Source organism: uncultured Granulicatella sp. (assembly GCF_963516875.1).
In the GTDB taxonomy this organism is placed as follows: Bacteria; Bacillota; Bacilli; order Lactobacillales; family Aerococcaceae; genus Granulicatella.
This window is the reverse complement of record NZ_CAUQCL010000002.1, coordinates 1-115,343: the sequence shown is the minus strand read 5'-3', so window position 1 is coordinate 115,343 and position 115,343 is coordinate 1. Positions and strand designations below refer to the sequence as shown.

At 32.8% G+C, this 115,343-nt stretch carries 104 protein-coding genes, 1 pseudogene and 1 riboswitch (1 of these 106 running past the window's edge); of the genes and pseudogenes, 16 read left to right on the top strand and 89 right to left on the bottom strand.

The features are described 5' to 3' along the window. From mltG to RWM24_RS01215, 33 genes are all read right to left on the bottom strand, one after another. Window positions 1–933, bottom strand: partial view of an endolytic transglycosylase MltG gene (gene mltG / locus RWM24_RS01375; protein WP_314110843.1) — the 5' portion only. 210 nt of this gene lie to the left of the window's left edge; only the first 933 of its 1,143 coding nucleotides appear in the window; the start codon lies at window positions 931–933; its stop codon lies off the left edge, out of view. 582 nt (window positions 934–1,515) lie between these two features. After that, window positions 1,516–1,812, bottom strand: coding sequence for a DUF1292 domain-containing protein (locus tag RWM24_RS01370; protein ID WP_006702829.1), 297 nt, complete (start codon window positions 1,810–1,812; stop codon window positions 1,516–1,518). A 15-nt stretch (window positions 1,813–1,827) separates the two neighbouring features. Continuing rightward, window positions 1,828–2,250 carry a Holliday junction resolvase RuvX gene (gene ruvX, locus RWM24_RS01365; protein WP_227931530.1) on the bottom strand — a complete coding sequence of 141 codons (423 nt, stop codon included), beginning with the start codon at window positions 2,248–2,250 and terminating at the stop codon, window positions 1,828–1,830. Further along, window positions 2,250–2,516: an IreB family regulatory phosphoprotein gene (locus RWM24_RS01360; RefSeq protein WP_314110840.1), complete on the bottom strand. Its 267-nt coding sequence runs from the start codon at window positions 2,514–2,516 to the stop codon at window positions 2,250–2,252. The genes ruvX and RWM24_RS01360 overlap by 1 nt, the downstream gene beginning before the upstream one ends. A gap of 133 nt (window positions 2,517–2,649) precedes the next feature. Next, window positions 2,650–5,295, bottom strand: coding sequence for an alanine--tRNA ligase (gene alaS / locus RWM24_RS01355; RefSeq protein WP_314110839.1), 2,646 nt, complete (start codon window positions 5,293–5,295; stop codon window positions 2,650–2,652). 695 nt (window positions 5,296–5,990) lie between these two features. Further along, window positions 5,991–6,446, bottom strand: coding sequence for a type II toxin-antitoxin system HicB family antitoxin (locus RWM24_RS01350; protein ID WP_314110837.1), 456 nt, complete (start codon window positions 6,444–6,446; stop codon window positions 5,991–5,993). A gap of 36 nt (window positions 6,447–6,482) precedes the next feature. Beyond that, window positions 6,483–6,662 (bottom strand): type II toxin-antitoxin system HicA family toxin, encoded by a 180-nt coding sequence (locus tag RWM24_RS01345; RefSeq protein ID WP_314110835.1) that lies wholly within the window; start codon window positions 6,660–6,662, stop codon window positions 6,483–6,485. Between the two features lie 257 nt (window positions 6,663–6,919). Further along, window positions 6,920–7,375, bottom strand: a complete 456-nt coding sequence (locus tag RWM24_RS01340; protein WP_314110833.1) for an 8-oxo-dGTP diphosphatase — start codon at window positions 7,373–7,375, stop codon at window positions 6,920–6,922. 19 nt (window positions 7,376–7,394) lie between these two features. Further along, window positions 7,395–7,829, bottom strand: a complete 435-nt coding sequence (gene msrB, locus RWM24_RS01335) for a peptide-methionine (R)-S-oxide reductase MsrB (protein ID WP_227931537.1) — start codon at window positions 7,827–7,829, stop codon at window positions 7,395–7,397. Between the two features lie 11 nt (window positions 7,830–7,840). Next, window positions 7,841–9,829 (bottom strand): DNA mismatch repair endonuclease MutL, encoded by a 1,989-nt coding sequence (gene mutL / locus RWM24_RS01330; protein ID WP_314110830.1) that lies wholly within the window; start codon window positions 9,827–9,829, stop codon window positions 7,841–7,843. A gap of 4 nt (window positions 9,830–9,833) precedes the next feature. Next, window positions 9,834–12,446, bottom strand: coding sequence for a DNA mismatch repair protein MutS (gene mutS / locus RWM24_RS01325; RefSeq protein WP_314110829.1), 2,613 nt, complete (start codon window positions 12,444–12,446; stop codon window positions 9,834–9,836). Window positions 12,447–12,466: 20 nt separating this feature from the next. Further along, window positions 12,467–13,264, bottom strand: coding sequence for a TIGR00282 family metallophosphoesterase (locus RWM24_RS01320; protein WP_314110827.1), 798 nt, complete (start codon window positions 13,262–13,264; stop codon window positions 12,467–12,469). Window positions 13,265–13,406: 142 nt separating this feature from the next. Continuing rightward, entirely contained in the window at window positions 13,407–13,736 is a 330-nt protein-coding gene (locus RWM24_RS01315) for an AzlD domain-containing protein (RefSeq protein ID WP_314110825.1), read from the bottom strand. Then, on the bottom strand, window positions 13,733–14,437 hold the full coding sequence (locus tag RWM24_RS01310) for an AzlC family ABC transporter permease (RefSeq protein ID WP_314110824.1): 705 nt from the start codon (window positions 14,435–14,437) through the stop codon (window positions 13,733–13,735). The genes RWM24_RS01315 and RWM24_RS01310 overlap by 4 nt, the downstream gene beginning before the upstream one ends. A gap of 1,201 nt (window positions 14,438–15,638) precedes the next feature. Next, window positions 15,639–15,860 (bottom strand): hypothetical protein, encoded by a 222-nt coding sequence (locus tag RWM24_RS01305; protein ID WP_314110822.1) that lies wholly within the window; start codon window positions 15,858–15,860, stop codon window positions 15,639–15,641. Between the two features lie 12 nt (window positions 15,861–15,872). Next, window positions 15,873–16,772: an Rpn family recombination-promoting nuclease/putative transposase gene (locus RWM24_RS01300; protein WP_314110821.1), complete on the bottom strand. Its 900-nt coding sequence runs from the start codon at window positions 16,770–16,772 to the stop codon at window positions 15,873–15,875. 269 nt (window positions 16,773–17,041) lie between these two features. Next, entirely contained in the window at window positions 17,042–18,151 is a 1,110-nt protein-coding gene (locus tag RWM24_RS01295; RefSeq protein ID WP_314110819.1) for a glycosyltransferase, read from the bottom strand. An 11-nt stretch (window positions 18,152–18,162) separates the two neighbouring features. After that, the gene (locus RWM24_RS01290) at window positions 18,163–19,704 is read right to left on the bottom strand and encodes a transporter (RefSeq protein ID WP_314110817.1); all 1,542 of its coding nucleotides are present in this window, start codon (window positions 19,702–19,704) and stop codon (window positions 18,163–18,165) included. Between the two features lie 9 nt (window positions 19,705–19,713). Next, window positions 19,714–20,679 (bottom strand): capsular polysaccharide synthesis protein, encoded by a 966-nt coding sequence (locus tag RWM24_RS01285; RefSeq protein ID WP_314110815.1) that lies wholly within the window; start codon window positions 20,677–20,679, stop codon window positions 19,714–19,716. Window positions 20,680–20,681: 2 nt separating this feature from the next. Further along, a complete protein-coding gene (locus tag RWM24_RS01280) occupies window positions 20,682–21,677 on the bottom strand; it encodes a galactofuranosyltransferase (protein ID WP_314110813.1) in 996 nt (331 codons plus the stop codon). 1 nt (window position 21,678) lies between these two features. After that, complete coding sequence (locus tag RWM24_RS01275) at window positions 21,679–22,653, bottom strand: glycosyltransferase (RefSeq protein WP_314110811.1); 975 nt, start codon at window positions 22,651–22,653, stop codon at window positions 21,679–21,681. 12 nt (window positions 22,654–22,665) lie between these two features. Further along, window positions 22,666–23,649, bottom strand: coding sequence for a glycosyltransferase (locus RWM24_RS01270; RefSeq protein ID WP_314110810.1), 984 nt, complete (start codon window positions 23,647–23,649; stop codon window positions 22,666–22,668). 2 nt (window positions 23,650–23,651) lie between these two features. Next, a complete protein-coding gene (locus RWM24_RS01265) occupies window positions 23,652–24,638 on the bottom strand; it encodes a glycosyltransferase (protein ID WP_314110808.1) in 987 nt (328 codons plus the stop codon). A 25-nt stretch (window positions 24,639–24,663) separates the two neighbouring features. Further along, window positions 24,664–25,644 carry a glycosyltransferase family A protein gene (locus RWM24_RS01260; RefSeq protein WP_314110806.1) on the bottom strand — a complete coding sequence of 327 codons (981 nt, stop codon included), beginning with the start codon at window positions 25,642–25,644 and terminating at the stop codon, window positions 24,664–24,666. Between the two features lie 21 nt (window positions 25,645–25,665). Beyond that, entirely contained in the window at window positions 25,666–26,748 is a 1,083-nt protein-coding gene (locus RWM24_RS01255; RefSeq protein WP_314110804.1) for a glycosyltransferase, read from the bottom strand. Between the two features lie 9 nt (window positions 26,749–26,757). Beyond that, window positions 26,758–27,573, bottom strand: coding sequence for a glycosyltransferase (locus tag RWM24_RS01250; RefSeq protein WP_314110802.1), 816 nt, complete (start codon window positions 27,571–27,573; stop codon window positions 26,758–26,760). Window positions 27,574–27,587: 14 nt separating this feature from the next. After that, complete coding sequence (locus RWM24_RS01245; RefSeq protein WP_314110800.1) at window positions 27,588–28,688, bottom strand: EpsG family protein; 1,101 nt, start codon at window positions 28,686–28,688, stop codon at window positions 27,588–27,590. 30 nt (window positions 28,689–28,718) lie between these two features. Further along, window positions 28,719–29,381, bottom strand: a complete 663-nt coding sequence (locus tag RWM24_RS01240; protein ID WP_314110798.1) for a CpsD/CapB family tyrosine-protein kinase — start codon at window positions 29,379–29,381, stop codon at window positions 28,719–28,721. 5 nt (window positions 29,382–29,386) lie between these two features. Continuing rightward, window positions 29,387–30,073: a chain-length determining protein gene (locus tag RWM24_RS01235; RefSeq protein ID WP_314110796.1), complete on the bottom strand. Its 687-nt coding sequence runs from the start codon at window positions 30,071–30,073 to the stop codon at window positions 29,387–29,389. 28 nt (window positions 30,074–30,101) lie between these two features. Continuing rightward, the gene (locus RWM24_RS01230; RefSeq protein ID WP_314110795.1) at window positions 30,102–30,683 is read right to left on the bottom strand and encodes a sugar transferase; all 582 of its coding nucleotides are present in this window, start codon (window positions 30,681–30,683) and stop codon (window positions 30,102–30,104) included. A gap of 45 nt (window positions 30,684–30,728) precedes the next feature. Next, a complete protein-coding gene (locus RWM24_RS01225; protein WP_314110793.1) occupies window positions 30,729–31,460 on the bottom strand; it encodes a CpsB/CapC family capsule biosynthesis tyrosine phosphatase in 732 nt (243 codons plus the stop codon). A 1-nt stretch (window position 31,461) separates the two neighbouring features. Continuing rightward, entirely contained in the window at window positions 31,462–32,910 is a 1,449-nt protein-coding gene (locus tag RWM24_RS01220) for an LCP family protein (RefSeq protein ID WP_314110791.1), read from the bottom strand. A 189-nt stretch (window positions 32,911–33,099) separates the two neighbouring features. Next, the gene (locus RWM24_RS01215) at window positions 33,100–41,463 is read right to left on the bottom strand and encodes a CshA/CshB family fibrillar adhesin-related protein (RefSeq protein ID WP_314110790.1); all 8,364 of its coding nucleotides are present in this window, start codon (window positions 41,461–41,463) and stop codon (window positions 33,100–33,102) included. A gap of 327 nt (window positions 41,464–41,790) precedes the next feature. Here RWM24_RS01215 and RWM24_RS01210 point away from each other — a divergent pair, with 327 nt between their 5' ends. After that, entirely contained in the window at window positions 41,791–43,524 is a 1,734-nt protein-coding gene (locus tag RWM24_RS01210; protein WP_314110788.1) for an IS1634 family transposase, read from the top strand. A gap of 314 nt (window positions 43,525–43,838) precedes the next feature. Here the strand turns inward: RWM24_RS01210 and tkt are convergent, their stop codons facing one another. Together tkt and RWM24_RS01200 are read right to left on the bottom strand one after the other, a co-directional pair. Further along, on the bottom strand, window positions 43,839–45,836 hold the full coding sequence (gene tkt / locus RWM24_RS01205; RefSeq protein ID WP_314110786.1) for a transketolase: 1,998 nt from the start codon (window positions 45,834–45,836) through the stop codon (window positions 43,839–43,841). A gap of 57 nt (window positions 45,837–45,893) precedes the next feature. Then, entirely contained in the window at window positions 45,894–46,142 is a 249-nt protein-coding gene (locus tag RWM24_RS01200) for a DUF896 family protein (RefSeq protein ID WP_314110784.1), read from the bottom strand. A 146-nt stretch (window positions 46,143–46,288) separates the two neighbouring features. Here RWM24_RS01200 and lexA point away from each other — a divergent pair, with 146 nt between their 5' ends. Further along, window positions 46,289–46,912 carry a transcriptional repressor LexA gene (gene lexA / locus RWM24_RS01195; protein ID WP_314110782.1) on the top strand — a complete coding sequence of 208 codons (624 nt, stop codon included), beginning with the start codon at window positions 46,289–46,291 and terminating at the stop codon, window positions 46,910–46,912. 455 nt (window positions 46,913–47,367) lie between these two features. Here the strand turns inward: lexA and pyk are convergent. From pyk to dnaE, 3 genes and pseudogenes are all read right to left on the bottom strand, one after another. Next, window positions 47,368–48,777 (bottom strand): annotated as a pseudogene (gene pyk, locus RWM24_RS01190) (pyruvate kinase); the annotation flags it as partial. A gap of 16 nt (window positions 48,778–48,793) precedes the next feature. Continuing rightward, window positions 48,794–49,759, bottom strand: coding sequence for a 6-phosphofructokinase (gene pfkA / locus RWM24_RS01185; RefSeq protein WP_314110780.1), 966 nt, complete (start codon window positions 49,757–49,759; stop codon window positions 48,794–48,796). 103 nt (window positions 49,760–49,862) lie between these two features. Next, window positions 49,863–53,201, bottom strand: a complete 3,339-nt coding sequence (gene dnaE, locus RWM24_RS01180; RefSeq protein ID WP_314110778.1) for a DNA polymerase III subunit alpha — start codon at window positions 53,199–53,201, stop codon at window positions 49,863–49,865. 168 nt (window positions 53,202–53,369) lie between these two features. On the opposite strand from dnaE, the gene RWM24_RS01175 reads away from it, so the two are divergent. Then, the gene (locus RWM24_RS01175) at window positions 53,370–53,564 is read left to right on the top strand and encodes a YjzD family protein (RefSeq protein ID WP_314110776.1); all 195 of its coding nucleotides are present in this window, start codon (window positions 53,370–53,372) and stop codon (window positions 53,562–53,564) included. A gap of 233 nt (window positions 53,565–53,797) precedes the next feature. On the opposite strand, the gene gndA is transcribed toward RWM24_RS01175, so the two are convergent. Further along, on the bottom strand, window positions 53,798–55,231 hold the full coding sequence (gene gndA, locus RWM24_RS01170) for an NADP-dependent phosphogluconate dehydrogenase (RefSeq protein ID WP_314110775.1): 1,434 nt from the start codon (window positions 55,229–55,231) through the stop codon (window positions 53,798–53,800). Window positions 55,232–55,396: 165 nt separating this feature from the next. Between gndA and RWM24_RS01165 the strand changes: the two genes are divergently transcribed. After that, on the top strand, window positions 55,397–55,540 hold the full coding sequence (locus tag RWM24_RS01165) for a DUF4044 domain-containing protein (protein ID WP_020991322.1): 144 nt from the start codon (window positions 55,397–55,399) through the stop codon (window positions 55,538–55,540). A gap of 48 nt (window positions 55,541–55,588) precedes the next feature. Here the strand turns inward: RWM24_RS01165 and metK are convergent, their stop codons facing one another. After that, window positions 55,589–56,758, bottom strand: a complete 1,170-nt coding sequence (gene metK / locus RWM24_RS01160; protein ID WP_314110773.1) for a methionine adenosyltransferase — start codon at window positions 56,756–56,758, stop codon at window positions 55,589–55,591. Then, window positions 56,756–56,832, bottom strand: a riboswitch (SMK box riboswitch). It overlaps the preceding gene by 3 nt. A 164-nt stretch (window positions 56,833–56,996) precedes the next feature. Between metK and RWM24_RS01155 the strand changes: the two genes are divergently transcribed. Continuing rightward, window positions 56,997–57,821, top strand: a complete 825-nt coding sequence (locus RWM24_RS01155; RefSeq protein ID WP_314110771.1) for a hypothetical protein — start codon at window positions 56,997–56,999, stop codon at window positions 57,819–57,821. Window positions 57,822–57,904: 83 nt separating this feature from the next. Here the strand turns inward: RWM24_RS01155 and rplS are convergent, their stop codons facing one another. Beyond that, window positions 57,905–58,252 carry a 50S ribosomal protein L19 gene (gene rplS, locus RWM24_RS01150; RefSeq protein ID WP_006702870.1) on the bottom strand — a complete coding sequence of 116 codons (348 nt, stop codon included), beginning with the start codon at window positions 58,250–58,252 and terminating at the stop codon, window positions 57,905–57,907. Window positions 58,253–58,559: 307 nt separating this feature from the next. Further along, window positions 58,560–59,744 carry an MFS transporter gene (locus RWM24_RS01145; protein ID WP_314110769.1) on the bottom strand — a complete coding sequence of 395 codons (1,185 nt, stop codon included), beginning with the start codon at window positions 59,742–59,744 and terminating at the stop codon, window positions 58,560–58,562. Window positions 59,745–59,846: 102 nt separating this feature from the next. Between RWM24_RS01145 and RWM24_RS01140 the strand changes: the two genes are divergently transcribed. Next, window positions 59,847–60,737, top strand: a complete 891-nt coding sequence (locus RWM24_RS01140; RefSeq protein ID WP_314110768.1) for a helix-turn-helix domain-containing protein — start codon at window positions 59,847–59,849, stop codon at window positions 60,735–60,737. 290 nt (window positions 60,738–61,027) lie between these two features. Here RWM24_RS01140 and trmD read toward each other — a convergent pair whose 3' ends face one another. The 4 genes from trmD to rpsP form a co-directional block, all read right to left on the bottom strand. Beyond that, entirely contained in the window at window positions 61,028–61,792 is a 765-nt protein-coding gene (gene trmD, locus RWM24_RS01135; RefSeq protein WP_314110940.1) for a tRNA (guanosine(37)-N1)-methyltransferase TrmD, read from the bottom strand. 1 nt (window position 61,793) lies between these two features. Continuing rightward, complete coding sequence (rimM, locus tag RWM24_RS01130; protein ID WP_314110766.1) at window positions 61,794–62,309, bottom strand: ribosome maturation factor RimM; 516 nt, start codon at window positions 62,307–62,309, stop codon at window positions 61,794–61,796. Window positions 62,310–62,444: 135 nt separating this feature from the next. Continuing rightward, the gene (locus RWM24_RS01125; protein ID WP_006702873.1) at window positions 62,445–62,690 is read right to left on the bottom strand and encodes a KH domain-containing protein; all 246 of its coding nucleotides are present in this window, start codon (window positions 62,688–62,690) and stop codon (window positions 62,445–62,447) included. 39 nt (window positions 62,691–62,729) lie between these two features. After that, on the bottom strand, window positions 62,730–63,002 hold the full coding sequence (rpsP, locus tag RWM24_RS01120; RefSeq protein ID WP_006702874.1) for a 30S ribosomal protein S16: 273 nt from the start codon (window positions 63,000–63,002) through the stop codon (window positions 62,730–62,732). A gap of 212 nt (window positions 63,003–63,214) precedes the next feature. Here rpsP and RWM24_RS01115 point away from each other — a divergent pair, with 212 nt between their 5' ends. Beyond that, window positions 63,215–65,746 carry a transglycosylase domain-containing protein gene (locus tag RWM24_RS01115; RefSeq protein ID WP_314110764.1) on the top strand — a complete coding sequence of 844 codons (2,532 nt, stop codon included), beginning with the start codon at window positions 63,215–63,217 and terminating at the stop codon, window positions 65,744–65,746. Window positions 65,747–65,786: 40 nt separating this feature from the next. Here RWM24_RS01115 and ccpA read toward each other — a convergent pair whose 3' ends face one another. Continuing rightward, window positions 65,787–66,791 carry a catabolite control protein A gene (ccpA, locus tag RWM24_RS01110; protein WP_314110762.1) on the bottom strand — a complete coding sequence of 335 codons (1,005 nt, stop codon included), beginning with the start codon at window positions 66,789–66,791 and terminating at the stop codon, window positions 65,787–65,789. 185 nt (window positions 66,792–66,976) lie between these two features. Here ccpA and RWM24_RS01105 point away from each other — a divergent pair, with 185 nt between their 5' ends. After that, on the top strand, window positions 66,977–68,089 hold the full coding sequence (locus RWM24_RS01105) for an aminopeptidase P family protein (RefSeq protein WP_314110760.1): 1,113 nt from the start codon (window positions 66,977–66,979) through the stop codon (window positions 68,087–68,089). Window positions 68,090–68,384: 295 nt separating this feature from the next. Here the strand turns inward: RWM24_RS01105 and RWM24_RS01100 are convergent, their stop codons facing one another. Both RWM24_RS01100 and RWM24_RS01095 read right to left on the bottom strand, forming a co-directional pair. Next, window positions 68,385–68,777 (bottom strand): YtxH domain-containing protein, encoded by a 393-nt coding sequence (locus RWM24_RS01100; protein ID WP_314110758.1) that lies wholly within the window; start codon window positions 68,775–68,777, stop codon window positions 68,385–68,387. 18 nt (window positions 68,778–68,795) lie between these two features. Then, window positions 68,796–69,188, bottom strand: coding sequence for a DUF948 domain-containing protein (locus RWM24_RS01095; RefSeq protein WP_314110757.1), 393 nt, complete (start codon window positions 69,186–69,188; stop codon window positions 68,796–68,798). Window positions 69,189–69,329: 141 nt separating this feature from the next. On the opposite strand from RWM24_RS01095, the gene RWM24_RS01090 reads away from it, so the two are divergent. Beyond that, the gene (locus RWM24_RS01090) at window positions 69,330–70,196 is read left to right on the top strand and encodes a mechanosensitive ion channel family protein (protein WP_399539164.1); all 867 of its coding nucleotides are present in this window, start codon (window positions 69,330–69,332) and stop codon (window positions 70,194–70,196) included. A gap of 34 nt (window positions 70,197–70,230) precedes the next feature. On the opposite strand, the gene cbpB is transcribed toward RWM24_RS01090, so the two are convergent. The 20 genes from cbpB to RWM24_RS00990 all read right to left on the bottom strand — a co-directional run bounded on the left by cbpB (window position 70,231) and on the right by RWM24_RS00990 (window position 91,795). Further along, on the bottom strand, window positions 70,231–70,695 hold the full coding sequence (cbpB, locus tag RWM24_RS01085; protein WP_314110755.1) for a cyclic-di-AMP-binding protein CbpB: 465 nt from the start codon (window positions 70,693–70,695) through the stop codon (window positions 70,231–70,233). Then, on the bottom strand, window positions 70,688–71,236 hold the full coding sequence (locus RWM24_RS01080) for a metallophosphoesterase (protein WP_314110753.1): 549 nt from the start codon (window positions 71,234–71,236) through the stop codon (window positions 70,688–70,690). The genes cbpB and RWM24_RS01080 overlap by 8 nt, the downstream gene beginning before the upstream one ends. A 14-nt stretch (window positions 71,237–71,250) precedes the next feature. Beyond that, entirely contained in the window at window positions 71,251–72,684 is a 1,434-nt protein-coding gene (gene racE / locus RWM24_RS01075; RefSeq protein ID WP_314110751.1) for a glutamate racemase, read from the bottom strand. A gap of 134 nt (window positions 72,685–72,818) precedes the next feature. Beyond that, window positions 72,819–73,532, bottom strand: coding sequence for a hypothetical protein (locus tag RWM24_RS01070; protein ID WP_314110749.1), 714 nt, complete (start codon window positions 73,530–73,532; stop codon window positions 72,819–72,821). A gap of 11 nt (window positions 73,533–73,543) precedes the next feature. Then, window positions 73,544–74,227: a hypothetical protein gene (locus tag RWM24_RS01065; RefSeq protein WP_314110748.1), complete on the bottom strand. Its 684-nt coding sequence runs from the start codon at window positions 74,225–74,227 to the stop codon at window positions 73,544–73,546. A 1-nt stretch (window position 74,228) separates the two neighbouring features. Beyond that, window positions 74,229–75,083 (bottom strand): ABC transporter ATP-binding protein, encoded by an 855-nt coding sequence (locus RWM24_RS01060; RefSeq protein WP_314110747.1) that lies wholly within the window; start codon window positions 75,081–75,083, stop codon window positions 74,229–74,231. Window positions 75,084–75,096: 13 nt separating this feature from the next. Then, window positions 75,097–75,465, bottom strand: coding sequence for a GntR family transcriptional regulator (locus RWM24_RS01055; RefSeq protein WP_314110745.1), 369 nt, complete (start codon window positions 75,463–75,465; stop codon window positions 75,097–75,099). Window positions 75,466–76,547: 1,082 nt separating this feature from the next. Beyond that, entirely contained in the window at window positions 76,548–76,859 is a 312-nt protein-coding gene (trxA, locus tag RWM24_RS01050) for a thioredoxin (RefSeq protein WP_314110744.1), read from the bottom strand. Between the two features lie 94 nt (window positions 76,860–76,953). After that, on the bottom strand, window positions 76,954–79,311 hold the full coding sequence (locus tag RWM24_RS01045; RefSeq protein WP_314110742.1) for an endonuclease MutS2: 2,358 nt from the start codon (window positions 79,309–79,311) through the stop codon (window positions 76,954–76,956). Window positions 79,312–79,411: 100 nt separating this feature from the next. Beyond that, window positions 79,412–79,948, bottom strand: coding sequence for a CvpA family protein (locus RWM24_RS01040; protein ID WP_314110740.1), 537 nt, complete (start codon window positions 79,946–79,948; stop codon window positions 79,412–79,414). Between the two features lie 7 nt (window positions 79,949–79,955). Then, on the bottom strand, window positions 79,956–80,315 hold the full coding sequence (gene zapA / locus RWM24_RS01035) for a cell division protein ZapA (protein WP_314110738.1): 360 nt from the start codon (window positions 80,313–80,315) through the stop codon (window positions 79,956–79,958). Window positions 80,316–80,403: 88 nt separating this feature from the next. Then, window positions 80,404–82,125, bottom strand: a complete 1,722-nt coding sequence (locus RWM24_RS01030; RefSeq protein ID WP_314110736.1) for a septation ring formation regulator EzrA — start codon at window positions 82,123–82,125, stop codon at window positions 80,404–80,406. Window positions 82,126–82,285: 160 nt separating this feature from the next. Next, entirely contained in the window at window positions 82,286–83,695 is a 1,410-nt protein-coding gene (gene pepV / locus RWM24_RS01025) for a dipeptidase PepV (protein WP_314110734.1), read from the bottom strand. Between the two features lie 115 nt (window positions 83,696–83,810). Next, on the bottom strand, window positions 83,811–84,542 hold the full coding sequence (locus RWM24_RS01020; protein ID WP_314110732.1) for a pseudouridine synthase: 732 nt from the start codon (window positions 84,540–84,542) through the stop codon (window positions 83,811–83,813). A gap of 5 nt (window positions 84,543–84,547) precedes the next feature. After that, the gene (locus tag RWM24_RS01015) at window positions 84,548–86,224 is read right to left on the bottom strand and encodes a polysaccharide biosynthesis protein (RefSeq protein WP_314110730.1); all 1,677 of its coding nucleotides are present in this window, start codon (window positions 86,222–86,224) and stop codon (window positions 84,548–84,550) included. 313 nt (window positions 86,225–86,537) lie between these two features. Further along, complete coding sequence (locus tag RWM24_RS01010; RefSeq protein WP_314110728.1) at window positions 86,538–87,173, bottom strand: response regulator transcription factor; 636 nt, start codon at window positions 87,171–87,173, stop codon at window positions 86,538–86,540. Window positions 87,174–87,177: 4 nt separating this feature from the next. After that, entirely contained in the window at window positions 87,178–88,233 is a 1,056-nt protein-coding gene (locus RWM24_RS01005; RefSeq protein WP_314110726.1) for a sensor histidine kinase, read from the bottom strand. Next, window positions 88,230–88,964, bottom strand: a complete 735-nt coding sequence (gene liaF / locus RWM24_RS01000; RefSeq protein WP_314110725.1) for a cell wall-active antibiotics response protein LiaF — start codon at window positions 88,962–88,964, stop codon at window positions 88,230–88,232. Before liaF ends, RWM24_RS01005 begins: the two co-directional genes overlap by 4 nt. 166 nt (window positions 88,965–89,130) lie before the next feature. After that, window positions 89,131–91,494, bottom strand: coding sequence for a DNA translocase FtsK (locus RWM24_RS00995; RefSeq protein ID WP_314110723.1), 2,364 nt, complete (start codon window positions 91,492–91,494; stop codon window positions 89,131–89,133). A gap of 1 nt (window position 91,495) precedes the next feature. Beyond that, window positions 91,496–91,795, bottom strand: coding sequence for a DUF1033 family protein (locus RWM24_RS00990; protein WP_314110721.1), 300 nt, complete (start codon window positions 91,793–91,795; stop codon window positions 91,496–91,498). Between the two features lie 106 nt (window positions 91,796–91,901). Between RWM24_RS00990 and RWM24_RS00985 the strand changes: the two genes are divergently transcribed. After that, window positions 91,902–92,180, top strand: a complete 279-nt coding sequence (locus tag RWM24_RS00985) for an acylphosphatase (protein ID WP_314110719.1) — start codon at window positions 91,902–91,904, stop codon at window positions 92,178–92,180. Between the two features lie 98 nt (window positions 92,181–92,278). Further along, a complete protein-coding gene (yidC, locus tag RWM24_RS00980) occupies window positions 92,279–93,223 on the top strand; it encodes a membrane protein insertase YidC (RefSeq protein WP_314110717.1) in 945 nt (314 codons plus the stop codon). Window positions 93,224–93,446: 223 nt separating this feature from the next. Here yidC and RWM24_RS00975 read toward each other — a convergent pair whose 3' ends face one another. Then, on the bottom strand, window positions 93,447–93,920 hold the full coding sequence (locus tag RWM24_RS00975; RefSeq protein ID WP_314110715.1) for an S-ribosylhomocysteine lyase: 474 nt from the start codon (window positions 93,918–93,920) through the stop codon (window positions 93,447–93,449). Window positions 93,921–94,073: 153 nt separating this feature from the next. Here RWM24_RS00975 and RWM24_RS00970 point away from each other — a divergent pair, with 153 nt between their 5' ends. Then, a complete protein-coding gene (locus RWM24_RS00970) occupies window positions 94,074–95,162 on the top strand; it encodes an endonuclease/exonuclease/phosphatase family protein (RefSeq protein WP_314110713.1) in 1,089 nt (362 codons plus the stop codon). 28 nt (window positions 95,163–95,190) lie between these two features. On the opposite strand, the gene RWM24_RS00965 is transcribed toward RWM24_RS00970, so the two are convergent. The 7 genes from RWM24_RS00965 to sufC form a co-directional block, all read right to left on the bottom strand. Beyond that, window positions 95,191–95,712: a PBECR4 domain-containing protein gene (locus RWM24_RS00965; protein WP_314110712.1), complete on the bottom strand. Its 522-nt coding sequence runs from the start codon at window positions 95,710–95,712 to the stop codon at window positions 95,191–95,193. A 287-nt stretch (window positions 95,713–95,999) separates the two neighbouring features. Further along, the gene (locus tag RWM24_RS00960; protein WP_314110710.1) at window positions 96,000–96,524 is read right to left on the bottom strand and encodes an isochorismatase family cysteine hydrolase; all 525 of its coding nucleotides are present in this window, start codon (window positions 96,522–96,524) and stop codon (window positions 96,000–96,002) included. Between the two features lie 555 nt (window positions 96,525–97,079). Further along, a complete protein-coding gene (gene sufB / locus RWM24_RS00955) occupies window positions 97,080–98,474 on the bottom strand; it encodes a Fe-S cluster assembly protein SufB (protein ID WP_006702908.1) in 1,395 nt (464 codons plus the stop codon). Between the two features lie 2 nt (window positions 98,475–98,476). Then, a complete protein-coding gene (gene sufU / locus RWM24_RS00950; protein ID WP_314110708.1) occupies window positions 98,477–98,926 on the bottom strand; it encodes a Fe-S cluster assembly sulfur transfer protein SufU in 450 nt (149 codons plus the stop codon). After that, a complete protein-coding gene (locus tag RWM24_RS00945; RefSeq protein ID WP_314110706.1) occupies window positions 98,913–100,148 on the bottom strand; it encodes a cysteine desulfurase in 1,236 nt (411 codons plus the stop codon). The genes sufU and RWM24_RS00945 overlap by 14 nt, the downstream gene beginning before the upstream one ends. After that, window positions 100,138–101,427: a Fe-S cluster assembly protein SufD gene (sufD, locus tag RWM24_RS00940; RefSeq protein WP_314110704.1), complete on the bottom strand. Its 1,290-nt coding sequence runs from the start codon at window positions 101,425–101,427 to the stop codon at window positions 100,138–100,140. The genes RWM24_RS00945 and sufD overlap by 11 nt, the downstream gene beginning before the upstream one ends. A 10-nt stretch (window positions 101,428–101,437) precedes the next feature. Next, entirely contained in the window at window positions 101,438–102,208 is a 771-nt protein-coding gene (gene sufC, locus RWM24_RS00935) for a Fe-S cluster assembly ATPase SufC (RefSeq protein ID WP_006702912.1), read from the bottom strand. Between the two features lie 222 nt (window positions 102,209–102,430). On the opposite strand from sufC, the gene RWM24_RS00930 reads away from it, so the two are divergent. After that, window positions 102,431–103,171, top strand: a complete 741-nt coding sequence (locus RWM24_RS00930; protein WP_314110702.1) for a gamma-glutamyl-gamma-aminobutyrate hydrolase family protein — start codon at window positions 102,431–102,433, stop codon at window positions 103,169–103,171. A gap of 248 nt (window positions 103,172–103,419) precedes the next feature. On the opposite strand, the gene RWM24_RS00925 is transcribed toward RWM24_RS00930, so the two are convergent. From RWM24_RS00925 to RWM24_RS00895, 7 genes are all read right to left on the bottom strand, one after another. Continuing rightward, window positions 103,420–104,667, bottom strand: coding sequence for a peptidoglycan bridge formation glycyltransferase FemA/FemB family protein (locus RWM24_RS00925; protein ID WP_314110700.1), 1,248 nt, complete (start codon window positions 104,665–104,667; stop codon window positions 103,420–103,422). A gap of 1 nt (window position 104,668) precedes the next feature. Beyond that, complete coding sequence (locus tag RWM24_RS00920) at window positions 104,669–105,046, bottom strand: glycine cleavage system protein H (RefSeq protein WP_314110698.1); 378 nt, start codon at window positions 105,044–105,046, stop codon at window positions 104,669–104,671. Then, window positions 105,039–105,404, bottom strand: a complete 366-nt coding sequence (locus tag RWM24_RS00915; RefSeq protein ID WP_314110696.1) for an arsenate reductase family protein — start codon at window positions 105,402–105,404, stop codon at window positions 105,039–105,041. The genes RWM24_RS00920 and RWM24_RS00915 overlap by 8 nt, the downstream gene beginning before the upstream one ends. A gap of 13 nt (window positions 105,405–105,417) precedes the next feature. Next, on the bottom strand, window positions 105,418–106,650 hold the full coding sequence (locus tag RWM24_RS00910) for an FtsW/RodA/SpoVE family cell cycle protein (protein WP_314110936.1): 1,233 nt from the start codon (window positions 106,648–106,650) through the stop codon (window positions 105,418–105,420). A gap of 668 nt (window positions 106,651–107,318) precedes the next feature. Beyond that, window positions 107,319–108,677, bottom strand: a complete 1,359-nt coding sequence (locus RWM24_RS00905; RefSeq protein WP_314110694.1) for an FAD-dependent oxidoreductase — start codon at window positions 108,675–108,677, stop codon at window positions 107,319–107,321. Window positions 108,678–108,859: 182 nt separating this feature from the next. Further along, on the bottom strand, window positions 108,860–109,213 hold the full coding sequence (locus RWM24_RS00900; RefSeq protein ID WP_314110692.1) for a PH domain-containing protein: 354 nt from the start codon (window positions 109,211–109,213) through the stop codon (window positions 108,860–108,862). Between the two features lie 477 nt (window positions 109,214–109,690). Continuing rightward, window positions 109,691–109,891: a hypothetical protein gene (locus tag RWM24_RS00895; protein ID WP_314110690.1), complete on the bottom strand. Its 201-nt coding sequence runs from the start codon at window positions 109,889–109,891 to the stop codon at window positions 109,691–109,693. 172 nt (window positions 109,892–110,063) lie between these two features. Between RWM24_RS00895 and RWM24_RS00890 the strand changes: the two genes are divergently transcribed. The 3 genes from RWM24_RS00890 (at window position 110,064) to RWM24_RS00880 (ending at window position 111,485) form a co-directional block, all read left to right on the top strand. Next, entirely contained in the window at window positions 110,064–110,516 is a 453-nt protein-coding gene (locus RWM24_RS00890; RefSeq protein WP_314110689.1) for a DUF3290 family protein, read from the top strand. Further along, window positions 110,516–111,145: a DUF421 domain-containing protein gene (locus tag RWM24_RS00885; RefSeq protein WP_399539152.1), complete on the top strand. Its 630-nt coding sequence runs from the start codon at window positions 110,516–110,518 to the stop codon at window positions 111,143–111,145. Before RWM24_RS00890 ends, RWM24_RS00885 begins: the two co-directional genes overlap by 1 nt. A 142-nt stretch (window positions 111,146–111,287) precedes the next feature. Next, window positions 111,288–111,485 carry a CsbD family protein gene (locus RWM24_RS00880; protein WP_314110688.1) on the top strand — a complete coding sequence of 66 codons (198 nt, stop codon included), beginning with the start codon at window positions 111,288–111,290 and terminating at the stop codon, window positions 111,483–111,485. Window positions 111,486–111,655: 170 nt separating this feature from the next. On the opposite strand, the gene yghU is transcribed toward RWM24_RS00880, so the two are convergent. The 5 genes from yghU to RWM24_RS00855 all read right to left on the bottom strand — a co-directional run. After that, window positions 111,656–112,444 carry a glutathione-dependent disulfide-bond oxidoreductase gene (yghU, locus tag RWM24_RS00875; RefSeq protein ID WP_314110686.1) on the bottom strand — a complete coding sequence of 263 codons (789 nt, stop codon included), beginning with the start codon at window positions 112,442–112,444 and terminating at the stop codon, window positions 111,656–111,658. A 17-nt stretch (window positions 112,445–112,461) separates the two neighbouring features. Continuing rightward, window positions 112,462–112,992, bottom strand: a complete 531-nt coding sequence (locus tag RWM24_RS00870) for a DUF4865 family protein (RefSeq protein ID WP_314110684.1) — start codon at window positions 112,990–112,992, stop codon at window positions 112,462–112,464. A 74-nt stretch (window positions 112,993–113,066) separates the two neighbouring features. Beyond that, on the bottom strand, window positions 113,067–113,702 hold the full coding sequence (locus RWM24_RS00865; RefSeq protein WP_314110682.1) for a hypothetical protein: 636 nt from the start codon (window positions 113,700–113,702) through the stop codon (window positions 113,067–113,069). A 229-nt stretch (window positions 113,703–113,931) separates the two neighbouring features. Further along, window positions 113,932–114,747, bottom strand: a complete 816-nt coding sequence (locus tag RWM24_RS00860; protein WP_314110680.1) for an endonuclease/exonuclease/phosphatase family protein — start codon at window positions 114,745–114,747, stop codon at window positions 113,932–113,934. Between the two features lie 51 nt (window positions 114,748–114,798). Further along, a partial coding sequence (locus RWM24_RS00855) for a PTS glucose transporter subunit IIA (RefSeq protein ID WP_314110678.1) occupies window positions 114,799–115,343 on the bottom strand: 545 nt, incomplete at its 5' end.

Sequence of the window (115,343 nt, the reverse complement as noted above, 5' to 3'; positions counted from 1 at the left end):
TTCCAAATCTTTTAATGTGACAACTTCTTTATGTTCCCCTAATGCATAAAGAACTGAAATATCTGTTTGTAACATCATATTTTTTTGTAAACGATTATAGAAAACACTGGCAATTTTTTGGCGATCTTCTAATTTATACCCTTCTTTTTCAAGTAAAGAAGCCATTGTTAAAATTTCATGGACGTTATAATTACCTTGAGAAATTTTCGCATAATATTTAGATAAAATACTATCTGTTTTAGCAACCATTTCTTCAATAATCATTTGTAAAGTTTTCGCTTCATCTGCATCATAAGTAGCAGGATATAAATAACCTTCTAAGAAATAACGAACATTTTTTGCTTTTTGAGCGTCTTTAAATAATCGAGGGAATTTTTGTATTAACTGATCAATAAAAGCTTGCTCTTGCACTTTATTCATAAAATCATCTTTAGAATATTTCGTTGATTTTTCAATTTCTTCAGCAATTCCAGTTAAAGTTTCACCTTCACGTACAACAACTTTTGCAACATTTGAAGATTTATCTTTCCCCCCATCTGCTAATTGCCCTAGAATTTGATCCAATGTCATTGATGGAGATAATTGGTAAAATCCTGCTTTAAAACCTGCTACATTTTTAAATTTAATATAAAAATTAAAAATTTTTGCATTACGAATGAGTTTATTTTCTTCTAATATTTTAGCAATTTGCTTCACAGAAGAGCCTGTTGGAATTTCCACTTCAATGGATTGAGTTTGTTTCGTATCGACAGGTTTTAATGAGCTAGACACATAATAATATCCATAAGCTCCACCACCAAGAACGATGATAGTTAATAAAATTGCAAAAAATCTAACAATATTTCGGGTAATTTTCGATTCTTTTTTCCGAATTGCTCTTAATTCATCATTTTCATGAAGAAATCCCCTACTAAAACGATCTCTTTTTGACATAATCCGCCTCCTTTTAACTTCGTTGTCATTATACATGAATTCCTATAATATTTGAAGACTAGGAGTTATACAATTATGTTACAAATTCTAACAATGAGACACATACAAGCGAAATTTAGGCATGAGACCGAAGGGCTGCTGCCTTCCTCCGCTACTTAAGTCAAGTCCCATCATTCAAACGTCCTCTCATATACACACGTCCACAAGAATAGACTTGACGCCGTAGCAGAAGTAAATGTAGCTAAAGCAGCTACATTTACAGGAAAAATCAAGACCTCGGCTCGATTTTTAGCCATGAGATTCGCTTGCGAAGCTGCTGACGTCCATTGCTACTTCAGTCAAGTCCAATCATTCAAACGCCCCCCATAAATACACGTCCAGAGAAATGGACTTGACGCTGTAGCGTTAGTACTAGAAGCCACACTGGCTTCTAGTACAGGAAATTTCGAGACCTAGGTTCAAAATTTAGGCATGAGACCGAAGGGCTGCTGCCTTCCTTCGCTACCCAAGGAAAGTCCAATTTCGCCCTATATAAGGAAAGAAGACACCAAATAGCATCCTATTCGGCGTCTTCCAACATCATTACTCTTCTTCTTCATCTAAGAAAGTATTTAAAACTTCCTCAATCATATCCCATTCTTCATCAGTTTCAATAGGAAGTAAGTCGCCTTCAGTACCATCTTCAGCTTCAACATATGAAAATGCTTGAAGTTCAACTTCCTCACCCTCAGGAATTCCTGCTGGGTATACTAAAACATATGATTTACCAAAATCTTCTGAATCAAAAGTAAATAAAACCTCGTGTAAGACTTCATTTCCCTCTTCATCAATAATTGTAATATGCTCATGTCCATCATGTTCATGTGTATGTTCTGTCATTACGTTTCCTCTTTTCTATTTAATATTTAAATCTAAATAATTTTGTAAAATGATGACGGCTGCTAACTTATCAATGACTTCTTTTCTCTTTTTACGAGAAACATTCGCCTCCTCAACAAGCATTCTTTCTGCTTGCATCGTTGTTAACCGCTCATCGTGAAAAACGATTGGAATTTCTAATCGCTTTTCTAAACTTCTACCATATTTTTGTGAAGCTTCTGCTCTTGGTCCAGCTGTATTGTTCATGTTTTTTGGCATACCAATAACAATCTTTTCAACTTCGTATTCTTTAACCAATTCCACCACACGGTTAAAACCAAATTCACTTGCAGCTTCATTAATCGCAATCGTTTCAACACCTTGAGCAGTCCAACCTAATGGGTCACTAATCGCAACTCCAACCGTTTTACTGCCGACATCTAATCCCATTACTCTCATTAACAATCTCTACCAGTCGAACGGATATAATGGCGGATTAATTCTTCGATAATTTCATCACGCTCGTGACGTCTTACTAGATTTCTAGCATCACGATGTCGAGGAATATAAGCTGGATCGCCAGATAATAAGTACCCAACAATTTGATTCACTGCACTATAACCTTTTTCGTTTAATGCATCATAAACAATTGTTAATGTCTCTTGTACTGTTTTTTCATTTTTATCATGAAAGTTAAATAGAACTGTTTCATCCATTGAACTCATATTAACACCTCATTTCTTTGTATCTTCATTCTACTAGATTTTTCATAAAACTACAATCAATTCGATAGAGATTAAACTTTCCTTAAAAAATGAAGTAGAATGGATTACATCCTACCCCATTTCGATTTAGTGATTAAGCTTGAGTTAAGAATTCTTCTACTGCTTTTAACGCAGCTGGAATTCCTGCTGGATTTTTACCACCGGCTTGAGCCATATCTGGACGGCCACCACCGCCACCTTGGATATGTGAAGCAATGGCTTTGATAATATCGCCTGCTTTAACTCCTTTTTCATTCGCATCTTTAGAAACTGCAGATAATAAATTCGCTTTTTCACCTTCATTTGTGGCAACTACAAATACATCACTTGCTGCTTTTTGTCTCCAAGTATCCGCTAATTGACGTAATTCATTCATATCTTTATTTGGTAAATGAACTGTAATAAATGAATAGTTTCCTGCTGTAGATACAGATTCAAATAAGTCTGCTACTTCAGATTTCATTAATTTCGCTTTTAGAGCTGAAATTTCATGTTGCGCTTCTTTTAATTCTTGTTGTAAATGAGAAACTCGTTCAGGAGTACTATCTAATTGAACAGCTTTAACATCACTTGCAATTTGTTTTAATAACAATTCATGTTTTGCTAATAACTCAAACGCTTCTTGACTAGTTACAGCTTCAATACGACGAACTCCTGCACCAATACCAGATTCAGAAATAATCTTGAATAGACCGATTTCTTGAGTATTTGAAACGTGAACCCCACCACATAATTCAATCGACCAGTTTGCAATGTTTACCATACGAACTTTATTACCATATTTTTCACCGAATAAAGCCATTGCACCTAATTTTTTAGCTTCTTCTAATGTAGTTTCAATAGTCACTACATCTAAAGCTGCCCAAATTTTTTCATTTACAATACGTTCCATTTCAGCCAATTCTTCAGCTGTTACTTGACCAAAGTGGCTAAAGTCAAAACGTAAGTATCCTGGAGCTACTAATGAACCTGCTTGGTTAGCATGTGTTCCTAATACTTCTTTTAATGCTTGGTGTAATAAGTGAGTTGCAGTGTGGTTTTTAATTAATTTAGCACGTTCTTGTTGATCCACTTCTAATACATAAGTTGAATTTAATTGCATTGGAGCAACAACATCAATTGTATGTAATGGTTGACCATTTGGAGCTTTCTTCACTTGAACAACAGTTGCAACTACTTGACCTGATTCATCTTTAATCACACCATGGTCAGATAATTGTCCACCCATTTCAGCATAGAATGGAGTTTGATTGAAGACTACTTGTACTCTTGTATCTTCTAAAGCAGATTCTACTAATTCATCTTCATATACAATCGCACTTAATAGACCTTTTTCAGTTGTACGGTCATATCCCACAAATGTACTTTCCACTGTAATATCACGTAAAACAGCTGATTGAACATTCATAGAAGTTTCTGTATTACGAGCTGCACGAGCACGTTCTTTTTGTGCTTTCATTTCAGCTTGGAATCCTTCTTCATCCACTTCATAACCATTATCACTAGCATATTCTAATGTTAATTCATAAGGGAATCCATAAGTATCATATAGTTTAAAGGCATTTTCACCTGATAAAACTGTTTGATTTTTCTCTTTCATTTCAGCAAATACTGTTTCTAAAATTGCAAGTCCATCATGAATAGTTTCTTGGAAACGATTTTCTTCATTTGCAATAACTTTTTGAATGAACTCCATATTTTCAGTTACTTCAGGATAGTAGCTGTGCATAATGCTCGCAACCGTTGGAACTAATTTCGTTAAGAATGAACCTTGAATTCCTAAACGTTGACCATGCATTACTGAACGACGAATTAAACGACGGATAATATATCCACGTCCTTCATTTGAAGGTAATGCACCATCACCAATTGCAAAACTTACTGCACGAATATGGTCAGCAATAACTTTAAATGAAACATCTAAATCTTTTGAAGCATTATATTTTTTACCAGCACTTAATTGTTCTAATTGTTGAATAATTGGCATGAATAAATCTGTTTCGAAGTTCGTTGGAGTATCCTGAATAACAGAAACTACACGCTCTAATCCCATCCCTGTATCGACGTTTTTATGTGGTAATGGAGGATATGTTCCGTCTGGCATATGGTTAAATTGAGAGAATACTAAGTTCCAAATTTCTAAGTAACGTTCGTTTTCTCCTCCTGGATAATTTTCAGGATCATCTTCAGCTAATGTTTGATATTTTTCACCACGATCATAGAAAATCTCAGTATCTGGTCCACATGGTCCAGCACCGATATCCCAGAAGTTATCTTCTACAGGAATAATATGGTCTTCTGGTAATCCTACTTTTTCCATCCATAATTGTTTTGTTTCAGGATCTTTTGGATAATAAGTTACATATAAACGATTTGGGTCTAATGACAACCATTTTTCACTAGTTAAAAATTCCCAAGCCCATGGAATTACTTCTTCTTTGAAGTAATCTCCAATTGAGAAGTTCCCCATCATTTCAAATAATGTATGGTGTCTTGCAGTGTGACCTACATTTTCAATATCATTTGTACGAATACTCTTTTGAGCATTTGTAATTCTTGGAACTTCTGGTGTTTCTGTTCCATCAAAATATTTTTTTAACGTAGCTACCCCTGAGTTAATCCATAATAATGTTGGATCATTAACAGGAATTAAACTTGCACTTGGATGTACCTTATGTCCTTTCTCTTGGAAGAAATCAAGATACATTTGACGAATTTCGCTACTAGATAATTTTTTCATCTTTACCATCCTTTTCGTTTATTATAGAAAATAAAAACTGCCCCATTGTTACAAGGGCGTCTACCACGCGGTACCACCTTGCTTACAATGAAACAGCATTTCATCCTCATTCATTCCGATAACGCGGGAAGCGTCTGTATTTCTACAAAAATCCAATCAGGAGCATAAATTTTGTGGTCGTTTTCACCGTCTAGACCTCTCTACTGTTAAAATTTTTTTATCTGACTGGGCAATACTCATTTAGTATAAGAAAATCTCTCACATTTGTCAAATTATTCGGTAGGATATCTGTTACTTTAACAGCTTCGCTAAACCTGCAAAGGAAGGTTGTTTTGCTTATCTTTATTCTTTTTAACAATATCAAGTAAAAACTTTTTTTGCTTAGAGGCTTGAATTTTTTTAAGTCTTCTTTGGTCAGTGTAATATCACGTGTAATACTCATTAAAAGCATAAATATTTCTTCCTCTCTCTAATTTATACGAAACTACCATTTTTATCCAATAACTTATTTTCCCTTTTCATTGACATAACTAGCTGAAAATACTAGGATATAGATAGAAAATAGAATTGCTCTTATGAGCGTTGGAAAATATCAATCTTATATTTTCCTCGAAAAAGATCCCTCGGTATTTCACCGAGGGGTCTTTTGGTTATTTATCAATTTTGTTATGTCTCACTATTTCTATCAAGCAAAACTAAAAGTTCATTTTTCTTTCGACAATTGCTTCTGTTAATGTTTGAGAAAAATTTAAACCTAATTCTCTGCCTAACTTATCAGCCCATCTCGGTATCGTTAAAGTCTTTTTTACTGGTTCTTGATTTCCTAAATAGTGATTTACATTTACTCCTACCATTGAAATAAACGATTTTTTTGAATCAAATTTTAATTCAATATCTTTATCATTCTTAAAAGGATTGTGTTCCACTAAAGATAAAGAATTTATATCTGATGGTTTAGGTAAATCTATATCATTTTCGATACAATCAGCAGCATTCATGCCTAGCCATTCACTTGCCATTTCCAATGCATCACTAATATCTTTCCCTTGAGTACCAGATATATTTGAAAAATCTGGAAAATGTACAAAGTAAGGTGCACTAGTACCATCTGAATCATCATAATAAAACAACGCTGGATAAATTACTAACATTTTCATACCTCCATTTAGAAAAGCAGAGGCTGAGTTTTACAACCCAGCTTGCTTTTTTATCCCTTTTTCAGTGAATTTATTTAACTCACCGTGGGGAATTATGATAGGTCTTTCTCCTTGTTTCTCCATTTTTACATGAGAACCTTTACCACCTTTTGTCTTTGACCAACCATGAGTGATAAGAAGTTTGACCATCTCATTTTGCGTCATCGGCATAGCGCTCTACCTCCTGACACAAAAATTATAGCACGTGTTACACGTGTTAATCAAGAATAATTACCTTCTCTCTCATATTTCGTAAAACGAAGAAAGACTTCCTCATAGTTGCATCCATAATAGTAGCCGAAACTCGGCTACTATTATTAGGAAATTTCGAGACCAAGGCTCGAAATTTAGGCATGAGACCGAAGGTCTACTGCCGTCCTTTGCTACTATAAAGGAAGTCTTTCGTAGTTTCCAATAAAAATTCTGTCCTACTTCAATTCCGGAATATACTCCTCATCCCCATAATTGAAAAACAGTTCAGTAGGTCCCTTTTGTTCAAAGATGTCTAACATTTGATCCAAATGCCATAATGGTTCTCTCTTCTTCAAATCTTCTAAAGAAATCCAAAACATATCTCCCTCAGAAGAAGAACGAAGTTCACCCGTGTAATGACTTGTCTTGTATAAAAAGACAATATACCGTGTTCCATCTGGTCGAATCCAATCCTTGATTCCACAAAACTCTAGATTACTAATCGTTAACCCCGTTTCTTCTTTTATTTCTCGAATGGTCGAATCTACAATCGATTCCATTGGTTCAATATGACCTCCAGGAAAGATTAGTCCTTGTGCATAACTCAAATTTTTCTCTTGCACTAAAACATTACCCTCTTGGTCATAAATCATACACATATTCGTCAATTCAGTATGAACAGTACGACTCATTTTCTAACTCCATTTCTCTTTAAAAATATTGAAGAAATTCTCCATAGCCTTCTTTTTCTAAATCAGCCTTTGGAATAAATCTTAATGCAGCAGAATTAATACAATAACGTAATCCACCTAACTCTTCAGGCCCATCTGGGAATACATGCCCTAGGTGAGAATCTGCTTTTTGACTTCGAACTTCCGTGCGAACACGATTTAGTTTATGGTCTTCTTTTTCTGTTAATGTTGTATTTTGAATCGGTCTTGAAAATGATGGCCATCCACAACCTGCATCAAATTTATCTTTTGAACTAAATAATGGTTCACCGCTCACGACATCTACATAAATTCCTTCTTCAAAAAATTCATCATATTCTCCTGAAAAAGGACGTTCTGTTGCTTCATTTTGAGTCACTTCATATTGAATTTCTGTTAATCGTTGTTTTAATGCTTCTTTTGAAAAATCTGACATTTTTCTTCCTCCTAATCTTCAAACTTCCACTTCGATTGATGTGGATCTTGAATTCGTTTAAATAATTTTTCTAAATCTTTATTGCTTAAATGAACTAATACTGGTCTACCATGAGGACAATTATACGGATTTTTACATTTTGCTAAGTCCACTAATAATTGTTCCGCTTCAAGCGTTGTAAGACGATGATTCGCTTTAATCGAACCTTTACAGCTCATCATAATAGCAGTCGCTTTACGTAACTGAGCCACGGTTACTTTTTGATTCGAGAGAACTAAATCAATAATTTCCTCAATAATTTCTTTTTCTTCTCCCTCCTTCATCCAACTAGGGTGAGACTGAATTTGAAACGTATGCGTACCAAATGGCTCGATTTCAATACCAAATTCTCGAATCATTTCTAAGGACTCCTGTAATTTTAACGCTTCTTTTTTAGAAAATTCCATGACAATCGGAATCATTAATGATTGACTCACCGGTGCTACTTCTCCAATGGACACTTTAAAAATTTCATATTTAATCCGTTCCTGAGCAGCATGTTGATCTATCATGTATAAACCTTTTTCATTTTGCGCAAATAAATATGTTCCATGCATTTGTCCAAAATAATGTAATTCTGGAAAATCAGTTTCAAAATTCTCTTCATCCAAATCTTGAGATAATTTCCAATAATTCGCTTTTTCTTGGTGAAAATCGATACGACAATCTTCGCATTCCTTTTTGTTATGAACCGTTATTTGTACTGGAATTTCTTCTGTTAGTTTTTCAGAATGTTCTCTCTCAAATGGACTCTCTTCGGTTTCTAAAGGTAAAGCTTCAGAACTCACCTCTTCACTTGCATACGAAGGAGTCTCCTCCTCTTGAATCCACTCGCTGGGAGTCTCAACTCGAATGGACCGCTGAACAGGTTTTAAGTCAAAGTTCAATGTTTCTTGTTCTACTACTGGTCGAACAGTTGTCGAATCCAATGTTTTTCGTTTAAATGGTAAATCTTCTAGTGATTCAGGAATACGCTGTACTCCTTGGATTGATTCATGTATCGCTTTTTGAATAAGGGCTGAAAGCTCCAATTCCTTACTGATACGAACTTCTTGCTTTGTTGGATGCACATTGACATCAACTAATTGGAAATCCATTTCAATATCAATCACCGTAATTGGAAAACGTCCCACCATTAAGGTAGAACCATAACCTGCCACAATTGCTTTAGAAATGGCAATATTGCGAATTGAACGACCATTGATAAAAATCGAAATATAATTTCTGTTAGATCTTGTTAATTCGGGTAAAGAAGTATACCCACTAACTGTGAAGTCGTCATCTTCCCCACTAAACGCTAACATTTTACGAGCATTAGTAGGACCTAAATTCCCGGCAATTGCTTGGCGTAAATCGCCATTTCCTGCTGTACGAATTAATTCATTTCCTTCATTTCTTAAAATAATCGAAATTTCTGGATGACTCAGAGAGATTTTACTCACGACATCAGTAATATGAGCAATTTCCGTTTGAAGGGTTCGAACAAATTTCAATCGAGCAGGAGTATTATAAAATAAATCTGAAACTTCAATGGTCGTCCCTTTTAACGGAGGCACTTGCGTTTCTTCTACAATATTTCCTGCCTCAACTTTTAACTGAGTTCCCACATCTTCTCCTGTTGAAGTCGTTAATGTCACTTTTGAAACAGCTGTAATACTCGCTAAAGCTTCTCCTCTGAATCCTAATGTTTTAATGCGGAATAATTGTTCAGGTGAGTAGATTTTACTCGTTGTATGACGACGAATCGATAACACTGCATCTTCACGACTCATCCCTGAACCGTTATCAGTGATTCTAATCAGTTTTAATCCTGCTTCTTCAATTTCAATGACAATTCTTGTACTGCCAGCATCTACTGCATTTTCCAATAATTCTTTGACAACAGATGACGGTCGTTCAATCACTTCCCCTGCTGCTATCTGATTGGTTAATAAAGCACTTAATTCCTTAATTTTCCCCATAGACTCACCCTTTCAGTCTTGTTTGCCATTGGTCGATAAATTGCAACGCTTGAAGTGGCGTTAAATTCATCACTCGAACAGATTTTATCTCCTCTAATACTTCTTGGTCGAGATTACTTGTAAATAAATCCAATTGTTCTGATTCGACACGTGGAACTTCAACTGTAGCACCACTTTCTACAATTTCCACTTCAGCCTTTTTCACTGGAGCTTCTTCTTGAAGATTCGCTTGCGAATTGTTTTCTAAAATCGTTAAAATATTTTCCGCATGACTTAATAATGATGAAGGTAATCCTGCTAATTTAGCAACATGAATTCCGTAACTCTTATCTGCTGGACCTTCCATAATTTTATGAAGGAAGACTACTTCACCATCTTTTTCAATTGCTCCTACATGAACATTTTTCAAATCTTCATACGTATCACTTAAAGCGGTTAATTCATGATAATGAGTTGAGAAAAGGACTTTCGCAGTTAAATGTTCATGAATATAGCCAATAATGGCATGAGCAAGAGCCATCCCATCATAGGTAGCTGTCCCTCTTCCGATTTCATCAAATAATAATAAACTAGTTGGATCAGCTTGACGTAGTGCTGTATTAGTTTCCATCATTTCTACCATGAAGGTACTTTGACCTGAAATTAAATCATCTGCGGCACCAATTCGTGTAAAGATTTTCGTAAAAATTGGAATTTTTGCACTTATCGCAGGAACAAAGCAACCAATTTGAGATAGAATCACACAAAGCGCTAACTGTCTCATATAAGTTGATTTTCCAGACATATTTGGTCCTGTAATTAATAAAATATGATCTTCCGGTGTCATTTGAATCGAATTAGGAACATAACTAGATCGTCCCATCACTTTTTCAACAACGGGATGACGACCATCGATAATTTCTAACGAACGATCCATTAACGAAATCGTAGGTCTTACTAATTGATACGCTTCACTCACGGTACTAAATGATTGCAGTACATCAATCGTAGCAACTGCTTTTGCTAATTCTTGTAATTGTTCCGTATAAGTTTTCACTTCTTCACGAACAGCCACAAATAATTCATATTCTAGTAAACTTGATTTCTCTTCTGCTTCTAAAATCAATGCTTCTTTTTCTTTTAATTCAGGTGTAATAAAACGTTCTGCATTACTTAAAGTTTGTTTTCGTTCATAGCGACTATCGTCTAATTGAGAAAGATTCGCTTTTGTCACTTCGATATAATAACCGAACACTTTATTATAACTGATTTTTAAGGATTTAATCCCTGTAGCTTCTCGCTCTGATTGTTGTAATTGAGCAATCCATTCTTTTCCATGCGCCATTGTTTCACGGTAAAGGTCTAATGTTTCATGATAGCCTTTTTTAATGATATTCCCATCTGATAAAGAGACTGGTGCATCTTCATCAATCGCTCTTTCAATGTGTTCATATAATTCTGGAATCGCATGTAATTGTTGTTTTAACTTTTGCCATTTCGGATGATTCAAACTATCGGCAATCGCTCTAAACACAGGAACTTTCGCCAAAGTTTGTTTTAATTGTAATAAATCTCTTGCATTGGCTGTTCCAAATGAAACTTTCCCAACAATGCGCTCTAAATCATACACACCTTTTAAAGCTTCAATAAAATCAATACGTTCAAAATAATGTTGCTTCAAACTTTCAACTAAATCATGTCGTTCTTCAATCTCAGTTTGAAGCACTAATGGTTTTTCAATCCATTGTTTTAATAAACGAGCTCCCATTGCTGTCTGAGTTTCATCAAGGAACCAATAAAGCGAACCTTGTTTTTGCTGAGTTCGAATCGTACTTGTTAACTCTAAATTTCTTTTCGCTTCATAGTTCATGAATAAGTAAAAGTCTCGTTCATAGTAACTCGCTTTTTGCAGATGAGTGAAGCTTTTCTTTTGAGTTTTCGCTAAGTAAGATAATAAACCTTCCAGAACTTCATAGACATCTTCTTGCTCGATATCTTCTAATAACGCATCGAAACTTCCTTTTTGAATCTCTTCAGTTTGTAAGGTAGATTGTAAAATATCAAAATACAAACACATTTCTTCTAATGCTTCAGAAGAAAAATCTCCTACTTTCACTAATTCTCTCGTTTTCAAACTCGAGCATTCACTACGAACTTCTTCCATTGATTGCACACGAGTCCCTTTTAATTCCCCTGTTGCAACATCAACATATCCTAACGCATAAGAATCTTTCGATAATGGCTTTAATGCTATTAAATAGTTATTCGCATGTTGTTGAGAATATTCCGTATACGTCCCAGGCGTTAAAACTTGAACAACATCTCTTTTGACCATTCCTTTAGTAAATTTAGGATCTTCTAATTGCTCACAAATGGCAACTTTCTTTCCATATTCAATTAATGTTCGAATATATTCTTTAGCAGAATGATGAGGAACTCCACACATCGGAATTGGATCTTCTGCATTTTTATTTCGACACGTCAGTGTAATTTCTAATATACGTGCGGCTTCTAGCGCATCATCATAAAATAATTCATAAAAATCTCCCAAACGATAAAACAATAAACAATCCGGATATTGTTCCTTAATCGAAAAATATTGTTCCATCATAGGTGTTCTCTTCGTTTTTTGAGGCATTCGTAAAATTTTCTCCTTTATTATTCCATAAATGGTTGATCTGGTGAAATTTTAATCGGTAAAATTTTCTTCACTTTTCCCGTTGCATCATCGCATTCAATAAAACAAGCGGATAATTGCACATCATCAGGATCAGATACTTCAAATCGTGTTGGCAATTGGTTTAAAAATTTACCAATAATCGCTTCTCTTTCCATTCCTAAAATTCCATTATAAGGGCCTGTCATCCCCACATCACACATCACAGCCGTTCCCTCTGGTAAAATACGAGCATCATTCGTTTGAACATGCGTATGAGTTCCAATGACTGCAGTCACTTTTCCATCTAAAAACCAACCCATCGCTTGTTTTTCACTTGTTACTTCCGCATGAAAATCCACAAAAATAATAGGCGTTCTCTTACGAGCTGTTTCAATCAGTGACTGAATGACTTGGAATGGATCATCTAATGTATTCATAAAGACACGACCTTGTAAGTTAATGACACAGACTTCCATTTGATTACACTTAACAAATACCATCCCTTGCCCTGGAACTCCTGCTGGATAATTCGCTGGACGAACCATTTTCTTAGCATCATCAATAAATTCAAAAATATCCCGATTATCAAAAGCATGGTTTCCTAATGTCACAACATCTGCACCCGCTTGTAATAATTGCTTATAAATTTTCTCCGTAATGCCCTTTCCATTCGCAGCATTTTCTCCATTAACAATTGTTACTTGAGGTTTATATTTTTTCTTTAATTTTGGTAAATAATCTTCAATTGCTTGACGACCTGGAGCACCAACAACGTCTCCAACAAATAATAACTTCATGTGACTCCTCTTTCTATTTCATCTTCTATTAGTGTAACAACAAATGTTTTGAAATGATAGTGTTTTGCTGAAAGAATTTTAGTTGGAGTGCAAAAAAACTCTTAAAGTCCTCACCCAGACCTTAAGAGTTTTCAATAACTATTTATACAAATACAACTTGAACTAAAATCATATAAATCATCGTTGGAACAAAAATACTTAATAATGTATTTTGCTTCCACCAATGTAATACTACTACACAAGCAATACTAATAAGTTCTGCAGCCCCAAATGGTGCTTGTGTCCATGCTACATCTTTAACACAATAAATGACTAATGTTGTCATAATAGCTTTAGGCAATACTTGCGCAATAAATTGTAAGCGAGGAGGTAATACATCATGATGACGGAACATGACATAAGGGAATAATCTCAATCCGAATGTCACAATCATTGCAACCATCATGCTTAAAAAAATCATCATTGGTGTCATTTTGATACTTCCTCCTTCAATTTGTGTTTCATATTTCTTTCAAAAATTATCATTAATAAAATAACTGTACAAGCTAAGCTTGGTAATAAGAAGTATTTTGGACCTACTGTAATTAACCAGAACAATGCACTACTTCCACCGATTAAGAATGGATAATAACGATCACTTTGCATGATTTGATTGACCACAATTAGAACGAATAATGCCGTCATTGAAAAATCAATTCCTTTTGCTGAAAATGGAATAAAGTTTCCTGCGATAACACCCACCATTGTTCCGAATACCCAGTACACATGATTCAAAAAGGCAAGATAGACATGGACAATATCAGAATAAGTTCCCTCTTCCTCTTGTTTCATACCAACCATAACAGAAAATGTTTCATCTGATAATGCGAAAATTAAATAGAATGCTTTCCATCCTAATCTCTTAAATAATTCAATAAAACTAATACCGTAAAACATCATACGAGCATTGATTAACAAGGTCATAATCGCAATCATCCCAAGACCCAAACCAGCATTCATAAAGCTAACAATGGCAAATTGCATTGAACCTGCATACATAAAAATACTAGAAAAAATTGCCCACCAACCAGAATAACCATCTTGTACCATTAATATGGCAAAAGCAATCCCTAAAAATAAATAACCAAAGAAAATTGGTAATGATAATTTAAATGCTTGTTTCCATTCCTTCATTTCTAAACTCCTTTTCTTTCATATACAAATGACAGTGTACCTAATCTTCTACTAGCTTGCAACTAATAACTATGGAAATAACGGAATAAAATACAAGAAGAAAAACTCCCTTTGTTGTGAGGTCGCCAGTAGCCACCTTTGGTGTCTCTTGGCTAAAATTCGAGCCTTGGTCTCGAATTTTACCTTGTAAAAAAATCTATTAAAAATTAGATTTTTTCACTTTCACTACAAAGAAATTTTTCTTCTTGTATTTTATATTCTTAAACGTATTTCTAGCTGATAGTTTGAACACCAAAAAAAACAGCACAAAATGCTGGTTTTTTATCGAAAGTAATGCCTCCATTACTTAATGCTCTTTAGAGCGTCTCTTTAAGTTGTTTATATTGTATTATTTTTAATAAATTATTTCAATATGTTTCACAAAATATATTTTTCCCCTGTCAAACACAAGTGATAATGTCTCAATAAAACACAAACAAAAAAGTACGCATTTTCCGACTCGAAAATAAAACTCCTAAAACATTATTAAATCATGATTTAAGAGACATTTGATTTCTGTAAATTGTCAAACACCAATTTTTTTATAAAAAAATTAATACGTAATAAAAGTAAGAAGAAAATACTTTTTATTTGCGAGGTTATCAGCAGTCTATACGGTCTCATGACTAAAAAAGATTATTCTGCTACCTTTTATACTATATTCACGTTTTTTCACTGATTAAATTTTTTAACCCATATAAATGCTACAAAAAAATGAACACTTTTAAAATTAAAATTCTTATATTTTTAACTTTCTTTCATTACGGATATTACGGAACATAGTATCTCTCCTCTTTGATTACTTTATACGCTTAATCCCTAATCCTTAAAGTTTAAGTAATCAATTCCTAAAACTTTTATTTTTCATAAGTTTAGAGTATAAATTCCCAAAACTTTTATTCGCTCTATTTTACTTTCTCAAATAAAAAGCTTGCTCACAATATATTGTAAACAAGCTTTTTACCAATACAAATACTTTTTTGTTTCACTTCATTACTCCTTAAATAACTTCTCTAAATTCCGAGTTGGTGATTCAATTTCATATCCCGTTTCGTCCATATTTCTTTTCACTTTTCTTGTATTCATTTCTCAACTATGTCGAACAGAAATAATCTTATCTGCCTAATTTTCTTATTCAAATTTCATACATCGTTTATTCCTCCTACGATAAGTACGCAGTTAATTCTGATTCTGATATGTTTAACTGTTGAGCTCCATTTTCAATAGACAAAAGTCCTTTATTTATCAATCCAACAATGGTTAAGATGGCACCTTTTTCTATTCCTTCTTCGATTCCTTCCATTCTTGCTAGTTGTTTTTCTTCTGCGACATATTCTAAATACGCATAGTAGCCATCCAGTTTTCTTGTTCGATTATCATACATCGTTCGTTCCTCCTACAATAAGTATGCAGTCAATTCCGACTCTGACATATTTAATCTCTTTGCCCCACTTTCGATTGTAAGAATACCATCTTTGATTAAACCGACAATAGTTGTGATTGCTCCTTTTTCTATTCCTTCTTCAATTCCTTCCATTCTTGCCAATTCTTTTTCTTCTGCGACATACTCTAAATGCGCATAGTAGCCATCTAGTTTTCTTGTTCGATCATCATACATCGTTTGTTCCTCCTCCGTCCAGCCAGTTCGATTCATAATCATGTCAGCTGTTTCTAAAATTGTCTCAGGATTTTGTGTATAAGGTTTGTTCCCAAAAAACTCAATCCATCGAACTTTCCTATAGTGTTTTATTTTAGTTGGATCATATTTATCTAATTCTAAAAATGCCATACGCATTAAGTTACGTTTTTCTTTGATTCCTTTAAAATATACTTTTAATTCTTCGTAGGATTCATCATCTCTTAAGCTAAATGAATGATACATACGATCATCTTCAAAATATCGTTCCTGTGTAATCGCAATGGCATATACTGGAATCATTTCTTTTGCGAGATGATAGGTTTGCGTACCATCTTTTTTATGCATATTCATATTTTTAGAAACTTGTTCACATAAATATAAGCATAAACGTTTGATAAAGTCAATCTGTAAGGCTACTTGTATTTCAATAATAATTTGTGTGTGATCATCTAGCTCTGCCAAAACATCAATATGGGTTGAATACGGAAATTCATCCAAATAAAATTCATGAATTTGTGTACTTTCTAAAATTTTTACGCTTTCAACTGGTAAATCAAATATGTCTCTTATAAACTGCGCAGTAACTAATGTATTACTAAAAATCTTCTTTGCCATTAAGTCCATCATTGGTCTTGCCCCTTCAATTCTCTCTTTCATATAATTTCGTCCTCTCTCTATTTATTTTAAGCATCTCCCAGTGACTTTCACCAGAAATTACACTTCACTCTATAAATACGCAAAAAAAGACGAAAAATATTTTTTTATTTGCAAAAACTTTAAAATAAATTACGAAAGATACACAAAAGCTAAAGGAATTACCAAAGAATAAAAAAGTTGTTACTCCTCATCAATTGATTAGGTTGTAACAACTTTTAATATTTATTGCAAGCTTTTTACCAATACAAATACTTTTCTGTTTCACTTCATTACTTCTTAAATAACTTCTCTAAATTCCGAGTTGCAGATTCAATCTCATAATCTGCTTCTACAATTTGATTTTTTACTTTTTCAGTATCCATTTCTCGACTATGGCGAACAGCTAAAATTTTATCTACCCATTTTTCAAGAGAATCCTTTAACGACAAGCTATTATCGTAATTCTCCAAAATCTTCGCATCTGGTAAATGACTTGCTGTGACAACGGGTAATCCATTGGCTTGAGCTTCAATTAATACAATGGGTAATCCTTCAAAATTAGATGGAAAGAAGAAGACATCTAGTAAATTTAACATTTCACCAATATTGCTTTTCAATCCTGTAAAAATGACTTTATCGGCTACTCCATATTGTTCTGCCAAATTTTGTAAAAAAGAAGTATCTCCTTTTCCTATAAAAATTAAACGAGAATTCGGTTCTTTTTTTACTAATTCAGAAAAAACCTTCACACAAAAACTTTGATTTTTTTGTTTTTCATATAAACGAGAAACTTGTCCTACTACTAAATAATCTTCTGGAATATGATATTCCTGTCGAAGTTGAACTTTTTTTTCTTCATCATATAAAAACTTTTCTACTTCAATTGCATTATGAATCACTAAGGCTTTTTCCCGTTCTCGACCGTGATAAAAATGATTCAACGCTTCTGTACCACATGCCCAAAAATCAGTTGCATATTTTCCAACAAAAAGTCGATTAATAGGATGGATAAAACGATAAAATTTATCAGCTGTGGCACAATGTCCATGTACAATTCTTTTTTCAATGCCATATTTTTTAGCTAATTTTAAAAATTCTAAGTGAGTCAAGCCATTTTGATTCGACCATAAAATATCATAACGATGCGCATTTTCTTTAAAGAAAATATCCCATTCTTTTAATGCCTGTTTTATATGAGGTCTTAACTTAGAAATTCTATGAAAAACTATCTTATTTCGGCAAAGTTTCTTAAAATGCTCACTAAAATCAACATCTTCAGGACCTTGTAATAAAAATTCCAGTTCAAATTCTGATGTATCAATATGATTATAAAAATCTACAACAATTTTTTCTAATCCTCCAATATCTGGAATTAAACCACAAACTAATATTCTTTTCATAAATTTTCTCCTTATTTTTTCAACTTTAATACTTTTTGAATCATCAGAATAATTTTTCTTCCACCTTCATGATTTCTGAATATAAGAATGTAGATAGCCAATACTATTAGATAAAGAATAATTTTTATGACCAAACTATAAATGAAATCTAATTGGGTTAACAAATAATAATCCAACAAACTAAAAAATAAAATACTTAATCCCGCTAAAATGAAATGTTGGATCATCGTTCTAAAATATTCTTTTGAGGAAGTTTTTAACCCATACTTAAATACGCTATACGGTTCATACCAAGTACAAGTCAGTAATGTTGATCCGATTGTTCCTAACAATATTCCGGCTACTCCTAACTCTAGAACTATTAAAAAGTATAGAGAAAGAAAAATATTTAGTAAAATTTCTGCAATAACTTTTTTATTTTGCTCATAACTTAATCCATGTACTGAAATCAATACTAAATTCGGTTGTCTATAAGCAGTAAGAAAAAAATTAATCACGATTACTATCTCAGTCCACTGATTAAAAGATAAGTTTTCTCCTAGCCAAATAATAATAAATGGATGTACAAATAATAAGTAGCCAATACTTGCAAAATAAATTAGGCTAAATGCAATAAATTGATATTTTTTTAGAAAACTGATTTTAGCTTCTAATGTTGTATCTTCTGAATGAATGAGATTCCCAATAGAAGATGTAATGGAACCCATCACTGTGTTCACTAGCATGGCTACAAATCCTAAAACATAAGTATAATTCCCATAAATACCAATCGCTGCCAAATTAATAAATTTTGCCATCAAAATACTATCTGTTTGAAAAACAATCTTTGCTCCAATACTCCCCAGAGTATTTCCCTTAATATTTCGAATAAATTTTTCTTTTTCTTCTTGATTAATAGGGGTAATTTCTTCGTTATACAAATAATTGTATAATCGATCCACAATATACGACATGATCACATTCCCAATTATATTTAGAATAGTTTCTATCAATAAATAGAAAATAAAATTTTGGGTAAAGATAAGAATAGCTATTTGCAAAAATACTCGAAGCGTATTTAATCCGAAATTAATTAAATTCATAACATAATTTCTCTGGTCAACATAAAGTAATGTTCGCTTATAGGCAAAAAAATAACTGGAACCCGAATTAAAGATAAATAAAAAAAAGATCCAGTACAATTCACTATTAATTGTATAGTCCTTAATTAAATTAGGAAGAAATAGCGATAAAATACCACCAAAAACGAAAATTGAAACACCAATTATTCTATATAATTTTTTGAATAATATCATAAAGGCATTAATTTTTCCGTGTTCTTCTCTAACTAATGGTGAATAAAGAGCGTAACTCATTGCTTCCCCAATTCCTAGTTCTGCTAAAGACAAAATAGATACGATACTAGTTAAATAACTACTTAATCCTAAATAAGTTACCCCAAGAATACTTACAAAAATTGTTCGGTTAATAAATCCAATAATAACTGAAAATGGTTGAATGGCAAGAGCAATACTTGTATTTAAAGTGGCAAATTCTGTTCTACTTCTTTTCATGCATTCCCTCTATTCATTTAATTCTCCATAAAAAAGTTTATATAAATAAGATTGAGGAATTAATTCCTCTGGATTAATTTTATATGTAGTTTTCATAATCGGTGTTGTTTTTAACACTTCTGTCCATACATTTTCATCAAAAATATCATTAGCATGATCTCTTAAAAACCATACTCTCTCAGAAGGAGCTAAGACTGGTAATTCGTCCACTAGGTTTTTAAATTCATCATTTAATTCATATTCAGATAAAATAAAATAGTCCATCATCAAATAATGAATGAAAACCGGATATTTACGGATGAAGTAAATATATAAATCCCGAATATGTTTAAAATATAATTTTTCTTTTTTCCCTGCTAGTAAGAAACCAGACCATTTATAATCTCCAATAGCACGTTCCAATTTCTCTGCCATTATCGGTGGATGATTCAAACTAAAAAATTCTCCTTTAAACATTTCTAATGTTGCATAAGGAGATACAAATAATGTTGCATCCATCCATATTCCACCATATTGATAAAGTAGACTAAATCGTATAATATCTGAGTAATGCGCAGCAGTTAATTCTTTTCTCTTATACTTTTCTATGATATCGGTTGGAATATCTATAAAATCAACAAGATTTTCATCCGTTAACAAAATAAATTCACAACCATTTCTTTTTGCAAAGTCCTTTATTGTCTTCGTTGAAGCTTTTACTACCTCAGGCATGTTAGCTTCTCCTTGTTGCCACATTGTCCAAATCATTTTTGGAAATTCTGAAGTCACTTCTAACAACTCATCATTTGAATAGTCTATTTTAGATTCTTTTCGTAGTTTAAGTACAAAATCTAAAAGAATCCTTTTACTAAAATCATAGTATTGAGTATTTGATTGTTGTGTAAGATAATACGTGAACGTTAATTTAGGACCATAGTATCTAAAAATCTGATGATATCGAGTGATTTTTTCTTGTAACGATTGTAGTTTCAACATTTCTACAATTTCCTTTCACATTTTTCTAATGCTACTTTTAGATAATGTCCATTACGAATATTATCTCCTATTTTTTTACTATTTCTTATCAATTCTTCATACTCATCATTACTAATAGAGTCTAAACGTTCTGCAATCTCAAATAAAGAATCCACTAATATTCCGCAATTATTTTTTGTCACAAAGTCACTAAGAGCGGACTGTCTCCACGCAATAATTGGAAATCCAGAAGCTAAATAGAGAGAAGCTTTATGTGGATTATTCATTTTTAAATATTCTCCAAACATTCCACTACAAGTATAAGGACTATCCCCATCCCATACTAAACCAAAACCACCTTCTAAATAATATGGAAGTTCTTCAGGAGAAAAAGCTCCCTTATAATGGACGTTTTGAGGAAGTTTCTCTTCTTCAAAGTTAATCCCAAAAATCGAAAATTCTGGATTATCAGGTAATTGTCTTGCATATTTTGCTTTTTTTATATCAAAATTTCCTGCTACTACCACCGTACGCTTCTCATAAGTTTTTTTCTCTTCAAAATGAGGAATTAGATAATCAAATATTTCTAATGAAATAATCTTTTTCTCTGGTATTCCCAATTGAACAAGTACATCTTTCATCTTATCATTATGTGCAATGATTCCATCCACTCTTTCTAGTACCGTCTTATTTTGCAAAAAATGAAGAAATGCATATTTAACATCTTGGAAAGATTTAATAGCTCTGTTTCTCAGTGATTCAATATCATGAATAAGAAGATAAGCTTTGAATTGACGTTTTCTCAATAATTTCGTTAAAATTAACGCTTTTAATGAATGCCATAATAATGGAAACTGTAAAACTAGTACATCATTTTCAGTCAATGTAATAGAATTTGAATCATTATTTTGAAAAAAAGGATGATATCCTGCTTCTATCATTATTTTTTCAGCATCTAATCTAGCTTTAGATCCTGCATGATTCTCCTTCGCATAAAATTCTTTTAAGTAATATTTCATGCTACTTCATTCCTTTCCATAAACCTCTTATAAAATATTTTTCTACTCTCCATTGAATCGCTCCAGCAACTCTAGAAATAAAAACAATATTTTGAGGGAATAACTGATACGCTCGCATGACCAATGAACGACTTGATCCCTTTACATATCGATTTAAATACTCTACATATTTTTCTTTATAAGGATTCCCCTCAAATATATGATAATCAACAACATGCATCAAAACTAAATGGAATAAGCGACGATGAATATACGCAAGTGAATCTGTATCACCTTGATATAATTGCTCCAACTTATCACAAATCGTAAATAAATCTAAATTTTTTATATTAAATTCTCGATTCATAATACTGCCTTGTCTCACACGATAATAATAACCAATATAATTAATTTTTACCATTTTACGAATATGTTTTAAAATTCCAATGCCTCCATAAACATCTTCGTAAAATAAACCTTCTAAAAATGGAAAATTGATTATTACTTGTCTTCGAAAAAGTTTTGCGACTGCATTCAAACGGACAATATTATCCTTACAAAGAGAAACTAAAGCTTCTTTAGAGTCACCTTGAAAAATAGTTTTCACATTTTTAGGTGTTGATAACTCTAATTCTTGTTTTTCGTTCGTATACCAACACTCAACAATATCAATATCTTCAGAAGTCATTTGTTTCATCAATTGCTCCAACATATCCTCTTTAAGAACATCATCACTATCAACAAATGAAATAAATTCACCCTTAGATTCAAGCATTCCACGATTACGTGCTCCGCTTAGTCCTTTATTTTCTTGATTAACCAACTTAAAGCGACTATCCTTCTCGCAATACCTCTCACAAATTTCTTTAGATCTATCTATTGAACCATCATTGACTAATATCACTTCAATATCGGTATAGGTTTGACGTTTAATACTTTCAAGACATTCTTCTAAATATTCTTCAACATTATAAACTGGTACAATAACGCTAATCAAATTTATAACCCCTTATATATTCGCTTTTTTCTTATTCACAATAGATATGTATTTAAAATACAAAATGAAAAGGTATCGTGAAAAAAATTTTGGACATTTTAAATACCATCTTAAAATTCTACAACTTCTGAGAACCTCGGATGATTTCTTTGCAATATTTGCATATTTTTTTATATGGTCGCAATAAGACTTATAATAAATATGATTCTTTCGAATGTTGTAGAAAAGGAGATGTTCAATTATTACCAAAAATGTGAACCTACCGATATATGGAAATAATTCATGATTTTGGAATTCTTCCAATAATGAATCACATATTTTAAAAACATCCAGATTTTTTTCACTATATTTTTTTCTCATAATACTATCTTGACGTACTCTATAAAAATAGCCAATTGTATCAATAACGACCATATTTCGAATATATTTTAAATTGGTAAATCCTGTGTAAGTATCTTCATAAATAAGACCTTTTAAGAATGGAACAGCCTCTGCAATGTTTCTTCTATAAAGTTTAGACCACGCAAAAAAGCGAACTGCTCCATAATTCAGACAGTTTGAAAGAGCCTCAGAAGAATTTCCTTGAAATACGATGTTTGGATTTGTTTGGAGTGTTAAATATTCTTTATTGGAAGAAAAATTACATCCTACAATGTCGACATTATCTATCATAAATGTTAGCAACGTTTCTAAAATATCGACTTTAATTACATCATCGCTATCAACAAAGAATATATATTCACCTACTGATTCTTGTAGTCCTACATTACGCGCTTCACTCAATCCCTGATTTACTTGATTAATCAACTTAAAACGGCTATCGTTTTTACAATACAATTCACATATTTCTTTTGAACCGTCAGTTGAACCATCATTCACTAATATGACTTCAATGTTTTTATGAGTTTGATATTTAATACTATCTAAACATTCCTCTAAATATTCTTCCACATTATAAACAGGTACAATTACACTGATCAATTTATGAACATCCAATTTTATTCTCCTTTAATCACTAATTCTTTTAGATGTTTCAGCCTTCCCCATGTTTTATATACAAATGGAAAAGTGTATCGAAGATATAAACTAGGTGCTAATTTATACATTCTTATCATTTTACTACTCCTTGCTACTTCAGGAGATTCTTCCACAATTGCGACATACTGTCTCAATTTTTCTTCATACATCGATTGGTATGGATTAATCTTTTCAGTGAAATAATTATGATGAGTCGTTACAATTTGAACTAAAAATTTCCCTATATAGGGGGATAATTTTTTATCCGAAGAGAACAATTCAACTAATTTATCACTACTAATAAAAACATCTAAATTTTTCTTAGAAAATTTTCTATGCATCGTGCTGTTTGAACGTTCTCTATAATGGTATCCTACATAATCTATTTTCACCATTTTACGGATAAATTTTAGAATTCCTACTCCATGATATATATCTTCAAAAATAACACCATTTAAAAATGGAAAATTCTCTAATAGATTTCTTCGATATAATTTAACAACTGGACTATATGATAAGCCGTAATTACAAGATTCTATAATTGCCTCTTCCGAATTCCCTTCAAATACTATTTGAATATTCTCTTTTTGGCTAAGTTTATTAAAAACACTTCTAACAGCTCTATATTCACATTCAACTAAATCGATTCCTTCAGTCATATAGCGATTTAAAATTTCTACATATTTTGTAGAAATAACATCATCACTATCCACAAAAGTAATGTATTCACCTGTAGAAACAATTACTCCATTATTTCTAGCAGCACTTTGTCCTTGATTCTCTTGATTAATCAACTTAAACCTACTATCCTTCTGGCAATATCTCTCACAAATTTCTTTTGAACCGTCAGTAGATCCATCATTAACTAATACCACTTCGATATCTGTATAAGTTTGCTTGTAAATACTTTCTAGACATTCTTCTAAATATTCCTCTACGTTATAAACGGGTACGATTATACTAATCATAAAATAATTTCCTTCTCATTCACTATTATTCTTCTACCTCTACTTCTTTAACACCATTTTTTAACTTCCAAAGAAAATGATAGATTGGAAAAATTACCGAATTATAATATTTTGGACATATATCATAAAGCTTAATAAACCGTGTATTTCTGGCTAATTCAGGATTTTTCTTTGTTAAGTTTACATACTCCGCTAATTTTTGATTATAGAATGTTGCGTATGGGTTTCCTTTTTTAATATCTCCCTGATAATGCATTGTTGCTTTATGTACTAAGAAACTCCCAATATAAGGAAGAAGTTCCTCCCTATCAGAATACAGCTCAACTAATTTGTCACAAACAGTAAATACATCTAATTTTTTTGTACTAAAATCTTGATGCATCGTACTAGCTTGATGTTGTCTATAATAATAACCTATATAATCAATTTTTATAATTTTTCGAATATATTTTAACATTCCAATACCACAATAAATATCTTCAAAAATTAAGCCTTCTGGATAAGGTAGCGATTCAACAATTTCTCTTCTATAAAGTTTAGTAACTGGATTAACACTTAAAACATGATTCGGAAAAATTTTTACCGCTTCATTTGAATTCCCTTCAAATAGAATCGTTGTTTCTTTAGAATTTTCAACAAGAAAATCTTTTTTAGATACAGTAAAGTTACTTTCAACAATATCTACTTCTTCAGTCATATATTGCATTAACTTTTCTAAATAATTTTTCTGAATGATATCATCGCTATCTACAAATGCAATAAACTCCCCTTTTGAAGCTGCTACACCAACGTTTCTTGCAACACTTTGACCTTGATTAGTTTGATTCAGAAAATAGAATCGACTATCCTCTTCACAATATCTCTCACAAATCGTTTTAGAATGATCTGTAGATCCATCATTCACTAATATAACTTCGATATCTGTGTAACTTTGCTGTTGAATACTGTTGAGACATTCTTCTAAATATCTTTCTGCATTATAAACGGGTACAATTACACTAATCATAAGTCATTTCCTTTCAAATAATTATTTAGCATCATTCAATCCCTTTTTATACAATTCTTTTAATTGTTGAAAATTTTCAACGATATTAAATCGTTGTAATTCTTCTCCAAGAGGTCTTTCATTCGCTAAAACAGGTGTATGTTCAATATAAGTTTTCCATTTATTTTTTTCTAAAGGCATAGAAGTACATAGTTTATCCACTATTTGAGTAGTTACATCGATGGTTTCATTCATAATAACATTTAGCCCAGCACACTGTGCTTCAACTAAAACCAACGGAAAACCTTCAAATAAAGAAGGAAAAGCAAAGATATCAAAAGCTGAATAAAACTTATATACATCATTTCTGTTTCCTGTAAATATAACATTCTTCAAGCCCGTACATTTTTCTTCCAGTTTCGAACGATTTGGACCTTCTCCAACTAATAGGAAAATAACATCGGGTAACTCTTTAGCAATCTCAATTAAGAAGTTCTGATTTTTTCTTGTATCTAACATTCCTACCATCCCAACTACTTTTTGATGTTCAGGAATTAGAAACTCTTTTCGAATTTCTTCTCGATACATAGTAGAAAACTTAAATGTATCAATCTGAATCGCATTCGGAATAATCTGAAAGGATTTATTTCCAAAAATTTTCTCTCCAGCTAATTGTCCACAAGAAATTCGATGCGTTGCATTTCTTAATGCTAAAAAAACTAATAATCGATTTCGAATACTTTTTACCCAAGTATCTGAAAACTGACTATTATGATTATGATAAATTCGAACCGGAACGCCATTTTTTTTAGCATAGTAATTATGGATAAAAGCCGTAATTGGATTATCCACATGTAAAATATCAATAGTGTTTGTTTTATAAAACTCTCGACATTCTCTAAAATATTCTAAAACTTTAGATATCTTTAATTCAGGAAATACGATTCTCTTAATCCCAATTTTATCTAAATATTGATTGAATGGAAAATGAGCATCTCCATTAGATTCAGCAACCATGTATTCGAATTCTTCATCATCTACTTGAATATGATTTTTGATGAAACTCTGAACTCCTGTTGCACTTCCATCAACTGCACCTAAAACATGCATGACACGATACTTCATCACTCACCTCTATACTTCTTCACGTAATTTTCTTTTATAAATCCATTTTCTAAACTGATTCGGTAACAATCTAATTACATTTCGAATAAAAACATTTCTCAAAAATTCGAATAAATGAATATCTCCTCTACGAAAAAAATCTAATTGTAGAATAAAATCTGTCTTCACATACAATAGTCCGCCTCTTCTTAGATAGCTAGAATCATTTGTTTGCATCACAACTAAAGGTTCTTGAATATTATAAAAATCTTTGGTTGGATTATCATGTAATAATCTCATCGTTAGATCATAATCTTCCAAATATCGAAATTCACGATAATTACCCGATTTTAAAATATACTCTTTTTTCATCATACTAGAAGGATTATTAAAGGGATTTCTCATTTTCGAATACCGACGAATTTCCTCCGTAGTTTCAGGTACTTTCTTTAATGCAGTAAACTCTGTATTCTTCTCTAAAATATTAGAACCAACCATAATAAGATTTGGATTTTCTTCGAATACTTTTAATTGTTTTTCAAATCTTGTAGCTATACAGTAATCGTCGCTATCCATTCTAGCAATCAATTCTGTTTGACATTTTTTTACTCCAAAGCGTGACGTTGGCCCTGATCCTAAATTTTCAGGTAATTGATAAACTAGTAAAACAGGAATTTCTTTTTTTAGTAGATTAATTTCTGCATTTAAAGCTGCTGTCAATTCTCCATCACAAATTAAAATAATTTCCTTAGGTTTTATAGTTTGTTGATAACAACTCAGGATACTTTTTCTCAGATTTTCCGGAATTTCTTTTTTATAAACGGTTATTAAAACTGAAAATTCCATTTATACACCTCTTCTTAATTTCCAATCAACCAATCGGTTATAACCGAACGATACGGAACAATTTGATACCATTCCGGTTTAAAATAAATAAATACTAATAAAATTACGAAATAAATAATAACAGTAACATAGAACAATATCCATCTTAACTTTTTCTCTGTAATCTTATACAAAACCATTGGAATATATAATGTTACGATTGGAGAAATATAAAAAACAAATCTTTCTAATAATGCCGTTTGTAATGTCGTCATTGTCAGTATTAAATTTATAAAAAATAATGTTTTAATCGCTTCTTCTCGTTTCGTTAAAAGTTGGTTTTTCATAACTAACTCACCAAATACAAATATCAACCCATACAGAATGGTTAATAACACTGGAGCCCATTTATTACTTTCTATAAACCAAGAGGATTCTAAATATGAGATATATTGAGGAAAAACACTAATAATAGTTGCAAAAAGTATTTTAGTAAATGGTAATAACGCTAAAGTGATTAAAAGCAGAACACTGTAGTGTTTATAATTCAGTTTTACATTCTTTAAAAGTAAAAATAAAATACAAATCACTCCAGAACTATGAAACATTGGAGCTAATAAAATACAAATAATTCCTCTTATATTTTTCTTTTCAAATAAAAAGTAAAATCCCAAGAAACCAATAGCAACAGCTAAACCTTGACGAATATTTGAGAAAGAATATAGAAACATCCCTAAAGAACTAAAATAAATCATTAAACTAATATATATATTTTTAGAATACTTTGACAGAACATAGAACCAAATCAATAAGGTAATAATGGCAAAAATAAATAAGAATACGGTATATTGATTTGTCAAACTACGGATAATTTGATTACTTAAAATATATCCAGATTCAAAGCGAGACTTAAAAAAATTTGAGAATCCAGGGAGTTTCAAAGCATTTTTCTCAAAAATAGATACATAAACATGCAAGTCACTTCCTACACTAGATTTTCTAAATCCATCAATTACTAAAAACAAAATAAAAGTTGGAAATATAAAAAATTTAAGTTCTGATTTTTTATCCTCAAAAAACAAAGAGAGGAACGCCAAAAAAGTCAGATAAATAAATATAAAAATATAAACTAGCATATGGTTTCCTTTCTTTGTTTGTATTATCAATTAATATTCATAATAGTAATAATAATTATCCCCATCAGTTAATTTTAATTTATTCATAACTGTTCCTAGGAATCTAGCTCCAACATTATCTAATCGTTTTCTTGCTTCAATAATTTGTCTTCTTTTAGTTCTTTTATTATCTACAACTAAAATTGTAGCATCTGCAATTCTAGCTAATATTTGAGCATCAGTAGCTGCAAGTAGAGGTGGAGTATCAATAATCACATAATCATAATAATCCACAAAGGCTTTAAGACATTGTTCCATAGTGGTACTTGCCAACATTTCCGATGGATTAGGTGGAATTGGACCTGAAGTTAGAACATCTAAATTTACATCTAAAATATTTAAACGTTGAATCGCTTCAGCACCAACTTCTCTCAATAAGAATTTACTCAATCCAACAGTATTTTTTGTTCCAATAATTTTATGTTGAGTGGGTTTTCTCATATCTGCATCAATAATCAAAACTTTTTTCTTTTGTTGAGCTAATGAAGCTGCAAGATTAATACTTACTTCACTTTTTCCTTCATTTGGATTAGAACTGGTCACAACAATCGTTTTAATACTCTGTCCATAATTTGAAAATTGAATATTACTTCGTAATGTTTTAAAAGATTCTGATGCTATTGATTTATTATTATGAATAACTTCAATATACATATTTCTTACCTTCTCTCTTTTTTCTCAATTACTGGAATCATTCCAAGTGTCGGTACACCCGTTAATTCTTCTAACTCATCTGAAGAATCAATCGAATCACTCATTACATAGCGAATAAAAATAATATTAAAAGCAATAAATGAAAATACAACAAATGCAATCAACATATTTTTCCATAAAACCGGATAAATTGGTCTTAAGCTACCTTGTGCTTCTGATACAATTGCTAAATCATCACGACCAAACTTTTCCGTCGTAAACTGCTTATATTGCTTCACATATTGTTTAATATATTGATCTGCTAAGTCTCTATCACTCGCCTTAATCGTTAATGTCATTAATTGCGATCCGGAATCGTTGGTTAATTTAATACTTTTAATTTTAGAAGCATCTTCCGACGATAATTCTAAAGCTTTATCTGTTGCTTCTTTCACAGGGGATAATGCTGCAATTTCTAAGTATGTTTTTGCTTGTCTCTGAAATAAATTTAATGCTTCCATCACTTGAGAATCATTTTTCTCACTATTCATAATTTTTAAAATAAGAGTAGAAGACACACTATAAATAGGTGTAATTGCAAACATTGTATACAATGTCACTCCTCCTACTCCCAATAAAATAAATATGATTAAAAATAATAATTTTGACTTAATTACACTATATATTTTTGTCATATTATTAGAAATATCCATTTTTTATACTCCTCTTCCTTTCATTCTATTATCTAGAACCTTCACCCGTAAATACAACCTTTATTGTTTTAAATAAAATTAATATATCTAATTTGAAATTCTCATGTTCAATATAATATTGATCGTATTTTAATTTTTCTTTCGGTGATAATTCATAACCACCATTTACTTGAGCCCATCCAGTAATACCTGGTTTAACAGCTAATCGATCATTGAAATCTGGAATTTCTTTTAAAAATTCCTCAATAAATTCAGGTCTTTCTGGACGAGGACCAATAATGGCCATTTCTCCTTTAATAATATTAATTAATTGTGGTAATTCATCAATTCGAGTTTTACGAATAATAGAACCTACCTTCGTAATTCGAGAATCTTCTTTTTCAGCCCATTTGTGTCCATCTTTTTCAGCATCAGAATACATGGAACGCAATTTATAGATTTTAAACTTATCTCCATTTAATCCTACTCTTTCTTGGACATACAATGGATTTCCATTTGTCTCTAAAATAATGAAAATTGCACTTATTAAACAAATCGGTATAGCAGGTATTAATAAAACTATACTCAAAAAGAAATCTGTTAATCTTTTAAATCCTCTGTATATATTCATACTATCCTCTTCTATATTAATGTAATTTACCCAACTATTTTAACACTAAATCAACTGATTTTGAATAATTCTAAACGGATTATCCACGAATAATTCTTTTGCTTTTTTTTCTCCATATTTTTTTGAGATAATCTCATATGCTTCTTTCATATACGGAGGTCTCTTTGAGAGATTATGCATATCACTAGCTATAAAATGTACCAAATCCCTTTCTAGGAAATACTTTGCTCGTTTTTTTAAAAATCCATTTTTATCATTGAAAAATTTTGGCTTTAATATATTCGAACTATTCACTTGGGTATAACATCCCATAGAAATGATCTCTTTCAAATATTTTTCATTATTTTCAAGTGCTTGATAACGTTCTATATGTGCGATAATTGGTATTAATCCTAACATTAATAGATTTTTCAAAGCATTTCTAATCTCCCAAAAGGATGTACTCCTACTAAACTCAATTAGTACATAAGATGTTTCATTGATACATGGAACTTCTCCATTTTTTAATTTATCAAGCATTTCATTTGAATAATAGAGTTCTGCTCCATATAGAATTGTTAAGTCTGGTGAAATATCTTTTGCAAGTTCTTTTACTTGTCGAAAGTTTATTTGAATTTTTTCTTCAGGAGTTTCAAACATCCCTATTCTACGATGTGATGTAGCAACAATAGTTCGTACACCTTGATGATACGCCTCTATTAAAAGCTGTTCACTTTCTTCTAATGTTTTTGGTCCATCGTCCACACCAAAAATAATATGCGAATGAAGATCAATCATATTATCTTCCCTCCATGATAGCCTTCATGGCATCTTTAATCGATTGTAACTTATTTTCATCAATTTCCATCATATACAACTGACTATTCGGCATCGCATATGAAGGTAAATCCATTCGACCAACGCCCGTTAAATCAATGGATTCCACACTATATAAGCCACCTGTTTCTAATTGACTATTCACAAGATTCATCATCGTTACAAAAGGCATATTCGTTTGAATAGAATCTTGTATTCCTTGCATAATTCCGCTAAAATTCGATAACGCTTCAGTAGATGTTAATTTACGTATAATAGCAGTAATTACTTTTTGCTGATTTCGTCCTCTATCACGGTCTCCATCCGTTAGTGCATAACGTTCACGAACAAATCCTAATGCTTGATCAGCATTTAAATGAATTCTCCCAGCAGCATAATATTGACCATTATGTTCTGCCGTAAAAGCTTTATCATTATCGACATCAATTCCACCCAAATAATCAATTAATTTTAGAAACGAAGTAAAATTCAATCGTACATAATAATTAAGATCAATATTATAAAGATTTTCTAATGTTTTAATAGAAGCATCTACCCCATAAATTCCAGCATGAGTCAATTTATCCTTTTGATTATTACCTCCAATCGCTATTGGAACATAAGAATCCCTTGGAGTAGTAGTAATTAGTACTTTTTTCGTTTTAGTATTAACTGTTAAAATAATATTCACATCTGATCGAGAAACTTCATTAATTGAACCATAGGTATCAATCCCACTAACATAAATATTAAAGCTATCTCCTTTATTCATTTTAGGACCTTTAACTTTTTTCGTTAATTTTTTAACATATAATTTTTTAATCTTTGATAAGTAATCAGGATGCTCTGTTTCAATAATTTTTTCAAAAGCTTCATTGAGTACAATTGCTTCTGTTTTCCCAGCAATCAAACTATTATATGCATCTAAGTAGGAGCTGATTTTTTCAAGTTCTATGATTTTATTTTGCTTTATTTTAATCTCATCTACAAATTTTAAAATATTCTCTTCGTCAATATCAATTGGAGCAGTGACCTTCTTTAGTTGATTAATTTCATTAATAGGACTATCTGCTAATACTGCAACACTCATCGAGTAACTTGAAGTCGTTGCTGATTCATTTATCTGGTTTGCAAATTCAACAAATTGATAAATTGAAAAAATTGCAATAAGATTTAACACATTAAAAATTATTAGTAAAATACGTGTATTTTTCTTTGATTTTTTTGAAAAATAGAAATTTCTAATACTAAAACTTGCAACAAATACTAATAATAGTGTTACTAAAATATTTAAATAACGGAATGCCAATATTTTATAACTAAATATGAATACTAATAAGATAATCGATAAAATTATATAAGTAACTAACAATCCTATCTGAAATCTTTGTTTTGTTTTACTAAGATATTTCTTTTTAGAATGTTTTTTCACATGACACCTCCATTATTATTAAATTCTATTATAAAACAACAGAATGGAATATTCCAATATTTGATAACTATTTTTTTCTATTTGTACTAAAAAAGCCCTCCGAATGATTCGGAGAGCTCCCTTAGTGTCTTGATTGATTAATCTGTCTTTGAAATAAAACAATACAAATACTTAGTTTTAGAAAAAATATTACTCTTCTTCTTTTTTCTTACCAGGCATTACAATTCCTAGTCCTGCAAGAATTGAAGCTGCTGCAGCTCCAAAGATTGTTATTTCTTCTCCAGTACCAGTATTTGGTAATTCATTCTTACGTTGTTCTACTGTTGCTGGCGATTGAGATACTTGACGATATACGTGACGTACATTGCCATTTGCATCTGTTTCTGTACGAACAAATTCGTATCCTGCAATCTTATCTTGAGGATGTTGACCTTGTTTTGTTGTTTGAACAGCCTTACCATTTTCATCTACATATGAAGTTTGTTTTTCATTCACTTCAGAAGTAGTTGAATTTACTTTGCGATAAATATGAGTAGTATTTCCATCTTTATCTTCTTCAGAATGATCATACACATATCCATTAATTACAGAGTGTTCTTTCTTACCATTTTCTTGTGTTTTGATAATATTTCCGTCTACATCTTTCCAAATAGTTGTTTGACCATTTTCAGTATTAGGTATTAAAACTGTTGAAGAAGATTTCTTAGTATATACATGGATTGTATTTCCTTTTTCATCTTTCTTCGTTTCTTTGAACACATATCCTGAAATTTCTTCTTTAGATTTTGTTCCTTTTTCTGATGATTTGATCTCTTTACCATTTTCATCGACATAACTTGTTACGACTTGACGATATACATGGATTGTATTCCCTTTTTCATCTTTCTTCGTTTCTTTGAACACGTATTCTGAGATTTCTTCTTTAGATTTTGTTCCTTTTTCTGATGATTTAATCTCTTTACCATTTTCATCAACGAATTTCGTTTCAACTTTACGGTATACATAGTCGACAATTGTAGCACCTTCGACAACTTCACCTTTTTCAACTGAAGTATCTGAAGTTTTTACAAGTTCATATACATCTCCATTTTCAGCAATAATAACTGTAGATTTATTGTCAGTTGTGTCATATTTTTCACCAACTAATGTTGCATCAGTATCTACTACTACATTTGGAACATCTTTTCCTTCTGGAGTTTTTCCTGAGATTAAGTTACCATCTTCATCTTGATAATTCACTAATACTATTCCAACGTGTGCTTCTGGTAATTCTTCTGTATTATTCAACATTTCATAAACATAAGTTACAACAGAAGTTCTACCTTTAACACCTGATTGTTCAGCATCAGAGTTTTTCGTAACTTTCTTCAGTGTATAAACCTTACCATCTTTTGTAGTAATTGTTTGTGGTTTATTGTCAGTTGTATCGTATTTAGTATTTAACGGGGCATTTGATGTATCCAATACTGTATTTCCTACTTCTTTACCTGTATCAGTAATACCTGAAATTGGACGTCCAAATTGATCAGTATAAAGGACTACTACACTTCCGTAATTACGTTTTGGTTCTGATTCTTTGACTTCTTCATATACATAAGTAATTGTTTGTTCTTTATCACTTACTTTACCTTTTTCAGAAGCTGAACCAGCTTTTGTTTCTTTCAATAGATATACTTTACCATCTTTTTCAATACGTTCAGACTTAATAGTTTCTGTTGAAGCATCATAAGTAGTTCCAACTAATGTATCTTTTGGTTGTACTGTTTGTGAATCTTTCAATACTTCTCCTGTAGTTGATACGTAACTTACTTTAACACTTTCACCTTTTGCAGGTTCATAAATATGTTTCGTATTTCCTTTATTATCAAGTTCAACACGAATAAATTTATATCCATAAATATCTTTTTTAGGTTTTATTCCGTCTTCTTCATGGATAACTGGACTATTACTCTTATCAGCTGTGATAGGAGTTCCAGATTCATCTACAAATGTTGTAACTGGTCGAACTGTTGGTGTGTAAGTCTTCGTTACTACTGTTCCATTTGCATCTTTCACTTGTACAGATACGCCTGTAGCTTTTCCTGCGAAGTCTGGTTCTGGTGTAAATGTAATCACATTATTCGCTAATGTATACGTACCTTCACCTGGAACTTTTACTTCTGTTGTAGGGTTTCCATCTTTTCCAACTAATGTTGTCGTTGTTGGATCTAATGCTACTGATTCATGACCTTTGTTGAAGTTTACTGTTGTTGTATCTTCGTCTTTCTTATCAAACACGATTGTTGATGTTTGTGGTTGTGCTTTTGGTCCTTCAGTTTCAGCATTTTCACCTTCTGGTGTTACTGGTATAACTGTAGGTACATATTTCTTAGTAACAACTTTACCATTCTCATCTTCAACTTGAACAGTTACTCCTTCAGCTGTTCCTTTGAATGTCTTAACTGGTGTAAATGTAATCGCACCATCTTTCAATTCATATGTTCCAACTTCTGGTACAGTAATTGTTGTAACTTTTTCACCATTTTCATTCACTAATGTTAATGTATCTTGTTTTAATTCAACTCTTTCATGACCTGTTTCAAAGTTTACTGTTGTATTATCAGCTTCATCTTTTTGATTGAATACGATTGGTGATGTTTGAGCAATTCCTTGTGGTCCTGAAGTTGCTGAATCTTTACCTGTTGGTGTTACTTCAATAACTGTTGGAGTGTAAGTTGTCTCAACTTTTGTTCCATTTACATCTTTAATTTGAACTTTAACTGGTGTAGCTTCTCCTGCGAAGTCTTTATTTGGAGTAAATGTAATAGTTTTATTGGCTTTATCCAATTCATACTTACCTTGAGGAGTTGTTACGCTAGTTACCTCTTCTCCAGCTTCATTTAATAATGTTAATGTATCTAGATTTAATTCTGTTCTTTCCCCTTTAGGTCCTTGTTCAATTCCCTTATTGAAGTTAACAGTTTTACCTTTATCGTCTGCAGTTTCTTCTGTATCTAGTACGATTAATGAAGTTTGTGGTTTACCTTGTACATCACTTGTTGTTGATGCTTCTGCAGTTGGTTTTACTGGAACGATTTCTGGTTTGTATGTTGCTTTTGAAGTAATTGTAGCTGGTTCATTCTTCTCGTTTGTCACAGTTACTGTTGCTTCTACTTCAATCGCTGGTACTTCACCTGTGTAGCTTGGTACTGGTGTGAAGGTTACTTTTCCAGTTTCATCAATAACGAATGTTCCTTTTCCTTCTACTGTTACTGAGTCTTTTGGTGTGTTATCTGTTGGATCAACTAGTTTACGACTTGTAATTGATGCATTTGTTACACCTTCTGGAATTGTAAATGTTGGTGTTCCTTCTTGTGGTACACCTTGGATATTTTTAGATGTTTTATTTTCTGGAGTTACTGTTAATGGTGTTACTTTTGGTGTGTACTTCGCATCTTTTGTTTCTCCGTTTTCATCTGTTGCTTGAACTTTAATTCCATCAGCTGTTCCTGTATATCCTGCTTTTGGAACGAATGTTACTTGACCAGTTGTTTTATCAATTCTATAGGTTCCTTGTTCTGGTACATCAATTTCTTCATCATCTACTGGTGTATTCGTTGTTGGATTGATTAATTTATATCCTGTAATACGTACATCTGGACTTGAAATTGTGAATTCTGGTTTTCCAGTTTGTGTCTTACCTTGAGGCGCTTCTGTCTCCTTAGGAGTACCTTCCATTGTTACATCTATAACTGTTGGAGTGTATGTTGTTTCAACTTTTGTTCCATTCATGTCTTTGATTTGAACTTTAACTGGTGTTGCTGTTCCTACAAAGTCTTTATTTGGAGTGAATGAAATTGTTTTGTTCGCTTTGTCTAACGCATACGTACCTTGAGGAGTTGTTACGCTATCTACTTCTGCCCCTGCTTCATTTAACAATGTTAATGTTTCTGGGTTTAACTCAACACGTTCTCCTTTTGGTCCTGTTTGAGTTCCTTTATCAAAGTTAACTGTCTTACCTTTATCGTCTCCAGTTTCTTCTGTATCTAACTTGATTGGTGATGTTTGTACTTTTCCTTGTACATCACTTGTTTTAGATTTTTCAGCTGTTGGTGTCACCGGAGTGATTGTTGGTGTGTACGTTGTTTGTACTTTTACGTTATTAGATCCTGTTGCTTGTACAACTGCTGGTTCTACTTCACCTGTATAAGTTTTATCTGTTGGTGTAAGTGTTACTTCTCCAGTTGCTGGATCAATTGTGTACGTACCAATTTCTTCAGTTGTTCCTTTTTTGTATGCAGGAGTTGTTGTTACTTCAGCTCCATCTTTTACAAGTATATAACTATTTTCTTTAATCGTTACTTCTTTTTGTTCACCATTTACTTCTACTGTGCTTCCAGTGAATGTTGGTGTTCCTTTTTGTTCTAAACCTTGTAAGTTTGTTGAAGTTGCTGGTGTTTTACCTAACTCTACTGGAACGATTTCTGGTTTGTATGTTGCTTTTGAAGTAATTGTAGCTGGTTCATTCTTCTCGTTTGTCACAGTTACTGTTGCTTCTACTTCAATGGCTGGAACTTCACCTGTGTAGCTTGGTACTGGTGTGAAAGTTACTTTTCCAGTTTCATCAATAACGAATGTTCCTTTTCCTTCTACTGTTACAGAATCTTTTGGTGTGTTATCTGATGGATCAACTAGTTTACGACTTGTAATTGATGCATTTGTTACACCTTCTGGAATTGTAAATATTGGAGTTCCTTCTTGTGGTACACCTTGGATATTTTTAGACTCTTGACTTACAGCAATGATAACAAACGGATTTACCGTTGGTGTGTACTTCGCTTCATGTGTCTTTCCAACATCTGTCACTGCTTGTACATTAATTCCATCCGCTGGTCCTGTGAATCCTGCTTTTGGAATAAACTTAACTGTCCCAGTTGTTTTATCAATTCTATATGTTCCTTGATTTGGAACATCAATTTCTTCATCATCTACTGGTGTATTCGTTGTCGGATTGATTAATTTATATCCTGTAATACGAACATCTGTACTAGATACTGTAAATTCTGGTGTTCCTGTTTGTGTTTGTCCTTGTGGTGCTTCTGTCTCCTTAGGAGTACCTTCCATTGTTACATCTGTAACTGTTGGAGTGTAAGTAGTATCTACTTTCGTACCATTCGCATCTTTAATTCGAACGCTAACAGGTTTAGCTTCACCTGTGAAAGTTGCATTCGGAGTAAATGTAATGGTCTTGTTAGCTTTGTCTAACTCATACTTACCATCAGCTGTTGTAACACTTGTTACTTCATTTTCTCCATCTAATAATGTTAGTGTATCTGGATTTAGTTCAACATGTTCTCCATTTGGTCCTATTTGAGTACCCTTATTAAAGTTCACTGTCTTACCTTTGTCATCTCCAGTTTCTTCTGTATCTAACTTGATAGGAGAAGTTTGTGGTTTACCTACTACTCCACTTGTTCTTGAAGCTTCAGCTGTTGGTGTCACCGGAATAATTGTTGGTGTATAAGTAGCTGTTAACGTTTTAGTCGTTACATTACCATCCTTGTCATGAGTTAATTCTACATCAGCAGAAATCGTTGCTGGTGCCGGAATTCCTTTGAAATCTTTATTTGGTGTAAATGTAACTTCTCCTGTTTCAGGTACAATTGTATACGTACCAATTTTATTAGTTGTCCCTTGTTCAAATGCATCTACTGTTGTTAATTCTGTAACTATATTTGTTCTTGGATCCACTAATTTAGCTGGATGTTTAGCAGAAGCTGTCACTGCTTCTTTGGCAGATTCTACATTAAACGTTGGTTTACCTTTTTGTGGTAGACCCTGTAAATTTTGACTATCAGCATTAACTGGAGTTGCGTTTACTGAAGTTGGAACTGTAACTTTAGGAATATATAGTCCATCCATCGATTGTCTTACATCATTAACAACTGGTGTTGCAGCTGTATCTTTAGAAATCCAGTCTGTTGTAGCTCCATTAGTATCTTGTCTACGAAGTGTAATACCATGAGCTTCACCTACAAATCCATCAGCTGGAGTAAATTCTACATTTACATCTATTTTATTGTCAGCGACAATAAATTTATAAGTTCCTTGACCAGCTACAGTGTATGTTCCATCAGCTGATAATGTAATCTCTTGACCTGTCTTATTATCAATATATACCGGTGGTGTATTCGTATCGATTGATGTATCAGTATTGAAGTCATATGAAGTTTTACCACGTGCTGTAAAATGAATCGATTCTCTTTGCGTTTCTTTTACAAGACCTTCAGTTGTTTTCTTTTCCCCAACAGGTGGGTGTGTGATTTGAGTTTTAAAGTCTTCAACTTCCCCTGTTCCAGCAATACCAGTTGGTTGCTCAATTGCTTTTGAACTAGTAGAAATACGTACCCTTGTTCCTAATTCCACTAATGATGGATCATCTACTGCATTATTATTATTAAATTGTAATGTTACAGGACCATCTTTAGTAATTGTTGCTAAATCAGAACGTTCATTTTCTTCGAATGTACCATTGTGGTTAAAGTCAATCCAACCGTAAATATGAGCTTCAGGAGCTCCTCCAGTATGAGCTTGAACTTGCAATGTATAAGAACCTTGACGTTCTCTGTTCATCTTAATGACTTGATTTGTTTGACCTTTTAAATTATCCGGTAAAATTTGATCGATACCTTCATCAGCTTCTTCTTTTGTATCATCCCCAAGCCAATTTTTTTCATTTCCCATATCCATATCTGGGCGCACGCTTCCTAAATATGGTTGCTTCACTTCGCTTCCATCAAAACTACTAATCGTAGTTATAGTATGAGTTGCCTCTCCATATGTTGCTGGTGCATCTCCTGAATCAACTGGTACAAACCCAATCATAGCAGCCTGATGTCCATCAGATACGATATACATACCAACTTCTGTTGCATCTTTTGTCATTATAACAGGTGTTGAGTTCGGTCCAGCATTGGTGACTGGTCCAAATACTCCTGAACCTAAACCACCTGTTTCTTGGTCTGGACTTGATAAATATTTGTATGCAATTCTTTTATTGTCTGGTCCGTACCCTTTCTTTTCATCCACTCCATGTTGCATCAAATCAAGATGGTTAGTTAAACTAGCATTTCCATATCGCTCGGCATAAGTACGATAATCTCTATTTCCCACATCTACTGGAGAATAATGTCTTGCATCCCCACGGTTTTGTCTTATTTCAGAAATTAATTGCCAACCCGTTCCGTTTGTTGTAAAGATTACTGACTCCCCTGGATTAGCTGATTCACCATCTGTCATTACAACTGCTGGTCGTACTGGTTTTCCTCTATAAATCCCCGATATTTCAAACTGTGCCCCTATGCTATAAGCAACTTTTTCTGCTTTAATCGTCGTTTTTCTAGTACCAGTATCAACACCTGCTTTTTTAATCTCTGTCCATCGATCCATTGCTTTTGCGATAATGTTTACTTCTTCATTAAAGTCCCCAGCACCTACACCTCGATTTTTCATGTACCAATTTCGGGCAGTTGGATCATAAGTTGCTTTTTCTTCTTCTGTTGCACCAGCTGCTTCCATACGATTTTTATAAATTTCTGTTGCTTGGAATGGTTTTAATGATTTTACAGTAATTTTAATAAAGTAATCTTTCATGATTTCTTTTGTATAAACTGAACCTTCTTTTAATGCCATACTACCATCTGGTAATGTTTTAACATTTTGCCAATCTGCTAAATTACTAAAATCTAACCAACTTACTTGATTTAACATTCCTGCTGAAGTTTCCGCATTTGTATAATCTGATCTAACAACATTAGGATTATAAGGTTTAGCTGTTGCATCTACAACATCCGCACCAATTCCAGTACTTGTAGAAGTTGTAGAAGTTGTAGCTCCATTAGTTTCTGTACCTGTTCTGAAGCCTACTCCTTCTTCCATTTTCTTACCATTACGGCTATCTTGATTTTTATTTTCTTTTACTGTTTCTTCAGCTTTGATTGACTTTAAAATAGAAGTTAATGAGCTAATTTGTTTTGCTTTAGCATCTACTTCTTGTTGATTAGCTGTAATTGAAGCTTGTAATTTTTTTGCTTCCTCGATTAATTTTTCAGCTTGTTCAATTTGTGATTTTTGTTTTTCATTTAAACGGATACGATCTACTTGTTCTTGTAAAGCTATCATTTTATCTAATAACTGACTTGTTTCAACTGTAGTTTTCTTTTCATTAGTTGGTTGTTCTTCTAATGAAGTTGCTTTTTCCATTGTAACATTAGTATTTTTTTCTTCTACTAATTCATTGTCAACAGATAGAGTTGCTTGATTCATTTTCTCTTCATTTGCTACAACTTCCTTTGGAGCTTCACTTACCTTTTCTTTTTGACCCTTTAGTGACGTACTAACAACTTCATTTGTTATCGGTTCATTAATTTCACTAGCTTCAACATGGAAGCCTAAAAAGAAGCCAGCTCCGACTAGTACACTAGCAGCTCCGACTTTTAATTTTTTGATAGAATATTTTTCAAATTTTCTACCAGATTTTTTTTGATTCATAAATTGATTATTTTTACCTAACATTGTTCACCTCAAAATAAAATTAGTAAACCTAATTCTACCCCCCCCCCGCATTTTTTGTCAAATATTACGACTTTAATATATAAAAAATTAATTTTCGTGAATTATCCTTCAATTTTAAGTTCAAAAGCAACCATGCAGGATAATCCTCTATGATAGAATAACAAATCTATATAGTAGTCGTTCATAATATCCGCTATCCATCTACCTTACCAGTTCACGATAAGTTAAATTCGGGAGTTGGTATTATCGTATTTTTTTGTCAATTTTTCGAACTTTTATATTGCGTACCTTCTCGTACTGTTGTATGAAATTCTTGAGGTGACCAAAATGAGAGTGAAAAAATCAGTGTCTAAAAACTCTATTAATTACGCTATTATCAAGGATATTTTAGTCGAAGGAAAACGTTCAACAACTATTGTTGAAAATCTTGGTAATCACGAAAAATTATTAAAAGAACATCCTGATATGGATCCAATGACTTGGGCTAAACAACGTGCTCTTGAACTGACAGAACTTGAAAAAAATGAACATCAAGATATTTTATTAGCCCTTAATCCTAAAAAACGTCTTAAATTGTATCAACAAAGAGAATTCTTCGGTGGATACTTATTTCTACAAAAAACTTACTATGAATTAGGTCTTCATAAAATTGCTAAAGAAATTCAATCAAAATATAAAATTACTTTCCCTTTGAATGATATTTTGTCTCGTTTAGTTTATGGGCGTATTCTCTCTCCTTCTTCTAAGAAATCAACTGTTGACTTTTCTAAATATTTACTAGTAGAAAAAGAGTTTGATCTTCAACATTTTTATCGTTCTCTTGAAGTGATTGCCAAAGAATCTGATTTTATCCAATCGAATTTATACCAAAATTCTCTTAAAGCTCTCGACCGTCAAAAAGGTATTCTTTATTATGACTGTACAAATTTTTATTTTGAAATCGAAGAGGAAGATTCGGATGGGATTCGTAAATATGGTTGTTCAAAAGAAAATCGTCCCAATCCGATTGTTGAAATGGGCTTATTTATGGACGCTTCTGGTATTCCTCTTGCCTTTTGTATTCATCCTGGTAATACAAATGAACAAACAACGATAAAACCTTTAGAGAAAAAGATTATTAATGATTTTCAGCATTCTAAATTCATTGTTTGTACAGATGCTGGATTATCTTCTAAAGCTAATAAACGATATAACACCATTGCTCAAAGAGGATATGTAACGACTCAATCAATTAAAAAATTATCAAAAGAGTACAAGGAATGGGCTTTATCGGACACTCAATGGTCTATGGTTGGTAGTAATGATCATACTCAATATTCTATTTCTGAAATTAAAAAATCTGATGATATGACTTTAAAACAACAAACGTTCTATAAAGTTTGCGAATTTCCAGAAAAAGATATTCCACATCAACGATTGATTGTCACTTTCTCATTAAAATATCGTGATTATCAAAGAAGTATTAGAGAGCGCCATATTCAAAGAGCACTACACAAATTAGAATCGCCTTCAGAATTCGATAAAAAACGTTCCACTGATTTTAAACGATTAGTGAAGGAACAAAATGTTACGGATGATGGTGAATTGGCAGAAAGAAAACAATACTCACTTGATGAAGAAAAAATTGCAGCTGAAATGTTATATGATGGTATTTATGCAGTTTCTACTAACTTAGATGATGATATTGAAAATATTATTCGTGTTGGTCAAAGAAGATGGGAAATTGAAGAAAGTTTCCGGATTATGAAAAGTGAATTTAAGTCTAGACCGGTTTATCTTAGCCGCAAAGATCGCATTGAAGCTCACTTTATGACATGTTTCTTGGCATTAACGCTTTACCGAGTATTAGAGCATAAATTAGAACATCAATTTACTTGTCCTCAAATTCTTAAAACACTCAGAGAGTTTAATTTCAATCATCATTATGGAATAGGCTATGTTCCTACGTTTTCTAGAAATAAAATTACCGATAAACTTCGTGACGTTTTTCAAATTGAGACTGATTTTGAAATCATTAGCGAAAAAAATATGAAAAATATTTTTAAATTTACTAAGCAATAGAAAAAGTACGCATTTTTCAAAACAAAAATAAGGCTCCTAAAACATTGTCAAATCAACGTTTAGGAGCCTTTTGACTTCTGTAAAGTGTCAAACTCCGGAATATACACTTAAGCATTATCCTATTCAAGTTTAGGGAATTGATTCCTTAAACTTTTGTTTTTATAAACTTTTAGGAATTAATTCTCTAAATTTACGTTTAACATTATTATGTATTCAGCCCAAAATAATATAGTTATTTTTTAACACAAAAATACCGACTCAAGTAACTGAGAGTATCTCTCATTCTTGAAGTCGGTATCCATTATTTTTTCAAATTAAATTAATGATAAATAAGTTGCTACTACATTTTCAACTGTAAATCCATATTCTTTCATTACAGTATTTCCATTACCAGATGCACCGAATTTATCAATCGTTACTAATTCTCCATCGAATCCTACATAACGATGCCATCCTAAGCTTGCTCCCATTTCAATGGCAACACGCTTGCGAACTGAACTTGGTAATACTGCTTCTTGATATTCTTTTGATTGTTCTTCGAAACGGTTCATCGCTGGCATTGAAACTACTGAAACGTCATGTCCTGTTTCTCGTAATACTTTTTGAGCTTCTACTGCTAAATTCACTTCAGAACCAGTTGCGATAAGAATTCCTTGTGGAACTTCACCTTCTTGCGGGCTCACAACATATGCACCTTTATCTACTCCATCAAAAGCCAATTCCAATGAATGTTCTAATACTGGAAGATTTTGTCTTGATAAAACTAATAATGATGGTCTAGTAGTATCTTCTAAAGCTGTTTTCCATGCTGCGGCTACTTCATTTCCATCTGCTGGTCTGAAGACATTTGTATTTGGAGTTGCACGGAATCCTGCTAATTGCTCAATCGGTTCATGAGTTGGACCATCTTCTCCAACAGCAATAGAATCATGTGTGTAAACATAAATGGTTGGTAATTTAGATAATGCAGCTACCCTCATTGCTGGTTTAACATAGTCTGCAAATACAAAGAATGTACCAATATATCCTCTTGTACCACCATGTAATAAAATACCATTTAATGCAGCACCCATTGAAAATTCACGTACACCAAACCAAATATTACGTCCAGCATAATTACTAGATTCAAAATCAGTATCTGCTTTATTCATTGTATTATTTGAAGAAGATAAATCTGCAGAACCACCCCAGAATGATGGAATATGTTTTCCTAATTCTTGAATCACTTCTTGACTTGTAACACGAGAAGCTTTTGCAGGACCATTAAATTCATATTTTGGTAAGATTTCTTTCCAATCTGCTGCAATTTCTCCAGAAAAAGCATCTTCAAATTGTTTTGCTAATTCTGGGTATTCTTTACGATATGCTTCAAATAATTCTTGCCATTCTTGATAATCGTGTTCACCTGTTTGCACTAATAATTTATCAAAACGATGAGCAACTTCTTCTGGAACTTCAAATGGAGCATATTCCCAGCCATAATTTTGCTTCATGATTTTAATGCCTTCTTCTCCTAATGGAGCACCATGAACTTTATTTGTTCCTTGGTTTGGAGCACCATATCCAATAATCGTTTTCACTTCAATTAAAGTTGGTTTTTCAGTTTCACCCTGTGCTTCTTCTATCGCTTCTGCGATTTCATCTAAGTCATTTCCATCTTCAACACGAATATAATTCCATCCTTGAGCGATGAATCGATCCTTCACGCTTTCATTAAATGATTTTGTTAATTCGCCATCTAAAGTAATGTCATTTGAATCATATAAGACAATTAATTTGTTTAATTTTAAAGTACCAGCTAGAGAACTTGCTTCATAAGAAATACCTTCCATTAAGTCCCCATCTCCACACATTACATAAGTATGGTGATCCACAATTGGGAATCCTTCACGGTTATAAGTAGCTGCTAAATGCGCTTCAGCCATTGCCATTCCAACACCATTTGCAAAGCCTTGCCCTAAAGGTCCAGTTGTTGCTTCCACCCCATCAGTATGTCTAAATTCAGGGTGCCCTGGAGTTTTACTATTAAATTGACGGAAGTTCTTAACATCTTCAATCGTTACTTGATAACCCGAAAGATGTAATAATGAATATAAAAGTGCTGAACCATGTCCACCTGATAATACAAAGCGATCACGATCGACCCATTTTGATTGTTTTGGATTTACTTTTAAATATTTTGACCATAATACATAAGCCATTGGTGCAGCACCAATTGGTAAACCTGGATGTCCAGAATTTGCGGCTTGAATGGCATCCACACTCATTGTACGAATCGTATCTACTGCTAACTGATCTACTTTATCAAACATAAAAACACTCCTATTCAAATAATGATTTATAAATTTATTACCTAAAATATTAAAGACTTATTCTTCGTTACGATGATGTAATCCTTTTTCTCTTTGAATTTGTTTTAATTTTTCTGGAGTTACATCGTTTCCTTGCTCATCCATAATCTTTAATCCTTCGATATGATTTCTCATACCACCACGAAATGCTTCTAAATATTCTTGCCGTAATGCCTGTTGTTCCTCTTGTTCTAATGAAGTTAAACCAACAGTTTTCTTCTTACGTGCTAATTCGTTAATTCTCTCAATTTTCTTAGGATCTAACATTTCAGCCTTCCTTTCTCAAATTCTACAATACCCTTTTATCATACCATTATTTAACCAAAAAGAAAATAATAGAAGATGCGAACATTTGTTTGATTTGAGCAAAATTATATGCTATTATAAGTGCAAACGAGAAAGAAGGTGATTCAATGTCAACTGGAAAAGATTCAAAACAATTAGATGTTTTACGATTTATTTATGAGGAAGTAAAAGAACACGGTTATCCACCAACTGTTCGAGAAATTTGTAATGCTGTTGGACTTTCTTCCACTTCAACGGTACATGGACACCTTGCACGTTTAGAAAAAAATGGTTTTATTCAACGAGACCCAAGTAAGCCTCGTGCGATCGAGTTAACTCAATCGGGTCTTAGAGCTATTGGAGCAAATGCCACTGCTATTCCAATGTTAGGAACTGTTACAGCAGGTTCTCCGATTTTAGCTATTGAAGAAGCGAACGGATTCTTTCCAATTCCACCTGATTTGCAACAAGATGCGGAAGATTTATTCATGCTAACTATTAAGGGAGATAGTATGATTAATGCAGGAATCTTCGATGGTGACTCTGTCATCGTACGAAAACAATCCACTGCTTCAAATGGTGAAATTGTCATTGCGATGACCGAGGAAGACACTGCTACTTGTAAGAGATTTTACAGAGAATCGGACCATATTCGTCTAGAACCTGAGAACGATCTACTCGATCCGATTATCTTACCGAATGTAACTATCTTAGGAAAAGTAGTCAGCCTCTATCGTAATCGTATTTTTTAATAGTAATATCATAAACTCTTTGTTATTAAAACGAAGAGTTTTTTATTTGCTTTAAAAAAAGACTTTCTATAGCAGTATGAGACAGCAACGCTGGCTGCTAGCGTCCTAATACTACTATACAAGGAAAGTCTAATTACATAAAAATGTCTCTCATATTTATCCATCAAAACAGAAAATACCTTTCATAGTAGTTAACACAAGAGACAACTTTAGGTGGCTACTGGCGTCCTTTACTACTATATAGAAAGGTCTGTTCCAAAACGCTCTCTCGTAATTATCCGTCCAAATAGAAAAGACTCTTATAGTAGTAAGCGTAAAAGTTGCCTAATCGGCAACTTTTACTAGGAACTTTCGAGACCTTAGGCTCGAAAGTTAGGCATGAGACTCGCTTTTGCGAGTCTGCTGCCGTCCTTTACTACTATAAAAGAGTCTATTTCGAATTCTTAAAATGTTTTTTGGACCTTCAACATATTTGTTGAACCTGTTTCTCCAACTTTAAGACCAGCTGTAAGAATTAATAATTCTCCTTTTTCAGCAAAACCTTTTTCTAATACAATATCATTTGCAAGTTTAAACATTTCATCAGTTGATGCAGGTCGATCAATTACAAATGGTTGAACACCCCAAACTAATGCTAAAGCACGTTGTTGACGTTCAGTATATGTGATAGCCATAATATTTGCACTTGGACGATATTTAGAAATCATTTTTGGAGTATGACCAGATTGAGTTGCAGCTACAATTGTTTTAACATCTAAGTTTTTAGCTGTATGCGCTACAGAACGAGCAATTGCTTCTGCTACATCTGATGCATCATAAGTTTTTAATTTAAATTTATCTTGTCCACGTAATTCACGTTCAGTACGTACACAAATACTTGCCATTGTTTTAACAGCTTCTACTGGGTAATCCCCTGCTGCTGATTCACCAGATAACATTACAGCATCTGTACCATCGAAGATAGCGTTCGCTACGTCCCCTGCTTCCGCACGAGTTGGACGTGGGTTACGTTGCATTGAATCTAACATTTGTGTAGCTGTGATTACTGGTTTACCACAAGCATTACATTTCTTAATTAAAGCTTTTTGAACGATTGGAACTTCCTCTGCAGGAATTTCAACACCCATGTCTCCACGAGCAACCATTAAACCATCAGATAATGCTAAGATTTCATCGATATTGTCGATACCTTCTTGGTTTTCAATTTTTGGAATAATTTGAATATGAGTTGCATTATGTTCTTCTAATAAATCTCTGATTTCTTGAACATCAGATGCACGACGAACGAAACTTGCTGCGATATAGTCAATATCATTTTCAATACCGAAGATGATATCTGCTCTATCTTTTTCAGTAATTCCTGGTAATTTAGTGCTTACGCCTGGAACGTTAACACCTTTTTTGTTTTTAACAACACCGCTGTTATTTACAACTGTTACGATTTCTCCATTTGCATGGTCAATTTCAGTAACTGTTAATCCTACTAAACCATCATCGATTAAGATAGTAGATCCAACTTGAACATCATCAATTAATTCTGGATAAGTAATAGAAATTTTTTCTTTTGTTCCTAAAACTTGTGTCATTGAAATACGTAATACATCACCAGTGAAGAATTCTAAAGCTCCACCTTCCATGTCATGTGTACGAATTTCTGGTCCTTTTGTATCTAATAAGATAGCAATCATTCTACCAGTTTCTTGACGTACTTTTTTAATGTTGTTAATACGTGCTAAATGTTCTTCATGGTCCCCATGAGAGAAGTTTAAACGTGAAACGTTCATTCCTGCTTCTGCTAATGCTGTTAATTTTTCAATTGATTCACTTGCTGGTCCAATTGTACATACAATTTTCGTTTTTTTCATAACAACTACTCCTTAATTAAAATGAAATTTCTTTATTTAATTGATATAATTCTAAGTTTGGTACATGTTTTCCATTTGCTAATGTTTCAACGATATCGTTATAAACCACTTGTTCGCCACGAACACCAACGCAAACTCCACCAACACCTTCTTTTAATAGGTCGATTGCTTTTGCACCTAAACGACTTGCTAATACACGGTCACGAGCACTTGGAGATCCACCACGTTGAACGTGTCCTAATACTGTTACACGAGTATGGAAATCATCATCGTATTCTTTTAATTTCTTAGCAAAATCTTCACCACTCATTACTCCTTCAGCTAAAAGAATAATCGTGTGTTTTTTTCCATTTAAACGACCACGTTTTAATTCAGTTGCAACTTCAGCAATGTCAAAGTCTTGCTCAGGAATTAAGATTTGTTCTGCTCCACTTCCGATACCAGTCCATAAAGCAATATCCCCTGCATTACGTCCCATTACTTCAACAATAAATGTACGAACGTGACTTGTTGCAGTGTCTCTTAAACGGTCTACTGAGTCTAATACTGTATTAATAGCAGTATCAAATCCAATTGTATAGTCTGTACCTGGAATATCATTATCGATTGTTCCTGGAACTCCAATTGTTGGGAATCCTAATTTTGTTAAAGCTACAGCACCTTGGTAACTTCCATCTCCACCGATAACAACTAAACCTTCGATACCGAATTTTTTCAATTGTTCGATTCCTTTTTCTTGACCTTCACGGTGTGCAAATTCAGGATAACGAGCAGAATATAAGAAAGTACCTCCACGGCCAATCATATCTCCTACATCAGAAGCTTCCATTTTACGGATATCTCCTGCAACTAATCCTGCAAATCCATAGTTAATTCCATAGACTTCAAATCCTTCATAAATTCCTTTACGAACGATGGCACGAACTGCGGCATTCATACCTGGTGCGTCTCCACCACTTGTTAAAACTGCAATACGTTTCAAGCTTTTCACCTCTTAAATTTTATTTGGAACTCTTATCCAATTCTTTACCTATTCTAACACTTTTCTCTTAAAATGTCTTTTCTTTTCATTAATGAAAAGGGTTTTATTTTATAATTTTTACATTTTCTTCACCAACAATGTCAGAAAGGGCTTTTAAAGTCTGAGCATCGACCATTAATCCTGAGTTAAAATTCATTTTAAACACTTGATCTTTACTTTCAATATATACTAAAACGGTTGTATCCCCTGGATTATTAATAATGATACTTCGTATTTTTTCAAATACTTCTTTATTCTGTTGTTCTTTTGTAATTTTAACATAACATTTAATAGAAGCTGCCTGTGCTAATCCTTCTACTTCAAATAAACTTAATACTTGTTGAACTTGTACTTGCCATTTTGATTGTAAATTTTTTCTCGTTTTTCCTTTTATTAACACTAACTGATTTTCTTCTAGTAATGAAAACACTAATGGATAAACTTCTGAAAATACTACAAATTCCATTTCACCTGTTTCGTCTTGAATGGTTCCAAACGCCATTGGTTCGCCTTTTTTTGTACGAGTCTTCCGAATATTTTTTAGGATTCCTAATACGGATACAAATTTTGATTCATAAATACTAGAAATACGATTCGCTTTTTGTTCTTTATATAATATTTCATAGGGATCCGTTGGAAATGCCGATACTGGAAATCCTAACACTGCAATTTCTCGTTCAATTCTCTCAATAATGTTTCCGTCTTCTTCTTCGAAATATTTTGGATACATTTCTTCATTTAACTCTAGAGCAAGATTACTTCCATGAAATTTTACACTTTCAATAACAGCATCAATCGTAGCTCGTAAAGTAGCACGATTTTTCCCTAATTCATCAAAAGCTCCTGCATCAATTAAGGCTTCCAACACTTCTTTTTTACAAAATCGTTTTCCAATTCTAAAGGCAAAATCCATAAAATCAATAAATGGTCCATTTTGTTTTCTCTGTTTAAGAATTTCTTGAATAAAGTCTCTTCTTAATCCTTTAATGGCATTTAATCCAATAAAAATTCCGTCAACTGTTGCATGATAATCTTCTAAACTTGTATTAATCGATGGATTTTTAATAACAATTCCTCTTTGTTTTGCTTCAATAAAGTACGTTTGTAATTTTGGAGAACGATCACCAACATATCTTAAAATTGCTGTATAAAAAGCTCGTGGATAATGAGTTTTGAAATAGGCTAATTGGTATGCCAATAAGGAATAAGCAAATGCATGTGAACGGTTGAAACCATAATTCGCAAATCGTTCAATATATTGATACACTTCTGTCGCACTTGCTACATCAATTCCTTTTTCAATGGCTCCTTCTATAAAATGAGCTTTTTCCGTTTCAATGACTTTACCGTCCTTCTTTCCGATAGCACGACGTAAGATATCTGCTTGTCCCAATGTAAATCCAGCCATTTGAGACGTTACTTGCATGACTTGTTCTTGGTAAACCATGACTCCATAAGTAGATTGAAGAATCGACTCTAAAATTGGATGCGGATATTTCACCACTTCTTGCCCATGCTTGCGTTTAATAAAAGTATCAATTTGCTCCATTGGACCTGGTCGATATAATGCATTCACTGCAGCAATATCTTCTAAATTCGTTGGTTTCAATTTCTTCAATACCCTACGAATGCCATCTGATTCAAATTGAAATATCCCATTCGTATCAGCTTCTTGGAATAATTCAATAGTTTTCTTATCATCTAACGGAATTTCATTTAAACTCATTTCACGTTGATATATCTTTTTAGTTAATTCAATCGAATCATGTAAAATTGATAAATTTGTTAACCCTAAGAAATCCATTTTTAATAATCCAATTTGTTCAACATATTTCATCGTATATTGTGTGATTGGCAATTGTTGTTCTTTATCCATTAAAGGAATGACTTCCGTTAGTGGCTTATCATATAGCACTACACCAGCAGCATGAGTAGATAAATGTCGAGGTAATCCTTCAATTCGACATGCAGTTTCAAAAATCAATTGATTTTTCGGACTTTTAGACACTAAAGCTTGTAAACTTTTCGACTGCTCATAGGCACTCTTTAGATTAATTCCCAATTGATTCGGAACTGCTTTAGACCATTCACCCGCTTGTACAGTTGTAACACCTAACACTCTACATACATCTCTTAACGCTTGCTTACTTCCAAAAGTTCCAAAAGTCGCAATTTGTGCCACATGATTTTCACCATATTTTCTACGTACATACTCTAAGATATCTTCTCTTCGATTATCTGGAAAATCTAAGTCAATATCAGGCATCGTATATCGTTCTGGATTTAAGAAACGTTCAAATAATAAATCGTACTCAATTGGGTCTACCTTCGTAATATTCAATAAATAGGATACTAATGAACCCGCCGCTGAACCACGACCTGGGCCTGTTTGAATTCCTGCTTCATGAGCATATTTCATAATATCCCATACAATTAAAAAATAATCGTCAAATCCCATTTGGTGAATGATGGATAACTCATACTTCAGACGAGTCTGATAATCATTATTCATTAAGTTTTTTTCTTCTAAAGATTGCTGACAAATTTCTACTAAATATTCTTGACTCGTTTTCCCTTCAGGAGTTTGGAATTTTGGAAGTAATAGTTCATGCTTTGGAAGTTCCCATTTTAATGAATCGACAAACGTTTGTAATTGGTGAACTAACCTTCCTTCTAGTACAGTCGACCAATGTTGCGTTAAAGTCTTCTCATCTTGTAAATAATATTGTCCGCTCACCTCAGCTTGAGTGGTACTTACTGTTTCTCCATCTCCAATAGCTTTTAACACACGATAACTAAAATCATCCTCAGCTTTTAAATAAAAAGTTTTCACAAAAGGAAGTAGTTTCATGGAAAAATCTTGCCCCCATTCTTCCAATTGTTCTAATGAAATGGGTAAAGGTTGGTTTGATTCAATTCCTAAATAAATATTTGCAAAATAACGCTCTTCAGCTTTAAATAACCAACGTTGAAAAGCCACTTCACCGTTCGAACATTCCAATGCCCATTCACTATTTTCTTGTGGGAATACTAATTGTAAATGTTTGGAACCTTCTTTCATTTTTTGTTCCATGTCTTTTGATACTACTTTGGATTTTTGATATTGAGTCGATAATTCGATTAATGTTTGATATCCTCTTTCATCTTTTGCATAAACAATCATGGATGATAAGAATTCTGCATTTCTCCATTGCTTATATTGGAAAACACAACCAATCATCGGTTCAATCTGCTGTTGACGACATAAATTATAAAATTCAATTGCGCCATGCAAAACACCTTCATCTGTTAAGGCTAATTTTTTATACCCTAATGTTTTAGCAGTCATTACATATTTATATAAATCAATGGTGCTTTTTAATAAGCTATAGCCACTTGTAACTTGTAAAATTGTAAATGTCATAACGATTCCTTTCTGCCAGTTCTTCTCACTTATTATAACGGTTGAATAGAATTTTGTACAAATATTGTGGTATTGTTTTTTTACAATTTGATTCAAGTAAGCTTTAAGAAATTTTACTTGTATGAATTTCATTCATTGTCTATAATGGATTTGAAAGAAGGTGTCGAAATGAAATACCTCGTAACTTTTGTTTGGGGATTTATTTTAAGTCAAGTAACTTATTATTTAGGTTCTGCATTAGCACAATCCCCATATAACTTTACAAATGCTGTAATCGTTGGAGTGTTAATTTCATGCGGAATTGTATTCATCCAACATGTCTTCATGAAACCAACAAAAACAGCACCACAATCACATCAATAAAAAAAGCATCTCAACGAGATGCTTTTTTTATTATAAGAGATTACGCAAACTACCTAATGAATTCCAAAACCAAAAAGACTACCCATAGTAGCTCAAGTACAAGAAGCCACTTGGCTTCTTGTACAGGAAATTTCGAGACCTTAGGCTCGAAATTTAGCAATGAGACTCGCTTCGCGAGGCTGCTTGCGTCCTAAGCTACAATAGGATAGTCTTATTTGAAATATCTATTAATATTATTGTTCGATCTCACGTTCTTGCGCCCATTCGAAGTGGAATACTCCTGGTTTGTCCACACGATTATAAGTATGAGCACCAAAGTAATCACGTTGCGCTTGAATTAAGTTAGCTGGTAACACTTCTGAACGATAAGAATCAAAATAAGCCAATGCACTTGAGAATGTTGGAACAGGAATTCCCGCTTTAACAGCCGTTACAACAACTTCACGAACCGCTTCTTGATAAGATTCAGTTACATATAAGAAGTATTTATCTAATAATAAGTTTTTCAATTCTGGATCACGTTCAAATGCATCCGTAATTTTTTGTAAGAATTGAGCACGAATAATACATCCAGCACGGAAAATTTTAGCAATTTCACCATAATTTAAGTTCCAATCAAACTCTTCACTTGCAACACGCATTTGAGCGAATCCTTGTGCATAACTCATAATTTTAGAGAAATACAAACCTTTACGAACAGATTCAACTAATGCTTGTTTTTCAGTATTTGATAATTCAGGAACTTTAATTGGAGATAATTCTTTACTTGCAACTTCACGTTCTTCTTTTAATGTAGAAATATAACGTGCAAATACAGATTCTGTAATTAATGGTAGAGGAACACCTAAGTCTAATGCACTTTGAGAAGTCCATTTACCAGTACCTTTATTTCCAGCTGTATCCATAATTACTTCAACCATTGGTTTACCAGTTTCAGGATCTTTTTTCGTTAAAATATCCGCAGTAATTTCAATTAGGTAACTATCTAATTCACCAGTATTCCAAGATTTGAATACTTCTGCAGTTTCTTCAACTGTTAATCCACCTACACGACGTAAAATATCATAACTTTCAGCGATTAATTGCATATCACCATATTCGATACCATTATGAACCATTTTTACATAATGACCTGCTCCATTTGGACCTACATAAGTCACACATGGTGCTCCATCATCAGCTTTAGCAGCAATTTCTTCTAAGATTGGCGCTACTAAATCATACGCATCTTTTTGTCCACCAGGCATAATCGCAGGACCTTTTAACGCTCCTTCTTCACCACCTGAAACACCTGTTCCAATAAAGTTAATACCTGAGTTCGCTAACATTTCATTACGACGAATAGTATCTTGGAAGAATGTATTTCCTCCATCAATTAAGATATCTCCTTTATCTAAATGTGGTAATAAACTTTGAATTGTTTTGTCAGTTGCTTCACCAGCTTTAACCATTAATAAAATTCTTCTTGGTTTTTCTAATGAATCCACGAACTCTTCCACTGTATAAGTTGGAACTAATTTTTTGTCTGGATTTAATGCAATCACTTCATCTGTTTTTGAAGATGAACGGTTAAAAATTGAAACTGAATAACCACGACTTTCAATATTTAAAGCTAAATTACGACCCATTACTGCCATACCAACGACACCAATTTGTTGTTTTGACATTTTAAAATTCCTCCAATATTTATAAATTTACCTTGTCATCATACCAAAATTTACAATTTTAGGAAAGCTATTTGCACTCAAAGAAAATTTTCATCATTATTCTACTTGTGTAATTAAACTAATTCATGTAAACTAACTATGATTTGAATTAAAGGAGAGATATTAGTGTCAAGAAAACCAAGAAAAAAACAAAAACGTAATCTTTCAACAATGGAAAAAATCACCCGTGTTGTTGTATGGTTTATGTTATTAGCAACATTAGGCGTAATTGTATTCCAATTTGCAATGACTGTTATGAATTATAAATAGTAAAAAAAACGATTATAACCTCTACGTTATAATCGTTTTTTTATTTCATTAAAATTCCGCTTTTAAAGCTTCTACTTTATCTAATTGTTCCCATGGTAAATCTACATCTTTACGTCCAAAATGTCCGTAAGCAGCAGTTTGTTGGTAAATTGGTCTACGTAATTGTAATGTTTCAATAATTCCTTTTGGAGTTAACTTGAATACTTTACGAATCGCAGAAATTAGTTTTTCTTCTGAAACATGATTTGTTCCAAAAGTATCCACAGAAATCGATACTGGTTGAGCTACCCCAATCGCATACGCTAATTGGATTTCACATTTATCTGCTAAACCTGCAGCTACTACGTTTTTAGCAATATAACGAGCAGCATAACTTGCAGAACGGTCTACTTTAGTAGCATCTTTTCCTGAGAATGCTCCTCCACCATGGCGAGCATATCCACCGTAAGTATCTACGATGATTTTACGACCTGTTAATCCAGAATCTCCAACTGGTCCACCGATTACAAATTTTCCTGTTGGATTAATGAAGTAACGTGTTTCATCATCTAACAATTCACTTGGTACAACTGGTTTAACCACATATTCTAGAACATCACGATGAATTTGTTCTTGAGAAATTTCTTCATCATGTTGTGTACTTACCACAATTGTGTCAATACGTTTTACTTTATGGTCAGTAGTGTACTCAACCGTTACTTGAACTTTACCATCTGGTCCTAAATAATCTAATTGTTTTTCTTTACGAACTTTTGCTAATTGATAAGCCAATTGATGACTTAAGTAAATTGGCATTGGTAAGTAAGTATCTGTTTCATTAGTTGCAAAACCAAACATTAACCCCTGGTCACCAGCTCCAAACTCTTCTTGTTGTCCACGAGTCTCTAAAGCATCATTAACCCCCATAGCAATGTCAGGTGATTGTTTATCTAATGAAACCATAACAGCAACGCTATCCGCATCATAGCCATACTTACGATCAGCATAACCAATTTTACGAATCGTATCTCTTGCAATTTGTTGATAATCGACTGTAGCTGTTGTTGTAATTTCACCAACTAAAACGACTAAACCTGTATTAACGACTGTTTCGCAGGCTACACGAGCAGTTGGGTCTTGATCTAAAATAGCATCTAATACTCCATCACTAATTTGGTCTGCGATTTTATCGGGATGTCCTTCTGTAACAGACTCCGATGTAAATAAAATTTTTTCCATTGTTTTTCCCCCATTCAATTCCGGTTACAAGGCATCTACACATTGTGCATCCTCTCGGGAATATCATATTTTTTTAAGACTCAACCATTATAGCATTATTTTTCAAAATTCATAGCATAATTTGCCTATTTTATTCATTTATTTTGTGAAAATATTATGTAATCGTTTAAATTCTGCTTGACAAGCTGAATTAATTTACCTATCATGAAAATAAAAAAGTAAATTCGAGGTAATTTATATGTCCGTAAATTCATTGGCACATCCAGAAATACCTTATATGAAGCAATTGACAAATCCATTATGGAGTTTCATTTTAGCTCCTATCAGTTTTTCATTTTTAGGATTTTTTCTAGCCATTAAAACAAATGCGATTCCAATTTCTGACGTACTCGTATTATATTTTTTCTTGTTTATCATTCATTTACAAGAAATGATGTATTCCAAATTTTATAAAGTTCCAAAACGTGGACAATCCGTTGTACTACTACTAACAAACTTCTTGTTACTGTTACCAATCGTTTATTTTGTTCAAACTTTTGGAATCAGAATTGGAATTATTGCAATACTACTCGTTGGTGTAAATCATAGTTGGATTTTCCATTTACAATCGAATCATCCAGCCTATGTATATCATGTACTGTTAAATAGTTTAGCAAAATTCACTGTTGGAAATTTTTTAATGTATTATATGATTACACATCAAATTCCTAACAGCATTTTCCAAGTATTTTTATGCTTTGCCATTTTTGGAATTAGTATCATTCAATTTAAGCAAAAAGCTACTGAGCGCTCTAATTCTGAGAAAATAGAATATCCTGTCTGGAGTCTATTTTTATCATTTGTATTTAACTTATGTTGGTTCATTGCTTATCCTATTAGTTTTTATTTTGTAGGATCGCACTTTTCAGTATTTGCTTTAATTTTAATTGGCATTAGTGGAATTGTTCCAATTTTGTATCATCTTCTTTTAAAGAAATCGGCTAAACCTAGTCGTATCGGCACCTATTTCTATTGGTACGCTACATTATTAACGATTTTAATTGGAATTTTTTATCAACTATAAGATAATCCCCTTCGTCGTATAAGATGAAGGGATTTTTCATACAAAAAAACCTTCTTGATTTCTCAAGAAGGTTAATCTTTCTATTAACGACGACGTTCTTGGATACGTGCTGCTTTACCACGTAAGTTACGTAAGTAATATAATTTAGCACGACGAACTTTACCGTAACGAACTACTTCGATTTGTGCTACACGTGGAGTGTGTAATGGGAATGTACGTTCCACACCAACACCGTTAGAAACTTTACGTACTGTGTAAGTTTCGCTGATACCAGCACCACGACGTTTAATAACAACACCTTCGAAGATTTGGATACGCTCACGAGTTCCTTCAACTACCTTAGCGTGAACACGTACAGTGTCCCCAGGACGGAAAGCAGGAATATCAGAACGTAATTGTTCTTGTGTTAAGCTATCGATTAATTTGCTCATGTTTTTTCTCCTTCCAACAAACATTCATGATTTGGCAAAATATCCAATCAGCGGAATATCGTTCTATATGGACAGTCTCCTATCCACTTTTGTGAGTTTATCATATAAATGAATACTTGTAAAGTATTTTTACTTTACTTTTTAAAATTCTTGTCAAACACAATTGATAATGTCCCAATTAAAAACAAGTAAAAATGTCCCAAGTAATGTTGCAATAGATTTATTCACAATCCTCCTAAAACAAGATATTTATCATCCGATATGAACTTTCTCTGGATTAAGATTTCTACAAATTTAAAAATTAATTTTAAAATGAATTTTGCCCTAAAGGACTTAAAAAGCCTAATATTCCCACGAAAAATCGAATACTACCTGCAATTAATATAATAATAAAGATCGAAGATCCATAATTAACTAATATACCACCTAAATATGCACCTAACGGAATAGAGGCATATGAAATCATTCTTGTAATACTAATCACTCTCCCTAACATCTCTTGTTTAATCATCTTTTGTCTTAATGTAAAATAAGTAATTGCATTAATATTGCCAAAGAATGTACTAACACCTAATAAACTCCCAATGTATATATAATTTGAATATAAAGAAATACAAATAGTTGCCACTCCTGCAAAAATTGTACAGACTGAAATGATTTTTCCATAATTAAATTTAGAAATAATTTTAGGAGAGATTATCGAACCTAAAACAGAGCCTACACCACCCATTGATAGAATTACTCCATAATGGAAAGCAGAATATCCTAAAATATCTGTAATATAATATACAAGATTAGCTTGAAATAGATGTATTCCAAAATTGGTTCCAAAAAATAAAAGAGAACCACAGAGAATTACTTTATTTTTTTTCACTTCAGCAAACCCTAATTTTATTGTTTGAGAAAGAGAATCCTTTTTATCTTTCATTTGATTCACTCTAGAATCAATACGAAGAATTACTAACCCTGCAACAAGAAAAGTAAGTGCATTAATCCATAAAGAATTTAAAGGTGGAAAAAGAATCAAAACAATTCCACTAATCATAGGACCAATTAAATTCAACGTGTTATCAATTAGTTGCAAACCTGAATTTGCTCTCGTCAAAGATTTTATTTCCACAATCTGGGGTAACAAACTTTGAAAAGCCGGATGTATCAGAGGTTCTATAGAAGATAGTAAAAATGTTAATAAATATAGTAAAGGAAGAAATAATTGTTCACCATTAAATGCAGCAATTAACAAACCTAGGAATAACAAAGATATCAAATGTCCGAACGAAATAATAGAAGTTTTTTTATATTTATCTGCCAATACCCCTCCAACAAGTGAAAAAGTAATCCATGGTAAAAAAGAGATTCCATATAAAGACGCCATGTGAAAGGATGAACCTGTTTTTTCAAAAACAAGTAACGGTAATGCTAATTTCCTCAACCAGTCTCCAAAATTAGAAATTAAAAATGTTGTCCATAAAATTTTATAATTGCGATTCAAATTTGTACTTCCTTTCGAGAGATAATTATTGTTTTTTTCTATTATATCTGTAAAATAAATATAACAATTATTTTTGTCATATTATATAAAAGGAATGAGTAAATGTTCGGTCATACATTAAGATATTTTAGAAAATCAAAATCATTAACTCTTGAATATGTAGCAAGAGATATTGTAACGGTAGCCTTTCTATCAAAAGTAGAAAGAAATTTATCTGATATTTCATTAACTAATTTTTTATTATTGCTCAATCGGATGGAAGTTGAATTCATAGAATTTATGGAAGTTCATGAAAATCTATCTAAAAAAGAAAAGAATTATTCAATTTTTGAGATACATCAGTTATATGCAAATCGAAATTACCAACAATTGAAAGAAATACAAAATAAAAAAAGTCAACTTGAATTTTTCTCAGATAAATATATTTCAGAAATATTTATTAATCTATTAATCACAAAGTTAGAAGGGAAAAACACAATAGACGAAGAACAAAGTAAGAATAAAATAATTCAATATTTAAACGATATGGAAAATTGGACATATTCAGAATATTATCTGTACTGTCATTGTCTAAATATTTTTCCTCATGACCAAATGATTCAATTATCATCAATTACTATCAAAAGATTTCAAAAATTATATAGAAAAATCAGTTATGAGTTTTCACTTGCCTACATGATGCTTAATAATACAATTATCACTTGTTTAGAAAGACATGATTATCCAAATGCAATCTTTTTTATGAACCTACTATTGAATTACCCAATGCATAAACGTGATTACTACCACCGTTTAAAAACAATAAGCTTAAATTCAATTTTACAATTTAAACTAACTAATGATACTCACGAATTATTAAAATTAAAACAAATACTACAAACTCTTCACGTATTAGAAACTGATTCTTGTCTTTATGATCAAACTAAAAATCAATTAAAATTACTATTACCAAAAAATGAATTTAGAATGCTTTTTGAACATAAAAATCACTAAAAAGAGAGGTCTTCAACTCTCTTTTTAGTGATTTTAATTTGATCTTTAATACCCTTTTTTGACCTTCCCTTTCCAAGTATCATATCCATTTTTCAAAATAAAAATATTAGAATAACCCTTATGTTTTAAAAGATACACTGCTCTTCCTGAAATCGTCATCTCTTACTTATAACTTTTTTGATGTGACGATGGGATTGTATGTTAATTTTTGGATTTGATGTGAAATTGCCAATTGTTTCATTTATAGCCATCATTCTGATTCTTGAAATATTGCTTCCATTTGCATTAGATTATTCTGAGATTATTTCTGACTCATGATTCATACTCTCTTCTTGAATAATTTCTTGTAATAATTTTTCTTCTTCTTTATCTAATGAATAATTCTCTAATAAATCAGGTCTTCTTTGATACGTTCTTCTTAAGGATTCTTTTTTCTGCCATGTTGCAATTTTTGCATGATTCCCACTAAATAATACTTCTGGAACTTCCATCCCTTCATATTCTCTTGGACGAGTATATTGAGGATGCTCTAACAAGCCCATTGAATGAGAATCTCCAATTGCTGATTCGTAATTCCCTAATACATCTGGAATTAATCGAACAGTGGCATCAATCATCACCATTGCGCCTAATTCTCCACCTGTTAAAACAAAATCTCCAATAGAATATTCATCGGTTACTAACGTTCGAATACGCTCATCATATCCTTCATAATGCCCACAAATAAAAACTAAATGTTCTTCTTTGGCTAATGCTTCAGCATCAGACTGTCCAAATTTCTTACCTGCTGGATCTAGTAAAATTACTCTCTTTTTAGTTTCTGGCGTTCTCTGTTCTAAATCTTTTAAAGCACGGTCAATCGGTTCTACTTTTAATAATAAACCAGCTCCACCACCAAAGACATAATCATCTACTCGATTATGTTTATGAAAGGCAAAATCTCTAAAATCAATCGTATCAAATGAAATTTTATCTTTTTCGATAGCTCTTTTCATCATCGATTGTTCCATAGGAGCAAACATTTCAGGGAATAATGTTAAAACATCAATTCTCATCTTAGTCAAACAACCCTTCTAATACATGAATAAATGCTTGTTTATTTTCTTTATCGATTTTATAAACTACTGGTTCGATAAATGGAATTAATAAATCTTTCTTCCCTCTTTGTTTTACGACCCAAACATCATTGGAACCTGGAGATAATATTTCAGATACTTTCCCTAAATATTCTCCTTCATCAGTAATGATTTCTAATCCAACGACTTCATGATAATATAATTCGTCATCTTCCAATTCTTCTAGAGCATCGCTTGACACTTTTAATAAACAATCTCTATAGCCTTCCACATCTTCAATTCGGGGATGATCTTCAAATGTTAATAAATCAAAATTTTTATGACGTCTATGACTTTTTATCGTTAATAATTTTTCAAATTCCCCATCTCTAAATAAAGCTAATTCTACTCCTTTTTGATAACGATCTTCTGCAAAGTCCGTTGTAGAAATTACACGAACTTCCCCTTTTAATCCTTGTGTATTTACAATTTTTCCTACTTTAAAATATTGTGACATCTTTTCTATTTTCCTCCTCACAATTCATTACTGTTATCATACGTGAGAATTAAACAAAATTGCAAACAAAATCCTTTTTTGAAGTGATAAACAAAAAGTTCAACAACTTCTATAAAGAAATTGTTGAACTTTTTTCTAGTCATTGTTTTCAATGCTTAAACGAACACGTTTTTGGTTTCTAGTGCGAACACTATAAACAATTGTACGAATTGCACGAGCAACACGTCCTTGTTTTCCAATCACACGTCCAATATCTTCAGAATTCACACGTAATGTGTATTCTAAAAATTCATCTGATTCTGCAACTTCAATAGTAACATCATCAGGAAAATCAACCAATGGTTGAACGATTGCTAAAATTAATTCACGAATATCAGGCATTCTTTTCACCTCTTTACCGAATTATCTCGATGCGAATAATTACTTAGAAAACTTTGATTCGTGGAATTTCTTCATGATACCTTGTTGTGATAATAAGTTACGAACAGTATCTGAAGGTTGAGCTCCGTTAGCTAACCATTTTAATGCTAATTCTTCGTTGATTGAAACTTGTGCTGGGTTTGCAACTGGGTTGTAAGTACCAACTGTTTCAATGAAACGTCCATCACGTGGAGAACGTGAATCTGCAACTACTACACGGTAGAAAGGATTTTTCTTAGATCCCATACGTTTTAAACGAATTTTAACTGCCATTTTTTTACACCTCCATGTTTTCATCTCACAGTTAGTAATATTATCAGAAAAGAAATCAGTTGTAAAGTATTTTTTCTTTACACCCTTATTTTTTTATTCATTTTTTTACTTTTCCCTCTCAAAACCCTTATTTTATGAAGAAATTAGCGTTTTCTTAAATTATTTGATATAATATGGCTGATATTATACTTAAAAAGAAAAGAGTTGAGAGTATGCCAAATTCAAATAACTTTCGAGAATTTTCAAAAGAATTCTTGAATTTTTGGAATCAACCCTTGCAAAAAAACTTACGTTTTATCTTTAATGTAAGCTTCTCCGTTATCAAAAATCTATTATTTATCCTTTTATGTGGATGCATTTTATTAGGAATTTTTGGAACGGGTATTGGTTTAGGATATTTTGCAAGTTTAACTGCCCATGAAAAACCTTTAACACAGGAAGAAATGGCAGATGCGATTACGAATCTGAATTTAGTTTCAAGTTTCTATTATCAAGATGGCGAAAAAATTTCTGATGTAACAAGCGATGAAGTTCGATTAGTGACTACATTAGATAAAATTTCTCCATATGTAAAAGATGGAATCGTTGCAACAGAAGATAGTTATTTCTATCAACATAACGGAATTGTTCCAAAAGCTCTAGTCCGTGCACTGCTTCAAGAAGCTGTCTCTTCTAATTCAGGAGTTTCTGGTGGTTCAACTTTAACGCAACAATTAATTAAACAACAAATTTTGACAAGTGAAGTAACCTTTAAACGAAAAGCCAATGAAATTTTATATGCTCTTCGTTTAGAAAAACATTTTTCTAAAGATCAAATTTTAGAGGCTTACTTAAATGTTTCTCCATTTGGACGAAATCATAATGGATTAAATATTTCAGGTATTGAAGAAGCTGCGCAAGGTGTCTTTGGAGTATCAGCAAAAGATTTAACTTTACCTCAGGCAGCTTATTTAGTCGGAATGCCTCAAAATCCAATTACGTATACACCGTATACGAACTACGCTACTCTAAAAGAAGATGTTTCTGCAGGGCTTTCTCGTATGAAGACTGTATTGTTTAGTATGTATCGTGAAAAGAAAATTACGAAGCAACAATATGAAGAAGCATTAGCTTATGATATTACTCAAGACTTTTTAGAACCAGAAGAAATTTCAACTCAACGTCAATCGTATTTATACCAAGCAGTTAATCGTGAAGCTACAAAAATTTTGATGAAAAAAATGGCTGAAAAAGATCGTTTAACTTATGAGCAGTTAAAAAAAGATACTGAATTATTCAATCGCTATTATGACCGTGCAAATGCAGAATTAGCAACAGGTGGGTACAAAATTACTTCGACTATTGACCAAGGTATCTATGAAGCTATGCAAGAATCCACAGCTATAAACGGCAGTAAAATTGGACCAACTTACCAAACACCTTATATTGACCAAAATACTGGTGAAGCAAAAAAACAAACAGATATGGCTCAAAATGGTGCTGTTTTAATTGAAAATAATAGTGGTCGTATATTAGGCTTTGTAGCTGGACGAGATTTCCAAGTAAACCAAGTGGATCATGCTTTTACAACGCATCGTTCTCCTGGTTCTACGATTAAACCAATTCTCGTTTATGCTCCTGCAATGGAAAATAATATTATTTATCCAGCAAGTATTATTCCGGATACAAAAATTAGTATTTTACAACAAAATGGAACTTATTGGGAACCTACAAACTATGGGAACCGGATTTCCAACAATTTCTTAACAGCTCGTCATTCATTGAAAAATTCATTAAATAATCCAACGATTAAAATTTTCCAAACAATGCTTTCTAAAGGCATTAATGCTGGAGAATATTTAAAGAAAATGGGGATTCAAGGAATTGGTGAAGAAGAATATCAAAATATCGCATTATCAATTGGTGGAACAAAAACTGGACCTACGGTAATGGAACAAACGAGCGCTTTTTCTACTCTAGCAAATGGCGGTGTACACCACGAAGCTTATTTAATTGAAAAAATTGAAGATATCCGTGGAAAAGTTGTGTATCAACATGAAGATGTTTCAACTCAAGTATTTTCACCCGCAACAGCGTATTTAACAACTGACATTTTACGTCAAGTTGCTGCAACAACTGATTTTTATAATATTAAAGGGAATTTAAAATTCACTTCAGATATCGCTGGAAAAACTGGTACATCTGAATTTGAAATTGATAACTGGTTCGTTGGATATACTCCAGAAGTAACACTAGGCTCATGGATTGGATACGATAACTTCTATAGTGCTCGTTATTCGATTACTGAAGCAGATGGTTATGGACATCCAACAATGAGAAGTTTAAGAAACTGGACTAGTCTCATGAATGCAATTTATAGTGCAAAACCTAGCTTGTTTAATCAAAGTGCAAAATTTGTACAACCTTCAACCGTTTATCAAGATTCTGTTGTTTCTGCAACTGGAACTAAATCTGGTTCTGCTTCTTATAATGGACAAACTTATTCAATTAGTGGTGATACTACTACCGATTTATTTAAAAAAGACTTCGGTCCAATCGCTCCAACTTATCATTTTGCTGTAGGTGCTACAAATGCAGAATTAGAAAAATATTGGAATGGATTAAGTGATAAAGAAAAAGAAGAAGAAAAGAAAAAAGCTGAAAAAGAAAAAGAATCCAGTGAAGATAAAGAGAAAGATAAGAAGAAATCTTCCTCTGAAAAACCTACTTCTTCAACAGCGCAAAGTACAAAATCTAGAAACTAAAGAAGAAGACTTCGAGCTTTCACTCGAAGTCTTCTTTGTATTATGATTTAGTGGATTGTCTGTACTCAATTTTATAAGGTAATGTAATTTCAGTTTCAACTACTTCTTCCTTATTCATAATTTTCGTTAACAATCTCATTGCAACTGCCCCGATATCATAAAGAGGTGGTGCAATGGTTGATAATGTAGGACGAGTCATTTTTGTTAATTTTGAATTATTACTTGAAATCACTTCAAAATCTTTTGGTACTTTTACGCTTAAATCATATAATCCATTAATTAAGCCAACTGCTGCTTCATCATCTGTCACAACTGCTGCTGTAATGCCCGCTTGTACTAATTTTTCAGCCAACACTTCTCCACATTGATAAGTCATTGGAATTTCGTATACAAATTTATCATTAAATTCAATATTTGCTACTGATAAAGCAGACTTATAACCTTCTAATCTTAAATCAGAAGCTACTGTATTTTTTAGTGAAGCTGTAACAAATGCAATGTTTTTATGTCCATTTTCAATCAATTGTTGAATCGCTTCTTGTGTCGCTACTTTGTAATCAATATTTACAGAAGCCACTACATGCTCTGGATCAATTGTTCCTGCTAATACAATCGGTGTTTTCGAACGTACAATTTCTGCACGTAACTCAGATGTTAAATTATTCCCCATGTAAATAATTCCATCTACTTGTTTAGATAATAATGTATTTAATACTTGAATTTCTTTATGATTATTTTGATCTGAATTCGCTAAAATAATATTATATTTATACATTGTAGCGATATCATCAATTCCTCTTGCTAAACTTGAAAAATATAAGTTTGTTACATCAGGAATAATTACCCCTACTGTCGTTGTTTTTTTACTTGCTAGTCCACGTGCAACTGCATTTGGACGATAATCTAATTCATCGATAACATCTAGAACTTTTTTTCTTGTTGCTGGTTTTACATTTGGATTTCCATTAACAACTCTGGAAACTGTTGCCATAGATACATTTGCTTCACGTGCAACATCATAAATTGTAATTGTCTGCTTTTCCATATCTATTCTCCTTTAATTATTTAAAAAATTATGTATTTGTACACTAATCTAAGTAAAGGTTATCATTTTTCAAGAACTTTTGCAAGCGTTTCATATAACTATTTTCATATTTTTTGAAACTCTTTACATTTATACAAGTATTTGTGATAAAATATGCTTACAAATACAAATATGGAGGCTTCATTATGAGTAATAAACAAACTTATACTAACTTTATTTCAACTTTAAAAACACTGAATTGCGACATTGCATTCATTCAAGATCCTACAACGATTAGCCTATTAACTCACTATACAACAGACCCACACGAACGTATTTTAGCAATGATTCTCTCTGCTAATCATCGTCCACTCCTCTTTGTCCCTGCTCTTGAAAAAAATATGGCTCAAGCTGCAGAACCAACTTATACAGTTGTTAGCTATCAAGATCATGAAAATCCATGGGCAATTTTAACTACTGCCATTCAAGAACAGTTTGATTTCCCTACTAAATGGGCTGTAGAGAAGAATTTTATTACATTACACACAGTTGAAAACTTAAAGAAAGAAATTCCTAGCATTCTATGGACAGATAATTTAACTCCAGTTATTAATGATTTACGATTAAGAAAAGATGCTTATGCCATTCAAAAATTAAAAGATTCTGGTACATATGCTGATAAAGCGGTAGAAATAGGGATTCAAAGCTTAAGAGAAGGCATTACAGAATTAGAAGTGGTTGCGACCATCGAATATGAAATGAAAAAATTAGGCATCACTTCAATGAGTTTTGACACAATGGTATTATTTGGAGACCATGCAGCTGACCCACATGGAGTTCCAGGAGATAGAAAATTAGAAAAAAATGAATGGGTACTCTTTGATTTAGGAACCATGCACAATGGATATGCCAGCGATATGACTCGTACAATTTTCTTTGGAGACGAATCTGGTAAAGATCCACGTCATCAAGAAATTTTTACAATTGTAAAAACGGCTCATGATTTAGCCATTCAAGCAGTTAAACCTGGAATGAAAGCTAGTGAAATTGATGCCATTGCTAGAAATTATATTGCTGAAAAAGGTTACGGCGAGTACTTCATCCATCGTTTAGGACACGGTATTGGACAAAGTTGTCATGAATTCCCATCTATCATGGAAGGCAATGATATGATTCTAGAAGAAGGCATGTGCTTCTCAGTTGAACCGGGAGTATATATTGCAAAAGACTTCGGCGTTCGTACAGAAGATTGTTTAGTAGTCACAAAAGACGGATGTGAATTATTTACCCACTTCCCTCACGAAGTTACAAAAAACTAAGACATAAGAAAAACCGAGGAATTTTTAGTTCCTCGGTTTATTATTTAATTACTTAGAAATTCGTAGCTCTAGCGAGGCTGCTTGCGTCCTTAGCTACTTCAGGTAAGTCTAGTTTTTTCGGCCTCTCATTATATCCATTCCAAGTAAAAAGACTTACCGCCGTAGCTTGAGTACTAGAAGCCACTAGGCTTCTAGTACAGGAAACTTTGAGACCTAGGCTCAAAGTTTAGCAATGAGACTCGCTTTTTAGCGAGGCTGCTTGCGTCCTTTAGCTACTTCAGGTAAGTCTAATTTACTATTTTACCTCTTCTTTAAGTTCTGCAACAACTTCTTCTGCTTTTTCTTTCTTGCTCGCAAAAGTATCTTGAACCTTACTTACAGTTTGAGAAACTTCTTCTTTCAAATTAATTGCAGATTTTGTAACAGTATCTTTTAATTGAGAAGCTGAATCTTTTAAATTCACACGAATATCTTCTGTAGCATTTAAAGCTACTTCTGATAATTCAACACCCTTTTCAATTGAAATATCTACATAATCAGATAATTGTTCCTTCAATTCATCTGCTTTTACTGCTAAATCTTCACGTAATTCCTTACCTGATTTTGGTGCAAATAATAATGCTGTTGTAGCTGCTGCCACACTACCAATAAATGCTCCTAAAATAAATCCGCCTGTTTTTTTACCCATTTTTCTTCACTCCGTTCATTATTTTTTTCTTGATAAAATCGCTTTTCCAACAGATAAAATCCCTAAAGTTCGAGCTGGTTTGATGCTTGAAACTCTAGTCGCAAGGGAACGAGTTGAATGATTTACATCAGAAACTGTTAATCCTAAATCACCAATAGCTGTAAATAATGGATCCGTTCTTTTTACTTTTCCATTAATATCATCTACTAAAGCATTTGTTTTATTCAATAATCCCTCTACTTCTATAGATAAATTATCGACATCCCTTGTAATAATCTCAATAGAGTTGTTCACATGGTTTAATGTTTGATCAAATTTGCTTAAAATCGGATTTAATCTTAACACTAAAAAGACCACTAAACCTAAAAATGAACAGGCTGCAATTAAAGCTGCAACTTCTATTCCAGACATTTTGAACATCCCTCCTCAATTTCCGATATTATCAATCATAATACCACTAACTTAAATAAAACGCCACTAAAAAAGATAAAGTATTGGTAAATTTCTTCTACTGTGTTACACTATTTCTTGTAATCAAAAGGAGGTTGCATCATGAATATTAGTTCAACCATTCATAGCTTTTTTGAACGATATTGGCTTTCCATTCCGTGGGAAATGATTTTATCCGAAATTTTATCAAAACTAATTTCTTTAGTTTTTCTTTGGATTTTATTTTTTATCGGTAAAAAAATTTTACATAAAATTTTTCAGAAAACTGTTCTTTCATCCATTCAATTATCCTCGCAAAGTATTGCTAGAAAACAAACATTAATGCGCTTATTAGAAAATTGTTTAGACTACTTACTCTACTTTGTATTCATTTATTGGATTTTAGTGATTTTAGGAATTCCTATCACAAGTTTATTAGCAGGAGCTGGAATTGCTGGTGTTGCGATTGGATTAGGAGCTCAAGGATTCTTGAGTGATGTTATTAATGGACTATTTATTTTATTAGAACGTCAATATGATGTTGGAGATACAGTAATTATTGGAGCAGTAACAGGAACTGTTGCCAATGTTGGAGTAAGAACGACCCAAGTGCGTGGATTTGATGGTACACTTCATTTTATTCCAAACCGTAGTATTTCTGTCGTTAGTAATCAATCAAGAGGAGATATGAGAGCTTTAATTGAAATTCCGCTTTATAATGATGTAGATTTAACCATTGTTTATGACACAGTCGATCAAGTCAACACTAAAAATGCTGGACAATATCCTGAAATTGTAAAAGGTCCAACCATTATCGGTCCACAAACACTTCCAAACGGACAATTTGTTTTTAAAATTAGTATTTTTACGAAAAATGGAAAACAACATATGATTTATAATCAATTCTTAAAATTGTATCAAGAAGCATTAATTGAAGCCGGTATTTCTCTTCCAACAAGTAACACGACACTAAATATTACTAGTAAATAAAAATGTTACTCCCGTAAAAAGGAGTAACATTTTATTATTTTTCCACTAATTCATAGTTACGATTTAATTCATGAACCATATAATTCACACGTTTTAATACTTCTTTTCTTGTCACAATTCCCACAAATTCTTTTTCATCATTTATAATACATAAGAAACTATGATCGACTAATGCATTCAAAACATCTTCAATTTCCGTTTCAAATGTAATCGTTGGAAAGTTTGTTTCCATCGCTTCTTTTACTTGAAAATCATGTAATTGACTTAAATCAATTTCTTCTAATGTGGCAACTTGATTTAAAATCATCGCTAATGAAATTAATCCTGTTAATTTATTTTGACGATTGACAACTGGAATAAGAGAATAACGGACATGCGTTAAGACTAACATGGCATGATCTAATGTATGATCCTCTTCCAAAATCGCTACTTTATCTGCTGCGATAAATAATTTATCCTTTTCTTCTAGTAATAAATCTTGTACTACTCGATTAATCATGAATAAATCCTCTTTCTGCATCTAAATGATACTTATAATGAAGTCCCTCTATTGGTTGATGTTTCATATCAAAATATTGTAATTCAATTTCTAATTCTGAATGAATTGTTAAAACAGCATAAGTTGGAGTCATCGCAAAATGTCCTCTTGGATAAGAAACACTTCCTGAATTAATACATAATACTCCATCATAGGTTTCCTCATATAGTTTATGCGTATGACCATAAAAAGCTACTTGAGCTCCTTGTTCTTTTGCGAATTTCGCTAAGCGATACACCCCACTATTTACTGCTTGCATATGACCATGCGTTACTAAAAATCGAATTCCTTTTACTTCTAATACAGCTACTTCCGGATAATTTGTATCGTAATCACAATTTCCCGTTACTCGAAGACACTCTTGGAAAACAGCATCTTCATACGGAAATTCTGAATCTCCACAATGAATAAATTGGACTTCAGGATCTGATTGATAGTGTTCAAATACTTTTTGTAGTGCCATTTTTTGACCGTGATTATCACTCATAATTATAATTTTCATACGTTCACCTCTGACTAATGATTTACTGATTCTAACCATTCTTCCCATTGTTCTACTAATAAGTTCACAGCTTTTGCACGGTGACTAATTTGATTTTTTTCTTCTCGTGTTAATTGTCCAAATGTTTTTTGAATTTCTGGAACGAAAAATAATGGATCATATCCAAATCCACCTTCACCTGAAGGGAATTTTGCAATTTCTCCATCACAAATTCCTTCAACAACTAAAGATTCATGATTTGGAGCAGCCATGACTAAACAACAATGAAAATGCGCACTTCTTTTTTCCGAAGGTAATTCCCCTAATTCTGCTAATAATTTTGCATTATTGGCAGCATCACTTTTTTGATTTCCGGCAAATCGTGCAGAATAAACTCCAGGTTGTCCCTCTAATGCATCCACACATAATCCTGAATCATCCGCTAATACAATTTTTTGTAGTCTTTCAGCAATTGTTTCTGCTTTTAAACGAGCATTTTCTTCAAATGTATGACCTGTTTCTGCTACATCATCCAATTCTGGAAAATCTAATAATGTTTTAACGCTATATCCTTTTGGTTCAAAAATACTAGCAAATTCTTTTGCTTTTCCAGCATTTTTCGTAGCAATGACTAATTCTTTTTGAGACATATCTTCCTCCTTATAAGGTTCTAAACTCACTTTCTCAACAGTTAATGGACTTCTATTTAACCAATTTTCCGCAATTTCTTTAAATAAAATGGGCGAACCAGTTGTATAGATTTCTAAAGTTGGAGAAGGATTCGTTTCGTAATTTTCTGCTAAATGATTAAAATCTAATAACGCACTAACGGTAGAAACCGTTTCTGCTCCCGAATCGATTAATGTAACTTGAGGTCCCACAACTGCTTGGATTCTTTGTTTTAATAAAGGATAATGAGTACAGCCTAATATTAAAGTATCGAATTCTTTTCCCATTAAAGGTTGTAATGTTTGTGCTACAACTTTTTTAGCAATTGGAGAATCCGTCTGATTACTTTCCACTAAAGGAACAAATTTTGGACATTCTAAACTGGTCACCATTAATTGATGATTTTTCTTTTGGATTGTTTTACGATAAACATCACTTTGAATCGTTGCATGAGTCCCTAATACTGCAATTTTCTGTGTTTTTGTTTGTTTAATCGCCGCTAAACTTCCTGGCTGAATCACGCCCACTACCGGAATGTCTAATGTTTCCTGTAATTCTTCTAAGATTACAGCTGTTGCAGTATTACAGGCAATCACAATCATCTTTACATCTTTTTTTAGGAGAAATTGAACCATTTCTTTTGTAAATTTTCTAATTTCTTCAACTGTTCGATTTCCATACGGGCATCTTGCAGAATCTCCTAAAAATATCATTGATTCATGAGGCAATTGTTTTAATGCTTCTTTTAAGACTGTTAGTCCGCCTACACCGGAATCAATGAATCCTATTGCTTTCGACATGTTGTTCACTCTTTCTTCTTTTCTCTTGATTCATTATACCATGGATTATTCAATTTTGTAGGAAAACCAAATTTTTCTTAATTTCTTCATAATAAATAAAACATGTTAGCAATAACTACTAACATGTTTTATGGTTAAACATCTGAAACTGTACTCTTACTTTCGTGCTTATAAATTGCAAGTAAGAATAAAATTGTCATCACTCCACAAAGAATGACATTTCCAATCAATAGATTTTGAATATAGAAATTGTAACTTGCTATTAAGAAGCTTAACAAATGCGGAATCATTGTCACAATCATGACGAGAACTCCACCAATCGGATACATTAAAAATATCATAAACACAAATGCTTTTTTCGATGTAAACTTGTTCATCACTATAAAGAAAGTTGTCACTCCCATAAAACTTGCAAACAAGCTAAGAAAAATTGCGATTATTCCAGTCATAGAATTTAAACCAAACTGTATCATTTCTACACTAAAATAAATATGAACAGACCCGATTGTCCAATCCACGTGTAAAGCTGAAGCCATCAAAAAGATGATTACAGCGATTAGTACATTGATACTATTCAACAACAATTCATTCATAATAATTTTCGTTCTAGTTAACCCTGCCATCGTACTCAATTGAAATTGAGGGATACATTTTAAAAATATACTGAATATCATCGCAAACGTTATCAATGTACTTCCTTCAAACTCAAACTCAAACACAAAAGTTTCCATACGAGGAATCAGTGAAAAAATAACAACTATACTGCTAAAGAATAAAAATGTTATCCCTATTACTTTTAAACGTTCCATTAAAAATAACTTTAGTAATCTTTTTTGTAAATTTGACATGACGATCACCTCTACATTCCTACGCCGACTTCTTTACTTTCATGATGACGAGTCACTACATATAATAATAAAGCAGAAACAGCAATCATCACATAACTAAGCGGAAGATTATATTGTTTCATTTTGTCTAGGAAGTTATTTACTGCTTCTGTATGAGCAAGTATACCAAGAATAACAAATGTCCCCCCTAAACTTAGACTAGTTACTACCAGCACAATTTTTTGATTAGTAAATTTATTTAAAATAAGCCCTAAAGCTGAGGTAAATAAATACATCACCAATAACCATCCCCATAAAGAAAGAGTTCCTAGAGCAACATTAGTTTCTAAACTAGGCCATTGAATTAATTGAATCCCAACTGAAGCTGCTTGATCAGATAATACATAAAAGAAGATACTTTTAAGCGTTAATATAGTTGTCATAACAGCTCCCATATAAATTGAAAATTTATATTGCTCGATTCTTGTAAAACTCAATTGATTCATCACTCTAAAATTAGAAACAGAAAAAGCTATTCCCAATAAAGTAATTGCTAAAAAAGTTATGGCTGGTAAATTTATTGTAAATGAAAATCCCTCAGATCTATCGATAAAGTTTAAAACATTAATGACACCCAAATAAGAACCTAAACCAATTAATAAAATACGTAAATAATCTAAAATTTGAAATTTCAACAATTGATAAAATCTAGGCATCTTATTCACCTTCCTTGCGTGTTAGTTGAATAAAGTACTCTTGTAATGTTAAGCGACGTACGGAATAATCAGCTGTTTCTTGAGGAACTTGTTGTGAAATGATAACAGCTTGTAATTGATTTCCAACTTCCTCTTGATGAATAATCGTTTGATTTGCGATCAACTCACTCACAACTGATTTTGATCCAGTTACTAAATAAGCATGTTGTAAAATTTCTTCTACACTTGATTGTTGGAAAGTCACCCCATCACGAATTACAATTACTTCTTCTAATAAGTAAGAGATTTCTTCGATTAAATGAGTTGCAATGACAAAAGTTCTTGGTCGACGAGCATACGCTTCTAATAATTTTTTATTAAATAATTGACGGTGGTTTGCATCTAATCCTAAAACTGGTTCATCTAAAAACACATAGGATACAGGTACACTTAGTGCTAATGTTAATTTTACAATACTCTTATACCCTGTAGATAATTCAACTAATTTCTTTTTCTCATCAACTCCAAATACTTTCATGCATTCTTCGGCAAACTCTGTATCAAATTCTGGATAAATTTCTTGGAAAACTTTGACAATCTTTTTCACTTTCCAATCAATTGGGAACCAGTTTTCAGGACTGGATAAGTAAATATCACTCATTGCTTCTGGAGTTGTCCATAAAGGCTTATTCTCTAATAAGATTTCTCCTGAATTTTTTTCAATTCGATGAGCGATCATATTTAAAACAGTACTTTTTCCAGCACCATTTCTTCCTAGTAATCCATAGATGCTTTCAGGTTGTAATGTAAAACTCACATCTTTTACTGCAAGATTTTTTTTATATTTTTTTGATAAATTTCTAACTTCTAAAGTCATATTTTTCACTCCCTTATCTAGTCATTTCTTTTTCAATCATTGATAATAGTTCCTGACTACTAATTCCTAATGTTTGTGCTTCTTGAACGATGGTTGGAATCGTTAATTCCAAAAATTCTTTTTGTCGTTTTGTTTGGATAATATGCATTGCACCTACGCTTACATAAGTTCCTAATCCTCTACGTTTTTCTAAAATATCTTGTGCAACCAATAAATTCATCCCCTTTAATACTGTTGCTGGATTAATTTGATAACTCGTGGATATCTCTGTTGTTGAAGGAACTTGATCCCCTTCTTGATAAGTTCCTCTAAAAATTTCTAATTCTAGTTGGTAAGCCACTTGTTGAAATAATGGCAAGTCACTTTGAAAATCAAATTTCATTCCTCTCTTCCTTTCTATAAAATCAAACGCTTTACCGGTTAACTACTTGTGTAACTAACTATAAACCTTTTATCTCCTTTTGTCAACTAGTTAGAAAAAATTTTTTTAGCAGCATTAATAAAATTTAAGAAGAAAAAATTCCCTTTTTCTGCAAGGTCGCCAGCAGCCTCGCAAAGCGAGTCTCATGGCTAAAATTCGAGCCTAGGTCTCGAATTCCCCCTATAAAAATCCATAAACTGGATTTTTATTTATGCTACAAAGAAAATTTTTTCTTCTTAAATTTTTTATACGCAAAAAACTATTAGATGAGATTCATTCCCTATCATGGAAAATAGCATTGGAAATATTGAATGAAGAATACAACAAACACAAAATAATTGTTTATTGCACAATTTATGTTATACTAAAGATACAAAAAGAGCCGAGCGCGAACTCGACTCTCTTGTAGATCGTTAAAAAGACGGTGGCTTATTTTTAGTGTGTTAACACCGCAAACTCGTCAAAGTCATGAGCGGTGTTATTTTTTTGTCATTATTTCTATGATTTTGGACAATCAATGATAACAATGCCAATAGTACCATGACAAATGTACCTATCAATGTCATCACTTCATAGTTTGACAAATCGCAACCTCCTTCCTAGTAGATTTAATTCAATGCTCATAAGCATCACCTACCTTTTTAAGAGATTGCTACCGCTTTCAAACTTTCTACGCATATACTGTACCATAAACGTTTTTAAAATGGAATAGCTCTATTTTTATTTCATTCAATTTATAATTTAGTTTTAGAACAGAATCATATACTTTTACGTCCAAATATCAAAACTATTGTGAAATTACGCTCATATCGTATAAAATTCCAAAAGAAAAAATTTCTTTGCTGCATAAATAAAAATACATTTTTATGGATTTTTATAGGGAAAATTCGAGACCGAGGCTCGAATTTTAGCCATGAGACTCGCTTTGCGAGGCTGCTGGCGACCTTGTAGCCAAAAGGAATTTTTTCTTTTGGAATTTTATATACGAAAAAAATCCTGCTAATGATTTCTCATCGACAGGATTTTTTAGAAAAGTCATTTTCTTATAAATATTGTTCTAACAATTCTTCTAATTGTTCTTTAGAATGGTAGCCAATAACTTTATTTACTACTTCTCCATCTTTCTTAACAATTAAAGTTGGAATACTCATTACTCCAAATTGACGAGCAGTATTAGGATTTTCATCAACATCTACTTTTGCAAAAGTTACTTTATCTCCCAATTCTTCGTCTAATGCATCGATAACTGGAGCTTGCATACGACATGGTCCACACCAAGGTGCCCAAAAGTCTACTAACACAACTCCTTCATTTGTTTTTTCTACAAAATTGCTATCATTTAATGATTGTACCATTAAAATCACCCTTTCTTCTCACTTGTAACCATAGTATAACAAGCCTCATTCCATTTACAAAATATTCTGCTCACGAAAGAAAAGTCTATCGATATTATTTAAATAAAACTACGGTAGCTCCATTTCCACCCATATTCATTGGAGCAAATTCATAAGAAGCCACACTACGATGTTTCTTCAGAGTCTTATGAACCCCTTGTTGAATCGCACCCGTACCACGACCATGAATAATCGTTACACGAGGATATCCCGCTAATAAAGCTGCATCTAAGAACAATTCTAAATCCTTAATCGCTTCTTCATAACGTTTTCCACGTAGATCCAATTCCGTTAAAACATGACTCGAACGATGACTCTTCACGATTACCTGAGTTGGTTTACTTGGTTCTTCATCGATACTAATCAAGTCTTCAACCGGCAATTTCATCTTAATAATACCCATTTGAACAACCCATTCTTGCTCGGAAATTTTTTCAACTAATGTTCCTCTTTGTCCGAAACTTGTCACTTCTACACTTTGTCCTGGGCGCAATGATTTCTTAGCTTTTTCACGTTTTAGTACTTTATTTTTCTTCAACGCTTGTTCATGTTTTAAATCCGTTAAAGCTGTTTTCTTCTCAATTAATTCGTGTTCTTTCACAACTGTTTCCTTACTCTTCAATTGCATTGCACGAATATCTGACAAGATTTTTTCTGCATCTTCTTGACTTTGAGATACTAATTCATTTGCTTTTTCTTTTGCTTGTTCAATGAGTCGAGCTTTATTTTCCTTGAAGTTTTCTGTTTCAAGTTTCAATGCTTCTAATAATTGCGAACTTTCTTTCAATTGTTGTTGAATGACTGATTTTTCTTGGTCTACAATGCGACGTTTTCTTTCCAAATCAGAAATCATTTCATTCAATTCTTGGCTTTCAACTGAAATAAATTGGCGTGCTTGTTCAATTACAACTTTTGGAAGTCCAAGTCTAGCTGAAATATCAAAGGCATTACTTCGGCCTGGAACGCCTAATAAGAATCGATATGTTGGCTTCAGTGTATCACTATCAAACTCCATACTTGCATTAATTGTTCCTACACGATTATATCCATAGACTTTCAATTCAGGATAGTGAGTCGTTGCAATGACATAACTTTGTTTTGTTCCAATATAATCTAAAATCGCAATCGCTAATGAAGCTCCTTCTTGCGGATCGGTTCCTGAACCAATTTCGTCCATTAATACTAAACTTTTCTCATCAATTTTATGTAAAATTGAAACGATATTCGACATATGAGATGAGAATGTACTTAAGTTTTGTTCAATAGATTGCTCGTCTCCAATATCTGCAAAAATTTGCGTAAAGACTCCAACACGGCTATCCGGTAACGCTGGAATATATAATCCCATTTGAGCCATTAATTGGATAATTCCAATTGTTTTTAAAAGAATCGTTTTTCCACCCGTATTCGGTCCAGTAATGACAATTGACTGATATTCTTGTCCTAAAATAATATCATTGGCAACTACTGATTTTGGCGAAATAAGCGGATGTCTTGCTTGCCAAATGGCAACATGGTTTTCTTCATCAATAATCGGCTCATTCGCTTTTATTTGTTTGGCATAGAGTGCTTTTGCATTTGCGATATCTAAACGAGATAATACATAATGATTTTGTGTAAGTGAAGGTGTGTAAGGCATTAATTTTTCTGATAATTCCAGTAAAATACGCTCGACTTCTTTCTTTTCTTGTAATTGATAATCACGTAATTTATTATTCAAGTTTACTATCGCTTGTGGTTCCATAAATAATGTTTGTCCTGTTGCACTCTGGTCATGCACAATTCCACCAAAGGTTGATTTGTATTCTGCTTTAACAGGAACAACATAGCGATCATTACGAATGGTAATTAAAGAGTCTGTTAAATATTTTGCATATTTTCCTGTGACATATGTATCCAATTGCCCTTTAATTTCTTGTTCGGTTCTAGAAATTCCTTGACGAATTCCCTTTAACGCAACCGATGCATCATCTAATACATACCCATCTTCACGAATCGATAGTTGTAATTGTTTCGAAATTTCTGGTAAATATTCTAATTTCTCCACTAATTGTGGTAGTCGATCTAATACAATGTCTTCTTCCTTCACTTTTTCAAAAAAAGTTGCCACTTGATTAGTAGTTTGTAATACTTTTAAAATTTCACTTAATTCTCTTCCATTTAAACCTGCTTCTACTTCTAATCGTTTAATCGATACACTAATATCTTCTAATTTAGGAATCGGAATTCCTTGTTTTAATCGTAAAATTGTGACAGCATCTCTTGTTTCTTCAATTTTGTGTCGAATTTTTTTAGCATTAGTTTCAATGGGTAATTGAAGAATCATTGTTTTTGCTTTTTGAGTATTCGCAAATTCTCTGACAGCATGTCGAATTTTATGAAATTCTAAAATATCTTCAATTTTCTGATTCATGCTTTCTCCTCCTTTAGACAGAAAAAAAGTGAAAAATAAATATTATTTTCCACTCTTATAGATTTTACTATTTTATATTGAATGGATTTCTAATCATAGATTATGAAAACAACCACATTTTAACAATTCCTGAGAAAAATGGAGTATTTGTCACAATCCAATTCGCTAGAGTATGTCCTTCAAAAATCTTTTGTACTGAATCTGTAGGAATCATCGCTACTAAATATAATACAAAGAAAATCGCTACATAGTGGAAAACAAATCCTAAAATCGCTCCTCCTAATGTATTAAATTGCTTAATAATTGGTAATTTTATCATTTCTTTAATTACAGTAGTAATCAAACGAACAATTGCCCAGTTCACAACCATAATAACAATAAACGAGAATAAGTAATAAAACGATTGATCCATTCCTAATGCTTGACCTTCAGAAAAAATCGCTAAATGCGTTCCAGGAATGTATGATGGAAAAGGGACATACATTTCAATCATTTTAGAAAATGCTCGATAAACAAATATAGCAATAAAAGTAGAAATAATATAGCCAATAAAATGAAGGATTTGTAAAGCTAATCCTCTTCTAGCACCTGTATAAATTCCTAATAATAAAAATAATAAAATGCCAATTGTTACCATCAAGCACCTACTTTCTCCATAAATCTTCTTGTTCCGCAAATTGTTTTTCAAATTGTTCCTTACGTTCTAGAGCAATACTTTGACGTTTACTTCCTCTAGGATGAGAAACACTTTTCTTCAATTGTTGATTTTCTTCTTCTAACATCATTAATTGTTCTTGTTTTTCTAATTGTACACTTACTGCATTAATCGCTAGTAAAATAGCTTTTTCTTCATTCGAACACTCTTTCGCAACTTCACCAAGTTCATTCCACTGTTCATTTAATAATTTAATGACACTATGCATATGCTGATGAGATTTAGTACCTAAAATGGTATACGTCTTGCCAGCAATATTTGCACGATAACGCTGTTTCTTTTGAGACACAACTTTCATCCTTTCATTCGTTACCATATTATGTTAAGTGTACCATTTTTCAAACAAAAAAAGAAGCCGTGCGGCTTCTTTTTTTACGTTAGAAGAATAAACTGTTATTTTTTTCTGATTGATAACTATCACGTACACGTTGCGCAGAACCAGGGTCCACTTGGTTTAATGCTTTTTCAATAATCGCCAATGATTCAGCATAACGATAGAAATGATTAAATTGTTCTAAAGCTTGTTGAATCGCTGTATCCATTTCAGGATGTTCTAAACGATAACGATTAGCTTGTTGAATCATGTACTCTGTTAATTGCGCATTGTCTACAATTTCTTCTGTCATAATATCTAATTTTTCAACATCATCTTCAATGGTTTGATTTAATCCTGTAATTTCAGTCATATCTAATTTCACACGATTCATTAATTGAGATAATTGTTCGATACGAGAACTTGTTGCAAAGAATAATTCTAAATATTCTTTTGGTAAGCCTGGTAAATGATATTTTTCAATCGTACGTTTCATATTACGTAAATCTAATTCAAATACATCTAAACCATCACGAATACTCTTCTCTTGTTGACTTAAGTCCGTCAATGTATTTACTAATGCTAATTGATTTTCATCAATTTCTTTTAAAGTATTTAATACAATTTCATAATGTTCTTTCACAATTGAATAAGGAACTTGTTGATTTTGTAAAGCTTTACTGTAGTAAGCAACAGCCTCTTGTTCTTTTTCTAATTGTTTTGCAAAATCTTGAACACGATTAAATTCATTATTTGCTAATACAAAGTTTTGAGATACACGATCGACTTCAATATTTACATAACGGTTACTTTGTAAAACTTGATTTAATTTTCTTTCTACTTGATTACGATTTCTCTTCACAAATGCTTTTGCTTCATATTCAGTTTCCATCACTAAATATAATTGATCAATTTCACGTGCTACTTTATCTAATTGTTGACGAGCTTCTTCTAATTCAGTTGCCTTAATATGTTCTCTTGCAACAGCAATAATCTCTTCAATTTTTTGAATTTCAGTTGGAATAGAAATTTTAGGGAATTGATAGTGCTCTTCCACCATTTTTTGATAGCCTTCTTTTAAGTCAGCTACTTGGTCTTCATAATCTTCTTCAATTTCTTTTAAGTATTTAGGAACTTCCTCAACGATTTGTTCGAAATCTTGCATTTCAGCTTCGATTCGACCTAGAACTTCTTTAGCTTCTAAGTGGTCACCTTCATTTGTTAAAGTATTGAATTTTGTAAAATCTAATTCTAAATAAGATAGACGTTTTTCTAATGACTCTAACGCTTCACCAAATGAAAAACTATGCGCTAATAAATCTTTACGCATACTTGCATAACGTTCTTGTAACACTTCTAATTCTTCACGGTTTTTCTTTTCGCTGTCTAATAATTTTTGTAATGCAGTGTAAATTTTATCTACTTCTGCTTTTGTTTCTTCAATTAATTGACTAGCTTGATTAGAAATTTGAGCGCCTTTTACAAAATTCAAACGTTGTGTATATTGTTCTGCGCTCACTAAAGCTGCTTCAATTTCTGGGAAGCGGAAACGAGTAATGGTTTGCCATGTTGCTTGCCATGTTTCATATGTACGCTTTGTTTGACCTGTTAAATTCAGATTTTTTAACGTAAATAGAATATCTGCAATTGGAACAGTCATTAATTTTTGTTTTTTAACTCCTAATTCTTCGATAATTTTACTTTGTTTTTGACTTAAGTAATGTGCTACTCCATAACCAATGGCCCCTAATACCACGATTACAAGTAAGAAATATAAAAATCCCATATCTCTTCCTCCAAAATTTATTTATCTACATATTAATTTACATACAGGACTAGTATATCACGTTTGTATACTCTATAGCAAAAAATTTTTTCGAAAAAAAAGGACCAAAATCCGCATTTTATAACGGAAATTTAGTCCTTTAGAAAGTTTCTTTAATTTCTTATTTGATTAATTCATAAATTGCTTCAGCATAAATCGCTGCTGAACGGAATAAATCATCTAATGCAAAGAATTCATTGGCTTGGTGCATTGTATCAATTGAATCTGGGAATAAAGCTCCGTACGCTACTCCACGTTCAAAAATACGACCATAAGTTCCTCCACCAATAGATTGCTCATGAGCAGGAAGTCCTGTTTGTTTTGCATACACCTCTAATAATGTAGCTACCAATGGATCTTCTGGTGAAACATAGTGAGGTACTTGAGATTTGCCAGCAAAAACAGTTAATCCATACTTAGAAGACACCGAATTTGCTTTTGTTTCAACTGTTTTAGCATCAATTCCACGTGGGTAACGGAAGTTAACCACTAATTTTCCTCCTACTTCAGGAGCAAATGTTAAGATACCCGCATTTGCTGTTAATGGTCCCATTACTGAATCTTCAAATGCTACATTTAATTTTGCACCATCAGTATCTAAGTGAAGCACATCTGCAGCAAATGATAAGAAGTTTTTCGATTGTCCTGCAAAATCATATTGATTTAAGAATGCTGCTAAATAAGTAGCGGCATTAATACCAGCTTGCGGAGTTGAACCATGAGCCGATTTACCAACTACATCTAATACAACAACACCTTCATTCACTGAAGCTCTTCCTTCTACTGGATTTGCAGCAATATAAGCTTCAAATGCTGCTACAAATTCTGAAGAATTTGGTACAACTACTTCTGCTTTTGCATCTTGAGGTACCATATTTTCTCTTAATCCAGAATGGAAGTTTTTCAATTGGTATTCGCCTGTGCTTTCTCCTGCAGCTAACTCAAAATGTAGAGATAAAATTCCTTTTTCCCCGTTAATAATTGGGAATTCAGCATCTGGTGAGAAACCAAAATCTGGCATTTCTTCTGTTTTGAAGTAACGATCCATACATTTCCAACCAGATTCTTCATCTGTACCAATAATGAAACGAACACGTTTTGAAACTGGTAAGCCTAATTCTTTAATCATTTTTAACGCATAATAAGCTGCCATACTTGGTCCTTTATCATCACTTGAACCACGAGCATAAATACGGTCATTAATAATTTGTGGTTCAAATGGGTCTGTTTCCCAACCTGTTCCAACTGGAACAACGTCCACATGTCCTAATACTCCTAATGTTTCTTTATAATCAGGATTTGGAGCAAATTCAATATGACCTGCTAAATTTCCAACCATTTTTGTTGTAAATCCATCACGTTCTCCAATTGCTAAAAAGGCTTCTAAAGCTTTTTTAGGACCAGGACCTACTGGTGCATCCTCACTTGCTTTTGAATCATCACGAACACTATCAATACGTAATAAATCAAATAAATCTTTTAATAAGTCTTCTTTACGACTTTCAACTTCTTTTTTCCAATCAATTGTCATATTATCGCTCCTTTACGAAATTCATTAGGTTTATCTTATCATTTTTCTATATAATTTGCTAGAAGAGAACACTAAAAAAGGAATAAGAAACATTCATTTCTTACTCCTCTATTGATTACAATTCTACATTAAAAATTTTTAAGACTTCTAATTCGGAATCCTTTAAACTACGAAACTCTCCAAGTTTTAAGGATTCATCTAAGTGTAATGGTCCCATACTGATTCGTTGTAAATCTACGACCGTTTTTCTGCAAGCTTTCACCATACGTTTCACTTGATGAAATTTACCTTCTTTTATCTTAATTTGAACGACTGAAGTTTGATGACCCTCATCAATAGAAAGAATCTCTAAATAAGCCGGCATACATTCATAACCATCATCTAATGTAATTCCCTTTTCAAAAGAAACTTGATCCTCCTGAGTTATAATTCCTTCAATTTTAGCAACATAAGTTTTTTCCACATGTTTTTTTGGGGATAACATTGCATGACTCAAAGCTCCGTTATTGGTTAATAATAGAAATCCATGCGTATCAATATCTAGTCTTCCTACAGGAAAGACTCCTCGTTTTTGTGCTAACTCACCAATTAAGTCCAACACGGTTGCGTGTTTCGTATCCTCTGTTGCTGAAATAACCCCTTTTGGCTTATTCATCACATAGTACAAATATTTTTCATAATAGACTCTTTCATCATCTAAATAAATTTCATCTAATTTTTCATCAATTTGTACTTTACCATTCGTCACAATTTCTTGATTTTTTCGAACACGCTTTTGCTTTAAAATGAGTTTCACTTGGGAACGTGTTGCTATTCCAGAATCGGCTAAAAACTTATCTAGTCTCACTGAACCTACTCCTTCATTTTTAGTTTTCTACGAATCGCAACCATTCTTTGCCCTAATAATTCGTCCGCTAATCTTGTATACAAACTCATCAACCCATAAACAATCACTCCAACAAAACCAACAATCGCAACAGCAATCATCCCCATTAATTTTCCATCAATATTAATGATTTGTTTTAACCCTACTAGAGTTAAGGAACTAACAATCATCATGATGAAAGAAATTCCAACTACTTTGGCTAATTGAATGCCCACTTTTCTTAGATTAAATAAAGTTTGATAATATAAATGATAACCCATATAAACAGTTGCTAAAATAAATCCAAGACTTGTTGCCCATAATGGACCTGCACCTTCAAAGAAATAAATCATCATCGGTTGCCATAACATTTTCACCACTAAAGCAATCACTAAAGCTTTAATCGCAATGATATGTTGCTGCATGGATTGTTGAATCGAGGTAAAGACTGTAAAAGCCCCCATAAAAATACATAAAATACAGGAAATCATTAATAAATACGTTCCATCTTTACTTGGAGAATAGAACACATTATAAATTGGCTCGGCTACAACTGCCATCCCAACAGAAGCAGGAATCATAATAAAGGAATATAAACCAAGATTTTCCTCAATCACATTTTTCACTTCTACATGATTTTTCACGGAATAATGAGAAGCTAATAATGGTAATGCCGCTGTTGAAATACTAATGGCAAGAGACAAAATAATCATAATAATTTTATTGGCATTAAATCCAAAAATCGTTAATAATTCTTTACTTTGTTCAAAATTCAAATGAGTAAATGTCATCGCTAAAGGTTGGAAAGTTTCTTGATCCAAAATACTAATTAGCTGAATACTTGAAGTGACAATAACAAATGGTAAAGCTTCACGAATGACTTCAAATACAATACGACCAAAACTCATATTACGAGCAGAACGCCCTTCACTCATTAATTGCTTCATTCCTGGCATATCTTTCCACATTTTATACCCTAAGTACACAAATGCAACGACTGCCCCTACAAATGCAGCAAATGTTGAATGAGCAACTGCTACAGCATAACTGCCACCGAATAATTTCATCACGATGAACGTTAAGAGTAACATATAAATAATACGCACGATTTGTTCCCATAACTGAGATTTAGCAGAAGGTGCCATATCACTATACCCTTGATAATATCCTCTTAATAAACTTAATGGGGGAATAATCACAACCGCTGGAACAAGCGAACGAATGACCATAATACTATCTTGAATTTCTTGAGCAGAACCACCTTTTGCAAAATAAGGAGCCGTTACAAACATGACAATCGCACTGACAATTCCTGTTGCGGTCATAAATAACATTCCGCCTTTAAAAATGTTCCAACTTGTTTCGTAATCTTTTCTTGATTGATTATCCGCCACAATTTTTGAAATAGCCACTGGAATCCCAGCCGTTGAAATTTGTAATACTAATGCATAAATATTGTATGCAATGAAATATAAGAAGTTGGCATCATCTCGTTGAGTGGCAAACATTGCTCCCCATGGAATAATGTATAATGCTCCTAGTAATCTGGAAACCATACTACCAATCGTTAGCCAGGAAGAACCTTCTAATAATATTTCTTTTGAATCTCTTTGCATACGGATTTTATCGCTTAATCCAATTGATTTTTTACTATTCCGTATCATAATATCCTACTTTCATGAAAAGTTTTTCTAATCCTAAGCGTACAATATTTTTCAAGCATTGTAAAATAAAAAATAAAATGACTGTTTCAGCATTTTTTCTGCTGAAACTGTCACTCTATCAATCGTACTCTAATGTATGCATGTCAGACACCAAAGACTTTTCATAGTAGTATTGGTGATAAAAGCCAAGGTTGGCTTTTATCACTGGAAAATTTGAGACCTAAGGCTCAAATTTTAGGTATGAGACTTGCAAAGCAAGGCTGCTACCGTCCATTACTACTATAATCAGAAAAGTCTTTAAAAATTTATGCCTTTAAGGCTGGACCAAACGGTGCTTAAACGCATAAATGGTCGCTTGTGTACGATCTTCCACTTGTAGCTTCGATAAAATATTCGAAACATGTGTTTTCACAGTTTTTAACGTAATAAAACACTCGTCAGCAATTTCTTGGTTCGACTTTCCTTGCGCAATCAATAAAAGCACTTCTTTTTCACGACTCGTTAATTCTTCAAACAAGCGAAATTCTTCTTCCACTTCATGACGATGTTCTAACTTCTCGCTCACTTCTTTTTCAAACACGCCTTTTCCACGATAAGTATCACGAATCGCTTGAGCAATTTCAGAAGCTGACGAAGTTTTTAGTAAATAACTTTTCGCTCCAGCACTAATCGCTGGATATACTTTTTCATCATCGATAAAACTTGTCACAATAATAATTTTTGCTTCTTTCCATTTCGATAAAATTTCTTTTGTGGCTTCAATTCCATCCATCACCGGCATTACTAAATCCATTAAAATAATATCTGGTTTTAATTCTAATGCTTTTTCAACACCAATTTTTCCATTTTCTGCTTGAGCGATGACTTCAATATCTTCTTGAACAGATAAATAAGCTGATACCCCTAATCGAACCATTTCGTGGTCATCTACTAATAGAACTTTAATCATTCAACTACTCCTTCTCCTGCTTTTGAGGAATTTTAATTTCAATAATCGTTCCTTGATTGGCAATACTAATAATTTTGCATTGCCCTCCCATTCCTGCTACACGTTCTTCAATATTTTTCAAACCATAACTTCCAGATTTTGAAATACTTGTATCAAATCCAACACCATCATCAACTAGTTTCAAAATCATATAATCATCCTTTTGTTTTAAAAAGACTTCTAATTGTTTGGCTTTTGCATGTCGTAATGTATTAGACACCAATTCTTGTACAATTCTAAACAGATGATCTTCAAATGTACTAGGTAGTGTTACTTCATCTAATTCCCAATGAAGTGATAATTGCACTTTTGTCGTTAATTCTTTTAATAAACTTTCAATTCCTTGAACTAATGTTTTATTTTCCAGTGAAATTGGACGTAAGTGTAAGAGTAAAGCTCTCATTTCCGATTGAGAATCATTAATCACTTTCTCTACCAAAGCTAGTTGTTGTTGGATTGCCGGAGATAGTTGTTCTTTTTGTTCATTCATAGCAGATAGCATCATCATCGCAGCAAACAATTGTTGGCTCACTGAATCGTGTAATTCTCGAGCAATGCGATGTCTTTCCAATTCAATAATTTCTTCCTTCGTTTCTTCTCCGATATATTCCGGTCTAGAAGAAATTTGTTGAAGATTTTGAACAAATTGTTCCTGCATTTCGGCTATTTTAGCAGTTTCTTGGAAAAATGTATCTAATCGTATCATCAATAAAGGACGATACCAGATTTCATCCACCGATTTTTTAACATTGGAAAATTGCTGATTTCTAATCGCTTCTAACTGATTATAAATGACTGAATCTGTTAATCTTTGTAAAAAAAATACAATACTCGCTGCCATAAAAGTTATAATAAAGACGATTACCGTCACTACTAAAAATAATACAATTAATTGATTCGAAGATAATTTTTCTAATAATTCAATATCAAATAATGAATGTAGAACATTCACTCCTATTAAAAAGATGCTAGAGACAAATAAAAACACGACAAAACAGATTCGTAAAAACCACTTCTTCATGCTTCAATCACCTCAATTTCTCCTACAAGGACTGATGAGATAATGATAATTTTCTTATTACTTGATTCAAAACGTTCTGAATACATTGTAACTGTCTCATTTTTTAATTTTAACTGTTCTCCTTCAAACTTTAACTCGCCAATAAATGCATTATGACAAAGTTTTACCCCAATTCCAATTGGAACAATAACACGAATACGCCCCATTCCTTTTCGAATCATAATGGTATTTTGTTCATTGGGAAGAACGGTATTTCCTAAATCGATAATCGTATCTCCCATAAATTGGCTAATATTAATATCATCCCATTCAAATGTATCTTTTCCAATTTTTTGGACTCCGATCCATTCCTGTCTTTGCGTATCAAATCGCTCAGAAGGTTCTTCTAACTTAACAGAAACATATTTTTTTTTCTTCCAAATCCATTCACTGCCATCTGAAAAATATTTTTTGATTAATTTTCTTCCATATGAAAGACCGTAAACGATCAAAATACTTCCAGCTAGCCAAATTCCCCATGTAGAAAATACAGCTAAAAGAATCATTAATATTCCAAAGAAAAGTCCATTCGTACGAATAAAACGATTTTTCAATTGAACGGCAATTCCTACAAAAATAATTCCTAAAACAAATAAATACAATAAGTGATAATTCGTGAATAATTGAAATCCTGTTAAAAACATCCCAACTGCAAAAATAAATAGAATGAAGATGAATCGATTATTTTTCATTTATATCCTTCTTTCTTTAGAAAACTTCTCACTATAAAAGTATCATATTCCTTCGTTTCTGACTATCCATCTAAAGACTGATTTCAAAAAATGCTAGGTTAGTGACCCTTTATCGTTAGCTTTTATTCTAACATTTTAGGTATCACTTCTCCTAGCATTTCATTTATTAAACTGATGGTGGATTTTGTGAGTCATTTTCATGATCAAAAGCATCTAAGTTTACTTTTCTAGGCTTACTTCCTTCTGAAGGGCCAACATATCCTCTTGCTTCTAACTCTTCAATCAAACGAGCTGCACGATTAAATCCAATTTTAAATCTACGTTGAATATAAGATGTACTTATCGTTTCTAATTCACGAATCATTTCTAATACTTCAAAGAATAAATCATCTTCCGGATCATCTGAACTTCCCTCTGATGTTTCTGGAAGCATCATTGTCTCATCATATTCCACTTCTTGTTGTGTTTTTACAAATTCGACAATTCTTTCTACTTCTTCATCGGTTAAATAAGCTCCTTGCACACGAATCGGCTTATTCTCACCCATTGGAATATATAACATATCCCCTCGACCAAGTAATTTTTCAGCTCCACTTGAATCAATAATGGTACGAGAATCTGTACCACTGGATACGGCAAAGGCAATTCTTGAAGGTACATTTGCTTTAATAATTCCCGTAATAACATCAACCGATGGACGTTGCGTTGCTAAAATCATATGAATTCCAGCTGCACGAGCCATTTGCGCTAAACGAATAATCGCATCTTCCACTTCATTACTCGCAACCATCATTAAGTCTGCTAACTCATCCACAATCACTACAATATATGGAAGTAAAGGATTCTCTTCTCCCGTTTCAGCATTATAAGAAGCGACATGAGCATTATAACCATCGATATTTTTCATTCCCATTGCGGCAAACATTTCATAACGTTTTTCCATTTCAGTTACAACTTTTTTCAAAGCTTGCGCTGCTTTTCTTGGATTTGTGACAACAGGTGTTAATAAATGAGGAATACCATTATAGCCATTTAACTCTACCATTTTAGGGTCAATCATCATTAATTTAACTTCATGAGGTTTTGTCTTCATTAAAATACTCGTAATAATGCCATTAATACACACGGACTTCCCACTACCCGTTGAACCAGCAATTAATAAGTGAGGCATTTTAGAAATATCACATAATCGAACATTTCCAGAAATATCTCTTCCTAAAGGCACATCCAATGGTTTTGGTGATTGAAGAGCTGCTTGAATCACATCACTAAATGCCACAAAACTTGTTTTACTATTTGGAACTTCAATCCCTACATAAGGTTTCCCAGGAATTGGCGCTTCAATACGAATATCTTTTGCCGCAAGAGCTAAGGCGATATCATCACTTAAATTCACAATTTTACTAACCTTCACTCCAATAGCAGGTTTAATTTCAAATTTAGTTACTGCAGGCCCTACTAATGGATTTGGCATAACTTTTGCCTCTACTCCAAAGCTTTCAAATGTTCTCTCTAAAATTTTAAGATTTTTCTCTACAATCATCTTCTCATCGGATTGATCAGATGGTGGAATTGGATTTAATAACGTTAATGGTGGCAATTGGTAATCTGAATCATCTGATTCTCCACTCATCACAAAATCTTCTAAATCTTCTGTATCTTCCTCTTCTGTTGGCTCCACAAGAGGTTTGTAAGAAGTTGGTTCTTCTCTTTTCGGTTGAGTAAACTCCTCTTCTACAACTGGTTTTGTAACAGGTGGTGTTGTTACTTCTGGATAAATTTCTTCAAACTCATCCTCTTCTTCTTCATCAAAAACAAAGTTTTTCATCTTGTCGATTAAAGAAGGTTTCTTTTCTTTTTGTTCTTTTCGTTTTGTTTCAACGACTTCTGGTTTAACTTCCCTTACACGAGATTCTTTTTCTACTTTATTTTCTTCCAATTGATATTGAATTTGAGCAGTCCAATTTCTTAATACTTCAAAGACATCTTTTAAATGAATGTCAAATGCTACAAAGATAGCAATCATAAATAGTACGAAAATCGTTAAGTAAGTTCCCCATTGAGAAACTAAGAAATACGTCACTGTATAAAACAATGCTCCAATCATTCCGGAACCTAAATTTTGTTCAATAGCATTTGCTTTAAAATCAATCGCATAACGGGCCATCATTTCTTTAAATAACTGCCCTCCAGCTTGAACATGATTACTAAAACTAGCTACTTCGACCCATAAAAAAATCGCAATTAAAAGGCAAGTTGCAACACCAATCCATTTTTTAGGAATGGCATGAATTCTACCACGGAATAATACTCCAATTGAAGCGAGTATACCAATAATCCCCGCATATATAAATAAATCACCTACAAAAAAACGAATACTATTTGCAAAGAATCTACCTAAAAATCCTAATTTGAAAATGGCTAAAAATTGAATGAGAATCAAAATTGCCATTACAATTTCAATAGATATTGCAGAATCCGTATTCTTTTTCGTAGATTTTCGTTTTTTCTTTTGTTCTTGCTTAGCCACTTTACTCTCCTTCTGAATATAGTTTTCCTTCTGGTGTCAAAATGAGGACTCCATAATAGAGTTGCAAACAATCTTCACAGGACTCACAATATTCACATTCATTTTCATTCCAAAATGCACAAGAAAACTTCTTCTCACGTTTCTTTTGATATTGCGCTGTATATTTTTCTATTAATTCTTGATAAAGTTTTTTTGCTTCTTCTATAGTGGAACAAGATTCTTCAAGAACAATCATCTCTTTCCAATCGTCCATCATCCACCAAGGTTCATCGACCCCTTTTGTCTGAATAACACAATACATACAATCACCTCTTACTAACAGTATACCAAACTTTTTCAAAACTTGTTATCTTCATCCATTGAAAATTCATATATTTTTGTTAGGATAGTTTAAAGGGGGAATTCAAATGATTACATTACGTCTTAGAGTTTGGGGACTTGTTCAAGGAGTTGGTTTTCGTTTTTACACAAAACGATTAGCAGACCAATTACAGATGAACGGCATGGTTAAAAATAAGATTGATGCTTCAGTGGAAATCATTGTCCAGGATACACCGGAGAGAGCTTATGTATTTGTAGATCGAGTAAAAAATTCTCCGCCCTCTCCGTATGCAAAAATTCGGACATCAACAGTAGAAATTATTGAAAACGAACCGATTTATAAAGGATTTTCAATCTATTATTAATAAGAGAGAAATCCATATACACTGATTTTCATTGCTATTCTATTCAATATAAAGTAAAATGATTGTGTTTGACAGAAAAAAATAAAGGAATGTGATTCATGAAATTAACAAAAAAAGTTCAATTAGCAGCTCTATCGAGCTTACTTGTACTATTTCTATCTGGATGTGTACAAATCGACAAAGCCACTAATCAACCGTATGGGGTTGTGTATGATTATTTAGCAGTACCGACTCAAACCATTTTAAACTGGATTGCTTCAGCAATTGGTGGAAATTATGTCATTTCTATTATGATTGTTTCAATTGTAGTTCGTATTATTTTAATGCCAACGATGTTTAAACAAATGAAAACAATGTTAATGAACCAAGAAAAAATGGCATTATTAAAACCATATATTGATAAAATGAATGAACGTTATGGTGACAACCCAACACCAGAACAACGTATGGAAGTTCAACAATATACGATGGAAATTTATCGTTTAAATAATGTTTCCTTAACAGGTGGCTTGGCTTCTGGATGTCTTCCAGTATTAGTTACAATGCCAGTTTATAGTGCTTTATACAATGCGATTTTATACTCTCCTGAAATTTCAAATAGTTCATTTATGGGAGTTTCATTAGGTAGCACGTATTTACCAATTGCGATTGCAACTGCTGCTATTTATTTAGTTCAAGGATATATTAGCCAAATTTATATGGATGAAACGCAAAAAGCTCAAGCAAAAGCGACTCTATATATGATGCCAGTTATGATGTTAATGTTCACGGTTGGTACAGCAGCAGGGATTGGGATTTACTTCTTCACTTCTGGATTAACAGCAATTTTACAAACATGGATTCAAAATCAATTTATTCGTCCAAAAGTACTTGCAGAAATTGATGCTGAATTAGAAGCACAAGGTAATAAGGTTATTCTTCCAGAAACTTCAAACGTTGTAAAGAGTGCTAATCCAACCACTAGTGCACCAGCTCAACAAACATTTGCACAAAGAAACCGCACATCAACAGGAAAAAACAGCGGAAAACAAAACCGTAAATAAAATAAAAAAATAATTAAGACTTTTATGAAGTTGCTAAGGACGCCAGCAACCCCTTCGGGTTTCATGGCTAAATTTTGAGCCTGTAGTCTCAAAATTTCCTGTAATATAAGCTTTTTAAGCTTATATTACTCAAGCTACTTCAAGAAAGTCTTTTTTTAATGGTAATAAAAAAACGTGAAGTTAGGAGTTTATTTTCCCTACTTCACGACAATTGTTCCGTCTATTATATAACTTTTCTTTCGAATGGGTCGATGCTGATGCCTTGTTCTAATACTTGTTTTGCGTATTCTTTTGCACCGAATAATGAATGGTCTTTATAATTTCCACATTGGACAGCTGAAATTCCTTGAATATCTTCAAAACGAATGTCATTCACAATTTGTTCTAATGTAGCTTTTAGTGCAACTGCAATTGTTTCTGCACTTGGAGTTCCCCATGTAATTAAATGGAATCCTGTACGGCATCCAAATGGAGAAATATCAATAATTCCTTCCACTCTATCTCTTAATAAATCCGCTAATAAATGTTCAAATGTATGAATCACACCTGTTGGCATTTCTTGCTTATTAGGTTGTAAGAAACGAATATCGAAATTCGTAATACGATCTCCTTTTTCTCCAACTTCTACTGTAATTTTACGCACATAAGGTGCAATCACTTTATTATGATCTAATGTGAAGCTTTCTACTTCTGCCATAACAAAACCTCCTAGTAATCTATATAACAGAGCCACTATACACCAAAATAGAAAGCACTGTCAATGAAATGAATTTCATCCCTTTATGTACTTTTAACGTATCGTGCTATAATTATGGATAAAGAAATTAATTGATCAGCAAAGGAATGCATTATGAAAAGAAAAACATCTTTCAAACAAAAACTATTTTATTTTTTAAGTCCTCTTCTCATACTGATTAGTCTGATTATTGGCTATTTTATTTATGGATATACAGCTTATTATCGTTTAGAAGATAACTTACCTTTAACAGTCACAAGTCCTACAGACCAATCTCTCGATGCTGGAAAAGATTATACCATTTCCTCATTTAATATTGGATATGGAGCTTACCCTCAAGACTATAGCTTCTTTATGGATGGTGGAAAATATTCAAGAGCATACAATCGACAAACCGTATTAGACAATATGCAAGGAATCCAAAATGCTATTCAAACGATTCAAGCAGATATTGCTCTATTCCAAGAAATAGACACGGATGGAGATCGTTCCCAACATGTGGATGAAGTAGAATTCATCACTCAAGCGTTTGAGAAGCAAAATTGGGTGTTTGGACAAAACTATGATTCACCTTATTTATTTTATCCAATATTAGACCCCATTGGAAAAGCAACATCTGGACTCCTAACGATGTCAAAATATACGATTCAATCGAGCCAACGATATAGTTTACCCATTGAAACGAATTTTAATAAATTTTTCGATTTAGACAGAGCTTTTACTGTTAGTTACTTACCCGTTTCAAATCAGAAGCAATTAGCATTAATCAATATTCACTTATCTGCTTATACAAAAGACCCAACCATTGGAAAAAGCCAACTAGAAAAACTATTTAACTATATGGAAAGTAAATATGAAAAAGGAAACTATGTTATTGTCGGTGGTGACTTTAATCATGATATATTACTTGGAAAAAGTCCGGAAGTCTTCCAAACATCCGATGAACCACAAACTTGGACTCATCCATTCCCAGTAGAAAATCTTTCAAAGCATTTTACATTAGCAACTCAAGGATTAGCAGAACAAAAAATCCCTTCTGCTCGTGCATTAGATGAAGGCTACCAAAAAGGGAAAACATTCGTGACATTAGTCGATGGATTCATTATTTCAGACAATGTGCAATTCAATCATGTCCAAGCACACAACTTCGAGTTCCAACATTCCGATCATAACCCCGTTTCAATGAGTTTTAAATTGAAATAAAAAAAATAGCGCGTTATTGCGCTATTTTTTATTTCATCCAAGATATATTATTAATTTTTGTTTTTCTCACTTTTTTATATTTTCTAACATCACTTTCATGTAAAGTAATTAATCTATAATAATTCCCTACTTTTCTTAATCCTAATACTAAGGCTGTTCTTCCTTGTTCCTCATAGAAAACCAAATCAAGACGCATGTTATTACTATTTAAGTCTTTATTTAAAACACAAACTTTCACTTTTTTATCATAGAAAACTCTTTCTATAAAAGAATAATTAATAAATCTAGAAAACATCTGTCGAAAATTAGTACTTTTTGTAAAATCAGATAAAAATAAATTATTATCTTTTATCCTTTGTATACTCGCAGTCGCATTGATACTTTTATCTAAGACATAATGTAATCCCAATAAATGGTGCAAATCATGTTCATGAAAGGTAACAACAATTTTATCAAATTTAGGATAGTTTATCTCCAATAAACATTTTTTATGACAAAACTTTTCCTGATAATCGATTAAAACACTTTGTAAAGTTGCATCATTATCCATAGTCGCTCCTTAAAGCAAAAAAAATAAGCACGGAACGGAATAGTCTCCGAACAAGACAATCGATTAGTTACTCATATAAAGCAACTAACTCCCTACTGTTGTGCTTTTTAGGCTTATCGCAAGGGAACAGTTCATTAGCTCTGCCAAGCAGTGTAACGTGCTTTTTTACACTTCTATATCACTATAGATTATTGAAAAAATCTGTAATTGAAAGGATAAAATTTCTCCCTCAACTCTGACATCATTCTATAATAACTATTTTCTTTTGTCAATTTTTAGTGATTCTATCAATTTTTACTTTCAAATTCATCAAGATATAATACTTCTACTTGTCCTGACCAATCTAATATACAACCAATGAAATCAACAATATCTAAATCCTTCATTTCATATGTTTCCCCATTATTCACACTGGAAGTTGCATCTTCAATATAAGTTACTTTATAACCTCTATCTGAAGCAATAATAGCAGAAAATAAACAACAATATTCCGCATTTAATCCTGTAATTACAACTTCTTTAATTTGATACTTCAATAAAATCTCCGTCAAATCTTTACATTGAAAAATATTTGGACTTTCTTTTTCAATAATATAGTCAGCTAAAACTGACAATTCTTCATCTAAACTGCCACTTTCATTTCCATTGTAAGTAATACTATTTTCATCATTATCAATATGTCTCGTATTAATAATGATATCTCCATTTTGCTTAAAAATGTTTTGTAATGTTAAAATGTTTTTTCTTAACTCGTCAAAATTTCCACGTTCTAACATGCCTTTTTGACAGTCTAATACAATTAGTGCTTTCATTTGTTTAGTTTCCTTTATTTATAATATTCATTAAGCTAATTATAAATTATCGTTACTATGTTTTGTATAGCTTTATTTTCTACTTTTTCCATATAACTATACCGATGTGGAAGTAATTTAGAGAAGTTTTGTCTCTTATATCCCTACCCAACAAAAAAAGACTAAAAATTTTCATTTCTAGCCTTTTCTGGACGTCACTACGTCCCCCCACTTAATAACAAATATATTCTAAAAGTAAATTACCCTATTGTCAAATCCTATTCTAGCCCTTACTAATATATCAAGTTCTTTCATTAACAAATACGACTAAAATTTTGTAAAACATTTAGGATTTTAGCAATCTCTGGTACTTTTTCTGGTACTTTTCCCATTCCAACTAAAAATTGTAATTAGAAGGGATTAAATTCATGATAAAAAGAAAAAAACTTTTCTTCGTAGCAAAAGTACTTTGTACAGGGAAAATTTGAGACCTAGGCTCAAATTTTAGCCATGAGACAGCATTTGCTGGCTGCTGGCGACCTTGCTACGTAAGGAAAGTTTTTTTCTTTTTATCGGTTAACCGACCGAGCCCTCCATCTCATAAGCAATTAATCGGTTTAATTCAACTGCATACTCCATTGGAAGTTCTTTTGTAAATGGTTCAACGAATCCCATAACAATCATCTCTGTTGCTTCAGATTCACTAATTCCTCTACTCATTAAGTAGAATAATTGTTCTTCAGAAATTTTTGATACTTTTGCTTCATGTTCTAAAGCGACTTTATCATTATGAATTTCGTTAAATGGAATTGTATCTGATTTTGATAAATCATCCATAATAATCGTGTCACATTCGATATGAGAAATAGAATAATCAGATTTCTTACTAAAGGTTACTTGTCCACGATAGTTTACGACACCACCATCTTTTGCGATTGATTTTGAAACAATCGAACTAGAAGTATGAGGTGCATTATGAATCATTTTTGCTCCTGTATCTTGGTGTTGACCTTCTCCAGCAAAGGCAATTGATAACATTGTCCCTTTTGCATAAGGTCCTTCTAAAAATACAGAAGGATATTTCATTGTTGTTTTTGCTCCTAAGTTTCCATCGATCCATTCAACTGTTCCATGAGCTGCTGCACGAGCACGTTTAGTTACAAGATTGTAGACATTATCAGACCAGTTTTGAATCGTTGTATAACGGCAGTATCCACCTTCTTCTACGAAGATTTCTACAATCGCAGCGTGTAAGCTGTTTGATGAGTATGTTGGTGCTGTACATCCTTCTACATAGTGTACGCTTGCCCCTTCATCTACAATAATTAATGTACGTTCAAATTGTCCCATATTTTGGTCATTAATACGGAAGTACGTTTGAAGTGGAACATCACATTTTACGCCTTTTGGTACGTAAATAAACGTTCCTCCTGACCATACTGCTGAGTTTAATGCTGCTAATTTATTGTCTGTTGGTGGTACTAATTTTGCAAAATATTTTTCGAATAATTCTGGGTATTCTTTTAACGCTGAGTCTGTATCTGTGAAGACAATTCCTAGTTTATCGAATTCTTCTTTCATATTGTGATACACAACTTCTGATTCGAACTGTGCAGATGCACCTGCTAAATAAGCACGTTCTGCTTCTGGAATCCCAATTTTTTCAAATGTATCTTTGATTTTCTCAGGAACATCATCCCAAGAACGAGCTGGTTTATCACTCGCACGTTTGAAATAGGTAATCGCATCAAAATCAATATCTGATAAATCTGCTCCCCATGTTTGCATTGGCATTTTTTCAAATGCTTTTAAAGATTTTAGTCGGAATTCAAGCATCCATTCTGGTTCGTTTTTCATTTTTGAAATTGTACGAACGACTTCTTCGCTTAATCCAACTCCACTATCAAATACGGGCGTTACATCTTCATGAAAGCCATACTTGTAATCTTCTAATTCTGGAACTCCACTCATTTTTAAATTCCTTTCTTGTTTTTCTGTTCAACTGCTTTTTCTAATGCTTTCCATGCTAAGGTTGCACATTTTATACGTGCTGGGAATTTAGAAACTCCACTTAGTAAGGCAGCATCTTCTAATCGATCTTCATTCACACTTTTTCCTTGCACTAATTTTGAGAAATCTTCTGCTAATTCCAAAGCTTCTGGTAAAGTTTTTCCTTCTAAAATAACACACATCATACTGGCACTTGCCATACTTATGGAACAACCTTGTCCATCAAATCGAGCACTTGTAATATGACCATCGTCTGATAATTCTAATTGTAACTGTAATACATCGCCACAAGTCGGATTATTTAACTCGATAACTTCAGCTATTTTTTCAGTTTGAATTCCTTTATGACGAGGAAAATTCGAATGGTCTAAAATCACTTGGCGATATAATTGATCTAATTTAGATAAAGCCATCTGAGAAAAACTCCTTTACTTTTTGTAATGCTTCTATGAAAAATTCAGCTTCTTCCATTGTATTATAAATATAAAAACTAATACGGGCAGTTGAAGAAACGCATAAATCTCTCATTAATGGTTGCGCACAATGATGTCCTGCACGAATTGCGATTCCTTCCATATCTAAGGCAGTTGCTAAATCGTGAGGGTGAACGCCATCCATTGTAAATGAAATAACGCCACTTCTTCTTGAAACATCCGTTGGACCATGAACGGTCACACCTTCCATTTGTGTTAATTTGTCATAAACATACGCTACTAATTGTTGTTCATGGGCATGAATCTGATCCATACCAATTTGTTCTAAATAATCAATCGCTGCTCCTAGTGCTATTCCACCGGCAATATTAGGCGTGCCTGCTTCGAATTTCCATGGAAGTTCATTCCATGTACTTTCTGTATCATACACGAAATCAATCATTTCCCCACCAAATTCAATGGGTTGCATTTCTTCTAATAGTGCTTGCTTCCCATATAAGACACCAATACCTGTTGGAGCTAACATTTTATGGCCACTAAACGCATAAAAATCACAATCTAAGTCTTGTACATCGATTTTCATATGCGGTGCTGCTTGAGCTCCATCAACAACTAATACTCCTCCAACTTCATGGACGATTTGTGCTAATTCTTTAATTGGCTGAATGGTTCCTAACACATTAGAAGCATGTGCAATTGAGACAATTTTTACTTGATGAGTTAACACTTCTTTTGTAGCTTGTACATCTAGTTCCCCTTCCTCGGTTAATGGAAGGAATTTTAAACTAGCTCCTGTTTGAAGTGCTAATTGTTGCCATGGAACAAAATTAGAATGATGCTCCGTTTTACTAATCCAAATCTCGTCTCCTTCATGCAGGCGATATTTGGCAAAACCTTGCGCAACCCAATTGATTCCAGTCGTTGTCCCTCTTGTAAACAATACTTCCTTTATAGAAGAAGCATTGATAAATGTTTGCACTTTTTGACGACTCGCTTCATAGGCATCTGTTGCTAGTTGAGCGAGTGTATGCACGCCACGATGAATATTGGCATTATAATTGTGATAATACTCTTCGATACAACGAATCACACTTTCAGGCTTTTGCGTTGTAGCAGCATTATCCAAATACACTAATGGTTCATCATTAACGGTTCTATTTAAAATTGGAAAATCTTTTCGAATGTCATTACTATTCATCATTTTTCGCCAACTTTTGATCAATCATTTCTACTAATTCTTTTTGCGTATTTTGTGCTGGAATGGCACTAATAACAGAACCTAAGAATCCACGGATTACTAAACGTTTCGCTTCTGCTTGACTAATTCCACGGCTTGTTAAGTAGAATAATTGTTCATCATCTACTTGTCCCACACTTGCCGCATGTCCTGCTGTTACTTCATTTTCATCAATTAATAAAATTGGGTTCGCATCTCCACGTCCACCTTCAGAAAGCATTAATACACGGCTTTCTTGTTGTGCATCTGCGAATTTTGCTCCTTTAATAATATGTCCAATTCCGTTAAATGTTAACGTTGATTTATCAAGAATAACTCCATGTTGTAAAATATGTCCCACGGAGTGGTTTGCATAGTTTGTCACTCTTGTATCAATTCCTTGAACTTGTTTACCAGTTGAAATAGCAACCACATTTACTTTTGCAGTAGAACCTGCTCCACGTAATTCACTATCGAAGTCTGCGATTACATTTCCGTCATTCATGATCCCTAATGCCCATTCAATAGTTGCATCTTTTTCTAAATAACCACGACGATTCATGTATGCATCCGTTGGTTGACCTAATGTATCAACCGCTGCAAAATGAACTTTTGCTCCTTCTTTAGCAATCACTTCCACAATGATATTCGCAGTATTTTTACGGTCTCCAATACTTTCGAAACGTTCCACATAAGATAGTGAACTATTTTCTTCAGCAACAATTAATACGTGTTTTACGAATGCTTCGTCTACTGTATTATTTTGTACAAAATGAGATTCAATAATATCTTCTACTACAACATTTTTAGGAACATAAATGAAAATTCCTGAATTAACCATTGCTGCATGATACGCTGTTAAGCTATCTTCATCCACTGGTACAGCTTTTGTCATATAGTATGGTTTCACTAATTCTGGATATTGTTGTAATGCTTCAAATAAATCCATTACTAATACATCTTGCATAGCTGTTTCAACATTCATCTCTTCCCAGTAAGAAACTGCTCCTAATTGAACAATTTTTGCACTTCCTACTGCACTTGGAATGTCTTTTTCTAATTCTGTAATGAGTGAGTTTGCTTCTCCAATTTCACTTTGGAATAAATTCCAGCGATGGAATTTTACACGCTCAATAAATGGTAATGGTAATTGTTTCGCTAATTCCAATGCTTTTAAACGAATGTCTAAAAACCAATCTGGTTCATTCTTTAGAAGTGAGAATGAAGTCAGTTGTTCTGGTGTTACGGTTAATTTCTCTGCCATTCTCTTTCTCCTATTCTTGATGTTCTAAAGAAATTCCTAATTCTTCACTAATTCCTTTATATCCTTCTGCTTCTAGACGTTTTGCTAATGCAGCATCTCCTGTCATTACAACACGTCCATCCATCATAATATGAACAACATCTGGTTCAATATAGTTTAATAAACGTTGATAGTGAGTAATAATTAATGATCCAAAGTTTTCCCCACGCATGGCATTCACACCACGAGAAACAACTTTAAGCGCATCAATATCTAACCCTGAGTCAATTTCATCTAAAATAGCAAAACTTGGTTCAATCATCATTAATTGAAGAATTTCATTACGTTTCTTTTCTCCACCAGAGAATCCTTCATTTAAGTAACGTTCTGCCATTTCTTCTGGCATATCTAAAATCGCCATTTTTTCATCTAATTTTTTGATGAACTCACGAACACCCATTTTATTGTCTTCATCACGACGAGCATTGATAGCTGAACGCATAAATTCTGCATTTGTTACTCCAGCAATTTCACTTGGATATTGCATTGCTAAAAACAGACCTGCACGAGCACGTTCATCTACTTCCATTTCAAGAACGTTTTCTCCATCTAATAAGATTTCACCTTCTGTTACTTCATAACTTGGATGTCCCATAATCGCTGCAGAAAGAGTTGATTTTCCTGTTCCGTTAGGTCCCATAACTGCATGGATTTCTCCAGTATTGATGGTTAAATTAACACCTTTTAAAATTTCTTTATCTTCAATTGACACATGTAAATTTTTAATTTCTAATGTTGCCATTATTAAGCCCCTTTCAAAATAAATCCTCAATGATATAACAGAATTTTTTATCTGTCACATTAAGAATATTTTATCCTAAATAAGAACGATTATCAAAAGATAACGTTTCGAATTCATATCTTCTATTGTAAGTTTTTCACTTATTTTCATATAAAAAACTTTTCATTTTCATGAAAATGGAGTATCATATAAACTACTTACAATGCGAAAGGGGAAAAATAGATGCAACAATATCCTTTAATAGGAATTTCAGGGAATCATCGTCAAGATAACACTGAACATGATACCTATGTCCTATCATATGCACCTAACGGATTTGTTACTGGATTAGAAAGAGCAAAAGCCATTCCAGTAATCTTACCGATTGTTTCTCAAGAAACAGCTCACGAATATATTTCACGAGTTGACGCATTAGTTTTATCAGGAGGGCAAGATGTTTCACCTCTTTTATATGGAGAAGAACCTCATATTAACTTAGGAAGAACTTATCCAGTAAGAGATGCGTATGAACTTGCGCTAATTGAAGAAGCTTATCGTCAACGTAAACCAATTCTTGCCATCTGTAGAGGAATTCAAATTTTAAATGTTGCCTTTGGAGGTACTTTATATCAAGACATTCAATCGCAATATCCAGAATCAACGATTTTACATGTTCAAAAAACAATGCCTTCTACTGCTACTCATACGATTGACATTGCAGAAGGCAGTGAATTATCTAAAATTTTTGGAACGAAGACCGCAATTAATTCGTATCATCATCAAGCAATTAAAGAGCTTGCTCCAAACTTCAAAGCGGTTGCTTGGAGTGCGGATGGTTTAATCGAAGCTTTTGAATCGAATGAAGAAGGACCATATGTTCTAGCTTTACAAGGACATCCAGAAACAATGGTGAACGATTACGAAGGAATGCAAGAATTGTTTAACCATTTTGTACGTTACGTTAAGGAGAAAAGACTTTTCTAACATGTAGTATTTAGGACGCAAGCAGCCTCGCAAAAGCGAGTCTCATTGCTAAACTTCGAGCCTAGGTCTCGAAGTTACCTACAATAAAAGCCACTTTAAGTGGCTTTTATTGTTCATACTACATTGAAAAGTCTTTTCTCTTTTTTTGCAATTTCTAATACCAAAATAAGAAAAAATAGACTTTTCTGCGTAACAAAAGTTAATCGTCCTTTTTGCTACTCAAAAGAAAAGTCTATTTCTGGAGATTCTTAAATCTTCTTGAATTTCGCAATAAACCCTAATACTGGGCTTAATGTTTTTGTGAAGTTTCCGACTGGTTGAACGAGTCTGCCACCAAATTGACGTTTGAAGTTAAAGTTTCCTTCATTTTGGTTCGCTTGATTCGTTTCAATCGTTCCATAAAAATTATAATACTTAAATCCATTGTCTTTTGCATATTTCATCATTTCCCAGTTCAATAAGCTTGAACCACCAAAGTTTAAATATTCTTCATGAGAACCACCAAATACTGAAATTACTTCATCCCCATAACACATAAATAAATATCCTGATAAAGCTAACATTGGATTATGAATGTCTAATGCTTCAAAAGTTTTCTTACGTTTTTGATAACTCGCTAATTGATCTTTTGCATCCGTAATCAATCCACGTGTTTTCTTCACATGTTTTCCTTCCGCTTCACGGACTGCTAATTCTTTTTCCAACTCTTCCACTCGATTCGTGAAGAATTCAATTCTTTCATGATAATAAGCTTTATAAGCATTTACATCTAAGAAGGCAACCATGTATTTTACTTTATCTTGGAAAGCTTCTTTCATTTGTTGGAAATAGCTGAAATCTTGTACACGGAATCCTTTTCGGATAGAAGTCTCACTTAAAATAGAATAGAAAATTTCTAAATCTTCTAATTCTAATTCGCGAATCGTAATATGAGATTCTACTGCTTTACGTAAGTCACGTTTTAATGAATTCGAATAATCTTTATAAATCGCTTCGCTATCTTCATATTCTGATAAATCTTTTCTGAATAATTGTCCCATGACTGCTCGACCATCTAAATCTAAGAAACGGTCATATCCAGCTTTTTCAAAATTTTCTAATAATTCTGGATAACGGCACTCTTCTACAACTTCTAATGATTCATTAATGACTTTATTCATCATATATGGATTCATTTCTACTCTGGAAATGCCTTGTTCTTTTAAGAAGGCTTCTAAACTTTCTAACATTTGAGGAAGTTGTGCAATTTTATCTTCTTCAAATAATGGACCTTGAATCATAACGGCTTCTTTAAAAAATCTAAAACGTCTACGGATTCCTACTAAACCTTGCGCAATCCATTCGTCTCCTTCTGTCCAAGCAATAAAGAAAACTTCTTCAAATACACTACGTTGCTCATGAACTTCTGCCATCTGTCTTGTTTGTAAAAAGTTAGCACTCTTAAAACTTTCTTGATGTTGTTCAAAAACTTCTGCTGTAATGAATTGTACTTGCATGCTAGTTCCCACACCCTTCTTTCTTCTCACAAACGATTGGTAAATCTTTGTCTAATAAATTCGCAAATGCTGCTTCATCCACTTCTTCTAATGTATAAATCCAGTTTACTGCTGTATCTACTTGGTTTAACATTTCAGGATTGTCTTCTAATTCTGTATGCCAAGCAACTACTTTCCCTGATAATGGACTGAAAAATTCTGTAACAGCTTTTGCTGCTTCAACACTCATAAATGAATCTTCTGTTGTTAAAGTTTCTTGGTTAAATAATTCTACAAAACTAACATCTCCAATATCATCTTGACCTTTTGGAGAAATCCCTACTGTATAACGATTTCCCTCTTGTTTAATCCATAATCCATTTTCACTATATTTAATCATTTGATTCACCTTTCAATAATTGTTCGTATTGTTCTTCTTTAAACCCAAAGAACACTGCATTGTCACTGACTAATAATGGACGTTTAATTAACATTCCATCACTGGCTAATAACTCCATCGCTTTAGAAGTTTCCATTGTTTTAATGACATCTTTTAATCCCAATTTACGATATAATTCTCCACTCGTGTTGAATACTTTTGTTAGTGGTAATCCACTTCTTTCAACTAGGAGTTGTAATTCTTCTGAAGTTGGTTGTTCTTCACGAATATCTTTTACTTCATATGAAATATTATTTAGTTCTAACCATTTTAAGGCTTTCTTACAAGTTGTACATTTTGGATGGCTATAAATTAACATGTTCTTTCTCTCCCTATGCTCTTGCTTTTATAAATTCTTCTGATAATTGTTGCTGTTGTCTTGATTCTTGGTTAAATGGATCCTCATCTTCTCCGAAAATATTACTCTTGAAATGATATCTCATTGACATCATTAACCCAATTCCCATCATATTTCCTAATAGAGAAGATCCCCCTTGCGAAATGAATGGCAATGGAATCCCCGTTAATGGTAATAGTCCAATCGTCATTCCGATATTTTCTACAACGTGGAATAAAATCATCATAATAACTCCCGTTGCAATATAAGAATAAAACTCATTTTTTGTATCAAAACATACACGAATCATTTGATAAATTAAAATGAAATACACGGTAATTAAGAATGTTCCGCCTAGGAATCCGAAGTTTTCACCGATTGTCGCAAAAATTAAGTCTGACTCACGAACGGGAACGTACACTTCTGAGTGTCCATATCCTTTACCGAACATTTTTCCTGAACCAATTGCTTTCAAGCTTTGGAACAATTGGAATCCTGCTCCACCTTGGTCACGGTAAGGATCTAACCATGAATCAATACGTCCGAATTGATAATTTTTGAATCCGATATTTAATAATAATTGTCGGTTGTACACTACTAAGTAAATTAATAATGAACCGATTAAAACAGCTGTTAAAATTAATGGTAGTAAGATTTTCCAACTAATTCCTGACATAATCATGACGCCGCCTAGAATCATTAAGAATACTAATGTTGTTCCTAAGTCGTTTTGTAGGATAACGAGTAGTAAGGCTGGTAATGAAATGGCGATTAATTTGGCAAATAGATACCAGTCTGTACTTCTTGTACGGTACTTCGTTAGTCGGTTATGGTCGGTCGCTACTTTTGCCAGCATCAGGATGTAAAATATTTTTACGATTTCCGATGGTTGGAAGGAGAAGCTGGCGATTCTGAACCAACTTTTTGCACCGGTTGCGGCTGCGGTTCCTCTGTCGTAGAAGAATAGGACGGCTACTAGGAGTAAGAGTCCTATAATGTAACTCAGGGTGGTTAGTTTCCATAGTTGTTCTGAGTCAAATTGCATGATAACGATAATAGCGATTGTGCCAACTACGTACCAAGCAAATTGCATGAAGACGGTTCTAAGGGATCCGTGTGCTACTTGGATATAGGTGGTTGATAGTAATGTAGCTATGCTGATTAATGCTAGTAATAAGACGGGTAGGATGATTCCGTAATCGATGCGGGAATCTTGTTCGTCGTACATAATTTTCCTTTTCATTGGTAACTCCTTTTCTGTTAATCTATCTAATGTATGAGTTCTATATTCTGATGGAATATAACGTTCTTATTGTAACATAGAAACGAACAGAAATGCTAATTCAATCGTACTCTTTATTCTTTTTTAGAAAATCTCGTGAATAGAAACAGAAAATAATTTTCATTGTAGCCGGACGCCAGCAAACCCTTCGGGTTTCATGGCTAAAAATTGAGCCTAAGGTCTCAATTTTTCCTAATCATATAAACCACTCTCTTGTGGTTTATATGATTGCTACGATGAAAATTTTTTCTGTTCCTATTCACTCTCCTTGATGTGAGGGGCGTTTAAGTCTTAATTTTACTGCTACGGTAAAAATGTTTTTTCTTTCTATTCACTCTCCTTGATGTGGGAAGCGGTTGTAATGGTTCTTCAACTGAAAAAATTGTTCATTGTAACCGGACGCCAGTAGCCCCTTTGGGTCTCTTGGCTAAAAATTGAGCCTAGGGTCTCAATTTTTCCTAATAAAATAAGCCACTACTCTGTGGCTTATTTTATTGCTACGATGAAAATTTTTTCTGTTTCTGAACACAATCCTTTATTCGATAAACTTTAAATACAAAAAACGACAAGTGTCGTTGGGATACTTGTCGTTTTTATTTCATAATTTAACTAAATTATTTGCCTTCAGCTAATACACGTTCTTGTTCTACTGCAGCTTGTCCTAAGATGTTTAAGTAGTTCCATGGACGGTCGAATACTGGTTGGAAGAAGAAGTCTACGTATGCTAAGTCTTCGATTGTCATTTTGTTTTGGATTGCTAATGACAATGTGTTTGCAGAAGCTGTACAGTCGTATTTAGACATTACTTGTCCACCCACGATACGGTTTGTACCTACTTCGTAAACTAATTTCATGTAGATTTTTTCGTATGTTGGCATGAATTCTGGACGGTGGTTATCTACCACGTATACAGAACGTACATCTAAACCAAAGTGAGGTGCGCTACCTACGTTTACACCTGTTGAACCAATATTCCATCCGAATAAGTGTAATCCTGATGTAGATTGTGTTCCACGGTATTTAACTTTGTGTCCGTTAATGTTTTTACCAACTAAAGCACCCATACGTACAGCGTTTGTTGCTAATGGAATGTATGCATGTCCATCGTTAGGGTTGTAGTTAACAGCACAGCTATCTCCAGCTGCGAATACATCTTTAGCAGATGTTTCCATGTAATCGTTAACGATGATAGCACCGTTAGGCATTGTTTCTAATTGGTCTTTTACTAAGTCGTTGTTTGGACGGAAACCTACACATAAGATAACCATGTCAGCTTCGTATTCGCCACCTGAAGTTACAACTTTCTTAACAACTCCGTTTTCGCCTTCGAATGATTTAACCATTTCGTTTAAGCGAACTTGTACACCACGTTCACGTAAGTCTTCTTCTAAGATATCAGTGAATTCTGGGTCTAAGTATTTGTTTAAGATACGGTCTAATCCGTCAACTAATGTTACTTCTTTACCTTCTAAAGCAAATGCTTCTACTAATTCGATACCAATGTATCCCCCACCAACAACAACGATTTTTTTCTTGTCGTTTTTCTTAGCAAAGATTTCTTTAGCTTGGTTATAGTTTTTACATAATTGAACGTTTTCTAATTCACGTCCTGGAATTGGAGGAAGAATTGGCCAAGAACCAGTTGTTAAAACTAATTTATTAAAAGTTTCTGTTTTTTCTTCTCCTGATTTTAAATCTTTAACCGTTAAAGATTTACCAGCTGTATCGATGCTTGTTACATCGTGTTCCATATGAACTTCTGCTCCTAATGAAGCTAATTCTTCTGGACTAGAATAGAATAAGCCTTGAGGGTCTTTAACAACTCCTCCTACGTATAACGCAATACCGCATGATAAGAATGATACATTGTCATTTCTTTCATATACTACGACTTGTGCGCCTGGGTTATCATTTAAAATTGTTTTTACTGCAGCAGTACCCGCATGAGTACATCCAACTACTACAACTTTCATTTATGTTAGCCTCCTAATATTTCATAATAAATAAGAATGATTCTCATCTACAAGTGATATCGTATACAATTTTTCAATTAAATGCAAACGTTTTGCTTGATTTTTTAATAATTTTTTTATTTTAAATCTTTACTTTAAACTATTTCATTTTATATGCTCTTTTTTTATTACGGTAAATTATGTTACAAAATATATTCAGCGAGTAAGCGTTCAAAACTTCGGATATTAATATCTCTCTTCAGTTGAATCTTAATATTCCCCGCTCTTGTCCACAATTCTACTTCTGAAGTGAAATCTAACATCCCTGCATTTTCAGTAGACCACATATGAACAGAACTATAGGGTAAAGAATAAATCTCCACCTTACTTCCCGTTAATCCCTGAACATCCTTCACAATTAATCGCTTATTGGTAAAAATCGCCACATCACGAACGGTTCTAAATGCTCGTTCTGCAACTTCACCATTAATTAATAATTCCTGAACATCATACGGCACTGGAATTTCTTGATAAAATATCCAACTTAAATTAGTCATCCTTTTAGTTCTCCATTCCTAAAGCAATTCTTTCTACAATAGATGTCACTAGCGCATTTCCCATAAAGCTATCTTCTAAATAAATCTCCACAGAAATCAATTAATCTATCAAAGTTATCACGTTTTTTTAACTCTAAAATATATTTTTCTAAAATACTTTGAGTATACATTTTTATTTCTAAAAAATATCCTCTATTTCATAATCTAAAGTTTTATAACAATAAAAAGTGTACATACAAGAAAATTAAATACTTCTTCTTCAGTAAAACTGTCTTCTTTTTTCTGATTTTTTTTTAATTTTATCAATCTATTTTTTTATAACACTAACCATATCCCTACTCCTTCTCATATTAATCTGGATTTATCAACAAATTAATACTATTTACAAAAAATTTTTTAATGCTCTACATTAAATTTCCAAAAATTATGGTATATCGTCATTATAACCTAAAATTTTAGTATTAAATCATAATTTTTTCACAAAACAAACTCTATGATTTCATCAAATTCATCATTCAATAATTGCATCTCATCTGTGTTCATATATTTTTGATACATCATGTCGAGTGCTTCTTGATTAGTGATGTCTTTTTCGATACTGATTAATGCTGTTACGAACGTTTTGTAATCTTTTTGCATCATTTCTTCAAGCATTTGTTTTGTTTCTAAAAATTCCATTTTCCTTCTCCCCCTCTTATCATTCCGTACTCATAGTATAGCATTAAACCTTTTAGAATTCTCATTTTTTCTTCACACCTCATTCCTCATCACACCTTCTCCCAATCCCCATCCATTGTCAATATATTATAAATGTCTTATAATAAATTAAATTCAAAAAAGGAGGTTCTTTATGAAATTTTATTCATATGAATATGTATTAAGTCAAATCAGTCAGCAAGATTGGGTAATGGTTATTATTTCTACAGTATTGATTTTTGTCACTGCATTTTTTGCTTTTAAAGCTTATCAAGATAAACGTGGTAGTAAATTTCGTGAATTATCCATTATTTCAATTTTAGCTTTAGTAGCGGTTGTTTTAATTAGTATTTCTAATTTTCAAAGCAATCAATCTACGAACAATCAATTCCGTAATTCTTTACATTTTATTGAAATTGTTTCAAAAGAATTAGCGGTGGATAAAGAAAAGATTTATGTCAACACTTCTGCTACAACTGATGGTGCAATTATTAAGGTTGGCGATCAATTCTATCGTGCTTTAAATGGCTCTAACAAGGATAGTTATTTATTAGAAAAAATGGAATTATATAAATCAGATGTTGAACTTGTGGAGGTTAAAAAATAATGAGCTTTTTTATTACAATTGCGATTAAGTTGGCATTAGGTCTTATTTCTTTAGTATTTGTTATTAATGTAACTGGTAAAGGAAATTTAGCACCAAGTTCTGCAGTAGACCAAGTACAAAACTTTGTTCTCGGGGGAATTCTTGGTGGGATTATTTACAATAGTTCGATTTCAATTCTTCAGTATGTTGTTATTTTAATTATTTGGACTATTTTAATTTTACTATTGAAATGGTTGAATACGAATGTTTCAATGATTAAACATTTAATTGATGGTAAACCTGTGATAATTATCAAAAATGGAAAGTTAGATCCAGAAGCTTGTCGTTCAAAAGGTTTATCTGCTGCAGATGTGGCACTTAAATTACGTTCTCAAGGTGTATTCCAATTAAAAGATGTTAAACGAGCTGTGATTGAACAAAATGGTCAATTCATTATCGTTAGATTTGGGGATGAAAATCCTAAATATCCAATTATTACGGACGGTGTAGTTCAAACAGAAATTTTAGACACGATCGGTAAGTCTGAAGAATGGTTAATGGAAGAATTACAAAAAGAAGGCTATGATAATGTAGCTGATATCTTCATTGCTGAATATGACAAAGGTCAGATAAATGTTGTAACTTATTAATATTTTGATGAATGCTCAGTAAATTTGCTGAGCATTTAATTTGCTTATGTAAATTAGAATATATATACTTTAGTTACTATCTAGTTTAATGATGATTACTCTTCTTTGAATTAGGTATAATCTAATAAATGGAGGTAATCTCATGTCAGCAGAAGAAAAATTAAATCAAGTTGCTGGTTCTATCAAAGAAGGTTTTGGTAAATTAACTGGCGACAAAAAACTTGAATCTGAAGGCGCTACTGAACAAGTAGTTTCTAAAGTAAAAGAAGTTGCTGAAGACGCTAAAGATGCTGTTGAAGGTGCTATTGAAGGTGTTAAAAACATCCTTAAAAAAGATTAATAACGATTAAATCTTATAAATTAAAACACGCTCAATTTAAAACTGAGCGTGTTTTTTTGTTTTACTTTAAATCATTAAAATACGAGATAAATATCATTAATACAAAAAAAGGAATGAAGCACCTAAATAGCACCTAATTCCTTTTCTAATTTTTTCGCTTCAACTACGAACTATAAACTCTTATATTCTACTTCTAATCCTTTTTGAACAGCAGGTCTATTCTCGATTCGTTTTGCCCATTCCACTAAGTTTGTGTAGCTAGATGCATCTAAAAATTCTGCTGAATTTTGGTATAGTTTATCTAATACTAATTGTCCATACCAAGACCAAATCGCAATATCCGCAATTGTATACTCTTCTCCTGCAATATAAGGTTTCGTTGCTAATTCTTTATCTAGTAAATCTAATTGACGTTTTGTTTCCATTGTAAAACGATTGATGGCATATTCAATTTTTTCAGGAGCATAATTGAAGAAATGTCCAAATCCTCCACCGACAAATGGTGCAGATCCAGCTTGCCAAAATAGCCAGTTTAATACTTCTGTACGTTTTTCAATTTCTTTCGGAATAAACTGTTCAAATTTCTCAGCAAGGTATAATAAGATATTCGCTGATTCAAAGATTCTAATATCGTTTGCACTAGATTGATCTAATAATGTAGGAATTTTTGAGTTTGGATTCACTTCTACAAAACCAGTTCCGAACTGTTCGCCGTCCATAATTGAGATTTTATATAAGTCATAGTCTGCTTCTTTTATTCCTAATACTAATAATTCTTCTAATAAAATCGTCACTTTTACACCATTTGGAGTTCCTAGAGAATATAATTGGAAAGGTTTCTCTCCTTTTGGTAATACTTGTTCAAATCGTGCGCCTGCAGTTGGGCGGTTAATTCCTGAGAATTTTCCTTGATTACTGTCTGCTGCACTCCACACACGTGGTAATTCATAATTTGTCATATTATTCTCCTTTAATTTTACTGTTCTAATGATAAATGTAAAATTTCATAAATATTTGTACCTTCCATTTGTTCTGGAAGTTCTTCAAAGAAATAATATTCCTTACATTGCCATTTTTCTGGATTATAAACTAATAATTGACTCGTACTATTGTTAAAGGTACTTGAGAAACTTAATCGTTCCATTTGAGTTGCTTCTGAGATTTCTCTTGTTATTTCTAAACAATAACGACTGCTATTAAAGTTTTCCTTTTTCTCAAATGCTAATGGAATTGCTGTAGAAATAGTTTGCCATCCAAATGACTTCAGAATATTATCATAAAATCCATCCCATATAAATTGATTCATTCCTACTGAATCTTTCCATAAATATAATGGAGCATATTCTTTTTTGATGTCATTTTTACTATTTTCTAAAGAGATAAGATACGCCTTAAAGAGTAAATCTTTAAAACCATCCATTTTATGTCCATTTTCTCGAACTCGTTCTCTAATGATGTTCATGTCAAACGAATCTGGTAATTTTATTTTATATTGCATTGATATCATATTAATTTTCCTTTCTAAAAAAGACTTTTATCTGTAGTATACTTATTCCCACATCAAAAAGTCTCAATTTATGCTTATTTCAAATTATTCGCTCTTTGATTCATTTCATCTGCAGCTCGATTTAAGCCACGGCTTTGGTATTCATAAGCTGCTCTTTCGTAACGATCAATATCTTGTTGTCTTCTACGTTCTGCATCTTGCTCACTCGCGAGTCTAGCTTGTTCAGCATTGAAAGCATCATTGTTATTAACAGATGGAGTTGAATAATCTCCACCTCCACTATAACTACCTGAACCTGATCCAAATTCATTGAAAAGAATACCTAGCGCAATCGCTATTACAACAATTGTAAAGACAATGGCTAAAGCGACTTGTAATAAAAATGTAGATAGTAAAATTAACGCTGCACTTAATAATGTTTTCAAAATAAATCCTTTACGAATTAAATGGATTTTAAAGTAATCAAGAATCAATACACTCACTGGTGCAAAAACTAATCCAATTTTATGGAAATTTAACCACCCTAAAATAGAATTATCAGGTGCTGAAGGTAATTGAGCACTTTGGAATCCTGTAAGAGAGTTCGTAGTTACAACAGGTGCTTGTGTTTGATTATATCCAAGATACATTGTAATGGCTGCAATGATTGTATACACAGCAATTGTAATGATTTTTTGTTTAGGTGTTAATTGTAAGAAATTTTTAAACATCTTTATACCTCACTTTTTAAACTAACTTTTATTTTACAAGATAATAGATTTCTAGTAAATAATTATGAATACTTATAGAATATCCCCGACAATATCATCTGTTACTCCTAATAAAGTCCGTAAATTATTATCCGTTAGAGAAAATCTCCTTGTATGACTTAATCTCTTTTTGCATGTAAAAAATCCTGTCGGTGATTTCTCACCAACAGGATTTGTCTAACATTCACTTTTACTTCCAGTTTAAATGAGCATTTAAGCCAAAGTGATCACTCACTTGAGGACTATTGTTACCGTCAAAAACGACATGTAAATTTTCTACCTCTAACTCTTTAGTCGTAAAAACATAGTCAATGCGAAGTGGTTCTGTATTTCCCTTCCATCCATCAATTTCTAGTGGAACAGTATAGCTACCACTTTTCTCTTTAGCAACTTCAAATGCATCTTGTAAGCCTAATGGACTAGCTAAAATAGCTTGGTAACCTTCTTGACCTGCTGGGTTGTTAAAATCTCCCGCTAACAAAAGAGGCTTGTTCAAAGTTTTCAAGACAGTTTCAAATCTTGCCCATTCTTCTTGGAAACCTTTATCCCACCAAGAAAGGTGCACACTAGCAACTGCCAGTTCCTTACCATCCACTACCGTTTCAGCTAAGGCTACTCGACGAGTATGGTAGTCTGTTGAATCATCTACGTCTGAGACCAAAACTTCTCTGGCTTCGATTGGTGTTTTTGATAAGATCGCTACACCTTCATGGTAACGATCATAACCAATATGATTATAGGACCAAGTCCAGTAATAATTTCTGCCGCTTTCAGCTAATTTTTCCACCAAAAATCTTACATAGTGATCTTTATGAATCGGTTCTGCTGACGGCAAAGCTTTATAAAAGTTATCGACTTTTACTTCTGGAGAAGTGATTTCCTGATTGACTTCTTGAAAACAAATCAAATCATAATTCTTATCAAGAATATCTTGAAGTAAAAGATTGAATTTTTCTTCTGCTTCTTTCTCCATCCAGCTATGAGTATTCAGTGTTAAAAATTTCATATTTTTCTCCTAAAACAAGAGGTTGGAAAATAGCTTCCAACCTCAAGACTATTATAATTCTACTTTAGCAACTACTGTTTTAGCTGCATGAGAACCTGTTTGTTCTAAATTAACTGATTTAATCGCATCAGCATTTGTGAAGACAACGATTGTTGAAGTTTCACGTCCTGCTTCACGAATAGCATCCAAGTCAGCTGTGACAAGTAAATCACCTGCTGCAACTTTTTGTCCTTCAGTAACATGAACAGTAAATGGTTTTCCTTCAAGACTTACTGTGTCTAACCCAATGTGAACAAGTACTTCAAGACCTGCTTCAGTTACAATACCAAGAGCATGTTTTGTAGGGAAGACACTTGATACAGTACCTGAAACTGGAGATACAATATTTCCATTTTCTGGTTCCACTGCAAAACCATCACCCATCATTTTTTGAGAAAATACTGGATCTTTTACTTGTTCTAATGCAATTACTTCACCATCTGCTACTGAGTAAACTTCCTCAGTTAAATCTTTGTATTGAACAGCGTTTTGTTGCACTTCAGTCATTTGACTTGGAAGAGTTTCAGGAATGATTTCACCTGAATCAAGGATATCTT

What these genes read in the sequence shown, in the direction of transcription:
- RWM24_RS01370 (WP_006702829.1), bottom strand. Translation starts at nt 1,812, where the DNA reads ATGACAGAACATACACATGAACATGATGGACATGAGCATATTACAATT.
- ruvX (WP_227931530.1), bottom strand. Translation starts at nt 2,250, where the DNA reads ATGAGAGTAATGGGATTAGATGTCGGCAGTAAAACGGTTGGAGTTGCG.
- RWM24_RS01360 (WP_314110840.1), bottom strand. Translation starts at nt 2,516, where the DNA reads ATGAGTTCAATGGATGAAACAGTTCTATTTAACTTTCATGATAAAAAT.
- alaS (WP_314110839.1), bottom strand. Translation starts at nt 5,295, where the DNA reads ATGAAAAAATTATCTAGTAGCGAAATTCGTCAAATGTATCTTGATTTC.
- RWM24_RS01350 (WP_314110837.1), bottom strand. Translation starts at nt 6,446, where the DNA reads ATGTTAGTAATTTATCCAGCGTTGTTTTATTATGATGATTCAGATGGT.
- RWM24_RS01345 (WP_314110835.1), bottom strand. Translation starts at nt 6,662, where the DNA reads ATGCCGATGACGCAAAATGAGATGGTCAAACTTCTTATCACTCATGGT.
- RWM24_RS01340 (WP_314110833.1), bottom strand. Translation starts at nt 7,375, where the DNA reads ATGAGTCGTACTGTTCATACTGAATTGACGAATATGTGTATGATTTAT.
- msrB (WP_227931537.1), bottom strand. Translation starts at nt 7,829, where the DNA reads ATGTCAGATTTTTCAAAAGAAGCATTAAAACAACGATTAACAGAAATT.
- mutL (WP_314110830.1), bottom strand. Translation starts at nt 9,829, where the DNA reads ATGGGGAAAATTAAGGAATTAAGTGCTTTATTAACCAATCAGATAGCA.
- mutS (WP_314110829.1), bottom strand. Translation starts at nt 12,446, where the DNA reads ATGCCTCAAAAAACGAAGAGAACACCTATGATGGAACAATATTTTTCG.
- RWM24_RS01320 (WP_314110827.1), bottom strand. Translation starts at nt 13,264, where the DNA reads ATGAAGTTATTATTTGTTGGAGACGTTGTTGGTGCTCCAGGTCGTCAA.
- RWM24_RS01315 (WP_314110825.1), bottom strand. Translation starts at nt 13,736, where the DNA reads ATGACACCAATGATGATTTTTTTAAGCATGATGGTTGCAATGATTGTG.
- RWM24_RS01310 (WP_314110824.1), bottom strand. Translation starts at nt 14,437, where the DNA reads ATGAAGGAATGGAAACAAGCATTTAAATTATCATTACCAATTTTCTTT.
- RWM24_RS01305 (WP_314110822.1), bottom strand. Translation starts at nt 15,860, where the DNA reads ATGTATGATAATCGAACAAGAAAACTGGATGGCTACTATGCGTATTTA.
- RWM24_RS01300 (WP_314110821.1), bottom strand. Translation starts at nt 16,772, where the DNA reads ATGAAAGAGAGAATTGAAGGGGCAAGACCAATGATGGACTTAATGGCA.
- RWM24_RS01295 (WP_314110819.1), bottom strand. Translation starts at nt 18,151, where the DNA reads ATGAAAAGAATATTAGTTTGTGGTTTAATTCCAGATATTGGAGGATTA.
- RWM24_RS01290 (WP_314110817.1), bottom strand. Translation starts at nt 19,704, where the DNA reads ATGAAAAGAAGTAGAACAGAATTTGCCACTTTAAATACAAGTATTGCT.
- RWM24_RS01285 (WP_314110815.1), bottom strand. Translation starts at nt 20,679, where the DNA reads ATGTTGAAACTACAATCGTTACAAGAAAAAATCACTCGATATCATCAG.
- RWM24_RS01280 (WP_314110813.1), bottom strand. Translation starts at nt 21,677, where the DNA reads ATGAAATATTACTTAAAAGAATTTTATGCGAAGGAGAATCATGCAGGA.
- RWM24_RS01265 (WP_314110808.1), bottom strand. Translation starts at nt 24,638, where the DNA reads ATGATTAGTATAATCGTACCCGTTTATAACGTAGAGGAATATTTAGAA.
- RWM24_RS01260 (WP_314110806.1), bottom strand. Translation starts at nt 25,644, where the DNA reads ATGATTAGTGTAATTGTACCCGTTTATAATGCAGAAAGATATTTAGAA.
- RWM24_RS01255 (WP_314110804.1), bottom strand. Translation starts at nt 26,748, where the DNA reads ATGAAGTATCGTGTCATGCATGTTTTAGGTGCAGTTGATGGAAGTGCA.
- RWM24_RS01250 (WP_314110802.1), bottom strand. Translation starts at nt 27,573, where the DNA reads ATGGAATTTTCAGTTTTAATAACCGTTTATAAAAAAGAAATTCCGGAA.
- RWM24_RS01245 (WP_314110800.1), bottom strand. Translation starts at nt 28,688, where the DNA reads ATGCTAGTTTATATTTTTATATTTATTTATCTGACTTTTTTGGCGTTC.
- RWM24_RS01240 (WP_314110798.1), bottom strand. Translation starts at nt 29,381, where the DNA reads ATGTATATTGAAGTTATTCATAATAATAAATCAATAGCATCAGAATCT.
- RWM24_RS01235 (WP_314110796.1), bottom strand. Translation starts at nt 30,073, where the DNA reads ATGGATATTTCTAATAATATGACAAAAATATATAGTGTAATTAAGTCA.
- RWM24_RS01230 (WP_314110795.1), bottom strand. Translation starts at nt 30,683, where the DNA reads ATGAATATATACAGAGGATTTAAAAGATTAACAGATTTCTTTTTGAGT.
- RWM24_RS01225 (WP_314110793.1), bottom strand. Translation starts at nt 31,460, where the DNA reads ATGATTGATCTTCATTCGCATATTATTTTTGGTGTGGACGATGGACCA.
- RWM24_RS01215 (WP_314110790.1), bottom strand. Translation starts at nt 41,463, where the DNA reads ATGTTAGGTAAAAATAATCAATTTATGAATCAAAAAAAATCTGGTAGA.
- RWM24_RS01210 (WP_314110788.1), top strand. Translation starts at nt 41,791, where the DNA reads ATGAGAGTGAAAAAATCAGTGTCTAAAAACTCTATTAATTACGCTATT.
- tkt (WP_314110786.1), bottom strand. Translation starts at nt 45,836, where the DNA reads ATGTTTGATAAAGTAGATCAGTTAGCAGTAGATACGATTCGTACAATG.
- RWM24_RS01200 (WP_314110784.1), bottom strand. Translation starts at nt 46,142, where the DNA reads ATGTTAGATCCTAAGAAAATTGAGAGAATTAACGAATTAGCACGTAAG.
- lexA (WP_314110782.1), top strand. Translation starts at nt 46,289, where the DNA reads ATGTCAACTGGAAAAGATTCAAAACAATTAGATGTTTTACGATTTATT.
- dnaE (WP_314110778.1), bottom strand. Translation starts at nt 53,201, where the DNA reads ATGACATTTACAATTTTACAAGTTACAAGTGGCTATAGCTTATTAAAA.
- RWM24_RS01175 (WP_314110776.1), top strand. Translation starts at nt 53,370, where the DNA reads ATGAAATACCTCGTAACTTTTGTTTGGGGATTTATTTTAAGTCAAGTA.
- gndA (WP_314110775.1), bottom strand. Translation starts at nt 55,231, where the DNA reads ATGTCAAAACAACAAATTGGTGTCGTTGGTATGGCAGTAATGGGTCGT.
- metK (WP_314110773.1), bottom strand. Translation starts at nt 56,758, where the DNA reads ATGGAAAAAATTTTATTTACATCGGAGTCTGTTACAGAAGGACATCCC.
- RWM24_RS01155 (WP_314110771.1), top strand. Translation starts at nt 56,997, where the DNA reads ATGTCCGTAAATTCATTGGCACATCCAGAAATACCTTATATGAAGCAA.
- rplS (WP_006702870.1), bottom strand. Translation starts at nt 58,252, where the DNA reads ATGAGCAAATTAATCGATAGCTTAACACAAGAACAATTACGTTCTGAT.
- RWM24_RS01140 (WP_314110768.1), top strand. Translation starts at nt 59,847, where the DNA reads ATGTTCGGTCATACATTAAGATATTTTAGAAAATCAAAATCATTAACT.
- trmD (WP_314110940.1), bottom strand. Translation starts at nt 61,792, where the DNA reads ATGAGAATTGATGTTTTAACATTATTCCCTGAAATGTTTGCTCCTATG.
- rimM (WP_314110766.1), bottom strand. Translation starts at nt 62,309, where the DNA reads ATGTCACAATATTTTAAAGTAGGAAAAATTGTAAATACACAAGGATTA.
- RWM24_RS01125 (WP_006702873.1), bottom strand. Translation starts at nt 62,690, where the DNA reads ATGCCTGATATTCGTGAATTAATTTTAGCAATCGTTCAACCATTGGTT.
- rpsP (WP_006702874.1), bottom strand. Translation starts at nt 63,002, where the DNA reads ATGGCAGTTAAAATTCGTTTAAAACGTATGGGATCTAAGAAAAATCCT.
- RWM24_RS01115 (WP_314110764.1), top strand. Translation starts at nt 63,215, where the DNA reads ATGCCAAATTCAAATAACTTTCGAGAATTTTCAAAAGAATTCTTGAAT.
- ccpA (WP_314110762.1), bottom strand. Translation starts at nt 66,791, where the DNA reads ATGGAAAAGCAGACAATTACAATTTATGATGTTGCACGTGAAGCAAAT.
- RWM24_RS01105 (WP_314110760.1), top strand. Translation starts at nt 66,977, where the DNA reads ATGAGTAATAAACAAACTTATACTAACTTTATTTCAACTTTAAAAACA.
- RWM24_RS01100 (WP_314110758.1), bottom strand. Translation starts at nt 68,777, where the DNA reads ATGGGTAAAAAAACAGGCGGATTTATTTTAGGAGCATTTATTGGTAGT.
- RWM24_RS01095 (WP_314110757.1), bottom strand. Translation starts at nt 69,188, where the DNA reads ATGTCTGGAATAGAAGTTGCAGCTTTAATTGCAGCCTGTTCATTTTTA.
- RWM24_RS01090 (WP_399539164.1), top strand. Translation starts at nt 69,330, where the DNA reads ATGAATATTAGTTCAACCATTCATAGCTTTTTTGAACGATATTGGCTT.
- cbpB (WP_314110755.1), bottom strand. Translation starts at nt 70,695, where the DNA reads ATGATTAATCGAGTAGTACAAGATTTATTACTAGAAGAAAAGGATAAA.
- RWM24_RS01080 (WP_314110753.1), bottom strand. Translation starts at nt 71,236, where the DNA reads ATGAAAATTATAATTATGAGTGATAATCACGGTCAAAAAATGGCACTA.
- racE (WP_314110751.1), bottom strand. Translation starts at nt 72,684, where the DNA reads ATGTCGAAAGCAATAGGATTCATTGATTCCGGTGTAGGCGGACTAACA.
- RWM24_RS01070 (WP_314110749.1), bottom strand. Translation starts at nt 73,532, where the DNA reads ATGTCAAATTTACAAAAAAGATTACTAAAGTTATTTTTAATGGAACGT.
- RWM24_RS01065 (WP_314110748.1), bottom strand. Translation starts at nt 74,227, where the DNA reads ATGCCTAGATTTTATCAATTGTTGAAATTTCAAATTTTAGATTATTTA.
- RWM24_RS01060 (WP_314110747.1), bottom strand. Translation starts at nt 75,083, where the DNA reads ATGACTTTAGAAGTTAGAAATTTATCAAAAAAATATAAAAAAAATCTT.
- RWM24_RS01055 (WP_314110745.1), bottom strand. Translation starts at nt 75,465, where the DNA reads ATGAAATTTGATTTTCAAAGTGACTTGCCATTATTTCAACAAGTGGCT.
- trxA (WP_314110744.1), bottom strand. Translation starts at nt 76,859, where the DNA reads ATGGTACAATCATTAAATGATAGCAATTTTGTAGAAAAAACAAATGAA.
- RWM24_RS01045 (WP_314110742.1), bottom strand. Translation starts at nt 79,311, where the DNA reads ATGAATCAGAAAATTGAAGATATTTTAGAATTTCATAAAATTCGACAT.
- RWM24_RS01040 (WP_314110740.1), bottom strand. Translation starts at nt 79,948, where the DNA reads ATGGTAACAATTGGCATTTTATTATTTTTATTATTAGGAATTTATACA.
- RWM24_RS01030 (WP_314110736.1), bottom strand. Translation starts at nt 82,125, where the DNA reads ATGGGATTTTTATATTTCTTACTTGTAATCGTGGTATTAGGGGCCATT.
- pepV (WP_314110734.1), bottom strand. Translation starts at nt 83,695, where the DNA reads ATGACAATTGATTGGAAAAAAGAAGTTGAAAGTCGTAAAGAAGACTTA.
- RWM24_RS01015 (WP_314110730.1), bottom strand. Translation starts at nt 86,224, where the DNA reads ATGATACGGAATAGTAAAAAATCAATTGGATTAAGCGATAAAATCCGT.
- RWM24_RS01010 (WP_314110728.1), bottom strand. Translation starts at nt 87,173, where the DNA reads ATGATTAAAGTTCTATTAGTAGATGACCACGAAATGGTTCGATTAGGG.
- RWM24_RS01005 (WP_314110726.1), bottom strand. Translation starts at nt 88,233, where the DNA reads ATGAAGAAGTGGTTTTTACGAATCTGTTTTGTCGTGTTTTTATTTGTC.
- liaF (WP_314110725.1), bottom strand. Translation starts at nt 88,964, where the DNA reads ATGAAAAATAATCGATTCATCTTCATTCTATTTATTTTTGCAGTTGGG.
- RWM24_RS00990 (WP_314110721.1), bottom strand. Translation starts at nt 91,795, where the DNA reads ATGTATTGTGTTATTCAGACAAAAGGGGTCGATGAACCTTGGTGGATG.
- RWM24_RS00985 (WP_314110719.1), top strand. Translation starts at nt 91,902, where the DNA reads ATGATTACATTACGTCTTAGAGTTTGGGGACTTGTTCAAGGAGTTGGT.
- yidC (WP_314110717.1), top strand. Translation starts at nt 92,279, where the DNA reads ATGAAATTAACAAAAAAAGTTCAATTAGCAGCTCTATCGAGCTTACTT.
- RWM24_RS00975 (WP_314110715.1), bottom strand. Translation starts at nt 93,920, where the DNA reads ATGGCAGAAGTAGAAAGCTTCACATTAGATCATAATAAAGTGATTGCA.
- RWM24_RS00970 (WP_314110713.1), top strand. Translation starts at nt 94,074, where the DNA reads ATGAAAAGAAAAACATCTTTCAAACAAAAACTATTTTATTTTTTAAGT.
- RWM24_RS00965 (WP_314110712.1), bottom strand. Translation starts at nt 95,712, where the DNA reads ATGGATAATGATGCAACTTTACAAAGTGTTTTAATCGATTATCAGGAA.
- RWM24_RS00960 (WP_314110710.1), bottom strand. Translation starts at nt 96,524, where the DNA reads ATGAAAGCACTAATTGTATTAGACTGTCAAAAAGGCATGTTAGAACGT.
- sufB (WP_006702908.1), bottom strand. Translation starts at nt 98,474, where the DNA reads ATGAGTGGAGTTCCAGAATTAGAAGATTACAAGTATGGCTTTCATGAA.
- sufU (WP_314110708.1), bottom strand. Translation starts at nt 98,926, where the DNA reads ATGGCTTTATCTAAATTAGATCAATTATATCGCCAAGTGATTTTAGAC.
- RWM24_RS00945 (WP_314110706.1), bottom strand. Translation starts at nt 100,148, where the DNA reads ATGATGAATAGTAATGACATTCGAAAAGATTTTCCAATTTTAAATAGA.
- sufD (WP_314110704.1), bottom strand. Translation starts at nt 101,427, where the DNA reads ATGGCAGAGAAATTAACCGTAACACCAGAACAACTGACTTCATTCTCA.
- sufC (WP_006702912.1), bottom strand. Translation starts at nt 102,208, where the DNA reads ATGGCAACATTAGAAATTAAAAATTTACATGTGTCAATTGAAGATAAA.
- RWM24_RS00930 (WP_314110702.1), top strand. Translation starts at nt 102,431, where the DNA reads ATGCAACAATATCCTTTAATAGGAATTTCAGGGAATCATCGTCAAGAT.
- RWM24_RS00925 (WP_314110700.1), bottom strand. Translation starts at nt 104,667, where the DNA reads ATGCAAGTACAATTCATTACAGCAGAAGTTTTTGAACAACATCAAGAA.
- RWM24_RS00920 (WP_314110698.1), bottom strand. Translation starts at nt 105,046, where the DNA reads ATGATTAAATATAGTGAAAATGGATTATGGATTAAACAAGAGGGAAAT.
- RWM24_RS00915 (WP_314110696.1), bottom strand. Translation starts at nt 105,404, where the DNA reads ATGTTAATTTATAGCCATCCAAAATGTACAACTTGTAAGAAAGCCTTA.
- RWM24_RS00910 (WP_314110936.1), bottom strand. Translation starts at nt 106,650, where the DNA reads ATGTACGACGAACAAGATTCCCGCATCGATTACGGAATCATCCTACCC.
- RWM24_RS00905 (WP_314110694.1), bottom strand. Translation starts at nt 108,677, where the DNA reads ATGAAAGTTGTAGTAGTTGGATGTACTCATGCGGGTACTGCTGCAGTA.
- RWM24_RS00900 (WP_314110692.1), bottom strand. Translation starts at nt 109,213, where the DNA reads ATGACTAATTTAAGTTGGATATTTTATCAAGAAATTCCAGTGCCGTAT.
- RWM24_RS00895 (WP_314110690.1), bottom strand. Translation starts at nt 109,891, where the DNA reads ATGGAATTTTTAGAAACAAAACAAATGCTTGAAGAAATGATGCAAAAA.
- RWM24_RS00890 (WP_314110689.1), top strand. Translation starts at nt 110,064, where the DNA reads ATGAAATTTTATTCATATGAATATGTATTAAGTCAAATCAGTCAGCAA.
- RWM24_RS00885 (WP_399539152.1), top strand. Translation starts at nt 110,516, where the DNA reads ATGAGCTTTTTTATTACAATTGCGATTAAGTTGGCATTAGGTCTTATT.
- RWM24_RS00880 (WP_314110688.1), top strand. Translation starts at nt 111,288, where the DNA reads ATGTCAGCAGAAGAAAAATTAAATCAAGTTGCTGGTTCTATCAAAGAA.
- yghU (WP_314110686.1), bottom strand. Translation starts at nt 112,444, where the DNA reads ATGACAAATTATGAATTACCACGTGTGTGGAGTGCAGCAGACAGTAAT.
- RWM24_RS00870 (WP_314110684.1), bottom strand. Translation starts at nt 112,992, where the DNA reads ATGATATCAATGCAATATAAAATAAAATTACCAGATTCGTTTGACATG.
- RWM24_RS00865 (WP_314110682.1), bottom strand. Translation starts at nt 113,702, where the DNA reads ATGTTTAAAAATTTCTTACAATTAACACCTAAACAAAAAATCATTACA.
- RWM24_RS00860 (WP_314110680.1), bottom strand. Translation starts at nt 114,747, where the DNA reads ATGAAATTTTTAACACTGAATACTCATAGCTGGATGGAGAAAGAAGCA.